This window comes from Anaerostipes sp. AF04-45 (assembly GCF_003461725.1).
Classification (GTDB): domain Bacteria; phylum Bacillota; class Clostridia; order Lachnospirales; family Lachnospiraceae; genus Anaerostipes; species Anaerostipes caccae.
Map to the genome: position 1 here is coordinate 1164 of NZ_QTXQ01000010.1, position 96348 is coordinate 97511.

Sequence of the window (96348 nt, forward strand, 5' to 3'; positions counted from 1 at the left end):
TCTGACGGAAATAAAGCCACAGTAAAGGTGACGCTGACCGGGGATCACAGAGTATCCTTTGACCCTGACGGAGGAGACTATCAGCCGGAAACACAGACAGTCAAAGGAGGCGACTGTGCGGAAGCTCCGAGGGACCCTGCAAAAGAGGGATATGTGTTTGAGGGCTGGTATTATACAGAGGAAGACGGAAACGAAGTGAAGTGGGATTTCAAGACTCCGGTTCACAGTGATGTAAAGTTAAAGGCGAAGTGGAAAGAAGCGGACAGGACGGAGACTATGGCGGCACCGACGACTGCGAAAAAGACAAAAAAGAAAAAGACTGTGCCGGAATGGGAGTATAAGAAAAGAGTGAGAAGGAAGCGTGTCAGCAGAACAGGAGATGAGAGACAGATTTTGTGCCTCACCCTGGTGTTCGGGGCAGCATTGACCGGACTTGCGGCAGGGTTGAGGAAAAAGAGTAAATAAAGAAGGCAGAGCAATAAAAGCTCCTGGGACCCTCAATGAGTGAGGACCCCCAGGAGCTTTTTGTGGATTTTAACAGATCAGATTAGAAAACATTATTTGAATTTTGGACGGTCAAATGTCAATGTATTGCCTGTCGCATAAGCACTTCTGAACTGGCTGTACATAAGTTTTCCGATTTTCTGGGCATATCCCGGATCTGTGGCATACTGGTGCCAGATGTATTTGGTATTTGGATTGTAGCGGAATTTGTACAGGGTATTTTGTTTGTAGGTACTGTTATTAATATATTCCTGACTGACATATTTTGCAGCGCCTTTGATGGCTTTGTCCACACTTGTCCAGCCCTGATAGTATGCGTAGCTGAATCCGCACAGCTGTGGGTCAGAATCATAGGCCTTGATGCCGTATAAATTGTATACTTTTTTAGATGAAATCTTCTTTGTCTGATATTTGCCGTTTACTTTTTGAAACCCTGTGACATTGCCTTTTTTGTCTTTCACAACAGACTTTCCTGTGATAACCTTGGTAATCGATTTGCCCTGTGAGAGAGTGCTTGTACCATAACCAGTCTCCAAAATCGTCTGGCAGAGGAAATAAACAGGATCGATCTTATAAGTTTTAGCAGCGCTGTTGAGAACAGAACCTTTGTTTTTCAGCACACTTTTGGATTTTACCTTACTGTTTAAGAGACTGTTATACTTTGAACTGTTGACGGTGCGGTATGTATTCAGACGCAGATACTGGTAGCCGTGAGTCGGATCAGTACTGGTCGGCACATAGTTGTTGTAGTTGATTTTTTTACCACCATAAGATTTTACCGTCTGGGATTTAATATAATCGGATGTCTTCTTATTATAATTAGTCGTTGTGTTTTTTGTGTATAAGTAGCTGTTTCCCGGCTTGTTGATGTGGATTCTCTTTGCTGAAGAGATATAGGAATAGTCCAGTCCTAAATTCTTGATCGTAAAATTAGCCGGAAGCAGAATATTATATTTTTTGATCGTGTAGTACTTGACTGAGACGGGTGCAGCGGATAATGTTTTCTTCTTGCCGTTCACATAGCAGGTTTTCTTATTCTTATAGAAAGTTAGCGTTTTGTTCTTGTACTTGAGTACAAGTTTTCCTGTTTTTTTGCTGTAACTGCGCTTGATTTTGGGCCCGTTCTTTACGAGAATACTGTAATAAGGGATCATGTTAATACTCTTCATCTGAATGCCTGGTGTTTTTGTGGAAATCCCTTTTTTAGCGTATGTAAAGTTTAGCTGTTTTCCCGTATAGTATCTTGTCTTGCCTCCGTATCTGATCTTTAAGGATGCAGCCGAGATATCCGATTTTGGGAAAACGGATAAAATCGATGTAAAGGCAAATAATATCGTAAATACTGCAATGATTCGTTTCTTCATAACTTATTTATCCTCCTATTGTAATTAAAATGTAATATAAGTATAGCATTATATTAAAAAATATACAATAAATTCGTAATATAAATGTAATATTTAAGACGGAACAGAGGAAGAAAGATTGGTTTTGGGAAATAAAAAATAGCCCAGGATTTGTACCTGAGCTATTTATTTGACTGCTCTGTTCTCTAGTTGAATACTGGTGTGTCATAAATAAATCCGCTGGTGCTGGAATATACGCTTTGATATGTGTTCATCAGCTTGCCGATGGACTGGGCGTAGGCCGGGTCAGAGGCATACTGATGCCAGAGATAATTTAGATTTTGGTTATAACGGATTTTATAAAGTGTATTTTGTTTATATGTATTGTTGTGAACATACCATTTAGATAAAAATTTACCGGCGCCCTGAATGGCTTTATCAACACTTGTCCAGCCCTGATTATAAGCGTATGTGAATCCGCACAACTGTGGAGCAGCATCGACTGCTTTTATGCCATAGAGATTATAGACTGTTTTTTTCTGCTCCGCGGCGGATAATGTTTTTACTTCCAGATAACCGTTTTCAGTTTTTACATAACTCCGGTTACTTTTTCTGTTTTTAGAAGTTATGTAGTTAAATGCTGTGATCTCACCGGAAGAGTCTTTTGTCAGAGATTCACCGGTAACAATTTTACCTTTTAGATTCACGGATTTCAGCTTCGTATCCTTTAATTCTGCAGATTTTATTCCCTTTGCCAAAGTACTTGTCCCATAACCGCTTTCATGTACTGTCTGGCAAAGAAAATAAAGTGGGTCCAGATTATAAGTCTTTGCAGTATTCGTAATGACTGAGGCTTTTCCTGACAGAACACTTCCGGACTTTTTGGAAACCATAGTCTGGAGTGTGGAATTAAACTTAGAAGAATTAACCGCATGATAAGTGTCTACGCGAAGAAATTGAAAACTGTTCGTATTATCCGTAGTTACAGGAATGTATTTTTTATAGTCTATCGTTTTTCCGCCGTAAGTTTTCCATTGGGCCTGCTGCTTTTTTATGTAATTAGACAGTGTCGTATTATATTTTGTCGTTGTATTGGACTTCACAGGAGAATCGGGTTTGCTTGCCGCCGCTGGCTTTGCATAGTCAATACGTTTTGCAGAGCTTGAGTATGTATAGCTGATGCCCAGATATTTGGCTGTGAATTTTGCCGGGAGCAGAATATAGTTTTTGTTGATGCTCCTATACTTTACAGTCAGCGGGGCGGTGGTAAACGTCCGTTTCACCCCGTTGGTATAGGCATATTTTTTATTCTTATAAAACGTAATCGTTTTCTTACCGTTGGTCAGTACCAGCTTTCCAGTCTTGCTGTTGTAGCTTCTCTTTACTTTCGGTCCGTTCTTTACGATGGCATTATAATAGGGAAGCATATTGACCTTGTTGATCTGGATGCCCGGGGCCTTTCCTAAGTCAATTTTTTTCCCTTTATAATAAAATGTGAGCTGTTTTCCCTTGTATGTGCGGTTTTTCCCGGAATACCGCAGTGACAGGCTTCCTGCGAAGACAGAGGCAGTCATCGAGATGCTCAGTACCGCAGACATAGCAAGTATTTTCAGCCCTTTTTTTCTCATGGTAGATATTCCCCTTTCTTTCTTCAGCAAAGATAAGTTTACTATAACACGGATGACACCGCAAAAACAAGGATTTTCCAGGCAGAACGGCAGGAAATACTATCCATGGAGATTGACAAAAAGCATGTAGTTTGATAGTATATTAACGTATGAATTTAGTACACTAATGTGCTATCATGACAGGAAATAAAAACGGAGGAGTTTTAGGATGAGAGTGAAAAAATTATTAGTGCTTTGCGTAAGTGCTGTGCTGGCAGGTTCTATGCTTTTGGCAGGATGTTCAAAGAAAGAAGAAAGTAAGACAGACGAGTCACTTCAGTATGTAAAAGACAACAAAGAATTAATACTGGGATTGGATGCCTCTTTCCCTCCTATGGGATTCACAGACAAGGATCAGAAGATCGTAGGCTTTGACATTGACATGGCAAAAGAAGTCACCAAGAGAATGGGGATCAAATTAAAATTACAGCCGATCAACTGGGATTCCAAAGACCAGGAACTGCAGGGAAAGACCATCGACTGTATCTGGAACGGACTGACATACAGCGAAGACAGGGCAAAAGAGATGCTTTGTTCTGAGTCTTACATGGATAACCACCAGGTGCTGCTCGTACCGGAAAAGAGCAAGATCAAGAGCTTAAAAGATATTAAAAAGCAGCAGGTGGGAGTACAGAAAGGTTCTACGGCCGCAGATGCTGTTGACCAGACAAAAGAATTAAAAAATGCAAAGATTGTATACTTCGGCAACAATGTTGAGATCTTAAATGACCTTGGAAATGGCTGTGATGCAGCTGTTATGGATGAAGTGGTTGCAAAATATTACGCGAAGAAGGACCCGGGAAAATTCAAGATCTTAAATGACAATTTAATTACTGAGAAATATGTTATCGGTTTCCGTACCGGAGATGAAAAACTGAAAGCAGAAGTAGAAAAACAGTTAAAGGATATGAAAAAAGACGGAACACTGGCTAAGATCAGTAAAAAATGGTTTGGCGAAGATCTGACAACAATCAAATAAGAGACAAGAAGCAAGAGGCTTTTTTCAAAGCCTCTTGATTTTTTCACCAACACAGAAATTAATTTCTGACAGAAAAATTCCGGAAAATTTATACTTATAGGAGCAAAAAAATGATAGATGGTATCATACAATGGTTTGAAAAACTGCCTGGCATTGCAGATATGCTGTTACATAACGGATTGGATCAGACACTGATCATCTTTTTCCTCACACTGGTCTTCGGCCTGACACTGGGGCTTGTACTGGCGCTTGGGAGAATGACCAGATTTAAGATCATTCAGCTTCCGGTGCGTTTTTACCTGCTGATTATGAGAGGTACACCGCTGATCCTCCAGTTATACGGTTTTTATTTCGGTCTGAATCTGCTTTTAGGCATACGAATCGAACGGACTATGGCAGCGGTTGTGGCATTTTCTTTAAACTATGCCGCTTATTTTGCGGAGATCTACCGGAGCGGAATTCAGGCGATACCGAACGGACAGTACGAGGCTGCAAAAGTGCTTGGATTCGGTAAGGCACAGACATTCTTTAAGATCATTCTGCCGCAGGTAGTCAAGATCATTCTGCCGCCGATGGGAAGTGAGTGCATGACTCTTGTAAAAGATACTTCCCTGGCACATGTCATCGGTGTCATGGAAATTTATGTGGTCGCAGCCAATAATATGTCCAGAAGCCGCGGGATGGAATATTTGATCGTGGCAGGTATTTTTTATCTGATCATGAATATGATTGTATCTAAAGTTTTTGGCATCCTGGAAAAACGGATGAGTTATTATCGTTAAGGAGGAAAGAAAATGAGTGTTTTATCTGTGACTAATCTCCAGAAAAATTTCGGAAAGCTGAAGGTCTTAAAAGATATTTCTTTCCAGATTAACGACGGAGAGATCGTGACGATCATTGGTTCCTCCGGTTCCGGAAAATCCACGCTGTTAAGATGCATGAATCAGCTGGAAAAGGTGACCAAGGGAACCATCGAGATCAACGGACATACGCTGGTATCCATGAACGGAGACACACCGGAGTATGCGTCAAAAGAGGTACAAAAGAAAATACTGATGGAGACAGGATTTGTTTTTCAGAATTTCAATCTGTTTCCACACTACAGTGTGCTGAGAAATGTCATGGAGGCCCCGGTACAGGTGGCCGGTATCCCGAAAGAAGAGGCCAGGGAGAAGGCATTCGGACTGCTCAGAAAGCTCGGACTCGAAGAAAAGGCCGATGCTTATCCGTGTGAACTGTCAGGCGGACAGTCCCAGAGAGTCTCCATAGCAAGGGCGCTGGCTCTGGAGCCGAAGATTCTGTTCTTCGATGAGCCGACTTCTGCACTGGACCCGGAGCTGACCGGAGAGGTGCTGAAAGTCATTAAATCCCTGGCAGACCTGAATATGACTATGGTGATTGTCACCCATGAGATGGCATTTGCGAAGGAGATCTCAGACCGGGTCATCTTCATGGACCAGGGGGTCATCGTGGAAGACGCGGCTCCGGAGGATGTGTTTAACTCGGCCAATGAGCGGACGAGGGAATTCCTCGGAAAGTACCACGATATTGCCTGACAGTGCGGTAAACAGGGCTTTTAATTGTTAAGAATCATAGTAAGAAAGGAGCAATCAAGATGATAAAAAATATGCCGAATAAGTTTTCTGAAATTACACCCGAAATTGAAGAACTGGCAAAAAAGTGTGAGAAGAAAATCGATCCCACTCTTTTTGAAAAGTATGACGTGAAAAGAGGACTGCGGAAACAGAGCGGAGAGGGTGTACTGGCAGGACTGACTGATATTTCGACGATCATGTCCTATATGGTCGAGGACAGAGAGATTGTTCCATGTGATGGAAAATTATACTATCACGGAATTGACATTGAAGATATTGTTCAGGGATTTATCAAAGAAGAGAGGTATGGATTCGAGGAGACAGTTTATCTTCTCTTATTCGGGGAACTGCCCAATGAGGAACAGCTTCAGGATTTAAAACAGCTCCTGGCGGAATACCGTCAGCTTCCGACAAATTTTGTCCGGGACATTATCATGAAGGCTCCGAGCCGGGATATGATGAATACGCTGGCGAGAAGTGTGCTTACGTTATTTTCTTACGATGATAACGCCAGTGATACTTCCATACCGAATGTGCTCAGGCAGTCACTTCAGCTGATTGCACTTTTCCCTGTGCTGGCGGTTTACGGATATCAGGCATACAGCCACTACGAAAAGGGAGAAAGCCTGGTGATCCATCCGCCTCAAGAGAATCTGTCCACAGCGGAAAACATTCTGTACCTGTTAAGGCCGGACAGCAAGTATACAAAACTGGAGGCAAAAATCCTGGATCTTGCGCTGGTTCTCCATGCGGAGCACGGCGGCGGAAATAACTCGACTTTCACGACTCACGTGGTTTCCTCTTCGGGAACGGATACATATTCTTCTGTGGCAGCGGCACTGTGTTCTTTAAAGGGACCGAAACATGGGGGAGCAAACATCAAGGTTGTCCAGATGTTTGCTGATATCAAAGAACATGTGAAGGACTGGACGGATGAGAAGGAACTGAAAGAATACCTGACCAGGATCGTGAGGAAAGAGGCCTTTGATCAGTCTGGGCTGATCTATGGAATGGGGCATGCGGTTTATTCTATTTCCGATCCGCGGTCAAAGGTATTAAGTTACTTTGTAGAGGGACTGTCAAAAGAAAAAGGAAAGGAAAAGGAATATGCTTTATATACCAATGTAGAAAAGCTGGCAAAAGAAGTCATTGCAGAAGAACGCAGAATCTATAAAGGCGTCAGCGCAAATATTGACTTTTACAGCGGTTTTATTTACAGCATGCTGGATCTTCCTTATGAACTGTATACTCCGCTGTTTGCCATCGCGAGAATTGCGGGATGGAGCGCACACAGGATGGAGGAGCTTGTAAACGGGGGAAGGATCATAAGACCGGCGTACAAAGGCGTGGCCGGGCATAAAACCTATACACCGATAAAAGAACGTTAATAACATGGAAAAGATATGGGCCTGCCGGAGAGATCCGGAAGGCCCGTTTTAGTTACTGTGCAGTTGTTGCGGCAGGTGCTGTGGTGGAAGCAGCAGGAGCTTCCTTATAAGTATCAAGATCATCAGGAAGTGTTACTTTCACATCTTTTCCGATACTGTTATATTTAAGATCAACAATCATTTTGATCTTAAGCTTCGTATCTTCTTTGCTTGAAAGAACCATATTGATCTTCTGTGCGGTAATCTCTGAGTCTTTATTGACGGTCATGGTACCGGACATAGAGTCAAACTTTACCTGATCCGCATAATTGGTATTGGAACCTGCGGCACCTGTGGAATTCATCTGCCCCATCATCTTATTGATGTAGTCATTTAATGCTTTTTCTTTAAACTTAAAGGAGATAATATAATTATCATCTTTCTTTTCCATTTTCAGATCTTTGTAATTATCAGCAGACATATCAAACTGTCCGGTAGAATTCTCCATCTGTTTCTGCATGGCTGTAAAGTCCATTTTCTGTTTCTGTTTCTGACCAGAATAGTTCATATAGTAGTAACCGTCGGTGTAATAGGCTTTAATGACCATATCCTGACCGGCAATCCCCATGGTGAGGTCCATATCCATCTTCATGTCTTTCGAGGTCATGTCAGTAGCTTTCATCTTGAGTCCCATGTTCATCTCAAGGCTGGAACTGGTGGATGATGTACTGCTCATTTTCATCTTGATGTTTCCGCTCATATCGGCAGATGTTACTTTGCTCATCTTCTTCGTGGCAGCTTCCAATACTTCCTCGGGAGTTTTCTTCTTACATCCTCCCAGTGTAAAAAGCATCACGGCAGCCAAAGTAAGTGCCAGAACTCTTTTTAATCTCTTCATAACTGTCCTCCTGTGTTCTTAATAAAATTAGAATACATTACAAGATAATTATAGCTGTTTTTCTTTCCAAGGTAAAGCAAAACGAGTATAATACATCATAACAGACAGGATAAAAATAATCGGAGGATGGAGTATGAAGAGAGAATTGTATATAAAATCAGAAGTAGACCGTCATCGTCTCCATGTTTTAATACTGACACCAGAAAATCAGCCCAGGGCAGTGGTTCAGATCTGCCATGGGATGAGTGAGCACAAGGAACGCTATCTTCCTTTTATGGAATATTTGCAAAACCGGGGCTATGCCGCAGTGATCCATGACCACAGAGGACATGGTAAGAGCATAGAAAGAGAAGACGATCTTGGATATTTTTACGACACCTCCGGACGGGCCGTTGTGGAGGATGCCCATCAGGTTACGGAGTGGATCAAAATGGAGTTCCCCGGCCTGCCTGTCCATTTATTTGGGCACAGTATGGGGTCTTTGATTGTGCGGTGCTATTTGAAAAAGTATGACTGGGAGCTGAGTTCGCTGACCGTATGCGGAAGTCCCAGTAAAAATCCTCTGGCAAAACCAGCCGCAGGGATGGCAAAGATTGCATGCAGAATCTGCGGAGACCGGAAGAAAGGCTTGTTTTTTCACAAACTGGCATTCGGAGCCTTCAATAAGCAGCTCAAGGACGGAGAATCATTAAACGGCTGGATCAGTTACGATAAAGATAACGTCAGGAAGTACGATGAAGAACCGCTGGACGGGTTTGTGTTTACAAACAACGGATTTTTAAATCTGTTTCATCTGATGGATGAGACATACAGCCGGAGAGGATGGGAGAAGAAAAAGACAGATCTGCCGATTCTGTTTATCGCAGGAGAAGATGATCCGTGTATCATATCCCAAAAACAATTCTGGAATGCTGTCTCTTTTTTAAAGGAGCTTGGGTATGCAGACACAAAAGGGAAACTATATCCCGGATGCAGACACGAAATCTTGAACGAATCATGTTCCGGCCAGATATATAAGGAAATACTCGGATTTATCGAATAAATGAAACAGAGGATACATAATCATGAAAACAAAGAGGATACTGCTTACAGCACTCTGTATGATGCTGGTATGGGCAGGAGGAGAGAGACAAATTCAGGGAGCATCAAAGAAACCCGGGAAGCCTTCCGGAGTGATGGCCACCGGCGTAAAAAGGAATATTGTTCTGTCCTGGTTAAAGGGAAAAAGAGCCACAGGGACGGAGATTTATCTGTACGACAAAGAGAAGAAAAAGTATAGAAAAAAAGCTGTCTCAAAGTCATCCAGATATGTGATCAAAGGCTTGAAGCCCGGGGTCAATTACTGTTTTAAAGTCCGTTCTTTCAGGAAATACAAAAAGAAAAAATATTACAGCAGATTTTCTAAAGCAGTGAAAGTATCGATGGCAGCCAGAGGAGAATCTACTATTAAAAATTTTCTGAAAACAGCCGCAGCCCCGGTGGGCACCACCTTATACATCTGGGGCGGAGGATGGAATAAAGCCGATACCGGAACCGGGAAAGACGGGAAGCGGATCGGACTGAACGGGGAGTGGAACCGGTTTTTCCTGTCGCAGAATTCGGGGTATAATTATAAAAAGTACCGCTACCGCAGAGGAAAAGGCCTGGACTGCTCAGGCTTCGTCGGGTGGACCGTGTATAATATCAGAAATACGGTACCGGGCAGAGGCGGTTATGTGCGGAAAGCAAAAGACCAGCCTGAATTGTTTGCCCAAAAAGGCTGGGGAACATATAAAAGCAAGAGTAAGGTGACAGACTACAAAGCAGGAGACATTATGGGATCTTCAAGCTGCGGCCACGTATGGATCGTCATCGGCTCCTGTAAAGACGGCAGTGTCGTTTTGGTTCATTCCAGTCCGAAAGGAGTGCAGATTTCCGGAACGGCCACACCGGGAGGAAAGAAAAAAAGCCAGGCACTGGCACTTGCAAGAAAATATATGAAAAAGTATCATAGAAAATGGTACACAAGATATCCGGACTGTTCCAGGGGAAGGAGTTATCTTACCCAATACGGACAGATGAGATGGGATATTTCGGGAAATCACATTATGGAAGACCCGGAAGGCTATCAGAAGAAAAGTGCCGGGGCGATCCTGAAAGATCTATACGAAAACTAGAACACAAGGAGGATAAAAATGAAAAACACGATAGAGAGAATACCTTTGCCTTTGGCAGGGCCGATGCTCGGCTTTGCCGCCATGGGAATTATGATAGAAAATTATTCTGTAACTTTAAAGTCAGTCTGCGGAGCCATGGCCGTCTGTCTGCTGATCCTTTTGCTGTTAAAGACCGGAACTTGTCTCGACATGGTAAAAGAAGAACTGGAAGATCCGGTAAACTGCAGTATTTCGGGTGCGTTTTCCATGGGTCTGCTTGTCCTGACCGTTTATATCAAACCTTATGTGGGGGATGCCGTTTCTATCTTGTGGATTCTTGCACTGGCGGTGCATGTGTATCTTTTGGTATATTTCAACGGACACTTTATATATTACAAGTTTAACATTAAAAATGTGTATGCAAGCTTTTTTATCTTCTATGCCGGACTGGCGATGAGCAGCATGACGGCTCCCAACGCTGATATGAGAGAGATTGGCCGCTGGTTTTTCTGGGCAGCCCTTCTCTTTACGGTGATCATTGCTGTTCCGATTATAAAGAGATATGCAAAAGTCAAGGAAATACCGGAAGAGTATCAGCCGCTGGTCTGTATCTTTGCGGCACCCGCAAGCCTTCTGCTGGCAGGGTACCTAAACTGCTTTGAAAAGCCAATGGCATGGCTGGTAATCGTACTAACGGTTTTATCTGTAATCTTATATGTTTTTGTGCTTGCGGTGGGATTAAAATATATTGTCATGCCGTTTACACCATCGTTTGCCGCTTATACATTTCCATTTGTGATCAGTGCCGCAGCATTAAAAGAAGCTTTTATCACACTGAGCCAGTGGGGATATCCGGTAACCTATTTAAAATGGATCGTAGATTTCCAGACCGTGCTTTCGGCAGCTCTGCTGATCTATGTGACACTGCAGTTTCTGAAATATATATTTTATGTCAAACAATAAACTCATACTTGCAGAAGAGTATCCAGCAAAGCATTATTTTCCTCTTCTTTTCGGAAGCAGAATCTGATATATTCCCCGTCAAGCCCTTCAAAGCTTGAACAGTCACGGATCATCAGCCCTTTCTTGATACAGCGTTCAAACATCTCATGAGAAGTGGTGCCGTCCGTCAGCCGGACAAGAAGGAAATTGGCATAGGCTGGATAAATCTTAAAAGCAGGGGTGCCTGAAAGTCTGTCCGTACATTTTCTGCGCTCTTCTGCGATGTAAGCCTTCGTCTTTTTAATATAGTCTGTATCCATGAACATTGCTTCTCCTGCAAGCGCTGCAAGAGTATTGATGCTCCATGGATTTTTTTTGTCTTCCACTGCCCTGATAAAATTCATATTTCCGCTGATCCCGTAGCCGAGGCGGATGCCCGGTGCAGCAAAGAACTTTGAAGTTCCCCGCAGGACAAACAGATTGTCAAACTTTCGGGTCAGGGGTACGGCAGTGACATCGTCTATATCCGGGGCAAACTCTGCGTAAGTCTCGTCTGCCAAAACAAAGATGCCGTGCTTTTTACAGTGGGAAAGGATCTCCGAGATTTGGTCCTTGTTTAATGCACTGGATGTGGGATTGTTTGGATTGCAGAATGCGAATAAATCCACATCATCGGTGAGGGAGTGTTTCAAGTCTTCGATGTCCAGGCAAAAGTCCAAGGATTCCTTCAGGTTATACTCCAGACAGGTGCCGCCGATCATAGAAATTTCCCGCATGTATTCAGAGTAAGTCGGGGAAAGCAGCAGAGCTTTCTTCGGACGGAGAAGGTGCATGGTCAGGCTGATCAGCTCTGTCACTCCGTTTCCGACAATGATATGCTCCATAGGAATCCGGGCATACAGGCTCAGTGTGGAGCGCAGGGACTTGTAGTCGCGGTCGGGATACGTGCAGACAGCATCTACATGGCGGATCAGGCTTTCCCGAAACAGCGGGGAGATCCCGAGGGGATTTACATTGCCTCCGAAAGGAATGATGTCTTCTTTTTTAATCCCATATATTTCTTCTATTTTTTCTAAGTCGCTTCCGTGGAAGACTTGCTTCTTTTCTGACATAGTTTCACCTTTCTTTATCTTTTCTATTTTGTCGAAGTTTGCTATAATATTACGGAGCAGAGATCAAAGGGTGTGAAGCATCCATGACCTCTGAAATACAAAACTTTATTACAGCTATTATAGACCAAATACCCTGAGACCACCAGTCTTAAAATCGGAGGAACCCATGACAGAGAAGATGAAGCAGTTCATACAAATTGTACAGGAAGATGAACAGCGGGCAAAGGCCCTCTTTTTTTCTGAGGCCTTCAAAAATGAGTATTTGGAGGAGAATTCCAGGGAAAAGGAAATCTATCATCAGCTCCTGCTCGGCCGAAACCGGGGCCAGATCTTTGAAGAGTTTTTGATCTGTATCGGGGCAAAAGAACCTGCGGTGCTGAGACCGGAAAAGGATGCGTATGAGATCCGTCGGGTGAATGCGGTTGAGCCTCTGTACGTGAAGATTTACAAAGAGGGCAGCGGTTTTGTCCAGGGGAAGATCCGCCTGGATTCCACGTTTCTGTCTCTGCAAAAGACAGAATTTTCAGAAGAGGATTTTGTGGAAGGGGTACTGACCATTCCCGTGCTGTTTTCTGATGCTAGGGAAGAGAGCCGGGGAATTCTTATGGTTTCTGCCCCGTACAGCAGCTGTCAGACAGACATCCTGTTCAATGCAGAGAAAGAGAGAAACGAAGGGGCTTGGAATCTGTCCGACCAGATTTTTGATGCGTATATGGAATTTTGTCTTGGCGGATGTCATGTCACGGAGTTTGCGGAAAAGGAAATGAATCTGACCGCACAGATGGAGGGAGAGGCATCCTTAGAGATACTGAGGACTCTCTTAAACCTGCACTGTCATATTGTTCTCGGCGCAGAGGAAGCAATCGAGAGAGGCTTTGCAAGACTTGAGCCGAATATGAGTGAGGTTCAGTCAGATCCTTTTTACTATGGCTATTATTTATATTTGAAAGCACTTTATTTAAAGACACCGGATCAGACAGAGTATGCAAAAGACCGGATTTATGAGCTTTTTCAGAAAGCGGACGATCACAAAGGATATCTGCTGTGGATGCTGATTTATCTTGACGAAGAGCTGGCATATGATTTCGGACTTCAGCTTCAGAAGATAAAAGAGGTTTATGATACAGGCCGGTGCAGCAGCTTTTTATGGTTTGAGGCCGTCAGCATTTGGAACCAGGATCACAGCAGGGCAAAAAAGATCACTGATTTTGAGAGAGAGATCATTCATTTCGGCATTTGCAGGGACCTGTTTGGGAAAAGCATGAAAAAACATATTTACGGTCTTGTGCTGAAAGACAAAGGATTTTCGGAGGAGCTGCTTTTTGATTTGATACTGTCCTTTCAGAGAGAGGAGTCAAAGGAAGGGCTCCAGGCGATCTGCTCTATGCTGATCCGGGGAAACTGTACCGATGAGTGTTATCATATATATTTTAAAAAAGCTGTCCGGGCGGGGATTCAGATGATCGGACTCCAGGAATCTTACCTTCGTACGATTCCAAAAGACCGATATCCGTATCTTGAGAAGAATGTACTGCTGTATTTTTCGTACAGCAACAGTTTAAGCAGCCGGGAGAGGGCTTACCTGTATGCCAATCTTGTTAAGAACCGGCGGAAATATGAGGCAGTATTTCCATCTTTTGAGCCGCAGATTGAAGAATTTCTCTTGGAACAGCTGGCAGAAGGCAGAATCAATTCTAATCTGTTTATTCTTTACAGGGCCTTCTTTGACCGCCTTTTAGAAGGGATGAAAGGCAGGGCCGGAATCGCAGGGATTATGGCAAAGCAGAAATTGATCTGCAGGAATCCGGCGGTGGAAAAGGCCGCCGTCTATCATCAGGAGTTAAAAGAAGTTCAGAATGTTTCTCTGGAAAACGGGGAAGTTTATGTGACGGTCTACAGCGACCCTCTGGTCGTGTTTATGGATCAGGAGGACAACCGCTATCTGTCACTGGACTATGAATTTTCAAAACTGTGGACGAGGGAGCAGGAGGAGGCTGTATTTTCGGGGCTTGGCAGGAGAAATGAAGCATATTTGATCCGCAGAAGCCTGGTCTTTGCACAGAAGACAGAATATGAACCCGGAGATATTCCGGATGTGAGGGCTGTCCTTGAATGTCAGAGCCTGAAAGAAGAATATCGGCACAGATTATTTGAAAAGCTTCTGGACTATTACTGGAAGCACGGAGAGCAGGAACAATTAGAGCAGGCGCTGTCTATGGTCCAGTGGAAATTTCTCTCCGAGGAAAACTGTAAGCAGATGCTGGAGTATTTCATTGCCGGCCGCCACTACAAAGAGGCGATGAAAGGCATGGAGATCTTTGGATTTGATTTCATGGACCCGGAGCCGTTAAAAGAGGTCGTGCTGCATGAACTCACATCCCGGAGCCGGAAGAGGGTGCAGACTTTGATCGATATGTGCCTTGCGGTTTTTAAGGGACAAGTATACAACAGCGAGATTCTTGCATATCTGGAACGTTTTTTCAGGGGAGACCTGGATCAGATGCGGAAGATCTGGAAACAGGGAGACAGACACAAAATATATGATCAGCAGTTTACGGAGCAGCTTCTTGATATGGCCGCCGGGAAAGGAGCAGAGTGGGAGGACCTTCCTGTCTTCTTATCTTATGTTGAGAAGGATTCCAGAGACAAAAAACTGATAAAAAAGCTGGCGGGCCAGTTTGCAGAACTGTCTTATGAAGAAGGAGTGTACATTTCGGATGAGTTTTATCCGATTCTCGGAAGGCTGATCGATCAGGGGAATCTAAAACTGATCTGGCAGTGGGCTTATCTGGATTTTTATAAAGATAAAGAATTGTCAGAAGAAGTCAGAGTAAGAATAAAAAAACTCATAGAGTGGCAGGAGGACCGCCGCTGTATCCTGCCGGTGCTTTTAGAATATAAAGAGGAGATACCTCTTCCATATGAGTGTTATACTTATACTTATGTAGTTTACAGGGGAGAGAAAGCAGGCGGCATGGTATTTCACTATGCGGAAAACAGGTCGGAGCCGGCCAGAGAGATTCCTATGAGAGAGCTGCTGCCGGGGTATTATGTGGCGGAAGTTCTGATCTTTGCCGATGAGTCGGCAGATTATTATGTGACAGCACCGGGAGAAGAGAGACGCAGGAGAAAAGATATCGTCTTTCTTGACCATTCCGGAAGGAATCAGAAGGGAAGATTTTATCAGCTGAATCACATGCTGAAGGAAAAACAAAGGGAGAGCGTAGCCATGGAAATGGAAATCTACGCGTATGAAAAAGCAATGACGGATCTGATCCGTCCGATGACAGAGGATCTATGATGAAAATAGGCATACAGATAGAACGGGAAATGATATATCAGTGTTCCGTAACGGACGGAAAGATCGTGGAAGAAGAACCGAAAAAGCTTTTCGGGGACTGGGCGGATTATGTGCGTGCAGAATCGGAAAAGCATGCGGATACGTCCAATCTGTTTATGGGCGTTATTTTGGAGGACCCGGAGGAGGACCTGGCGTCAAAAGCCGCGGAGCTTAGAAAAGAGCTGGGGTTTTCGGAGGAACAGCTCAGGCTGTTTACGAAGGAGGAGGCTTTTCTGGGACTTGCCGGGGACCGAAAGGAACAGCTTGAACAGGGAGCTGTGGGGCTGTTTGACTATTCCGGCCAGAGATTGTTTTACTATCTGGTGAAAAAGCAGGATGGGCAGCTGCTCGTAGAGAGAGAAGACTACTCTGCTTTTATGAGAAACACCCGGCTGCCCCATCAGAAAGACATGGCATTTGAGAACGCCGCCGTCCAGGCCATGTCCCAGGAGGTTACTTCTTTAGTTTATTTGTACGGCAGAGGATTTGACGGCGGATGGCTGAAAAGCGCTTCGGCAAAGCTGTGTGCGGGACGGCGTGTGTTTATGGGAGATCATGTGTACGCGACAGGGGCCGTCTGTCTGCTGGGAAGAAAAAATGCGGCTGACCTTGACTCTGCCGTGATTCTTACCGACACGGTTATGATGTATCAGATCGGTGCCATGGTATGGAACCACGGAAAAGAAGAATTTCTGCCGGTCATAAAGGGTGGAAAGCCATGGTTTGAGAGTCGGGGAAATATGACGGTACTGGTTGAGACAGCGGCATCCATTCCTGTGGAGATCAAACCCCTGTTTCCCGGGAAAGGTGACAGAATGAGGTTTCCGATTTCCTTAAAAGGGCTTAAAAAACGTCCGGGACGCTCTACAAAGCTGAAGATTGAAGCCGAGTGCACCGGGGAGACAAAGTGCAGAATCAAAATCACGGATCTGGGGTTTGGGACATTATATCCTTCTACATACCAGGTATTCCAGCAGGTAATTTCATGGGAGAGGAGGGGACAGCCATGAGAATGGTATTGTGTGAGACAGAGGAGAGCAGGCGGACTTACACGCTGAATTCCTTTGGACAGACCATTTCTTCCTATGAAGAATTATGTTATATTATTTCAGGACAGTATTTATATTTTCTGACAGAAGGAATCCCGGAAGGGATGAGAGAGTGGATCGAAGAAGAACTTGGTCTGGTCCTGCCGGCAGAAGAGGAGACAAAGAAGCAGCTGGAGCATATTATCAGTTACCGGAATTATTTTACGGTTCCCGAGCAGAGAATGCTTGTCCAGCAGATGCGCACGGCCTATCTATATTCCTCTGTGAGAAAGCACAAAATGCTCGGCGACTTATATCTGAAACATTCCAGATATCTGAGCGCTTATCACGCCTATCAAAAATCGCTTTCCGGTCTGATGCAGCTGAAGACAAAGGAACAGCAGGAAGTTTTGTATCACACGGGACTCTGCCTGACCCGGATGTTCCGTTTTCAGGAGGCGAAGGAGTTTTTTAAAAGGAGCTGCCGCCTGAAAGAGAACAAGAAATGCCAGGAAGCATATTTCATAGTCTCTTATATGCAGGGAGATTACCAGAAGTTTTTGGAGGACGGCAGAGCGCTTTCTTTTACAGAAGAACAGCTGAGAGAGATCCATGAAAATATCTCAGCTATGGAGGAACGGTTTTCCGGAAGCGAGGAATCCACAGCACTGAAAAAGATTGGCTATCACAGAAAGAAACCCGATGACCTGATGACCAGAAGGCTTACCTGGTCGATGCTGGAACGGTGGAAAAATGAGTACAGAAGAGAGATTGTCTGAAATTGAATATCAGAAAAAACGGATGGAATTAAACCGGCGTTTTGTGGAAATGTATGAAGATGAGGTGTCTTATATTCTGGAGCAGAAGGAAGATATCGAGATCATGGAAAAGCTTTCCGGTGAAGAAGCAAAGCTGATCAGTGAGGAAGCCAGAAAATACAACCGCATCTTTGCCAGGATTTTTTATGATTCCGCAGGCGGACGAGTCTCCGATGAGGAATTTCTGCCCCTCTGGGAGAGGGAAGAGGAAATAAGACAGGGTTTGTCCCGTATCCAATCCCTGGAGGGTGAAAAAAAACAGATCGAGAAGGAAATTTCAGTCCAGGAAGATGAAGAACGTGATCTGAAAAGAAAAGAGAGGGAATTTCATGGAAAGTTCATCAACAGGAGGGCCTATTTTCTGTCTTCGCTGATCATGGCCCTGACTGCCGCGGGACTCGGTGCGGCAGCAGTATTTTATTTTGAGCTCCGGCTGAGCGTTTCTCTCTGGCCGGCAGCGGCAGCAGTGTTTGGTGCGGCTGTGATCCTTCTGATTCTCAGGACAAGAAAGAAGAAGGCGGCAGAGAAAAAGAAAATGTATCATATGGTAAGAAACCACAAAGAGACTTCGGGACGGAGGCTCAAATCGGAGTATGATACGATTGTCAATGACCTGGAATTCTGCAGAGAGAAATATCAGGTGCTGTTTGGATATATTTCCGAAGAACAGTGGAAATTATTTGAGTTTTGTGCTAAAGTTGCAGCGGAATTAAATTGCAGTGAAGAACTTTCCGCCCAGAGGAAGACGTTTGTCTCGGCCATGGAGCAGTGTGGAATGCATGCACCTCAGGCCTGGTGTTATTACCCAAAGGCAATTTATGATATACCGAAAAGGATCAACCGGATGGAATGGCTGTCCGGCCGCCAGAACATCTGTGAGCAGGCAATGGTGCAGCATGAGCGGGCGATCCGCAACAATCTTTTAGAATAAAATATAAAAAGTAGGAGATATGATATGAGTAAAGAATTGGAAAAGACTTATAACCCGTCTGAGATTGAAGACCGGTTATATCAGAAGTGGCTTGACAACAAATATTTTCATGCAGAAGTGGATCACAGCAAAAAACCGTTTACGATCGTGATTCCGCCTCCCAATATTACGGGTAAACTCCATATGGGGCATGCACTGGATGAGACTCTGCAGGATATCCTGATCCGCTTTAAAAAAATGCAGGGATACAATACACTGTGGCAGCCGGGAACAGATCATGCCAGCATTGCAACGGAAGTCAAGATCATCGAGGCGCTGAAAGAGGAAGGCATTGAAAAGGAAGATCTGGGAAGAGAGAAGTTTCTTGAGAGAGCCTGGGAGTGGAAGGAAGAGTACGGCGGCACAATCGTCAGCCAGTTAAAGAAGCTGGGTTCTGCCTGTGACTGGGACAGAGAGCGTTTTACGATGGATGAGGGCTGTTCCAAAGCAGTGGAAGAGGTCTTTATCAAGTTATATGAAAAAGGCTATATATACAAAGGGTCCAGGATCATCAACTGGTGTCCGGTCTGCCAGACTTCAATTTCTGACGCAGAAGTTGAGCATGTGGACCAGGCAGGTCATTTCTGGCATATCAAGTATCCGGTTGCGGGAACCGATGATTATTTAGAGATTGCTACTACCCGTCCCGAGACAATGCTTGGAGATACGGCGGTGGCTGTCCATCCGGACGATGAAAGATATACACATCTTGTAGGGAAAATGCTGGAGCTTCCGCTTTGCGGCAGACAGATCCCGATCGTGGCGGATGAATATGTAGACAAAGAGTTTGGAACCGGTGCTGTGAAGATCACTCCTGCCCATGATCCAAATGATTTTGAAGTCGGAAGACGGCATGGCCTCCCAGTGATCAATGTGATGAACGATGACGCCACGATCAATGAAAACGGCGGCAGATATGAGGGCATGGAGCGTTATGAGGCGAGAAAAGCCATCGTAAAAGATCTGGAAGAACAGGGATATCTGGTAAAAATAAAAGAACACGAGCACAACGTCGGAACCCATGACCGCTGCAAAGCCACCATCGAGCCGATGGTTAAACCCCAGTGGTTCGTAAAGATGGATGAGCTCGCGAAGCCTGCCATCGAGGCGGTTAAAAACGGGGACATTAAATTTGTGCCGGAACGTTATACAAAGACCTATCTGCACTGGCTTGAGAATATCCGTGACTGGTGTATCTCCAGACAGCTCTGGTGGGGACACAGGATTCCTGCATATTACTGTGACGAGTGCGGCGAAACTGTGGTGGCAAAAGAAAAACCGGAAGTATGCCCAAAATGCGGATGCACACACTTTACTCAGGATGAGGATACCCTGGATACCTGGTTCAGTTCTGCGCTGTGGCCGTTTTCCACGTTAGGCTGGCCGGAACAGACGGAGGAACTGGATTATTTCTACCCGACCAACGTATTGGTAACCGGATATGACATTATCTTTTTCTGGGTTGTCAGAATGGTGTTTTCCGGATATGAGCATACAGGGAAAGCGCCGTTTGACACGGTGCTGATCCACGGACTCGTGAGAGACGACAAAGGAAGAAAGATGAGCAAATCCCTGGGCAACGGAATTGATCCTCTGGAAGTCATCAGCCAGTATGGGGCAGATGCGCTGAGATTTACTCTGGTCACCGGAAATGCGCCGGGCAATGATATGCGTTTTTACATGGAGCGTGTGGAAGCCAGCCGGAATTTTGCCAATAAAGTGTGGAATGCATCCCGCTTCATGATGATGAACTTTGAACAGGCGGACTTTTCTCATGTGGAACTTTCCGATCTGACAAGCGCAGACCGGTGGATTTTATCTAAATTCAACACTCTGGCCAAAGATGTGACGGATAATATGGACAAGTATGAGCTGGGAATTGCCGTACAGAAGCTCAATGACTTTATATGGGAAGAATTCTGTGACTGGTATATCGAGATGGTGAAACCGCGTCTCTATAACGATGAAGACAACACGAAAGCCTCAGCTTTGTGGACGCTGAAAAAGGTGCTTTCCGAATCACTGAAGCTGCTTCATCCATTCATGCCGTTTATCACAGAGGAGATCTACTGCAATCTGACAGGGGAAGAATCCATTATGCTGGCATCCTGGCCGGAATACAGAGAGGAATACAGCTTTGCCCGGGAAGAAGCTGCAGTGGAACTCATGAAAGAAGCGGTGAGGGGAATCCGGAATATACGTGCCGAGATGAACGTATCCCCGAAAAAGAAAGCAAAAGTATTTGTTGTCTCTGAAAATGAAGATGTAAGAGACATCTTTAAACAGGGGAAGGTCTTCTTTGGAACCCTGGGTTACGCAAGCGAAGTAGCTGTGCGGGCGGACAGAGAAGGGATTGCGGAGGATGCCGTATCCACGATGGTCCCGGATGCCGTGATCTATATGCCGTTTGCGGAGCTTGTGGACATTGAAAAAGAAATTGAGAGACTGAAAAAAGAACAGAAGAAATTAGGCGGAGAGATCAAGCGGTGCGAAGGCATGCTCAATAACGAACGTTTCTTAAGCAAAGCACCGGAACAAAAAGTAGAAGAAGAGAAAGAAAAGCTTTCAAAATACCGGCAGATGCTTGAAAAAGTGGAAGAACGTCTGGGTCAGCTTGTAAAATAACATGACGGATTTTGAAGAAGCAAGAAATTATTTGAATCATGTGACGGGTTTCGCTAAAAAAACATCCTTATCCAATGTACAATGGATTCTGGATGTTTTGGGAAATCCAGAAAAAGATCTGTTCATGATCCATGTAGCAGGCACCAACGGAAAGGGTTCAGTCTGTGCATTTCTGGACTCGATCCTTACGGGCGCAGGAATAAGGACCGGGCGGTTTTCGTCCCCGCATTTGATCCGCATGGAAGAACGGATACAGATCGGCGGCAGAGAGATTTCCGAAAAAAGATTTTCAGAGGTCTTTGCAAAAGTAAAGAATGCCGTCTTTCAGGCAGTGAAGGAGGGGGCAGATCATCCTTCCTTCTTTGAATTTCTGTTCTTTATGTCACTTGTATTTTTCCGGGAAGAACATGCGGAGGTCTGTATCATCGAGACTGGAATGGGAGGCAGGCATGATGCGACCAATGTGATCATGCCGAGGCTTTCTGTCATCACTGCGGTGAGTCTTGATCATCAGGAATTTTTAGGAAACACTCTGCAGCTGATTGCGGCAGAGAAAGCAGGGATCATAAAACCGGGGGTTCCTGTGATCTGTCTCAGGCAGAAGCCTGAGGTTCTCAGGGTATTTCAGGAAGAGGCCGCACATAAAGATTCGGAATTCCTAACAATTTCAAAAGATAATCTTATTTTTTCTGAAAAAAGCAGCGATTATATTGATTTTTTGAGAAAGAGTGCGTATGATAAAAAGAGTGAATGCCTGAAATTAGGCCTGTTGGGCGATTTTCAGTATGAGAATGCCGCTCTTGCGGCAGCAGCAGTCCGCCTGCTGTTTCCTGACCTGAAAAGAAGGACGGTATTTAACGGTCTTTCCTCAGCTTTTCTGGCAGGACGGATGGAGGAAGTGAGTCCCAATATTTTTATAGACGGAGGACATAATCTTCAGGCGGCGGAGGCATTTTGCCATACATTAGAGAAATATTTTCCGCAGAGAAAACTGATTGTTTTTGCCCCTTCCCATAAGAAGGAAGAGGAGGGCATCCTGAAGCTTCTCACGGAAGTTGAAAACTTGGAAGGAATCATAAAGGTTCCGGTTGTAAACCGGGAGATACCGGAGAATGATTTCTTAAAGGCATATAAGACAATGATAAAAAAGTCAGAGGAGGGGGTTCTCTGCTTTTGTATCGGCTCTTTTTATTTAGCTGGTAAGGTTAAAACGTTTATCTTGAATGGAGGAAGAAAATGATTAATTACAGAGAAGAGTTAAAAAAATTTGAACCTTGCTTAGATGTGGACCAGGCAGAGGATGCTATTTACAGCGATGATTTAAAAGATGTAGAAGATCTGATCAATGAAATCAAAAAAGACATAGAAGAAGAGAAATAGTAAGGTGGCAGATATGAAGAGTAAGGAAAAGATTAAAAACAGTTCCAAATACTACTACAACCTTGGGCTGGAGAAAGCCAATGCCAACGATCTGACCGGGGCCGTAAAGAACCTGAAAGCTGCGTTGTTTTATGACAAGAACGACATGAACGCCAGGAATCTTTTGGGCTTAGTCTACTATCAGATGGGTGACATCGTCCCTGCCCTGAGCCAGTGGGTCATCAGCAGTAATCTGAAAAAGGAAGAAAATGCGGCCATTGATTATCTGAAAGATGTGCAGGAGAATCCTGTCCAGCTTGACACGGTCAACCAGGTCATTAAAAAGTATAATCAGGCTCTCGTATACGCAAAACAGGGGAATGAAGACCTGGCAATGATCCAGCTGAAAAATGTCGTTTCCATGATGCCGAATTTTATCAATGCACAGCTTCTGATTGCCCTGCTTTCCATCAAAGATGAGAATTATAAAGACGCCCAGAAGGCTTTAAAAAATGTGCTGGAGGTGGACTGCAAAAACCCAAGGGCATTAGAATATCTGCAGGAGACGGAAGCTCTTTTAAAACCTGCGGATATGAAAGCAGAAGACAGCGGTTTGGAGAGTGCAGAAGGGCCGAAGAAAAAGGTTTTAAGCAGCGTTGTAGGAAAATACGAGGAGCTGCCGTCCAACCGCCACCGCATGGTATATATGGTGGGAGGTATTGTGATCGGCGTGCTTGTTTCCCTGGTGCTCTTATATCCGAGCATTAAGAAGGCATCCAGCTACAAGTATTCATCCAAGATTGAAAATTATAAGGAACAGCTTCTTGCCAAAGAGACTCAGTTAAAGAGCAACGAAAAAGACATCAAAGAGGCAAAGGCTGCCGAGGAAAAGGCGAAGAAAGAATTAAAAGAATTTGTCGGAGACAGCAAGACAGAGGGAATCTATGATTCTCTGCTGACAGCCATGCAGTATTACGGCGACCGCCAGTATACGGAGTCTGCCGATGCCCTGCTGAACATCGACAGGGATAAGCTGGAATCAAAGAAGATGAAAGAGATTTATGACGATCTGGAACAGAAGGTTTACCCATATGCGGCCACCGGACTTTACAACAAGGGAATCAGTGCATATAATCAGGGCAACTACAAGGATGCCATCAGCACTTTGAAAAAAGCCATCAAAGTAAAAGACACAAATGTGGGGTCTTATTTCTACCTTGCCAGATCTTATGATAAAAATGGTGACAAGGACAAAGCCATCAAGGCATACGAGGATGTCATCAAGAAGTTCCCGGGCACCAACAGTGCAAGGAACTCACAGAATTACCTGAATCAATTACAGAACAAACAAGCAAAAAATCTTTAAAACAGCACTTGGGCTGACAAAGAAACCGATAAGACACGAAAGAGAAATATATCCGGAAGATATCAAAACCTTCCGGTGTATTTCTCTTTCATTTTTTTATCATTTAAAGGAGTGAATCATCTATGGCAACAGAATATCAGGTTGAAAACAGGACACTGTATGTAAGGCTTGACGGAGAACTGGATCATCACTTGGCAGAGCGTGTCAGGCATAAATGTGATGTGATCCTGAAGTCATATCCGATCAGGGATATTGAATTTGATTTTAAGAATACCGGTTTTATGGACAGCTCCGGTGTGGGAATGATCCTTGGGCGGTACAAGCAGCTGAAGCCTCTCGGAGGCACGGTGAGCGTGGTAAATGTCAACGATGTGGTTAAACGGATCGTACACATGGCGGGTCTGCACAAGATCATCAATGAGCGATAGGGATAGGGAGGATAAGAGATGATACATTTAGAATTCAACAGCGAATCAGAAAATGAAGGGATCGCAAGAGTGCTGGCGGCAACCTATATGATGAAGTTCGATCCGACGATGGAAGAGATGGCAGATGTGAAAACGGCGGTTTCCGAAGCGGTTACGAACTGCATCGTCCACGGATATGAGGACGATCAGGGAAAGATCTTCATGGATATTTCAAATGAAGGCAGTGTCCTTAAAATTGTCATTGAGGATTTCGGTGTCGGTATTCCGGATGTAAAACAGGCAATGGAACCTATGTATACGACAAAGCCTGATGAGGAGCGGACCGGGATGGGATTTTCCTTTATGGAAGCATTCATGGACAAGATCGAAGTCAGCTCTGAGTCAGGAAAAGGAACCAGAGTTATCATGGAAAAGAAAGTGACCGGGAAATAGGCCTTTTATATGGACGAGACAAGAGAATTATTAAAGCTTACGAAAGAAGGAGATCAGGATGCGAGAGAGAAGATCGTGCTTGACAACATGGGGCTGATCTGGAGTGTGGTAAAGCGTTTTACAGGGCGGGGACACGAGCCCGAAGATCTGTTCCAGATCGGGAGCATCGGACTTTTAAAGGCAGTGGACAAGTTTGACCTCTCCTATGATGTAAAATTTTCTACTTATGCGGTGCCGATGATCACCGGGGAGATCAAACGGTTTTTAAGGGATGACGGGATGATCAAGGTCAGCCGTTCCCTGAAGGAGATCGCCTACCAGGTCCGGCAGGCAGGAGAGGCTTTTGCCATGAAGTACAACAGGGAAGCAACGATAGACGAACTCTCCAGGGAGACAAAGATTGCCAGAGATGAGATCGTCGTCGCACTGGAGGCAAACAAAGATGTGGAATCTATTTATCAGCCAAGCTATCAAAGCGACGACAGCCAGGTGCTTTTGGTAGATAAACTGCCAGGCGAGGAAAATGAGTCAGATACTGTCATCAACCATGTGATGCTGGAAGAACTCATGGACACACTGTCCGGAGATGAGAGAGAATTGATCACTATGCGGTACTTCCATGGGAAGACACAGCAGGAAATCGCAAAAAAACTTTCAATTTCCCAGGTACAGGTTTCAAGGATGGAAAAGAAAATATTGCTCCGTATGAGAAAACAAATTCTTGGACATAGCTGAAAATTGTGGTAGTATAATCTAAGAGGGAAATTTCCCTCTTACGATTACAATTCTGTAAAGATCGGTCAGATTACAGGTCATCGGATACATCATCCATTTACCCGCACTGAATATTGCAAATCGAATCAAAACAAGAAACATCTTATGTATTTAAACAAAGGAGAATATTCTATGGTATATGAATCTATGTCTTTGCTTGAACTTCGAAAGGCGGCAAAGGAAAAGAATCTGAAAGGCATCAGCAGTCTGAAAAAGCAGGAGCTGATCGAATATTTAAAAAATAATGACAATGAACATAAACAGAGTGAGCCGGAACCGGAGACGAAAGCAGAGCAGACAAAAGACGTCAGGACAGACCGTGTGCCCAGGGATATAAAAAGCCTGGACAGCGGCAGGAAAGCCAATGGCATACTGGAAGTCCTGCCGGACGGTTATGGATTTATCCGCTGTGAGAATTATCTCCCCGGAGAGAATGATATCTATGTATCACCGACCCAGATCCGGAGGTTTAACTTAAAGTCCGGAGATATCTTAAACGGTGCCATCCGCGTAAAAAGCCAGAGTGAAAAGTTCGGAGCCCTGCTGTTTGTAGAGTCCGTAAACGGATATCGCCCCGAGGCGGCAGCCAGGAGAAAGCATTTTGAAGACCTCACGCCGATCTTTCCGAACCAGAGGCTCAGGCTGGAGACCGAGCGGGCGACGATTCCGATGCGCATGGTGGATCTGCTCTCTCCTGTGGGAAAAGGGCAGAGGGGTATGATCGTATCACCGCCCAAAACGGGAAAGACCACTCTGTTAAAGCAGATGGCTCAGAGCATCAGCCAAAATTATAAAGACATCAAGCTGATCGTACTGCTCATTGACGAGAGACCCGAGGAAGTGACGGATTTTAAAGAATCTGTGGAGGGACAGAACGTGGAGGTCATCTATTCTACGTTTGATGAGCTTCCTGATCATCACAAGAGAGTGTCGGAAATGGTGCTTGAGAGAGCAAAGCGCCTGGTAGAACATAAAGAGGACGTAGTGATCCTCTTGGACAGTATCACAAGACTTGCCAGGGCGTACAACCTCACCGTGCCTCCGAGCGGAAGGACGCTCACAGGAGGGCTTGATCCGGCAGCACTCCACATGCCAAAAAGATTTTTTGGAGCTGCCAGAAATATGAGGGAAGGCGGAAGTCTCACGATCCTTGCGACAGCGCTGGTAGAGACGGGAAGCAAGATGGATGATGTCATCTTCGAGGAGTTTAAGGGAACCGGAAACATGGAGCTTGTACTGAGCCGTCATCTGTCCGAGCGCAGGATCTTCCCTGCGGTGGATATCGCCAAATCCGGTACGAGAAGAGATGATCTGCTGCTTTCCAAAGATGAACAGTCTGTGGTCACCGCACTGCACAAAGAACTGTCCGGAAGCCGTTCAGACGAATTTTTCGAGCAGACACTGAATATGTTCAAACGTTCTAAAAATAATAAGGAATTTATTGAGTTTGCGAAGAAATCTCTGCTGAGAAAATAACAGAAAAAGTATTTGCATTGTAGAAGATGCTGTGATATAATGAGAAAGCTGTTTAAGAATAAACAAAAGGAATGTTTAAGATAAACTAAGATCAAAGAGGTGAAGAAACATGCGCGAAGGAATCCATCCAGAATACCATCAGGCAAAAGTAGTCTGCAACTGCGGTAACGAATTTGTAACAGGATCTACAAAGGAAGATATCCACGTTGAGATCTGTTCTAAGTGTCATTCTTTTTACACTGGACAACAGAAAGCTACTCAAGCTCGCGGACGTATTGACAAGTTCAATCGTAAGTATGGTACTAAGTAGAAAACATGAAATGATAGGTTGAGGTTGCGAAATCTCAGCCTATTTTGTTGTATAGCTATTTAAAAGGAAGGACGGGCACTATATGAAAGTAAGGATTGGCGGACAGGCGGTCATGGAAGGCGTCATGATGAAAAATGAGGACCGCTATGCAGTTTCCGTGAGAAAACCGGACGGGGAGATCGAGACGAAGACCGAACGGTATACGAGCATATCCGATCGATATCCGGTTCTGAAGCTCCCGGTCCTGCGGGGAGTCGTAAATTTTGCGGAGTCTATGGTGATCGGCATGAAAACACTCACTTATTCGGCTGACTTCATAGAAGACGGGGAAGAGGAGCCGTCCCGGCTGGAACAGTGGCTGAACCGTCATTTCTCTGAGAAATGGGAAGGGGTCCTCATGGGCGGAATCGTGGTGTTGTCATTTGCCATTGCCATCGGACTGTTCATGGTGCTGCCTTATTTCCTCTCCAACATATTTGAAGGGTTCGGCATGAGCCGTCCGGCTGTTCTGCTGCTGGAGGGCCTGATCCGGGTGGGTATTTTTTTAGGATATATCATTCTCATATCCAAAATGAACGACATCAAACGGGTCTTCATGTACCACGGAGCCGAGCACAAAACGATCAACTGCCTGGAGGCAGGGGAGGAGCTCACGCCGGAAAATGTAATGAAATATTCCAGACTGCACAAGCGGTGCGGTACGAGTTTCCTGTTTTTTGTCATGATCATAAGCATTATATTTTTCTTTTTTATCCGTGTGGACACGGTGTGGCTGAAAGTTGCATTGAGACTTCTGCTGGTCCCGGTGATCGCAGGGGTATCCTATGAGTTTATCCGGCTCGCCGGAAATTCAGACAATCCGGTCATCACGGCGCTCAGCAAGCCGGGGCTGTGTCTTCAGCTTTTAACGACGAAAGAGCCGGATGAGAGCATGATCGAAGTGGCAATCCGGTCAGTGGAGGGTGTTTTTGACTGGAAAACATATCTGGAGAAAGAAAGGAAGAACCGTGAATAGGAAGATTTGGGTCACATACGGGGCGGAAATGCTCCGGGAAGCGGGGATCGATAACCCGGATGGGGAAGCTTGGTATCTGTTTTCCCATTGCTTTTCTTTAAGCCGGGAAGAATACTTATTTTCTATGACTACGCCGGTGGAAGAAGGGGAAGAATTAGAGCAGTACAAGGCTTTGCTGGACCGACGGATCAGCGAGAGGATTCCTCTCCAATACCTGATCGGGACTCAGGATTTTATGGGATATACATTCCGGGTGACCCCGGATGTGCTCATACCAAGGCAGGATACAGAAAGTGTCATCGAGGCGGTTGTGGAAGGAAACTATCCCCATGAAAGCATCCTGGATGTCTGTACAGGCTCCGGGTGTATTGCCATCAGCCTTTGTCTTATGCTGAAGCCGGACGTCTGCATCGGTACAGATATTGATGAAAAGGCCCTGAAAATTGCAAAAGAGAATGGAAGAAGGCTGGCTCCTATGGTAAAATTTAAAAAGAGTGACCTCTTTTCCGGGGTGGACGGTTGTTTTGACCTGATCATTTCCAATCCTCCGTATATTCCTACAAAAGACTGTATGGAACTGATGCCGGAAGTAAAAGACCACGAGCCTATGCTTGCTCTTGACGGAAGAGAGGACGGGCTGTATTTTTACCGAAAGCTTGCAGGGACGGCCCCGAAGCATTTGAACGCCGGAGGCACTCTCGTATTTGAGATCGGTTATGACCAGGGAGCGGCGGTAAAAACGATGATGGAGGAAGCAGGATTTTCCTCTGTGGAGATAAAGAAAGACTTGGCGGGACTTGACCGGATGGTCATCGGAACGCTGGCATAAAGGAGAAGAAGATGTTTGATAAGTTAGAAAGTTTAGTAGAGAGACTGGATACCGTACTCCAGCAGCTCAACGATCCGGATGTGGCCGGAGACCAGAACCGGTTCAGGGATTTGATGAAGGAGCAGAGCGATCTGGCACCTATCGTAGAAAAGTATAAGGAGTATGTACAGGAAAAGCAGAACATTGAGGAAAGTCTGGAACTTCTCGAAGAGGAATCTGATGAGGAGATGAAGGAACTCGCCAAAGAGGAACTTTCCGAGTCCAAGGCGAATGTAGAGCGGCTGGAAGAGGAATTAAAGATTCTTCTGATTCCAAAAGATCCAAATGACGACAAGAATATCATCGTGGAAATCCGCGCCGGAGCCGGCGGAGACGAAGCTGCTCTGTTTGCGGCAGACGTGGCCCGCATGTACCGGAGTTATGCGGAAGGACGCCGCTGGAAGGTGGAGACACTGAGTTTTAATGAAAGCGGGATCGGAGGTTTTAAAGAGCTTGTTTTCATGATCTCGGGTCAGGGTGCCTATTCCAGATTTAAATATGAAAGCGGAGTGCACCGTGTGCAGAGAATCCCGGCCACCGAGTCCGGCGGAAGGATTCATACGTCCACTATTACGGTTGCTATTATGCCGGAAGTGGAAGATGTGGAAGTGGAAGTAGATTTAAATGACTGTAAGTTTGACGTATTCCGTGCATCCGGAAACGGAGGACAGTGTGTCAATACGACAGATTCAGCTGTGCGGCTGACTCATCTGCCGACCGGAATCGTTGTATCCTGCCAGGATGAAAAGTCACAGCTTAAGAATAAGGACAAGGCATTGAAGGTGCTGCGCTCCCGTCTGTATGAGCTGGAGCAGCAGAAAGCCCATGACGCAGAGGCAGAAAAGAGAAAGAGCCAGGTGGGAACCGGGGACCGTTCCGAGAAGATCAGAACCTACAATTATCCTCAGGGCCGTGTGACAGATCACAGGATCAAGCTGACCCTCCACAAATTAGATTCTGTCATGAACGGAGATCTGGATGAGCTCATCGACAGTTTAACCGCTGCGGATCAGGCAGCCAAATTAAGTAATATGGAAGAAGAGTAGATATGAAAGATGGTTTTATTAAAGTAGCTGCGGCGACACCGAAGGTGAAAGTCGCAGATCCGGAATATAACACAAAAGAGATCATAAAGATTATCCGGCAGGCAGGAGATGAAGAAGCCAGCCTTCTTGTTTTTTCTGAACTGGCCGTTTCCGGCTATACATGCGGGGACCTGTTTTTGCAGGACCCTCTGCTGGAGGAATCCCTTAAGGGACTCATGGAGATCAAGAAGGAAACAAAAGGGATGGACATGGTCGTCACCGTGGGCTGTCCTCTGGTTGTGGAGCATAAGCTTTATAACTGCGGTGTGTTTTTATTTGACGGACGTATTTTAGGGGTGGTGCCGAAGATCCACCTTCCGAATTACGGAGAGTTTTATGAAGCCAGACATTTTGCAAAAGGAAAAAGAGAGGTAAAGGACATTCTGCTGGACGGGGAGCATGTTCCGTTTGGAGCAAACATCCTGCTGGAATGCACAAATATCCCGGAACTGACCATTGCCATGGAAATCTGTGAGGACCTGTGGGTTCCTCTTCCGCCGAGTACTCATCACGCTTTGGCCGGGGCAACCGTTATCTGTAATCCGTCTGCCAGCGTGGAGACTACTACGAAGGAGGTTTACAGGAGCGCCCTCGTGTCCAATCAGTCTGCAAGACTGCTTTCAGGTTATGTGTATGCCAATGCAGGAGAGGGAGAATCCACAACGGATGTAGTTTACAGCGGACACCATCTGATCTGTGAAAACGGAACCGTGCTGGCAGAGGCGAAGCGGTTTGTAAACGATATTATCTATGCGGACATGGATGTGAAGCGCCTCGTGGCAGAGAGAAGAAAAATGACGACGTTTTTCGAGGAAGATTCTGAGGAATACCGGCGTGTGCCGTTTATTCTTCCGGTAAAAGTAAACCAGATTACAAGAAAGTTTCCAAAGAATCCGTTTGTGCCGTCCAGCAGGGAAGAGCGGGAGAAACGGTGTGATGAGATCTTATCGATCCAGTCTATGGGACTGAAAAAACGTCTGGAACATACGAACTGTACGCATGCAGTGGTGGGAATTTCCGGAGGACTGGACTCTACCCTTGCAGTTTTAGTAACAGTGCGTGCTTTTGATATGCTGGATATTCCAAGGGAAAATATCATTTGCGTCACGATGCCGTGTTTCGGTACGACAGACCGGACATACCAGAATGCAGTATCCCTGATCCATGAATTGGGAGCCACTTTAAAAGAAGTTAATATCGAGAAAGCCGTCAGACAGCATTTTAAAGATATTGAACATGAGGAAGATGTCCACGATGTGACCTATGAAAATTCCCAGGCCCGGGAGAGGACTCAGATCCTCATGGATATCGCCAATAAGTATAACGGCATGGTCATCGGGACCGGCGATATGTCAGAGCTTGCTCTTGGCTGGGCTACCTATAACGGAGACCATATGTCCATGTATGCGGTGAACTGTTCTGTGCCGAAGACTCTGGTGCGCTATCTGGTACTGTATTATGCAGAGACGGTTGAAAATAAAGAGTTATCCGATGTGCTGATGGATGTGCTGGACACTCCGGTGAGCCCGGAACTGCTTCCTCCGGTGGACGGTGTGATCTCGCAGAAGACTGAGGATTTGGTAGGGCCTTATGAGCTGCACGATTTCTTCCTATATTATATGTTGAGATTCGGATTTCCGAAGGCAAAGCTTTACCGAATGGCAAAGCTTACTTTTGCAGGGGATTACGACGATGAAACCATACAAAAGTGGCTGGATAAATTCTACTGGCGGTTCTTCAGCCAGCAGTTTAAGCGCTCCTGCCTGCCGGACGGGCCGAAGGTGGGAAGTGTAGCAGTGTCTCCAAGAGGGGATTTGAGAATGCCGAGCGATGCCAGCGTGAATATCTGGCAGAAGTCATAGTAAATATTAGAGCCGTGCAGAAAGTTTATGCACGGCTCTAATATTATCATCTAAATATATGAATGATGGCAGCTCTTATTTTTAATTCTATGTAATAGGCACATATAGCATTCTTAATAAAATTTATTTGGATGCCTATAATAACTATAATCGTCCAAATAATCTAAAATATTTTCTTTTTCAATTTCTTTATTAATTTCTGAGAAAAAATTTTTTATTATTTTTAAAATGGTTATTAACAATTTTATCATAATATCACCCTCGTAATTATTGTTGTAATTATTGTACAAATTATGTTAAAAATAAATGAAAAAATTATTTTTAGAACAACATTGCTCTTGAGTTTTTTGTAACGCTTTGCATTTTCATCTTGTTTCTTTTTATCACCATTAGAAATATTAAATGTATGTGATGATACAGCATCTCTTAGAACTTCAAAAACAGATCTGCCCACAAATCTAAATATCCCTTTGGCAACTATGAATAAAATAACAACAGTAAATATCACATAGCTTAAATTGATAAAGTCGGTTTTAGTAAGATCACTGATTTTGTTGAATGGTAATTGCTCTATGCTATATGAACATATTTTAATACAACATAGTGCTAATGTAAATGTAAAAAAATATTGGATGAAATAGGAGAGTTTCTTTTTATGATCCCTTAATTTTTGTAAAAAATGACTTGAGGTATCACATGTGTTTAGGCTTTTAACCCAATTTGAAACAATAGCAATTAATTCATCTCCTAATGTTGAGTCAATAAAGTCAACACTTGCTATAACTGGATATGCATCTTTATCTAGTTCTTGAATTTCATCAAATCCTCCAGAAAGCATAACTTTAAGCATATCTTCTGGTTTTATGCCATCACTCATTTTTACTATAAGAGTATGCTTCTGCGGAACTTTATATCCGGGCAGTTCCGCATTGAATTCCCATTTCACTAAAATACTGTCAATAGGTTCACTTTGAATCCATTTCTGCTGTTCAAATAATTGCCAACTATTAAAGAATAAAGATTTTTTATTATTGAAAGCGACATGAACATTTATAATGAAACCGGCATTATTATAATGAGATTTAAATTTGTTGGTAATTAAGTAATTCAGGTTAAAAATATCGTCTAAGTTTATGCACACGTCCTTTGTAAAAAGTTTCGTCTTGCTATCAGGTTTAGCATTCATCATGTAATAATAAGCCTATAAAGATTTCCTGAAATCCTCTTCTTCACTTATATTAAGCAAATTACTATCGTTAATTTGATTTTGTGTACTTTCCATATTGTTCCTCCTGAATCTTTTTTATATTACCATAAAAAACTATCTTTTTCTACTGTTTTTTACAATTTAATGTTGTTTTTGATAAAAAACTACAAATCAAAAATAAGAAGATTTAAGAGACAATTGGAAAAAAGTTTGACTATAGTTCGTAATGTTCTATTTAAACAATAATTAATCTAGGACAAGACTAACATATATTTATGGGATAATGTGGGCAAAAATATTTGCTTTGGGAAAATTGTATCTGTTATGTAAAGCTTAAAAGATCTTCAAAAAGAGAAGGATATAAGAAAGGATGTGGATTTGCCTGTTTTGGGATATATCTTATTGCAGATTGTATTAAGTTTTATTTTCTTTTATTTGTACTTGCAAAACGAAAGTTAATATGATAATATACAAGTACAAAGTAAAAGATAATAAAAGAAAACAAAATGGAGGAGTCAGAAATGAAATTAAGTGCAGATCAAATAGCAGGCATGGTAGACCACACAAATCTCAAAGCCTTTGCCGATGAAGCAATGTTCGAAAAATTATGCAGCGAAGCCAGGGAATATGGTTTTAAGATGGTAGCCATCAATCCTGCACAGACAGAGCGGTGCAAACGCCTTTTGGAAGGATGTCCGGTTCACGTAGGGGCAGCCATAGGATTTCCGCTGGGACAGACAACACTGGAATGTAAAGTATTTGAGACAAAGGATGCCATCGAAAAAGGCGCAGACGAGATCGACTATGTCATCAACATTGCGGAATTAAAGAACAAAAACTATGATTACATAAAAAAAGAGATGGAAGAGATCGTGGCAGAGTGCCGAAAAGCCGGAGTAATCAGCAAGGTCATCTTTGAAAACTGCTATCTGACCGATGAAGAAAAGGTGAAAGTATCTGAAATAGCAAAAGAAGTAAAACCTGATTTTATTAAGACATCAACCGGGTTTGGAACAGGCGGGGCTACACCGGAAGATGTGAAGCTTATGAAGACCACAGTTGGTGATGAAGTGAAAGTCAAGGCTGCCGGGGGAATCAGGGACTTAAAGACCGCACTTCAGATGATTGAAGCGGGAGCAGAGCGTCTGGGAACAAGTGCAGGAGTGGAAATTGTGGAAGAATTAAAAAAACAGGACTGAAGAGGTGGACAAAATGAAGAAAGTTAAAGTGTGTTTGATCGGTTCCGGAAGAGCAGGGATGATTCATGCAAGAAATATGGCGGGAAGTGTTCCGGGCGGTGAGATTTATGCCGCCTGTGACCCGGACATCAGTGCAGCCAAAGCCGCGGCAGAGGAGCTTGGAATTGAGACTTATTACCAGGACTATACGGAAGCGCTCAGTGATGAACAGATTGACGCGGTAATCATTGCCTGCCCGACCAAATATCACAGAGAAATCGCGGTGGCTGCGGCTAATGAGGGAAAACACATTTTCTGTGAAAAGCCTATGGCGATGAATGAAGAAGAGTGTGATGAGATGATCAAGGCCGCAGTGGACAACGGTGTAAAGCTCCAGATCGGATTTATGAGGCGGTTTGACGACAGCTTCAGAGAAGCCAAAAAAATGATCGAAGAGGGAGAAATCGGAGATGTTGTCCTGGTGAAATCTCACACGAGAGGACCGAGCAAGCCCCGTGAGTGGATGTATGACATTGAAAAGAGCAACGGTCCGCTGGCGGAGGTGTGCAGTCATGACATTGACACGGTACGGTGGTTTGCAGGAAGTGAATTAAAGAGTGTCTATGCATTGGGAGGGAATTTCCGGAATAAAGAAATCGCAGACAAGTATCCGGACTTTTATGACAACGTGATTGTGAATGCGGAATTTGAAAACGGAGTGCACGCCTGCATTGAGGGAGCGCAGTATGTGCAGTATGGCTACGATGCCAGAGTCGAGATCCTTGGCACAAAAGGGGTGATCTGTATCGGGGATATGCATGAAAAGAAGATTACAAGTGCCAATGAAACCCACGAACTCAAGAGACCTTCAATGCACAGCTGGACTCATCTGTTCAAGGATGCGTACCTTTTGGAAGACAGAAGTTTTATCGAAGCGATTTTAAATGACAGCGAAGTGGAATGCAGCGGCCATGACGGAAAAATGGCAGTGAAAATTGTGAAGGCGGGGAATGAATCAATTGTACAGAAGAAAATAGTGAAGTTATAAGAAGGATAGGAGGAAATTATGGGAAATGAAGCGACAGGATTCCGTGCCAGGATCCAGAAGTTCGGAGGAGTTTTAAGCGGCATGGTAATGCCGAATATCGGGGCGTTTATCACTTGGGGACTGATTACGGCAATGTTTTTAAAGACAGGCTGGTTTCCAAATGAAAAGATTGCCGTACTGATCGATCCGATGTTAAAGTATCTGCTTCCTACTTTGATCGGTTATACGGGAGGAAAGAACTTTTACGGCGACCGCGGCGGTGTCATTGGTGCGGCAGCTACCATGGGAGTTATCGTAGGATCTGATATTCCGATGTTTATGGGAGCCATGATTATGGGACCTTTGGCAGCTCTCTGTATGAAACAGGTGGACCGTTTGTTTGAAGGCAGGGTAAAACCGGGATTTGAAATGATCGTCAACAATTTTTCCTGCGGGATTCTTGGAATCTTCTTAGTGCTGGCAGCATTTTTTGCGATCGGACCGTTTGTACAGGTATTAAACCATGTGATGTCTGCCGGAGTTAATGTCATCATCGATCACGGCCTTACACCTTTTGCGAGTATTTTTATTGAACCTGCGAAAGTTCTGTTTCTTAACAATGCGATTAACCACGGGATTCTTGGACCTCTGGGAATCACCCAGGCGGCAGAGGCAGGAAAATCAATCTTATTTATCCTGGAGCCGAATCCGGGTCCAGGAGTGGGTGTTTTGCTGGCCTATACATTCTTTGGTACAGGAACAGCGAAAAAGACGGCGCCTGGTGTAGCAATCATCCATGCATTCGGTGGAATCCATGAACCTTATTTTCCATATATCCTCATGAAGCCTCAGATGATCCTTGCATCTATCTGCGGTGCGGTGTCAGGAAACTTTATTTTCCAGATGTTTAACTGCGGACTGGTGGCAACCGCTTCACCGGGAAGTTACTTTTCCGTGCTGGCAGTGGCGCCGAAATCTGACTATCTTCCGATCATTGCCGGAATGCTCGTATCCACTGCCGTATCATTTGGGGTCGGCGCATTCATCCTGAGGCTCTGCCGTGATTCTGATGAAGAAGCACTCCAGAAGGCAGTGGCAAAGAAAGACTCTATGAAGGCAGAAGGCACAGGCGGCGGAGGCCGTATCGGAGCGCAGGAAGTCATTGATTTCACAGGGAAAGTCATCAAAAAAGTATATGTGGCATGTGACGCCGGAATGGGTTCCAGTGCCATGGGAGCATCTATACTCAAAGATAAGGTAAAACAGGCAGGCCTCGATATTGAGGTGAAAAACGTGGCAATCCCCAATCTTCCGGCAGATGTGGATGTGGTTGTTACCCATGAATCACTGACGGAGCGGGCTATGAGAGAGCGCCCGGAGGCGGTACATATCTCCGTGGATAACTTTCTTTCCAGTCCAAAGTACGATGAGATCGTAAAAAAACTGACAGAGGCAAAAAATCCTCTTCCGGTACTGAAAAAGGAAAATATCAAAGTCACAGATCAGCCAAAAACAAAAGAAGATGCAATTCATATGATTGCGCAGATGCTTTTAAAGGACGGATATGTCACAGAAAGCTATGAGAATGGCATGCTTTTGAGGGAAAAAGAAAATCCGACCAATCTGGGCAATGGAATCGCTATCCCGCACGGTGTTCTTGAAGCCAAGAAGGAAATTAAAGCATCGGGTATCGCTGCATTAATCGTACCGGATGGAATCGTCTGGAATGATGAGACAGTGAGGCTGGTGATCGGGATCGCAGGAGCCGACCAGGAACACCTGTCCATTCTTTCAAATGTCGCACTTACTCTGAATGAGGAGGAGGCAGTAAGAAAGATCGTAGACGGCAGAGACGCAGATGAACTGTATCATATTTTGACAAAATAGCAGAAGCAAAGCTGCGGGGGCGGTAGTTCCCGCGGCTTTTCCTTTTGAAGCCTCTGTGCTATAATTTATCTAAATATAAAGTACACAGAGAGCACGGAGGGATCGCATGTTTGCAGAAGAAAGAAAAGAAAAGATCATGGAGCTTTTAAGGCAGAATAAGAGGACGAGCATCGGGGAGCTCACCGAAATGTTTCAGGTCAGCGGGACAACGATCCGTACTTATCTCACAGAGCTTGAAAAGGCTGGAAAACTCGTCCGGACACACGGAGGAGCCATGCTGAATGAGGATGTCCTGGACATGGAGGAGTCTATCTCCGCGAGAAAAGATAAACGGATGGAAGAGAAGCAGAAGATTGCAAAGACTGCCAGAGCAATGATCGAAGACGGCGACATGATCCTCCTGGACAGCGGGACGACGACACTGGAACTCGCCAAGCTCTTAAAGGATGCAAATAATCTTACGGTGGTGACCAATGACCTTCAAATCGCTTTGGAACTTCAGAGACATCAGGGGATTTATCTTATATTTTTAGGCGGTCATGTGAGAAACTATTTTGAATGTACGGTGGGCAGTATGGGACTTAAGTTTTTGGAAAATCTGTCTGCAGATAAGGCTTTTATGTCTGCCAATGCCCTGTCCCTGGCCAAAGGTGCCACTACTCCAAATTTGGAACAGGCAGAGATCAAGAAAGGAATGATGGGGATCGCAGAGCGGAAATATCTGATCTGCGACAGTTCAAAAATCGGAAAGCGCACCATCTGTTCCTATGCAAAAGCGGAGGAGTTTCACCGTCTGATCACCGACGCACAGATACCGGACCATGCAAAGGAGGCCCTGGAAAAGCAAGGAATAGAAGTGGTTTGTTCCTGACAGGATAAGGAGGAAAGTCCGCACAATTTTATATAAAATAAAAAATCCCGCAGACAGTGGTGCACACCGTCTGTGGGATTCTTGCAAAATCTATTTAATTCAAAAAGAAAAAGATTAAGCTAATTTGGATACGTTCTCAGCCTGTTTTCCGCGAGGTCCTTCTGCGATTTCAAAGCTAACCTGCTGTCCTTCTTCTAAAGTCTTGAATCCATCACCTGAGATTGCTGAGAAGTGTACGAATACATCGTCTCCGCCTTCCTGAGAAATAAATCCGTAACCTTTTTCTGAGTTAAACCATTTTACTGTACCAGTGTTCATTTGGGTACCTCCATTAAAAATAAAAATTAACATTACTTTCATTATCAGCGAAATAAAAAGATCACGTTCCAGAGGGATACATAGCAATGCAACATCTACCCGGACGTGATCTATACATTCACTAATAACAGTAATTATCATACCACAACCATTGTTTTTTTACAAATACTTTTTTAAACTATCGATACTTTCTTCGTAGAGTTTTACAAGATCAGTTGACATCGACAAATTGTCCTTAGAAGCGTCACAATTTTTGTGGGAGCTCTGGATCAGCTGGATCATTCCCATGGTATATCCCTGGATGGACATTTCCGCTAAATGGCTTGTGGATTTATCTGCGATGGCTTTCATCTTGGTCATCCATTCCGCATATTTTTTCTGGATTTCTCCGATTTCTTCCGGCTGCTGCATATCTTTTGTCATAGCCTGTTTGACTCTTGAGAAAAAGTCCTGGAACTGCTGTTCCTGCTGTTCCAAACATCCTTTCAAATCACAGTCTGAGGTGGCCTGGGTAAGCTCCGGCATGGTATTTAACACCATCTGAAGATTTTGATACATCTCGTTTAATAAGTTCTGATTATCCATAATGAAACTCCTTTCAAATACATCTGTTACAGGTAGCATTTACATAAAAGAGAATTATTATACAAAAGCAAGGATCTGTGTTAAAATTATCAGAAAGGAAAAAGAAGGGAAGTGAATCTTATGAGAAACCGTGAGAGTTTTGAGAAAAATATGAGACGCAGAGTGGAGGCCATCCGCCATGTGAGCGACCACAGTATTTTCAATGAATTGAGAGGAAAGATTGTGGATTACAATTATGATGAAAAACGTGTGACGATGGAATATGAGGTCGGGGATTTCCATCGAAACGGGTTTAATATTATGTTTGGAGGATCTTTGGTTGGGATGTTCGACATCACCTTCGGCACGCTGACAAGCGGACTGGGCGATTATGATATCGCACCTACGGTCCAGCTCTCCACTTCCTTTCTGAAGGGAGTACCCATTGGATCTACAGTGACAGTAAAAGCCGAAGCTGTGTCCACTGGAAAAACGATCATGAATTTCATGGGAAAAGCGTATGTGGGAGACGAGCTGGTGGGCAGCGCTACCGGAATATTTAAGACTCCGAGACCATTTAAAACATTTCGGTAATCAGTAATTTAAGACATTCTCCACATGATTTCCGTTCGGCTCTTAGAATGCCTCACTCCAATCATGTAGAAAATGTCATGATAATTTACAGGGATTGGTTTTCCTTGTGTACCTTCTGCACCGCATTTACGATATTTTCATAGCCCGTGCAGCGGCAGAGGTTTCCTGCCATATGTTTCCGGATCATATCCCGAGTCAGGTTTTTTTCGCCTCGTTCCAGAAGGACTGTGGCGGACATAATAAAACCCGGGGTGCAGAAGCCGCACTGAATGGCGCCTTCTTCGATAAATGCCTCCTGGATTCTTGTGAGTTCTCCATTCGGTCCCATGAGGTCTTCCAGAGTGCGGATCTGTTTTCCCTGGGCCCACACGGCCAGATAAATACAGGAATCGATGGTCTCTCCATCCACAATGACCGTACAGGCACCGCATTCACCCACCTCACAGCCCTTTTTTACGGAAGTCAGGCCAAGGCGGTTTCTGAGCATTTCTAAAAGGGATTCTCTCACATCTACATATTCAGCCACTTCATGCCCGTTGACCGTACAGGTTACAAGTTTTTTCTGCTGTTCCATACTACCTCACCTCCTGGAGTTTTACGGCTTTTTGCAGTGCCCGTCTGGCGATCTCGCCTCCGATCTGGATGCGGAAACTGCGGGATGCACGCCAGGAATCTCTCGGATTGATTTCGGTGCGGACGGATTCCTCGATCTTGTCGTAAAGACGGTCATCAACAGCCATCCCCTTTAATTTTGATTCTGTCTCCACGCACCGGAAAGGTGTGGGAGCCGCAACGCCAAACGCTATTTTCACATCGTTCAGTGTCCGGGCAGACAGATCGGTCCTGCACAGGACGCAGCAGCTCAGCGCTGCAATATCCATGGCATTCCTCATGGCATATTTAATATAGTGCCCGGTATAACCTTCGTAATTTTTTTTGTCGATGAAGATCCGGGTCAGTATTTCTCCGTTTCTTAAATCTACCCGGCCCGGTCCCAGATAAAAATCTTTTATGGGGACGATCCGCTCTCCGCCGGGACCGGAAATCTTCAGCCGGGCATTCAGACAAAAACAGGCAGGTGCACTGTCTGCGCTGACGGCTCCGTTGCAGAGATTTCCGCCGATGGTGCCGATATTGCGGATCTGGGGACCGCCTACCTGATCTGCCGCCTCTGAAAGCACCGGGATATATTGACGGACCGCCGGGTCCTCTGTCAAATGATGAAAGGTGACAGCAGCTCCTATGGAAATTGTTCCGTCCTTTTCCATGGAAACTCCATGCAGATCTCTGATACCCCGTATACTGATCAGGCTGGAGCCTGCCAGTTTCCCTTCCCGGATACGGATCAGCACATCGCTGCCGCCGCAGATGAGTATGGCGCCGGGATGTTTTTGTAAGAGATCACAGGCATCTGCCACGGTGTCTGCTTCATAATAATCTTCTATATCATACATATATTTCCCCCTTATATCAAATCAGCTTTTTTTAATGCCTCAAATACCCTCTGAGGTGAAAGAGGGATTTCATTGACCGGAATCCCGGTTGCGTGAAGAAAAGCATTGCGGATGGCCGGAGCAGGAGGGATTGCTGGAGGCTCGCCAAGAGCCTTGTTTCCGAACGGGCCCGTTGGATCTTCAAGTTCCACAAAGTCTAAATGGAGATCCGGGGAGTCCATCATAGTGGGAAGCTTGTAGTCTAACAGGCTGCCGTTCAGTACGCGTCCGGTCTTTTCATCCAGGAGCATCTGCTCACTCAGACCATAGCCTATGCCCATGGACATGCCGCCGTGGACCTGCATGGAGGCCAGCTGTGGATTGATGATCTTTCCGCTGTCATGGACATTGATGATATCGAGTATCTTAATCTTAGCTAGTTTTAAATCTACTTCAATTTCCGCAAAACAAGCTCCGAACGCAAGGGTGTTTTTCTTGATCTGCCGGGATACATCCGACGTGATGGCGGCAGAAGAAGTCCTGCTGTAATAGCTGTGAAAAGCCAGTTCTTCAAGGGACAGGACCGGCTTCCGGCCGCACAGGATCTGTTTATCATACAGAGAAAGCTCCTGATCCCTATATTCTTCAGCAACCAGAGTCCTGGCATAGGTAAGAATTTTTTCTTTCAGGAGTTCGGCACATTCTTTGACGGCGATGCCGCTGATATAGGTTTGTCTGGAAGCGTAAGCTCCCGTGTCAAAAGGGGTAATGTCCGTATCCTGAAAGGACTGAATGTGGACGTCATCAGGGGAAAGACCCAGGACCTCCGCCGCCATCTGTGTAAATACAGTGTCGGAACCCTGCCCGATTTCTGCGGCGCCGGTCTGGAGCTGGACACTCCCGTCCTGATTGAGGATAAGCCTGGCTCCGGATATTTCCAGGGAAATGGGCCATACACCGGTCTTATAGCTGAACAAAGCCATGCCCACACCGCGCCGGATATTCCCGGACTGGTTTTGATATAAGCTGCGTTTTTTCTCCCAGTGTATGTAGTCTGCTCCGCGCCTCATACACTCTCTGACGCCGTTGGTGTTTGCGGCGAGAGGAGTTAAAACAGGATCTTCATAATATCCGTCATATAGGTTGAGCTCCCGGAACTTTAACGGGTCCATGGAAATTTTACAGGCCAGATCATCCATCAGACATTCGGATACGAAGCAGAACTGGGGGATACCATAGCCCCTCATGGCTCCGCCTACCGGTGCATTTGTATAGACGGTATAAGCATCGGCCCGGATATTTTTTACATCATATAAATGGCGCCATGCGGTAGCGCCGTTGGCTGCGATGGCATGGCCGTGTGAGGCGTAGGCCCCCTGGTTGGAATAGGCTTTCATATCTTTGGCGAGAATTTTACCGTCTTTTGTTACGCCTGCCGTCAGGTCATATTCAATGGAATGGCGGGTCCTGGTGTTTGTAAACGTTTCCTCTCTGGAAAGCTCCAGTTTCACCGGACGGCCGCCGACAGAGGCAGTCAGAAATGCATTGAGAGGTTCATAGAGAACCTCCTGTTTGTTGCCGAAGCCTCCGCCGATATATGGCTTTATGACACGGACTTTTCCCCATGGGATGCCCAAGGCCTGCCCGATGACTCTCCTCACGATATGGGGGATCTGGGTGGAACATATGACAACGATCCTGTCTTTTTCCATGTAGGCATAGGAAATCGGCGGCTCAATGTGGCAGTGCTGGACGATAGGGGTGCGGAAACTTTCGCTGAGTACGGCATCTGCCTGCGAGAGTGCATCGTCCACATGTCCGATCTCGTAGTTGCTCTTTGCAAGAATATTGTCCGGATGTTCTTCGTGAACCGGCGGAATGGTTCCCTTCATGGCATCCCGGGGATGAAGCACCGGGGCATATTCTTCGTACTCTGTCCGGATCAGTTTTAAAGCCCTGGAAGCGGTGACTTCATCTTCGGCGATCACGGCGGCAACATCGTCGCCGTAATAACGGATTCTACCGGTCAGCAGACGGCGGTCCGCCGTATCCTGGTGAGACGGATCCACGGACCAGGGATGGCCGGGAGTGGGATATGTATGCTTTGGGACGTCACGGAAGGTGACGACTTTTACCACCCCTTTGAGGGCCTCCGCCTCACTTGTGTCTATAGAAGCGACAATACCGCTGGCAATGGGAGCATGCAGCACTTTCGCAGTGAGACAATGCTTCGGGATCAGATCATCGGTAAATTTGGCTCTTCCGGATACCTTCTCGTAAGCATCCACTCTTTTTATGCTTTGACCAACAGTTCTCATAGGCAGTCCCCCTCTGAATATAAAATACCTGAGCGTTCTCTAACAACATTCTATGTAAAAGAATGCTGTCAGAGACGCCCAGGCCACGATCTTTTAATTGTAAATAAATTGTACCAAATTCCGTACAATGTGTCAACGAAAGTCAGCTTACGCATTAAAGAGGGAAAGCGTTATTTGTGAAAAATATATACGGTAACAGATTCCGCGTAAAATATTTTATCTCTGACGGTTCCTTTCAGAAGAACACTGCGGTCCTTTTTCAGATCCTTTAAGCTGCCTTTCCGGCAGCTGGTTTTTGTTCCCTGATTATAGGCATCACAGACAGTAACCTTCAGATCTTTTTTATATTTTACTGTGATATGAATATCAGTGCTTTCGGCAATCTGTCCGCCGTTTTTCTTGTCATCGTATGTGTTGATCTTGCTGATCACAAAGGTTTCTTTTCCTATACTTATGACAGTGCCGTTCAGTTCTTTCTTTTCCACATAAGCGCCGTCTGCCTTGACGCTTTCGCTGTCTGTATTGACAGGGTCAGACAGAACGATGATATCCGCATTCCTGCCATTTTTAGTAAACCAGACAGAAACTTTGGAATGTTTTTTCACAGACTTCAGCTGGGATAAGCTGTATCGCTTATAGACAGTATTAATCTGATGAAAACTGGTCTTCTCCTTTTCATAGCTTAAATGAAAGACTTTTGTCTCAGGGGTGATATTTATGACAGAAGGATCGCCGAAGGCCTCATCTGTGTCGCTGGTGCAGCGGAGCTTTCTGTCACTTCCGGACATAAAGTAACCAGTATAACCAGGCTCTTTTTTTGGTATATCCTCCCCGCCTATGACTGTACTTTTATAATGCACGAGACCCAGGCGGCTCCCGAATTCCACATAGGCGATGGCACCCGCTCCGGCAAATGAAAGGAGTCCAAGGATCAGGCTGATAAGATAGATCCGGTGCAGATCATTCCTGCACAGAGCCGTCAGAATATGAAAACAGAGAATTCCCGCGGCAGCGCCGAGTACATTCAGAAGCAGGTCGTCAATGTCGGCAGAACCAAGATAAAAAACATATTGGCTGGTCTCAAAAAAGAGACTTAAAAGTGCCGACAGGAACAGAATCTTTCGTTTAGAAATCTTCGGGCTTTTCAACAGAGCAAGAAGATAACCAAAAGGGAGGAAAATCAGGCTGTTTCCCAAAAGATTTGATATGCTCCACAAAAAATTCCCGCTCCCTGCAATACGGGAAAAATTAAGAAAGGTCTGAAAAGGAATCAGATTGAATGAGCGGAATCCCTTTTTCTCACCGGTCAAAAATTTTGGAACAGCAGAGAGGTCCGTATCTTTTAACAGAACGATCTTGATCAAAATCAGCAGATAAAATAAAAATACTGCCCAGAAAAATCGTTTGAAATATTTGTTTGCTTTTGTTTGTTTTTCTTTGTTCATAGTGATCTCCTTTGCTATGTGTGGAGACCAGGCAAAACGGGATCATTCAGATCTGGTAATTTCAAGGTGCTGGATGAATTTCCCGTTGTTTGTATAGGAGTTTAAAATAATATTAGGATAGGTTTCCAGTATCTTATGGACGATCATCAGCCCATTGCCCCGGCCCAGTCCTTTATCTGACAAGCCGGGCACTACCTCCTTCTCCCTACGGACAGAGTTTGAGATAACAGCCTCATACATATCTTTATTTGAAACGAACCGGATATCGATTTGTTTGTCCATGGTAAGTGCGGCTTCCTCCATGGCATTGTCGAGAAAAATCCCTAAAATGCGGATAAAGTCCAGAAAATCAATGCTGTCTGTGATCAGGCTTTCTTTAAAAACACCGTCGAACGACAGGCGGATATCTAAGTGCTCCCGAAAGCCGGCAGAGATTTTATAATATAGAAAAGCTCGGAGCTGTTCATCGTCCGCCTGCTGCAGCTGGGCATATAAATCATTTTTCTTAAGCTCATCCTGAAAATAAGGATTGACGGTTTGCTTAAAATATTCTTTCAGAGGTTCATCATGGCTGTTCTCAATCAGATGGCCCAGAGTAAAAAGAATATTTTTCATATCATGCTTTAAATTTCTGATCTCTGTCAGGTTTTTCTCCAGATCATTGCTGTACAAAAGGAGGTTTTCCTCATAGCGCCGTTTTGCGTCGATGGTAAAACGATACTTGGAAAACATAAGAAGAGTTGCCAGGATGATGATCTGGATCAGCAGGACACAGACTGTTATCGTATCCATACAATTCATGATCTGGTGATAAAATTCAGAATAATCCGCCGTATAAAAAAGTGTCATAAACATGGAGAGCTGATATTGAAAAACCAGAGCCAGCACAAATAAACAAACGGTACATAGAATAAAATTCCGGGCGATCTTCGGATAAGACTTCTCCAGCACTGAAATTTTAACCAGATATCTTCCAAAAATTTTTCTGATCAGCAAGATCAAAAGGGTATCCAGCAAAACCACAGCAGCGGACAGAAGAATAAAGATCCCTGCTTTGACCAGATATTCAGTCTCAAGCCCGTTTGCATAGCGGAAATAAAAACCTTTGAAAGAGTCATAAATATTCCGAAGAAACACACGGTTTGCCACATACAGGATAAATGTGATCCATGAAAACAAAACTTTGCCTTTCTGAAGCTCTTTTCTGTAGTAGCCGATACCAAAAATCAGAAAGAAGATCAGGAAATCTGAAAATCCTTCAACAAAGTCCGGTTTCGACACGACCATGAAAATGACAGTAAATAACAGCAGAAAATCGGGGAGCCGGAAGCGCAGCAGATTTAAAATGGCGATAGACAGAACAGAAACAAGGCTGATCACGAAATACTGCATAGCCGTAGTACCAGTCATTAACAGTATTCTCGGAAGCTGCGTGTACCATATCAGCCCCATGACTGCGGGATAAAGCAGCCACAGGATTTTTTTAGCTTTGCTTTCCATATATGACTCCTTTTATTTCATTTCTCTGCCGGAAGGAACAGGGGACCGTATCCCCATTGATAAACTTGATCATTCCATCGGAGAGTCCGATCATATGGCACTTCTGGACAATGACGGAGCGGTGGCTCTTCATAAAGCCTGCTCCTAAAGTCTCAAGTGCATGGTCGATTGTTTCTCGGACTGTAATGGAAGAACCGTTCACTGTATGATAGCAGATACAGTGGGACTTTGTCTTGACTGCCTCCACATACAGGATATCGGCTTTTGGAAGTGACAGTTCCTCATCGGTGCCGATTTTTAAAGTGACAGTTTCTGTATCCTCTTCAGATTCCTTAGAGGGAAAGCTTTTTTTGGCCAGATAGATATACTGATAGCAGCACTGGTTCATTTTCATAATGTCTGTGGTCTTTTCGATAAAGCCAAAAGGCTCCACTCCGGATTTCAGTACATTGAGTGCCAGTTCATAGTGGTTCGTCACAAATACGATCTTTGAGCCGGGAAAACTTTTTTTGATCTGTTTTGCTATATCAATTCCATTAAATTCATTGCTTCCAAAATCCAGATCCAGAAAAAAAAGATATTCACCGGGATGTTTCTTTAAATAAAGAAACAGTTCCTGATAGCCGGAGGCAACACATGCAATCCGGCCTTCGGGGATGGACTCTGATAAAATGTGTTCTACCTGTTCTCTGATGATCTTTAAAATAAAAGGATCATCATCGCAGAGAATGATTTCTAACATAAAACTCCTTTCTGATTGCCTGATCTCTTTTGTTTCCTATACAGGAACTACTATAAGAGAAGAAAACAAGAATGTCTTAAAAATATCCTGTGATACCTGGGACAGAACGTGAAGTTTTAAGGATTGATTACGTTCAGGACAAAGACCGTGCATTCGGGATATTTGAAATATTTTAAAAAAGTAGTACAATAAAAAATACTGTGGTATAAGTAGAATTATATGTGACCCGGCCGCAGGATGCAATCATCCAAAGAAAGGAAGTAAGAATTATGACAAAAATAGATATCATTTCAGGATTTTTAGGAGCAGGGAAGACAACGCTTATTAAAAAGCTTTTAAAAGAGGCTCTGGGACAGGAAAAGGTTGTCCTGATCGAAAATGAATTTGGCGAAATCGGCATCGACGGCGGATTTTTAAAAGAGGCCGGGATCCAGGTGACGGAGATGAATTCCGGATGTATCTGCTGCTCTCTGGTAGGAGACTTTGGAACGGCGCTCAGAGAAGTAGTTTCACAGTACTCCCCGGACCGCATCATTATTGAGCCGTCCGGTGTGGGAAAGCTGTCCGATGTGATCAAAGCGGTGCAGAAGGAAGCAGAAAACTGTGATCTCTCACTGAACAGCTTTGTCACTGTGGCAGACGCAAAGAAGTGCAGGATGTATATGAAAAACTTCGGGGAATTTTACAATAATCAGATCGAATACGCAGGAACTGTCATATTGAGCAGGACCGGTCAGGTAAAGGAAGATAAGCTCGGACAGGCCGTCGGCCTTATCAGAGAACATAACTATAAGGCAGCCGTGATCACGACGCCGTGGGAACAGCTGGACGGAGAGAAGATCCTTTCTGTGATGGAAGAGGGAAACCAGCTGGAAAAGCAGCTGTTTGAGGAAGAAGAAATCTGTCCGGAGTGCGGACACCATCATGAACACGGAGAGCATCATCACCACCATGGAGATGAACACCACCATGAACACGGCCATCATCATGCGGATGAGGTGTTTACAAGCTGGGGAGAGGAAACACCTCACAAATATAAGAAAGAAATGCTGGAACAGATCCTGAAGAAGCTGGCAGAGTCAGATGATTTCGGCATGATTCTGAGAGCGAAAGGCATCGTGGAAGGGCCGGATCATACATGGCTGCATTTTGACATGGTGCCGGGTGAGTACGAGATCCGTCAGGGAGAAGCGGATTATACCGGCAGAATCTGTGTCATCGGATCAGATCTCAACACGGAAAAAATCCAGGCTCTTTTTGGGCTTAAATAGGGAGGTAAAAAACTATGGAAATGCCGGTTTACCTGATATGGGGATTTTTAGAGAGCGGCAAAACTTCTTTTATAAAAGACACTTTGAACCAGGAATATTTTGCGGACGGTGAGCGGACGATGATTCTTTCATTCGAAGAAGGGGAGGAAGAATATGAAAAAGAGTTCCTGGAGGAGAGTAATTCCTTTGTTCTACAGATAGATGACATAGAAGATTTTACCCCAGCCTTTGTAGAAAACTGTGAGAAAAATTACCATCCGGACCGTATTATGATCGAATATAATGGAATGTATCAGATCGAGGATGTCATGGATGTGATCGATGAGACAGACCTGGAATTGTATCAGATCATTGTCACGGTGGATGCGTCTACTGCGGATCTGTATTTAAAAAATATGCGGTCTCTGATGGTGGAGATGTTCAAGATGGCGGATATGGTCATTTTCAACCGCTGTACCGATGAGACCAATGCGTCCTCCTATAGAAGGAGTATTAAGGCAGTCAGCCGGAGGGCGCAGGTAGGATTTGAACGGGCGGACGGAAAAGAATTTGAACTCAATGAGATGCTCCCGTACGATCCGGAGGCAGAGATCATCAGGGTCAATGAGGATGATTTTGGAATCTGGTACATTGACGTTTTGGAGCGGCCCAATGTTTATATGGGCAAAGTGGTGGAGCTTTCCAATGTATTTGTCAGAAGGCCTCATGGAATCCCTGCCGGGCTGATTCTGCCGGGCAGGTCTGCTATGACATGCTGTGAGGACGACATAACATTTATCGGTTTCATCTGTCAAATGCATCATGTCAAGTCCTCTACAATGAAGAAAATACAGGATGGTTCCTGGGCCGTGCTGACGGCGAAAATCAGTATGGAAAACCATAAAGCGTACGGAGGAGAGAGGGGCCCTGTTCTAAAGGCGCTGCGCATAGAACAGGGAACACAGCCAAAAGAAAAGCTGATCTACTTTTAAGCAGCACATCGTAAGAAACGGAGACAAACGTCGGCCGTTTGGCCTGAACGTTTGTCCCTTTTTTATTTGGGGCAGGATGATGCTCAACACAAGGTTTTTTTGTTACGGTTCTTTTTTTTATCTTTATACTGAAAATTAGAAAAAAACTGAAAGGATAAAACAGGAGGGACTAGAATGAAAAGAAAAAGAATATGCTTGCTGATCATCATTTTTGCCATAGGATTGTGGGCAAAAGGCGGAGAGTGGTTTCCTAAAGACATCCCATTTGGAGATGACGTTTTCAGGGAGGTATCAAACTTAAGGCAGGTCTCAGATCAAAAGATTTACAGCGATGCTGCGGTTTTGGCAGAACAAAAATCCGGCAGGATCCTAATGAATAAGCAGGGAAATAAGAAAATATATCCTGCATCTTTAACAAAGATCATGACAGTTCTGCTGGCTGTAGAATCTGTTTCTAATGATGAAAAGGAAATCCTGATGAACCAGGATATTTTTCAGTCGCTGGCCCAAAGCCATGCCTCCGTTGCAGGATTTCTGCCGGGGGAGAGAGTAAAGATAAAAGATCTTTATTATGGAGCAATGCTGCCGTCAGGAGCGGAGTGCTGTCTCAGGCTGGCAAATTATCTGGCAGGAAGTGAAGAAAAGTTTGCCCTGCTGATGAATCAGAAAGCAAGGGAAATTGGAATGAAGCACACAAACTTTGTTAATTCAACCGGCCTGCATGATCCGAAGCACGTTTCAACAGCAGAGGATTTGGAGATCCTTCTCCGGTATGCTCTGAAAAACCCCCGGTTTAGAAAAGTGTTTGAGACAATGCAGTATCGGACAGAACCAACACAAAAGCATCCGGAAGGACTTCTTCTGCAAAGTACTCTGACAGATTATAAAGACCAGCTGAAGCCAACGAACGGAAGTTTTCTCGGCGGAAAGACCGGCTATACAAAAGAAGCAGGACTCTGCCTGGCAAGCTGGGTCAATATACGCGGAAAGAGGTATATACTGGTGACTGCGGGTGCCAGAGGAGACCATCAGACAAGACCGTTTCACGTGCTGGACGCAGAATCTATATATCAAGAATTATAGGAAGTCTAAACGGATATTCCACTGCATACACTGTAAAAACAGAGAATGCAGGGGATTTTTATGAAAGAGTACATTGAAGAACGCGCGGTAGAAGTCGGCAATTATATCGTAGATAAAAAAGCCACAGTCAGACAAACTGCCAAAGTGTTCGGAATCTCTAAATCTACCGTACATAAAGATGTGACGGAACGATTGGAAAAGATCAATCAGTCCCTGGCCAGAAGGGCCAGAGAGGTACTGGATCTCAACAAATCGGAGCGGCACATACGGGGCGGCATGGCGACCCGTGGAAAATACGAGAAGATAAAAAAAAATACAAAAGCAATTCAGGGGTGAATTGCTTTTGTATTTAAGATACGGTATGCCAAAGAAGGCAGCACTTTTATGGGTCAGCGGCCGGCGTTGACATTTCCCGTCTGATTATGTAGGAGCTGTTCATTGAACTTCAGCAGGGAGGATACCGGTTTTGAAAGTGTCAGATACTGTCTTGTATGACACCTGAGCGAAGACTTTTTCTGAGCGTATAACTTTTGTGGAGTAAAAAAGTCAGAGCCCTCAAACGGTGTCCTTTTTATAGAAATATCAATCACGATATCTAAAAAACGATTCTGGTGAAAGATCTTCCTGGTACACTCCTTTTTATAAGTAGGATGGAGCTTGTTGATGGTGAACTGGAAATACAAAGAATTCATCGCCGGCTCTTCACTGTCCAGCAGGAATTGATAATCTCCGCTGAGAATTTTCTCTACTTCTTCCTGTGTCAGGGAAAACTTTGTCTTATGGACCACATGTCCGCTGGTCTGATTCTGAATGAAGAAAAAGTTTGTGTGGTCTTCTTCATAAATATAGTAACGGATATTCGGTTCTCTCTCAAGCCCCTCAAACATCAAAACTCTTACGGGCATGCTTATCATGTATTTTTCAGGAGACCTGGACAGCAGATGTTCCTCCTGTATCTTTTCGTATTCTGTCTGACTGATATTTTTGTTGACTTCGGTGTAAGAAAGCTTTTCTACTAATATTTTACCCATAATAACTCCAATACGCAGTTTTGGTTTATTGTTTCTTATCAATATACTAGTGACATTATATCAAATCGTGCATATAAAATCATGACTTATTTCTAAAAAAAGTCTTAAATTTGCGTGGATTTTCATCGGTCTCTATGTTAAGATTACCAAAAAGGAGGAGCTATGGATTTATTTGATTATGCAAGACAGAAAAACAGCAGGAAAGAAGCTCCGCTGGCCGGCAGAATGCGGCCCAAAACCCTCGATGAAGTCGTGGGACAGGAGCATATTATAGGGAAGGACAAGCTGCTCTACCGGGCGATTCAGGCGGACAAGCTCAGTTCCATCATATTTTACGGACCTCCGGGTACCGGAAAAACGACCTTAGCCAGAGTCATTGCCCAGACGACCCAGGCAAACTTCGTGCAGATGAATGCTACCACTTCCGGCAAAAAAGAAATGCAGGAGGCCGTGAAGGAGGCAAAGGAAGCACTGGGGATGTTCCAGAAAAAAACAATCCTGTTCATTGATGAGATCCACAGGTTCAACAAAGCCCAGCAGGATTTTTTGCTTCCTTTTGTGGAGGACGGGACGATCATTTTGATCGGCGCCACTACGGAAAATCCGTATTTCGAGGTGAATCAGGCGCTGATTTCAAGGTCCAATGTCTTTGAACTTAAGTCACTGGAACCAGAGGACATTAAAAAACTTTTAGTCAGAGCTGTGACCGATGACGAGAAGGGCATGGGGATTTATCGCGCCAAGATTACCGATGAGGCCCTTGATTTCCTGGCAGATATGGCCGAGGGAGATGCAAGAAGTGCGCTGAATGCCGTCGAGCTTGGGATTCTTACCACAGAACCGGGAGAAGACGGAGAGATTGTTATCGATATCAATGTGGCTCAGGAGTGTATCCAGAAGCGGGTCATGAGGTATGACAAAGGCGGGGACAACCACTACGATATTATCTCGGCATTTATTAAGAGTATGAGGGGATCTGACCCCGATGCGGCAGTTTATTATCTGGCCAGAATGATCGATGCCGGAGAGAGCGTTACCTTTATTTCACGGAGAATCATGATCTGCGCTTCGGAAGATGTAGGAAACGCAGATCCCCAGGCTCTGCAGGTCGCAGTCGCGGCATCCCAGGCTGTGGAGAGGATCGGACTTCCGGAAGCCAGGATCATTCTTGCCCAGGCGGTGACCTATGTGGCGGGAGCACCCAAGAGCAATGCGGCTTATATGGCTGTGGATCAGGCTCTGGAAGCAGTCAGGAAAAGAAAGAACGGGATGGTTCCAAATCATCTGAGGGATTCTCATTACAAAGGGGCTTCCAAACTGGGCCGGGGAATCGGATATCAGTATGCCCACAATTTTCCGGGACATTATGTCAAACAGCAGTATCTTCCGGATGAATTACTGGGGACCGTGTTTTATGAACCGACAGAGAATGGATATGAGAAAAATATTAAGAAATATTTGGACAGCCTGAGGGAGGAATGAGGCATGGACAGTTTACAGGATGGATATATGCTGAGAAACGGAGTAAAGATACCGTGTATTGGGTTTGGGACATGGAAGTCTCCCGACGATGTGGTCTGTGAGAGCGTGAAAATGGCGATTCAGGCCGGATACCGGCACATAGACGGTGCAGCAGCATATGCCAATGAGGCAGGTGTGGGGAAAGGAATCCGTGAGAGCGGAGTGCCCAGGGAAGAGTTGTTTATTACAAGCAAACTCCCCAATGCAGATCATGGATATGAAAAGGCAAAGAAATCGTTTGATAAAACACTGGAACACTTAGGTCTTGACTATCTTGACCTCTATTTGATCCACTGGCCGGTTGTGATCGAGCATAAGGATGACTATGAGCAGGATATTCTTGACACATGGAGGGCTTTTGAGGAGCTTTATGGGGCGGGTAAGATCAGAGCCATCGGTGTCAGCAATTTTATGATCGAACATCTGGAAATATTAAAGAACCATGCAAAGATTATGCCGATGGTCAATCAGGTGCAGCTTCACCCGCAGCATCCGCAGGAAGAGATGGCTGCTTACTGCAAAGAAAACCAGATCGTGCCGGAGGCGTGGAGTCCGCTGATCCAGGGACAGGCATTTAAGAGAGAACTGTTAAAAGAAATGGCCGCAAAATATGACCGTACCGTGGCGCAGATTTGTATCCGATGGATCATGCAAAAAGGAGTGATCCCGCTGCCGAAAGCATCCAGTATGGAGCGTATCATCGGAAATGCAGATGTCTTTGATTTTGAGATCGGGGAAGACGATATGGAAAAGATCGCGACGCTCAGAACTTATGGGATGATCGGGGAGGAACCGAGTATTCCGAGAACAAGGCAAGTCGTAGGATTTTAAAAACAGAAGGTGCATTCCGGGGATGGAACGCACCTTCTGTTTCAGTCTTTGTTTTTTTTGTATAGAAAGATAAGCACCCACAGGAGCAGCGGATAGAAGAACATCAGCGCCAGCATACCATAGAATGCTCCATTTCCGGTAAATGCACAAAACAGAGTGAGGCCTATGACGAGAAAAATGGACAGGATCACAAGGATAGACAGGATACGTTTTGTTTTTTGTTTCATGAGCCTTTCCTTTCCAAGACAAGATCTTTCAGGTTTGTAATTTCAGAATCGGGCAGTCCATGTTCTGTAAGATAGGACGTAAGGTGAAGTTCTTCAAACAAGTGAAGAAGCTGTTCCATATGGGCGGCATCTGAGCCGAGCATCGGAAGCATGGACTGATAGTCAGGAAGTTCCATGGCTGCTTTGTTAACGCCGCGCTGATTGTATGTAAAGGAAACCTGATATTCTGCGACGATGTCTTCTCTGTCAGCACCAAGAAGTGTTAAGAGTACAGCAGAAAGAACACCGGTCCGGTCTTTCCCCGCGGTACAGTGGAAGAGAACCCCTCCTTTGTTAAGACACTGAACGACGGTTTTTACGGCGCCGGCAATCAGCTCAGGACTGTCATACAGCATTTTCTGATAGCCGTCTGCCAGACTTTTCGTGAAGGCTTTGGAAGCAGATTCTGCTGCTTTTTCAAAGTCAATTTCTTCTTTTTGAAGGGGACAGTGGTAATACTGCATTGTCTCCGGAACCTGATCTTTCATGAGGAGCGTCTCGGATTTGCTCCGAAGATCTATAATAGAGACAATTCCGCAGTCCTCAAGCTTTTTCCATTCGTCTGGGGAGAGGAACGCAAGACAGTCACCCCGGTACAGGCGGTTCCAGCGGATGACTGAGCCATCCGCTGTTTCCAGGCCGCCCAGATCCCTGATATTAAATGCATGTTCTAACCGGATTCTTTTTACTGGTGTGTTATTAAAATTCAAAAGATAACCTCCCGCACAATAGATTTGTTTCTTCTATTCTAATGGGAAGAGAAAGAAGATACAAGGGGTTATTTTGGACAGAGCGTGACATTTTTCTCTATAGAAACAGATACTGGAATGCATTGAAAAAGTATCCTACAAAAATAATACCAAGGGTACAGATGACTGCAAAAATCAAGAGAAGCTTTGGTTTGACTGCTTTTTTCAGCATGATTACAGACGGCAGAGAGAGAGTTGTAACCGCCATCATAAAGGACAGGACAACACCTAACTGGGCGCCTTTCGAGAGCAGTGCCTCTGCAACGGGAATGGTGCCGAAGATATCCGCATACATAGGAATCCCGGCGGGCACAGCGATCAAAATGCCCAAAGGGTTCCCTTTTCCGAGAATTTTTATAATCAAGGTTTCAGGAATCCAGTTATGAATCACCGCACCTATGGCGACACCCGCCAAAATATATGGAGTGACCCCTTTTACTGTAATTTTTGCTGTCTCCCATGCATATTTGACTCTGTCTTTAAAACACAGAGATTCCTGCGGCACATCCGGGACATGATCAGATTTGTTAAAATCCCGGATCTGATGCTCTAAATGCAGCTTTTCAATCATGGTGCCGCCTGCCACTGCAATGACAAGTCCCAGAAGTACATAGACGAGAGCTACTTTTCCGCCAAAGATACTCGTTAAAAGCACAAGTGATCCGAGATCTACCATAGGAGAAGAGATCAGAAAAGAGAAGGTAACTCCAAGAGGCAGTCCCGCATTTGTAAAACCGATAAAAATCGGAATAGAAGAACAGGAACAAAACGGAGTCACGGTGCCCAGCAGAGCAGCAATGATGTTTGCCCTGATACCGTGTAAACCTCCAAGAATTCGTTTAGTTCTTTCCGGCGGAAAGTAACTTTGGATGTAAGAGATCAGGAGGACCAAAATTCCCAGCAGCACTATGATTTTTACGGTGTCATATAGAAAGAACAACATACTGTTTCCGACCCTGGATGAGGTATCGAGTCCAAGGGATTCTAAAAGATTTTTTATGATTTTGTTCAGCCAATTCATTCCCAGTATTTCGTTCTGAAAGAAATCCCACATTGATTTTATTGTTTCCATGTTATTAACGTCCTTTCTTTTATATAGATAAATAGAAATGTTTCGATGTAATGTATATAAAAATCTTACAGGCACTTTTGTGGATTGCCCAGACTACAATTAAATTTTTACGATATTTTTTCGCCGGTCAGTTCATGCAAAGTCCGAATGGCAAGGGACATTCCTTCAGATGAAATGGAATAGTAGGTCCATTTGCCTTCTCTGCGGCCCGATACAACTCCGGAATCACACAAAATTTTCATGTGATGGGACATGGTAGGCTGCGAAATATTAATTTTTTCATTGAGCTCACAGGCACATTTTTCACCAGTAACTAAAAGTTTTAGAATTTTGATGCGGTTTTCATCACAAAAAGCTTTAAAGACGGCGGAAACCTTCTTTTCATTAATCTCCAATTCAGATACCTCCCATAGATGATTATCTATATTTACTGTATGATAAATATAGATATATGTCAATGTGTTTTGGAGACTTTACAGGCGTTGTGGGAAATGAAGAGAACTGATACAATAAAAAAACATGCAGAAGGCCCTGTAACACAAGGCCTCCTGCACGTCAAGGGGAGGATAAGTAATCTAATCTGTTGATTAGACATTAAGAGTATGTCCCCTGTAATTTTTTTTATACACAGATTGAAAAAATATTTTAAATTTGTTATAGTATCATAAGTATCACGAAAGCAATGAAAACAGTTAAAGGATGGATAAATCATGGGATTACTTCAGGAATGGCGCGACTATGCGTATAAATTTGACGACCGTACACAGGAAGGACAGCAGTTCTGGCTTTCTTATTTTGGGATCGAAAAAGAGATTTATGTAAAGTTATTATCAGATAAAGACTTTGTAGAAAAAGGAACCGTCAAAGAACTGGCAGAAAAATACGAGACGGAACTTCAGTTTTTTGTAGGTTTTCTGGACGGGATCAATGACAGCCTGAAAACTCCGAATCCGATCGAGGAGATGGAGGAAGATACGGAAGTAACGTTAGATATTGACTTTGAAAAATTATACTACAATATGGTTGCCTGCCGTGCAGAATGGCTGTATGAACTGGAACAGTGGAACGATATTCTGTCAGAGGAGAGAAGAAAAGAGCTGTATAAAGAACAGAAATCATCCACGACAGTTGTAAAAGGCGAGAAGATCGGAAGAAATGACCCGTGTCCCTGCGGAAGCGGAAAGAAATATAAAAAGTGCTGCGGAAGAAATGCATGACATTTTCTACATGATTTCCGTTCGGCTCTTAGAATGTCTCACTCCAATCATGTAGAAAATGGACGTAATGTTTGCTGGAGATGGTGCCTTTCAAACAAAAGATGCTGTGCTCTGGTTGTGCTGTAATACTGTTTATAACACCCGAAAAGTTGTCAATTAGGTTTGGCAGCTTTTTGTTTGTAGACAGAATTTTCTTTTGATTTTGCTTTTCAGGAAGGTAAGAATTATGAAAAAGAGAGATGATCATATTACATGGAGGAAGCTTGACAATACGGCCCAGCTTTTTCCGGTGATCGCAAATAAGGAGATCAGCCACGTTTACCGTATCTCGTCCACTTTAAAAGAGGAGGTGCGTCCGGATCTGCTCCAGCAGGCGCTGGAAGATGTTCTTCCGTGGTTTGACGTGTTCCGGGTGCGGCTTCGCAGGGGATTTTTCTGGTTTTATTTTGAAGAAAATAAGAACCGGCCCCAGGTGGAGGATGAGACCGAATATCCCTGCCGGTACATCGATCCCCATGGCAGGAGGAAGTTTCTGTTCCGTGTTTCTTATTACAGAAGGAGGATCAATCTGGAAGTATTTCACGCTGTCTCAGACGGCATGGGAGCCATCACATTTTTAAAGGAACTCACTTATCGCTATATTGACCTGTTCAGGAACGAGTCCAAAGGAGAGGTGAAAAAATATTCACCCAGCGAAGAATGTATTTTGGATCAGGAAGACAGCTACTTTAAGCATTACCGAAAGAAAAAGGGAAAGGGTTACAGCACGCAAAGAGCCTATCAGATCAAAGGAAGAAGGATTTACGGAGGCGCTATCAGCGTCATTCACGGTTATGTAAGTATTGAGGATCTGAAGAAAACCTGCAGGAGCTGCGGGGTCAGCGTCACCAAATACCTGACTGCTGTATTAATATACAGTATCTATGAGGAATACATGAACAGGCAGCAGGACAAAAATCCAATCGGAATCAATCTGCCGATCAATTTAAGGGCTTTTTTTGACTCCAGTACGACCAGCAACTTTTATGCGGTAACCTTGATCGAATTTTTATCCAGGGGGGAGAATCATACATTTCAGGAGATTCTCTCTGAAGTCAGCCGGCAGATGGACGAAAAGATTAAAAAGGAAAAGATCGAGGAGGTACTGTCTTATAATGTTTCAGCAGAAAAGAACCCATTTATACGGATTCTGCCGCTTGTTTTGAAGAATCTCGGACTCAGTTATAAGTTCAGGCGTTCCAGCAAGTCAGCGACGACTACGCTGTCCAACCTGGGACAGATCAGGGTGCTTCCCGGATATGAGGATGAGATCGAGCAATTTCATGTGATGATGGGTGTCTTCAAGACACAGGAGATGAAATGCGCCATGCTCAGTTATAAGGACCAGGCGGTCATCACATTTACGTCGGTTTTCCAGGAAAGCTATCTGCAGAAAGCCTTTTTCAGGAATCTGGCGAAGGAAGGAATCAAAGTAGCCATAGAAAGCAATGGGGTAATCAATGAAAAGGTGTAAGAGTTGCCAGGTGGAAGTCCTGGATGAGACCGTGACGTGCCCGCTCTGCAACAGGGTATTAAGTGATGACGGAAAAACCGTTAAGCGGGAGAGAATGTACCCTGATCCGGAAGAAGAAAGAATGAGGCTTTACGGGATTAAAAATATTTTTTTCATCCTGCTCGGTATGATTGCAGTCCTTATGGGAATCATCAATTATATTACATATAATGGATTTCTCTGGTCGGCAATCGTCCTTGCAAGTATTTTATATCTAATGGTGACTGTATCCTATTCCATTGTACACAGGAGAAATCTGGCCGCAAAGATCGTTGTGGAGGTCATCGGCGGAGGAATTCTGGTATCTGTCATTGACTATGTCATCGGATATGAGGGATGGTCTGCGGCTTATGTCATACCGGGGCTGATCCTGACGGCAGATCTGGCAGTGGTAGTGCTGGTACTGGTAAACAGAAAGACATGGTACAGTTATCTGATGTACTTGATTTTTATAGCGGTCTTGAGTGTGGTACCGGTCATCATGTACCTGTTCGGACTCTTTGAACAGCCGCTGATCGCATGGATATCCTGCGGAATTTCAGTACTGACGGTATTTGTTATTTTAGCGGCAGGGAACAAGCAAGGGAAAAATGAACTGGCCAGAAGATTTCACACCTAATCAGAGAAGGAGCATACTATGAAACGAGCAAGTTTGCGCGGACAGATGGCCGTTCAATGCATCAGAGGATTTACAGCGACACCCAGAGGAAGGACATATGCCACCGGCATGGGACATCAGAATCCGAAGGAATACCGGTGGAAGTGCCCAAAAGGGTATACAAACGAGAAACTGGCACATGAGAATTTTCAGATGGAATTTCTGTCTCCGGATCAGGATAAAAATGACCTGGCGGTATTGCAGCTGCACGGCGGCGGATATATCGGGACTCTTAGAAACGCATACCGCAGAGCTGCCCTCCAGTACTCTATTTGTAGCGGGGGAGGAAGTGTCCTGTCACCGGATTACCGGGTCGTGCCGGAGCATCCGTTTCCTGCGGCGCTTAAAGACGCTGTCTCAGCCTACCGGTGGCTGACAGAGGAGAAGGGATTCCCGCCGGAAAAGATTGTGATTGCGGGGGATTCTGCCGGGGGAGGACTTGCGCTGGCTCTAGGTTTATATCTGAAGGATCATGGAATTTCCATGCCGGCAGGTTTTATTTTGATGTCACCGTGGACGGATCTTACACTGAGCGGAGAAAGTCTCAAATATAATTACGGAAGAGACCCGCTGTTCGGCAGATCAAAGGTCACGATGCTTTACGATTCTCTGTATCCGGGAAGTGAGGATGTCAGCAATCCGTATATTTCCCCGCTGTTCGGAGATTATCATGGATTTCCGCCGATGCTGTTTCAGGTAGGCGGCAGGGAAGTTTTGCTGGACGACACACTGAGAGTGGCAAGAAAGGTGAAGGAAAGCGGTGTTTCGGTGAGAAACAGTGTCTATCCCGACATGTTCCATGTGTTTCAGCTGGCTATGGGAATGCTGCCGGAGAGCAAAGAGGCCTGGAGAGAAATCAGGACCTTTTTCAGAATGATTTTCGGGACGAAAAAACGTCACTGAATCTTCACAATTCTTTTCTTGTATTTCCATTTGCACTGTGCTATGATAACCATTAGTCAACTAATGATTAGATAACTAATATATTTTTTGAGGTTTAAGAAAGGAGTCATCATGTATGAAGATGACGGCATTTATCACCTGCTTCTGAAGATCAACCATAAAAATTTTGCAATCGGATTTGCTTACCTAAAGGAGGCAGGTCTGCATCCGGGGCAGATGCCGCTGATCACCGGCCTTTACAAGAAAGAAGGAGTGACTCAGAAGGAGATTGCAGATAGATTGGGCATTAAGCCTTCGACGATCAATGTCATGATCCGCAGGCTTGAAAAAAGAGAATTTGTCATCAGGAAGCAGGACCCGGAAGATCAGAGGAGAAGCCTCGTGTATCTCACGGAACACGGACGGCAGATCTATGAGAAAATTTCCGAAGCTACCGTCGAAGTTAAAAATCAGGTCATGAAGACCTTCACGGAAGAGGAAAAAGAAGAACTGTTCCGGCTGCTCACAAAGTTTTATGAGGGGCTTGATAAATTAGTTGATTTGGAAATAGGAACTTGTAAATGTAAGGAATAATCGTAGAAAGGAGACATCATGCTGAAAATATTCCGATATCTGAAAAAAGCATATATCCCGATCGCATGCATTGTTTTGCTTTTGTGTGTGCAGGTCAGCTGTGAACTGACGATCCCGACGTATACGTCCAATATTGTCAATGTAGGAATCCAGCAGGGCGGAATCGAGGACGCAGTGCCGGATGCCGTCCGGGAAGAGTCCATGCAGGCACTCATGGGAATGATGAAGCCGAAAGATGCAGAAAAAGTGAAGGATGCCTATGAGCTGTACACGAAAAAACAGGTGAAAGACTCTGATTACAGCTCTTATAAAAAAGGCCGTCTCTATGTGAGAAAAGACATCAGTAAAAAGGACAGGGAGGATTTAGACAAAATCCTTTCAAAACCGATGCTGATGCTGGAAATGAAAATGATGGAGCAAAGCGGCCAGACCAAAGAAAATGCCAAAATGGCGCAGAAATTTAAGGGAAAGAGCATTGATGACATGCCGGAAAGCATCATCAGCCAGGCCGCGATCTCTTTTGTAAAAGCGGAATATAAAGCCATGGGGCTCGACTTAGACCAGATACAGACCAATTACATGTTGAAGACCGGAGCCATTATGGTAGGGCTTGCACTGCTGGCTATGGCTGTGGCCGTAACTGTCGTTTTATTATCCGCAAAACTGGCAGCCAGGCTGAGCAGAATTCTCCGTGACCATATTTTTAAAAAGGTAATGGATTTTACGAACTCAGAGTTTGATAAGTTTTCCACGGCATCCCTGATCACCAGGAGTACGAACGATATCCAGCAGATCCAGATGTTTGTGACCATGATGTTCCGCATCGTTGTATTTGCACCATTGATGGGGCTTGGAGGTATCTATAAAGTACTGAAAACCAACGTGGATATGACATGGACCATTGCCATCGGAGTCGTGGCGATCATGACCGTGATTTTAGTCCTGTTTACTGTGGCTATGCCGAAATTTAAGGTTTTGCAGAAACTGATCGACCGGCTGAACCTTGTATCCAGGGAAATTCTGACCGGGCTTCCCGTCATCCGTGCATTCAGCACCGAAAAGCACGAAAAAGAACGGTTTGACACGGCCAATAAGAACCTGATGAAGACCAACCTGTTCGTCAACAGGGCGATGACGTTTATGATGCCGCTCATGATGCTGATCATGAATGCCATGACGGTCCTGATCGTCTATGTGGGAGCAGACAACATTGACCTGGGAAGGATGCAGGTCGGAGATCTGATGGCGTTCATTCAGTATGCGATGCAGATCATCATGTCATTCCTTTTCATCTCCATGGTTTCCATCATGATGCCGAGAGCCCAGGTGGCAGCAGAGCGTGTCAATGAAATTTTAGATATGGAGATCATGATCAAAGATCCGAAACAGCCGAAAGAATTTCTGAATGAGAAAAAGGGAGAAGTGGAATTTAAGCATGTTTCTTTCCGATATCCCGATGCAGGGGAGGATATGCTCCACGACATCAGCTTTACGGCGCCTTCCGGAAAGACCACGGCGTTTATCGGAAGCACCGGAAGCGGAAAGTCCACGCTGATCAATCTGATCCCGAGGTTTTTTGATGTGACAGAGGGAAGTATTCTCGTTGACGGAGTAGATATCCGGGAGGTAAAACAGTCGGATTTAAGAGATAAACTGGGCTATGTACCCCAGAAGGGGGTTCTGTTTTCCGGAACGATCGACTCGAACCTGCGTTACGGAAAAGAGGATGCATCCGAAGAAGAGGTGAAGAAAGCGGCAAGGATTGCACAGGCTGCAGATTTCATCGAAGACAAGAAAGAGGCATATGATTCTCCGATCGCTCAGGGAGGGTCTAATGTATCCGGAGGACAGAAACAGAGGCTGTCCATCGCCAGGGCAGTTGCCAAGGACCCGGAAATTTACATTTTTGACGACAGCTTTTCCGCACTTGATTATAAGACGGATGTGACACTTCGGCAGGCACTGGCCAGAGAGACGAAGGGAAGCACGACCCTGATCGTTGCGCAGAGGATCAGTACGATCCTGCACGCAGACCAGATCGTTGTCTTAGATGAGGGCCGCGTCGTGGGCACAGGCACTCATGAAGAACTGCTGGAGTCATGTCCGGTCTACTTACAGATTGCAAAATCCCAGTTGTCTGAGGATGATTTTGTAAAAGCTAGAGGGGAGGCGGCAGAACATGAGTAATCAGAACAGAAGACCGGCAAGGAGAATGGGGCATGGACCGATGCAGGGCAGCGGTGAGAAGGCAAAAGATTTCAAAGGAACGATTAAGAAGCTGTTAAAATACATGAGACGCTACTACGGCGCTATCGCTTTTGTTATTTTGTTTGCCATTGCCAGCACGGTATTTAACATTGTAGGACCGACCATACTTGGAAATGCCACAACTGAAATTTTTAACGGACTGGTGAAAAAAGTCCAGGGAACCGGCGGAATTGATTTTTCCAAGATAAGGGGCATACTGCTGACGCTTCTCGGACTGTATCTGACATCTGCGGCATTTTCATTCCTTCAGGGACTGATCATGACCCATGTGTCCAACAACACCACATATCAGATGAGAAAAGATATTTCTGAAAAGATCCACAGGATGCCGATGAAATATTTTGAGAGCAGAACATTCGGTGAGGTGCTCTCAAGGATCACCAACGATGTGGATACTCTGGGACAGAGTCTGAATCAAAGTATGACACAGATCATTACTTCTGTGGCTACCATTATCGGTGTGTTCGTTATGATGATCAGGATCAGCGTTCCGATGACGGTCGCCGTGGTCGTGATCCTTCCGGTATCCTTCCTGATGATCGGTGCGATCATGAAAAAATCCCAGCCTTATTTCCAGGCGCAGCAGGCACTGCTCGGGGAAGTCAACGGCCAGGTAGAAGAAATTTACAGCGGCCACAACATTGTAAAAGTATTCAATAAAGAAAAGAGTGTTGTGGAAGAGTTTGAAAAAGTAAACGGAAAATTATATAATTCTGCGTGGAGATCTCAGTTTTTCTCCGGGGCAATGATGCCTCTGATGCAGTTTGTGGGAAACTTAGGCTATGTGGTCGTTGCGATTCTGGGAGGATTTCTGGCAATCAAGAATACCATTGAGGTAGGGCAGATCCAGTCCTTTATCCAGTATGTAAGAAACTTTACCCAGCCGATCACCCAGCTGGCCCAGGTCGGCAACATGATGCAGACGACCGCGGCTTCCGCGGAGCGTGTCTTTGAATTCCTCGAAGAAGAGGAGGAAGAAGAAGTGAAGGAGAATCCTGTGGATGTGTCTTCGCTGGACGGAAATGTAACTTTTGAACACGTATCCTTTGGATATAATGAGAATCAGAGAGTCATCAACGATTTCTCCGTGGAAGTCAAAGAAGGACAGAAGATTGCCATCGTCGGTCCGACAGGCGCAGGAAAAACGACGATGATCAAACTTTTGATGAGATTTTATGATGTCAGCGGCGGATCGATCAAGATTGACGGCTATGATGTCAGAGACTTTAAAAGAAGCGATATCCGGCAGATGTTTGGAATGGTTCTTCAGGATACATGGCTTTACAATGCTTCCGTCCGTGACAATATCCGGTACGGAAAGCTGGACGCCAGTGAAGAAGAGATCCAGGGAGCGGCAAGAGCTGCCTTTGCCCATCATTTTATCGAGACACAGCCGAAAGGTTATGATATGATAATAAATGAGGAGAGCAATAACATTTCCCAGGGACAGAAACAGCTTCTGACCATTGCGAGAGCGATCCTGGCCGACCCTAAGATCCTGATCTTAGATGAAGCCACCAGCTCCGTTGATACAAGGACGGAAGAGCGGATTCAGAAAGCAATGGATAACCTGATGGAAGGAAGAACCAGTTTTGTCATCGCGCATCGTCTTTCTACGATCAAGGATGCGGATATGATCCTCGTCATGAACCACGGGGACATCGTAGAACAGGGAAATCACGAGGAACTGCTTGCGAAAGGCGGTTTCTATGCGAACCTCTACAACAGTCAGTTTGAAACAGCGGACTAGAAGGGAATTTATCTTCCGGTCCTGAAAGCCTCCGGTACCGCCGGCGCATTTTTGCCCCGGCGTGCCAGAGGCTAAATTGCATTTAGGTATAAGGAGGAAATTATGGTACGGTTGGCATGTATAGGAACAAATTTTATCACGGACTGGCTCCTGGAAGGCATCCGGGAGGTCGAAGGGATCGAGCTTTCAGCAGTCTATTCAAGGACGATGGAAAAGGGAAAAGAATTTGCGGCCAAATACGGGGTCGATAAAGTTTATGATAATTATGAAGAACTGGCAAAGGACCCTGAGATCGATGCGGTCTATGTGGCAAGCCCTACTTACTGCCATTTCAAACATACGATGATGATGCTCAACCACAAAAAACACGTGTTATGTGAAAAGCCGGTGGCATCCAATTTGACGGAACTTGAATTGATGATCCAGGCGGCAAAGGAAAATCAGGTCGTGTTTATGGAAGCTATGAAGTCCGTACATACACCAGGATTCAGGGCGATGAAGGAACATCTTTCCAAGATTGGCACCGTGCGCCGTGCCACGATCCAGTACTGCCAGTATTCTTCCCGCTATGACAAGTTCAAAAACGGGATTATTGAAAATGCTTTCAAGCCGGAACTTTCCAACGGAGCCATTATGGACATCGGCGTGTACTGCGTGCACTTTCTTGCGTCACTATTCGGGATGCCGGAAAAAATACTGGCAGACGCCATATTCCTGAACAACGGTGTGGACGGGGCAGGTTCTCTCATCGCATCTTATGGGGATAAACAGGCGGAGGTTATTTATTCAAAGATCACCAATTCCAAGCTTCCGACCCAGATACAGGGAGAGAATGGCTGCATGATCATCTCAGAGTGCCCGAATCCAAGAGAGATCAAGATTCTTTATAACGATGGCAGTGAAGAGATCATTGAATGTGACAGCCGTTCCAACCCGATGAATTACGAAGCACAGGTTTTTGTAGAACTGATCGAGACGGGGCAGACAGACCATCCGCATCTGGAAGCTTCAGTAATGGAAATGAAGATCATAGACGAAGCCAGAAGGCAGACCGGAATCGTATTTCCGGCAGATAAAATCAGAGAACAGTAAAGGAGAACAGATCAATGAAAAAGAAACTGATCGCAGGGGGACTGCTCCTCTGCACATTAGCGCTTTCTGCGTGCCAGACTGAGAAAAAACAGGAGAAAACAGAAAAAGCAAAGACGACTGCCGAGAAATCGACGGAGGCAAAGGTGCTCAGCAAATATAAAGAGATCAAGATCAACGGAGCCAAAAAGACTGTGCAGATCGGGGACCCGTCCAAAGGGGAGACGGTTGCCATTGTGAAAGTCAAGGGCTACGGAACAATGAAATTTAAGTTTTTCCTCAAGGATTCCCCGCTGGCAGTCAAAAACTTTTTGACGCTGGCATCCAACGGATATTATGACGGGATTATTTTTCACAGGGTCATCAAAGACTTCATGATCCAGGGAGGCGATCCGACGGGAACAGGAAAAGGCGGACAGAGCATCTGGGGAAAAGAGTTCAAGAATGAGACTTCTGACAAGCTGATCCCGGTGAGAGGAGCACTCTGTATGGCAAATGCAGGTCCGGATACCAACGGAAGCCAGTTTTTTGTAGTGCAGAACAGGGAAGTTACAGATGAAATGCTGGATTCTTCTCCGATAGAACTTACAAAAGCTCAGAGGGATCTTTTTAAAGAGCAGGGAGGATACCCGTCTTTGACCGGAGACTACACGGTATTCGGCCAGCTGTATGACGGATACGATGTTCTGGACAAGATTGCCCAGACTCAGACTGTGTCAGATGCAAAGGCCGAGAACAAACCTAAAAAAGACATTGTCATTGAAAAAATCACCGTAAAGAATTACTAGAAAAACCGCCGGGAGGGACAGATGCTTACCATCGGACTGGATCACACAAAAAAAGAACCGTTTTACAGGCAGATTTATGCTTATATCCGGGATGAAATACGGAGCGGGGCCCTGCCCTGCGGGTCCAAGCTTCCGTCCACCAGGAGGCTGGCAAAGCACATGGATCTGAGCCGAAATACGATCGATCTGGCCTACGGTCAGCTGACCGCAGAAGGATATATTGAGGCAAAGCCCAAGTGCGGATACTTTGTCTGTCAGGTGGAAGATCTTGCATCTTTAAATATTCCTGTGGAGACAGAGGAAGAAGATCCAGTGCAGGAGGAAGAGCCGATCCCCTTTGATTTTTCTCCTGTGGGAGTCGACATGTCCCTGTTTCCCTATAATGTTTGGAGACGGCTTCTGAAAGAAGTCATGATGAACGACAACAGTGAGCTGTTCCAAAAGGGAGAAAATCAGGGAGATTTGGGACTGAGGAGGGCTATCATGTATTATCTCAGGCAGTCCAGAGGCGTCCATGTGGGCACCAGCCAGATTGTCATTGGAGCGGGGATCGAAAACCTGCTGTTCCTTCTCAGTCTTACTTTGGGGAAAGGCCGGACCATGGCCATGGAAAATCCGGCATATTTAAACGCCTATCAGACGGTCCGGGAACTTGGATTTCAGGTACTTCCCATAAACATGGATGAGGAGGGCCTGAAGGTTTCACAGCTGGAGCAGAGCGGCGCGGATCTCGCCTATGTGACGCCTGCCCGCCAGTATCCAACCGGTGTGGTCCTTCCCATCGGCAGAAGGAGCCGGCTGATCAAATGGGCCAGAGAAAAGAAAGAACGGTATATCATCGAGGATGATTACGACAGTGAGTTCCGATACTATGGAAAACCGATCCCGGCCCTCCAGGGCATCGACGAGAGCGACAAGGTGATCTATATGGGTACTTTTTCTAAGGCGATCGCTCCGGCCATACGGATCGGCTATATGGTGCTGCCCAAAAGCCTTGTGTCTGCATACAGAAAGACCGCGGGTATTTTTTCCTGTGCGGTATCCAGGATCGACCAGAGTGTTCTCACCTCTTTTTTGTCGGAAGGGCATTTTGAACGGCACTTAAACCGGATGAGAAATGTTTATAAAGAAAAGCACGATCTCCTGATTCAAAAGCTGAAGGAAATCGACAGCCGGATCACGGTTTACGGGGCCGGAGCAGGCCTTCATGTGCGCGTTGATTTTCCTATTCAGGATACCAGGCGGTTTGAAAAAGAACTGCTGAAACGGGGAGTCAGGATTTATCCCCTTTCGATGTATTATATAGATGGGGGTCCCGAAAAGGAGCAGTATATTTTAGGCTTTACGAAAATGCAGAAAGAAGATATGATAAAAGGACTTAAGGCCATCCGGGAAGTTTACCGGCTGGTATGATATTTTCTACAAGAAATGAGGTACAAATAATGTCTGAAGAGATAAATGAAACAGAATTAGAAGAAAAAGAAGTGCCTGCAAAAACTGATGAGGAGAAAGACGAGCCTCATGATGTGGAGCACTACTGCTATCTGTGCCGCAGGCCGGAATCGGCTGCCGGAAAGATGATCACACTTCCCAAGGATATACATATCTGCGTAGACTGTATGCAGAGAACGATGGACAGTATGGGAAACGGACAGTTCAGCTTTATCGATGCCACAAACATGGACCTGAACAATATGGATCTGTCCCGTCTGATGGAAAATATGCAGGAACCGCCTGTGCAGGCAGTGAAGAAGAAAGATAAAAAGAAGAAAAAGAAAGAAAAAAAGGAACTGAATTTAAGAGATATTCCGGCACCGCATAAGATCAAGGCTATGCTGGATGAATATGTCATAGGACAGGACTATGCGAAAAAGGTCATGTCTGTGGCGGTCTACAATCACTATAAGCGGGTGGTGACCAACACCATGGAAGAGATCGAGATCGACAAATCCAACATGCTCATGGTCGGGCCTACCGGTTCCGGAAAGACGTATCTGGTAAAGACTCTGGCGAGGCTTCTTCAGGTACCGCTTGCCATCACGGATGCCACTTCTCTGACGGAGGCCGGCTATATCGGAGACGATGTGGAGAGCGTACTCTCTAAGCTTCTACAGGCGGCAGACAATGACGTGGATGAGGCAGAGCACGGTATTATTTTTATCGATGAGATTGATAAGATCGCAAAGAAACAGAACACCAACAGCCGTGACGTCAGCGGAGAGTCCGTGCAGCAGGGGCTGTTAAAACTTTTAGAGGGCGCGGAGGTAGAAGTGCCAGTAGGTGCAACAAGCAAAAATGCTATGGTGCCCATGACGACCATTAATACAAAGAACATTCTGTTCATCTGCGGGGGAGCCTTCCCCGATCTGGATGAAATCATCAAAAAGCGTCTCATGAAGCAGACATCCATCGGCTTCCATGCGGACCTGAAAGATAAATTTGACAAAGACGAGAATATTCTGTCCAGAGTCACTGTGGATGATCTGCGGGAGTACGGAATGATACCGGAATTTTTAGGGAGACTTCCGATGGTATTTACGCTGGAAGGATTGTCAAAAGATATGCTGGTAAGGATCTTAAAAGAGCCGAAAAATGCAATCTTAAAACAGTACCAGAAGCTTCTGGAGCTGGATGAAGTTGAGCTGATATTTGACGAAAGTGCGCTGGAAGCAATCGCGGAAAAAGCGCTGGAAAAGAAGACTGGTGCCCGCGCATTAAGGGCGATCATAGAGAAATTTATGCTGGATATCATGTTTGAGATTCCCAAGGATGACACGATCGGAAGAGTGATCATCAACAGGGATTATATCTTAAATTACGGTACGCCGGTGATCGAACTGCGGGGACAATAACAGAAAAAAAGCCGGATCATATGATCTGGCTTTTTGCCTAATATTTTTGCTGAGGAGATGATATAATAGCTTTATGGAGGATTGTGTATGAATGATTTTAAGTATTTGAAAGAACTGTCCAAGCAGTACCCGAATATTTCGGCGGCTTCTGCGGAAATTATTAATCTGCAGGCGATTTTAAACCTTCCCAAAGGAACAGAGCACTTCGTTTCCGATCTGCATGGGGAGTACGAGAAATTCAGCCACATATTGAGAAACGGTTCCGGGGCGATCAGGGGAAAGATCGACGATCAGTTCGGCAATATTTTAAGTATCAAAGAGAAAAAGAACCTGGCGTCCGTGATCTATTACCCCGAGCAGAAGATGGACCTGATGGAAGAGGAATTGTCCGAAGAAGAGCTGGATTCCTGGTACCGGACTACGCTGATCCGGCTGATTCTCATGGCAAAGTTGGCCGCAAGCAAGTATACGAGATCGAAAGTGAGGAAAGCGATGCCTCCGGTGTTTGCGTACATTATGGAGGAATTGATCACAGAACACGGAATGCTGGACAAGGACGAGTATTTTGACCAGATCATCGAGACGATTTTAAAGACCGGGCAGGTCAGGGAACTGATCGCGGCCCTGGGCCATCTGATCCAGCGGCTGACCATCGACCATCTCCATGTGATCGGGGATATCTATGACCGCGGACCGGGAGCTCACCGGATTATGGACTGTCTCATGGATTATCATTCTCTGGATATCCAGTGGGGAAATCACGACATCCTCTGGATGGGGGCTGCGTCCGGACATGGGGCGTGTATTGCCAATGTGGTGAGGATCAGCGCCAGATACAATAATCTCGACACCCTGGAAAACGGATACGGGATCAATCTCATCCCTCTGGCAAGGTTTGCGCTGGACTGTTACAAGGATGATCCCTGTGAACTGTTTACAATCTCGGGGGATGTCCAGGAAGAGGATGTCAGGGAGCTGGACCTGAATAAAAAGATGCACAAGGCCATTGCCGTCATTCAATTTAAGCTGGAGGGACGCCTGATCAGGAGAAGACCGGATTTCGCCATGGAGGAGCGTCTGCTTCTGGATAAAATCGACTATGAAAAAGGCACTATCTGCATCCGGGGAAAAAAATATCCGTTAAAGGATACTCATTTTCCAACCATCGATCCAAAAGATCCGTACCGGCTGACCAAAGAAGAAGAGTATGTGATGGAACATCTGATCACTTCGTTCAAATACTGTGCTCATCTGCAGGAACATGTGCGGTTTCTTTTTTCTAAAGGCAGCATGTATCTTACATATAACGACATGGTTCTCTACCACGGCTGCGTTCCGCTGAATGCAGACGGAAGTTTCCGTCAGGTGAAGATCAACGGAAAGAAATATGCGGGGAAGGCCCTCTACGATGTGCTGGAACACCACGCCCGCCAGGGATATTTTGAGCAGGAAAATTCGCCGAAGAAAAAATATGGCCAGGATATCATGTGGTACATATGGTCCAATGAAAATTCACCGGTGTATGGGAAAGATAAGATGGCCACCTTCGAGCGCTATTTTGTGGATGATCCGGTCTTGAAAAAGGAGACAAAGGATTATTATTATCAGCTGATCGAGGAGGAGGCAGTCCTCTATCAGATACTGGAGGAATTTGACGCCGACGGCGTGAAAGGACATGTCGTCAACGGCCATATGCCTGTCGCTGTCAAGGACGGAGAAAGTCCGATCAAATGCAAAGGAAAGCTGTTTATCATTGACGGAGGCTTCTCAAAGGCATACCAGAAAAAAACAGGAATTGCAGGTTATACTCTTGTTTCTAATTCTTACGGAATTAAACTGGTTGCCCATGAGCCGTTTAAATCAAGGGATTTTGTCATCCGTGAAGAAACAGACATACATTCAGATACGGTCCTGTCGAAAAAGGTGATCCGCAGGAAACGGGTCGGGGATACGGACAACGGAAAACGAATAAAGGAAAGCATTAAGGATCTGGGCTGTCTCGTGACAGCATACCGAAAAGGAGAAATTTCAGAAAGAATCTAAGGAGAAGACGCTATGGAAAAGACATATTATCAGGCACCTACGGCTGCAGTGCTGGGAGACGTGGAATTGGGAGACGGAGTATCTGTCTGGTTCTCCTCTGTGGTCAGGGGCGACGAAAGCCGTATAAAGATCGGAAACCAGACTAACATTCAGGAAAACTGCACGGTCCATGTGGAGGAAGGACATCCGGTCCTCGTAGGGGAGCGGGTGACGGTAGGACACAACACGATTCTGCACGGGTGTACCATTGGGGATGAGACAATGATCGGCATGGGAAGCATCATCATGAACGGAGCCCAAATAGGCACACATTGTTTTATTGGGGCGGGAAGCCTTGTGACGGAAGGAACCGTAATCCCGGACGGAAGTCTTGCGTTCGGACGTCCCGCAAAGGTGGTCCGTCCGGTGACAGAAGAAGAAATCCGGGATATCAGGGAAAGCAGCAGGTATTATGTGGAAACTGCACAAAATCATCTTACAGAGAAAAATTCATAATTTACACAAAATCATCTTACAGAGAAAAATTCATAATTTAAATAGATGTTTCATACTTATTAAGCAAGATTATTTTTTGGAGAATTTTATGCCGGATGATTGTATTGGGGCGGCAGTCAATGAAAATTACCGCGATTTTATTTCCGGATTCAGGACCAGTCCGAATGAACTTCGGGACTTTTATCATTCAGACTGCATTACTCAGGTGAATTTTCAATATGCGATTGTCTATGTAGATGAGCAGCAGGCGGCTGCTTCCCCTGTCTCCAATTTTTCAGGAAATGCAATTCCCAGGTGCTATGGTCTTATGGATATGCAGGTTCTGGAGGAGACCGGGGCGGCACAGGTGCGGCGGTCGGGGCTTGATCTTACAGGACAGGGAGTTCTGGCGGCAGTCATAGATACAGGGATCGATTATACGAATACTGTGTTCCAGCTTGGAAACCAGACTACAAAGATTCAATATATATGGGATCAGACGATACAGGGAGAAGATCCTCCGATGCCTTATGGATATGGGACGGAATACACAAAAGAGCAGATAGATGAGGCGCTGCAGGCAGAAAATCCCCTGGAGATTGTTCCGAGCCAGGATACATCGGGACATGGAACTTTTCTTGCAGGCATGATCGCGGGAAATGAAGTACAGGAAGAGAATTTTTCAGGGATCGCGCCGGGGTCCGAACTGGTGGTGGTAAAACTGAAACAGGCAAAAAGCTATCTGAAAGAATATTACTGTATTGATCCTTCAAAGGAAGTCTATGCAGAACCGGATATCATGCTGGCGATCCGCTATGTTCTGGAGAAGGCAGATGAACTTAATATGCCGGTTGTGATTTATCTGGGACTTGGGACCAATCTTTCCTCCCACACCGGAACTTCACCGCTGGCCAGGCAGATTTCAGCCCTGGCATACCAGCCGGGAATTGCGATCGTTGTGACCGGGGGAAATGAAGGGCAGGCCAAACATCACTATGCGGGTGCACTCTCGGACGGAGAAGTTGTGGTGGAAATAAAGGTGGGGCCGGGGGAATACGGATTTACGGCGGAACTTTGGGGCTTTCAGCCAAACCAGTTTTTTGTGGACATCGAATCGCCTTCGGGCCAGAGGACCGGTGTAATATCAGGAGGCTATAGGGGCAGAAGGAATATCACATTTCTGCTGGAACAGACGAGTCTCATCGTAGATTATTTTACCATTGACGTATCCACAGGTTCTCCTTTTATCCGTATGAGATTCCGTGCCCCAGCAGAGGGAGTCTGGAAGGTTCATGTGACAGACGAAAATGTGGGGAGCAGGGAGTTTGACATGTGGCTTCCCATCCGGAATTTTATCACCGATGAGACCTATTTCTTAGAATCTACACCATATAATACACTCACTGCACCTGGGAACGCGGCACCGGTCATTACCCCTTCCACTTATAATCAGAGTAATAACAGCTTTTTTATCGAAAGCGGAAGAGGATATCCCAGGACCATGACCATACAGCCGGATTTTGCGGCGCCGGGTGTCAATGTGATCGGAGTCCTTCCCAGGAATCGGTTTGGGATGAAGACGGGCGCCAGTATTTCAGGGTCAGTGGTCGCCGGTCTTGCGGCACTGCTGCTGGAGTGGGGCCAGGTCAAAGAAAATGACTTGATCATGAATACACTGAGACTGAAGAATTATCTGATCCGCGGAGCCAGGAGAGATCCGGACCGAAATTATCCAAACAGGGAATGGGGATTTGGAGCCGTGGATGTTTATCAGGTTTTTTTAAGAATCCGTTAGAGTCGGTACTATAAAAGAAACTCCATGGCTGCAGTCTTATTTCCAGTTTTTTATTATGTTTCGGAAATAATTAATTTATAGTAACAAGCAGAACACATAGGAGTAATAAGATGGAGAGAGATAATATTTATGAAAAGCTGTGCCCTTATGTAGAGAGGGCAAAAGGCAGGGACGAACAGGCCTTCGAGTATCTCTATCACCATACGCATGAGATGATGAGGGTTTTTGTCTCAAATTTTTGTATTATCAGAGTGAAGTTAAAGACATCGTGCAGGCGATCTATCTGGAGGTCTTCTGTTTTCTTCCTTTGCTGAAAGACGATATGGCTTTTTGTGCATGGCTCAGATCAGTGGATTACCACTGTTGTCTCAAAGCTGTCCGGAAACAGAAGGAAACCAGTATCGGCGACGAAAAGGTGGAGCACATTAAAAATCTGCTGGAACAGATGGAACAGCCGTAGGAATTTTTTTGCTGAATCAGAAGCCGCTGCCGTCTGACAGTTTTACATCTGTTAGGACACAGGAGATAAAGCTTCAGGCAGAAAGCTTAAAGGGAATTGAGATTCCCAAGCCAGAACCGGTTCAAAAGAAAATAGAAGAAACAAAAGTACAAAAAGGTAAATAAAAACAGCCGGGGATATACACGCATCCCCGGCTTCACTAATATAGACAGATTTTATTCCCGGTAATCACCGCGGCTGAATTCCAGGTGATAACCGATGCTCTCCATCCTGCGCCCGAGACAGCCTACACATTCGGCAGCCTCATCTCCGGTGCAGATCTTGTTGTCATAAAGAGCATAATCTTTTCTGACATCAATCGGGGAGAGGTTCGGCATGACCACATTGGCGCCGGCCAGGATTCCTTTTTCACGGCCGTTTGGATCGATCGTTCCAAGTGCCGTGGTGGAAGGAAGCAGCAGATGGTGGTTCATCAGGCGCAGGATGCTGATCATGTAAGTAGTGAGGTCCGCTGTGCCGGAAGGCTCATCCTTAAAAGGTGTATCGTGATGAGGAATGAACGGCCCGATCCCTACCATTTTAGGATTCAGCTCTTTGATAAACAGAAGATCTTCGGCCAGGTGGGCAGCTGTCTGTCCGGGGGCGCCTACCATAAATCCGGTACCGACATGGAAGCCGGCTTTTTTTAAGTCCCACAGGCACTGCTTGCGGTGGGCCAGGGACATCACTTCTGGATGAAGCTTTTGATAGTGTTCCTCGGTAGCCGTCTCATGGCGCAGAAGATAGCGGTTGGCCCCTGCCTCATAGAGAGCCTGATAGCTTTCCGGTGAGCGTTCCCCAAGGGACAGGGTGATCGCGCAGTCTGGATAGGCTTTGCGCATGGCGGAGACAATAGAAACCATACGCTCATCATGAAAATAAGGATCTTCTCCTCCCTGAAGGACAAAACTCCGGTATCCAAGCTCATATCCGCTCTCACATGCAGAGAGGATCTGTTCCACGGTCAGACGGTAACGGCTGACATTTGGGTTGGAACGGCGGATGCCGCAGTATAAACAGTCATTTTTGCAGTAGTTGGTAAATTCAATGAGCCCTCTTGGAAAGACTCCGGTGCCGTATATTTTCTGAGCTTCTTTCCGGGCCAGGGATGCAAGATAATCGGCATCCTTCGCTGTCCTGTGTTCGATCAGGTGAATAAAATCTTCTCTCGGCAGAATTTGTTCTTTATATAATCGGTTGATCAACTCAAAATGATTCATGAAGATCAGGTTCCTTTCTTAGCATATTCGTGAAAATATCATACCATAATAGAAATAGAATAGAAAGGATTTCTATGTGGGTCTGTTTGTGATAAAATTTTTATCAGAAACTACAGAAGATACAGAAAGGAAACTGTTATGAACGAAAATGTAACTGTTTTTAGCCATCCGTTAATCAAACATAAAATTTCCCAATTACGGGATGAAACGTGCAAGACTAAGGAATTCAGGGCGCTGGTGGAAGAAATTTCTATGCTCATGGGTTATGAGGTGCTCAGGGATCTGGAAATGGAAGAGATCGAGATCAAGACACCGATGGAGACAACCACTGCACCGATTATTAAAGGCAAGAAGCTTGCGCTGGTCCCGATCCTCAGAGCAGGACTTGGCATGACCGGAGGGATTCTGTCCTTGGTGCCGTCTGCCAAAGTAGGACATGTGGGGATGTACAGAGACGAAGAGACGCTTGAACCCAAAGAATATTACTGCAAACTGCCGGAAGGGATCGACCAGCGTATGATTCTGATCGTAGATCCCATGCTTGCAACCGGAGGATCTGCGGATGCGGCGGTTCAGTTTGTAAAGAAAAAGGGCGGTAAGCAGATAAAGTTTGTTTCTATTATAGCAGCGCCTGAAGGAGTAAAACGCCTGTCAGAGGCACATCCTGACATTCAGATTTACTGTGGGGAGATCGACAGGGGATTAAATGAGAACGGATATATTCTGCCGGGACTCGGCGATGCCGGCGACCGCATTTTCGGAACGAAATAAAGAATGAATGAGATAAATACATTGGGAAACAATGAGAGTAATATTTGAATCTTATATCCGTATGTGCTAAACTACAAAAGTTGACGTTTTTTAAAGGAAAGTGAGTATAAGATGGTAAGAGAAGATATCAGAAATATTGCGATTATTGCCCATGTAGATCATGGAAAGACCACATTGGTGGATGAATTATTAAAACAGAGCGGTACCTTCCGTGAAAATCAGGAAGTGGAAGAAAGAGTCATGGACTCTAACGATATTGAGAGAGAACGCGGTATCACGATTTTGTCAAAGAATACCGGCGTGCGCTATAATGATGTAAAGATCAACATTATTGATACACCGGGACATGCTGACTTCGGCGGAGAAGTAGAGCGTGTGTTAAAGATGGTAAATGGAGTGGTGCTTGTAGTAGACGCCTTTGAAGGCCCTATGCCTCAGACAAAGTTTGTATTGAAAAAAGCGCTGGAACTGGATTTGTCCGTGATCGTCTGTGTCAATAAAGTAGACCGTCCGGAGGCAAGGCCGGATGAAGTTGTGGATGAAGTGCTGGAATTACTGATGGAACTGGACGCAGACGATAAGCAGCTGGACTGTCCGTTTGTCTTCGCGTCCGCAAAGGGCGGATATGCGGTTGCCGATCTTTCCGATGAGAAGAAAGATATGAAGCCGCTGTTTGATACGATCATTGAACATATCGAGGCGCCGGAGGGAGATCCGGAGAAACCGACCCAGGTTCTGATCAGTACGATTGACTACAATGAATATGTGGGAAGGATCGGAGTCGGTAAGGTTGACAACGGTTCTATCAAGGTGAATCAGGAATACATGGTTGTAAACGCCCATGAAGAGGAAAAACAGCAGAAAGTTCGCATCACCAAGTTATATGAATTTGAAGGCCTTAACAAAGTGGATGTGAAAGAAGCCGGGATCGGATCGATTGTAGCCATCTCAGGGATTTCTGATATTCACATCGGAGATACGATTTGTGATCTTGATGAGCCTGAAGCTATCCCATTCCAGAAAATTTCAGAGCCTACCATTGCCATGCAGTTTATGGTCAATGACAGTCCTTTAGCCGGACAGGAAGGCAAGTATGTGACCAGCAGACATTTAAGGGACAGGCTGTTCCGTGAACTGAACACAGATGTCAGCTTAAGAGTAGAAGAAAGTGATACCACAGACAGCTATAAGGTATCCGGCCGCGGAGAACTTCATTTATCCGTACTGATCGAGAACATGCGCCGTGAGGGGTATGAGTTTGCAGTGAGCAAAGCGGAAGTTCTCTATAAAGAAGATGAAAAAGGCAAAAAGCTGGAACCGATGGAAATTGCCGTAGTTGACGTGCCGGAAGAGTTTGCCGGAGCTGTCATCGATAAATTAAGCCAGCGAAAGGGTGAACTTCAGGGTATGAGTTCTGCCAAAGGCGGTTATTCAAGGCTTGAATTCTCTATTCCGTCCAGAGGTTTGATCGGATACAGGGGAGAATTTTTGACAGATACCAAGGGAAACGGCATTTTAAATACAGTATTCGACGGTTATGGACCTTATAAGGGAGACATTCAGTACCGCAAGCAGGGTTCTCTGATCGCTTATGAAACCGGGGAGACGGTAACTTATGGCTTATTTGCGGCCCAGGAGAGAGGAACGCTGTTTGTTGGAGCCGGAGAGAAGGTTTACAGCGGCATGGTGATCGGCCAGAACGGAAAGGCCGAGGATGTTGAAGTAAACGTGTGCAGGACGAAAAAGCTTACCAATACCCGTGCATCAGGCTCTGACGATTCACTGAAGCTTTCACCTCCTAAAATTTTAAGCCTGGAGCAGGCCTTAGAGTTTATTGACACCGATGAACTACTGGAGATCACCCCGGAAAATATCAGGATCCGAAAGAAGATTCTGGATCCTACGATGAGAAAAAGACAGGCGTATAAGAAACAATAATGTCAAAACCTTCCGAATATTTTGTCGAAGGATTTTTCTTCTAATTGATGCCAATTTAGAATACTCTGTATAGTACACGAATTGATACAAGAAGGGAGAAAAAGTATGACAGAAAAAGGAATCAATAATAATCAAGTGGAGGTAGCGGGCGAGATTATATCCACCTTTGAATACAGCCATGAGATTTTTGGCGAAGGTTTTTATATGGTCAAACTTTTAGTAAACAGGTTAAGCGAAGCGACTGATGAAATACCATTGATGATTTCCGAACGTTTAGTGGACGTAACAAAGGACTGCCGGGGCAAATATCTCAGGGCTTTCGGTCAGTTCCGGTCGTATAACAAACATGAAGAAAACCATAACCATTTGATTTTATCCGTCTTCGTAAGGGATTTGGAATTCCTCGATTCCATGGAAGACGTGAAGCCGAACCAGATCCAGCTGGACGGGTTTATATGTAAGCAGCCGGTTTACCGGATGACACCCCTCGGAAGAGAAATCTGTGACATCCTGCTGGCTGTGAACCGTTCTTACGGGAAATCCGATTATATCCCTTGTATCTGCTGGGGAAGGAATGCCAGATTTGCGGGGAGTTTAGAAATCGGCGCCAGGATTGAACTTGTGGGAAGGATTCAGAGCCGTGAGTACCAGAAGCGGATCAGTGAATTTGAAGTCGTAAAGAGGACTGCATATGAAGTTTCTGTGAACAAACTGGAAATGAAGGTCCCGGAAGAAGAGTAAAACTCCCTGTTTTACAGGACATGACAGGGAAATCAGCGCGATAGATAAAGTATGGATTTTTTGCCGGAATGGTGATATAATAAAGCGATATTACTAAAGGAAGATTCTTTGAGGTGAAAAGATGAAAGGACGAGTGGAAGTTTACTGCGGCCAGGGCAAAGGGAAGACATCGTCGGCCTTAGGCCACTGCATCAAAGCAGCAGGACAGGGGAAGCAAGTCATTATTGTTCAATTCCTGAAAGGAAAAGACACGGAGGAGATCAGCTTTATAAGACGCCTGGAACCAGAGATTCAGCTGTTCAGTTTTGAGAAGTATGAACAGCACTATATGGATCTGACACCTGAACAGAAGAAAGAGCAGGAGCATTTCATCGGCAACGGCCTCTGTTATACGAAGAAGGTCATTGACACCAGACAGTGCGATGTCTTAGTGCTTGATGAGGTACTCGGACTTTTAGATCTTGGACTTCTTTCTGAGGAGGAACTGGTGGCCCTGGTCTCCGGAAGGGACGAGGAACTGGAAGTCATCATGACAGGAAGAAGACTGCCTGATTCTTTGAAGGACTGGGTGGATGACATCTACTGCATTAACACAATTAAAGAATCATAAGATTACATAAGAGATTAGGAGGAATGTATATGGCTATATTTACCGGAGCCGGCGTTGCATTGATCACGCCGATGAAAGAAGACTTATCAGTAGACTATGACCAGCTTGAGAGGGTCATTGACGATCAGATTAATCACGGCACCGACAGCATCATCATCTGCGGGACCACAGGGGAAGCTTCTACGATGTCTCACAAGGAGCAGATCGAGGTCGTTGCCGCATGTGTTTCCTGTGTCAACAAACGGGTTCCGGTCATTGCCGGGGCAGGTGCTAATTGCACAGACGAAGCCCTTTATCTCGCCAGGGAGTCGGAGAGAGTCGGAAGCGACGGGCTTTTAGTTGTAACTCCATACTATAACAAAGCCACACAGGCAGGATTGGTCGAGTATTACACGAGCATAGGTAATTCTGTAAACATTCCTATCATTATGTATAATATCCCGGGAAGGACCGGAGTGAACATTCAGCCTGAGACGACGGCAAAGATCTTCAAATCAGTGGAGAACATTGTAGGTATGAAGGAAGCCAGCGGCAATCTTTCACAGGTTGCGGATGCCCTCTATCTGACAGACGGAGAACTTGACATGTATTCCGGAAATGACGACCAGATCCTTCCGGTCTTATCTCTCGGAGGCAAAGGTGTGATCTCTGTTTTGTCCAACATCGCACCGCAGGAGACCCATGATATGGTCATGAAGTTCTTAAACGGAGACGTAAAGGGCAGTCAGGAACTTCAGATGAAGTATATGGACGTGATCCATAAACTGTTCTGTGAAGTAAACCCAATTCCTGTAAAAAGAGCTATGGCAGAGCTGGGATTCGGAGCCAACGCAGTGAGAAGGCCTCTTACAGAGATGGAAGAAGATCACGCACAGGAACTCATCGAATCTATGAAAAATGTAGGAATTCTTTAAGGAGCGGCACAAATGATAAAAGTAATGATGCACGGCTGCAACGGTGCTATGGGACAGGTGATCAGCGGGATCATCGAAGAATCCGAAAGTGCGGTCATGGCGGCGGGAATAGACTTTAAAGACGACGGACACAATCCGTATCCGGTATTTAAAAATCTGGAAGACTGCAATGTGGATGTCGATGTAATCATTGATTTTTCCTCCTCCAAAGCCACGGACCGGCTGTTAAGCTATGTGGCTGAAAAGCAGATACCGCTTGTCTTATGTACGACGGGTCTGAGTGAAGAACAGTTAAAAAAAGTCGAGGAGACAAGCAAAAAGACCGCAATTTTAAGGTCTGCCAACATGTCTCTTGGGGTTAATGTTTTATTAAAGCTTGTGAATACGGCAGCAAAGGTGCTGGCAGATGCGGATTTTGATATTGATATCGTAGAGAAGCACCATAAACTGAAAGTAGACGCACCGTCAGGAACTGCCCTTGCGCTGGCAGACGCAGTCAATGAAGCGCTTCACAACGAGTACGAGTATGTTTATGACCGGAGTCAGAGAAGGATCAGGCGTCCGAAAAAAGAGATCGGCATTTCGGCGGTCCGCGGAGGGACCATAGTCGGACAGCACGATGTGATCTTTGCCGGACAGGATGAAGTCATTGAATTTCATCACACGGCCTACTCCAAAGCAATCTTTGGAAAAGGGGCAGTCAGCGCGGCTATCTACCTTGCGGGCAAACCGGCCGGTATGTATGATATGAGCGACGTGATCGGTTAAATATTGTTTGAAACCAAAGGCGGTACGGCTGATGATGCGTACTGCCTTTTTGTGAACATACGAAAGAAAGAGTGGGATTTATGTTATCAAAAAAAGTATTAGAGTTATCGAAGCAGCACTCCGTGATCCGGGATATTTTTGAATTCGGCATGGAGAGGGCCAAAGAAGTGGGGGCTGAAAATGTATTTGACTTCAGTATAGGAAACCCATCGGTTCCTGCCCCGAAGGAAGTGGATGAGACGGCTATGAAGTACATAGAGAACGGCGATCCGGTGGCAGTCCATGGATATACAAGCAATGCGGGCATATTTGAGGTAAGGGATGCAGTGGCAAAGTCATTGAACAAAAGGTTTGACACGGCTTACAGCGCGGATAATATTTTCATGACGATTGGCGCTGCGGCGGCTGTGGGCATTTGTTTTAAAAGTCTGGTGGACGGGCCGGAGGATGAGATTATCACCTTTGCGCCTTATTTCCCTGAATATCAGGTATATGCCGAGGGAGCCGGATGTAAGCTCGCCGTGATACCGGCTGAGACTGAGACATTCCAGATTGATTTTGAAAGGCTTAAGTCTGCCATCAATGTGCACACCAAGGCTGTGCTGATCAATTCCCCGAACAATCCTTCCGGAGCCGTTTATTCCAGGGAGACGATACAGAGGCTTGCGGAGCTTCTCACAGAGAAGCAGAAAGAGACAGGCCACAGCATTTATATCATATCCGACGAACCATACAGGGAGATCGTCTATGACGGAATAGAACTTCCCCACGTTCCGAAATATTATGATAACACATTAGTCTGTTATTCTTTCAGCAAATCCCTTTCTATTCCCGGAGAGCGGATCGGCTATATCATCGCACCGTGTGAGGCGGAGGACTATGCGGATCTTCTGCCCGTGTTTATTGCTTCAGGAAGGCTGCTTTCTTATGTGAGTGTGCCTGCTTTATATCAGAAAGTAGTCGGCGACTGTGCTGATCTCACGGCAGACCTGTCCGTATATCAGGCAAACAAAGACTTATTTTATAATGCCTTGACGGATATGGGCTACGATTGTGTGGAGCCGGGAGGGGCATTTTACCTGTTCCCCAAGGCTTTGGAACCGGACGCCAACGCATTTTGTGAGCGGGCAAAGAAGTATGACCTGCTGATGGTTCCGGGGGACAGCTTTGGATGTCCGGGTTATGTGCGGATTTCCTACTGTGTACCTACGGAAAGGATTGAGAAGGCGCTGCCCCTGTTTCAGAAACTGATCGATGAATACAAGGAGAATTAAAATGAAATCTTGGAGAGATAATATAAGAAATGTAGTCCCGTATACCCCGGGAGAACAGCCGAAAGAGGACGGTGTGATCAAGCTGAATACCAATGAGAATCCATATCCTCCTTCTCCGAAAGTTTTAGAAGCGATAAACCATATTAAACATCTGAGAAAATATCCGGACCCGGCAGCGGCGGATCTCACAGAAGCGATCAGTTCCTACTACGGTCTGAATCGGGACGAAGTCTTCGTCGGAGTCGGCTCAGATGACGTTTTAGCCATCGCTTTTCTGACGTTTTTTAATTCCGGAAAGCCGGTGTTTTTCCCGGACATTACCTATTCTTTTTATGATGTCTGGGCCAGTCTGTTTCAGATCCCGTATGAGACCAAAGCATTGGATGAAGAGTTCGGCATACATGCCGGAGATTATTACGGAGAAAACGGGGGAGTGATCTTTCCGAATCCCAATGCGCCGACAGGGGCTCTTTTAGAATTGGAGACAGTCAGGGATATTTTAGATCATAACAGAGATGTTCTTGTGATCGTGGACGAGGCTTACATCGACTTTGGGGGTGAGAGCGCGAGAAGCCTTATCCCTGAATATGATAATCTGCTGGTCGTACAGACATACTCTAAATCCCGCTCTCTTGCCGGGCTCAGGATAGGATATGCCATGGGAAATAAAGAGCTGATCAAGGCTATGAACGATGTGAAGTATTCCTTTAATTCTTACACGATGAACGAGCCGGCCATTGTTATGGGGAAGGCGGCGATCGAGGATGAAAAATATTTCCAAAAGACAAGAGAAAAGATTATAAATACCAGAGAATGGTTTCAGGAGGAACTTAGAAATCTGGGATTTGCATTTGCGGATTCCAAGGCAAATTTTGTCTTTGCATCACACGAATCTATTCCGGCCAAAGAATTATTCGAAGCAGCAAAGAGAGAAAAAATATATATCCGGTATTTTGACAAGCCCAGAATTGACAATTATTTAAGAATTACGATCGGCACAGATGATGAGATGCAGACTCTGGTGAAGTTTTTGAAAAAACAAATAAGGCCATAGGATAAAGCAGGCAGGTCACGGAAAATTTCCCGGTACTGCTTGCTTTTTTAAAAACTTTGAGTTAAGATAATAATGTAATTATTTCTAAAATATGGAATATACGGGGAGGGGTATGACGTAGACTTCCGTTTCAGCAAGGAAGGAGACGGTTATGTTGACCAGACCAGAGTTTTTAACTTATGTAGAAGAACACATACTGGAGTATGTGAAGGACCCGGAGGAAAAGCAGGCCTCCATCCGGCAGGTGACAAAGAACAATAACATCAGTTTAAACGGCCTCTGTATCGGAAAAGGAGAAGAAGTCTGCCAGCCTATCATTTATTTAGATTCCTATTATGAGGACTACCGGGAGGGAGCAGACCTGGGAGAGATCCTATGCAGGATAGGTGCGGTCTATGAGGACAGCAGGGCAGACAGTCCGATCGATGCTTCCCTTTACAGGGATTACAGCCACATGAGGGATCTGCTATTTTTCCGTCTTGTAAATTATGAGAAGAACAAAGAACAGTTAAAGGACTGTCCCTGTGAGAGAATCGAGGATCTGGCCGTGACTTACCGGTGGTTTGCCCACCATGACAAGAATGGGATGGCCAGTGCTCTGATCCGCAATCAGGATCTTGACTTATGGGGCATCACAAAGGATCAGCTCATGAAAGATGCAAAAGCAAATACAAAGAGAGTTTTTCCGCCCCTGCTCCGGCCTATGGAGGAGTTATTTCCTCAGATGGATGCGGCAGGAGAGCTGTTTGTCCTGACCAATGAAGAGGGACTCAATGGTGCGGGAACTGTCCTCTATGAAGGAATTCTCGACAGTTTTTCCGATCAGATTAAAGGTGGATTTTATATTCTTCCCAGCAGTATCCATGAGGTTCTGCTTGTGCCTGAAAAGGAAGGAAGTGATCCTGCGGCCCTCTCGGAACTGGTGAAAGAAGTAAACCGTACCGTGGTGGATGAAGGTGAGATATTGTCTGACCGGATTTACTATTATGAAAAAGGGCAGAATGTATTTATGTCGAAAGTGTGAATTTTACATCCGGAGGGACTGTGACCTTGTCATCCGGAGAACGTTACTTTATAATGTAAATAATTAAAAAGCTGGGGTGATGAAAGATGAGACGTTGGGAAATATATCTGGAAATATTCATGGAACTTATAGTGATCGCGGGAGGGGCCTTTCTTCTGATCTTTGTCCTGCCTAAGTGCATCGGATTCTTATGGCCCTTTGTGGCTGCTTGGATTGTGGCGATGCTGGCCCATCCGGTGATTGCGTTTTTGGAAGACAAGATCAGTCTTCCGAAGAGATTCGGCTCGGCACTGATCATTATTGCGGTAATTGCAGGCCTGATCGCACTGATCTCATTTATTGTCAGCCAGCTGGCCGCCCAGATCGTGGGATTTGCGGCCAATCTTCCGGATCTGAGGGAGACGGTCCAGACACAGCTGATGAATCTGAAAGAACAGGCAGTGCACCTTCTGGATTCTCTGCCATATGGAATGGGAGTAAAGTTTGATACGATGCTCGGTTCCACGGACAAGGTGCTGGACAAGGCAGTGAGTGCCATCGGGAATTACGGCATGGAACATTCCGGCAATGTGGCCAAAGGCATGACCAGCGGATTTATCGGAACGGTGGTTATGTTCTTTGCCTCATATTTGTTTATCGTGGATAAGGATAAGATTGTGCAGGGATATGAAAAGCACGTTCCAAAGATGGTCCGTCATAAGATCGGTATCTTTTACCACAATACACTCGGAGTTTTGGCAAGCTACTGCTGGGCACAGGTAAAGATCATGGTCATTATAGTTGCGATTCTCTGGATCGGCTTTATCCTTGCGGGGATCAGCTATGCATTTTTCCTGGCCGTTGTGATCGCGATTCTTGATGTGCTGCCGATTCTTGGGACCGGGACGGCGATCATCCCTTGGGCACTCTACAAGATCCTCACAGGAGATATTAAGACCGCCATTATACTGCTGATCATCTATGTGATCTGTCTTGTGACCAAACAGGTGCTTCAGCCTAAGATGATGGGAGACAGTATGGGGATTTCACCCCTTGCCACTTTGTTTTTGATTTATATCGGTTTAAAGCTCTCGGGCATTGGAGGCATGCTTCTTGCTTTAATTCTGGGCATCTTTGTGTATAATCTATATAAGCTGGGGATCTTTGACCGGAAGATTGCATTCTTCCAGCGAAGGATCGAGATGCTGACGATCAACAGTGAGAAGGAAGAAGAACAGATAAAAGAAGAACTTGACAGAAGAGAAAGAGAGGGAAAAGAATCATGAGTTACGCAGATACTCTGTTCATCAACATGTGCAGAGATATTTTAGAAAATGGAACCAGCACAGAGGGAGAAAAGGTCAGGCCCAAATGGCCGGACGGCACACCGGCTTATACGATCAAGCAGTTTGGCGTTGTGAACCGTTATGACCTGTCAAAGGAGTTTCCGGCGCTGACACTGAGGAAGACATTTGTCAAGTCTGCTGTAGACGAACTGCTCTGGATCTGGCAGAGGAAGTCAAACAATATCCATGATTTAAAGAGTCATGTGTGGGATGAATGGGCAGACGAAGACGGATCCATCGGTAAGGCATACGGCTATCAGATGAGGGTAAAGCATCAGTATGCGGAAGGCATGATGGATCAGGTAGACAGGGTGATCTACGACTTAAAGAACAATCCATACAGCCGCAGGATCATGACGAATATTTACGTTCATCAGGACCTGCATGAGATGAACCTTTATCCGTGTGCTTACAGCATGACATTTAACGTGACCAAGAAACCGGGCCATGAAAAGCTTGTCCTGAACGGCATCCTAAATCAAAGATCTCAGGACATTCTGGCGGCGAATAACTGGAATGTAGTCCAGTACTCGGTTCTGCTTTATATGCTGGCACAGGTGTGCGGCATGGAGCCGGGAGAGTTTGTCCATGTGATCGCTGACGCACATATCTACGACCGGCACATTCCGATCATAGAGGAACTGATTAAGCGCCCGGTTTATGACGCACCGAAGTTTTCCATGAATCCCGATGTGAAAGACTTTTATGAGTTTACTCTGGATGACTTTAAGATAGAAGATTACAAAGCAGGGGAGCAGATTAAGGATATCCCCATTGCCATATAGGAGAGAAATATGAATTTGATTGTGAATGCGGACAAAAACTGGGGAATCGGCAGGGAAAACCAGCTTTTGGTTCATATCCCAAATGACATGAAGATGTTCCGGCAGACTACGACAGGAAAAGTTGTAGTCATGGGGAGAAAGACATTGGAGAGTTTTCCAAACGGCATGCCTCTTCCGAAGAGGACGAATATTGTCCTGACGACAGATCAGGATTACGACGGCCGGGGAGCCATTGTGGTCCACAGCCGGGAAGAATTGTTTGAAGAACTTAAAAAATATGCGGATGAAGATATCTTTATCATCGGGGGCGAGAGTATATACCGGATGATGCTTCCTTACTGTGATACGGCCTATGTTACCAGACTCGACTATGCATATGATGCAGACACCTATTTTCCGGATCTTGACGCACGAAAAGAGTGGGAGATTGTAAAAGAAAGTGAAGAACAGACTTATTTTGACCTTGAATATGTATTTTTGAAGTATCAGAGACGGAATGACGATTGACAGAAGATTCAAAAAGTTTCATAATAAAACTTAATGAAAAACTACATATAACAGGAAGGAAGAGATAACATGTTAGATATCAAAGTTGAAAAGACACAGTGTCCGAAAGAAAAACCGGGAAAAGATGATCCGCTTCTGTTTGGGACCATTTTTACAGATCACATGTTTGTGATGGACTATGATGAGGAAAAGGGATGGTATGATCCGCGCATCGTTCCCTATGCTGATCTCACATTGTCTCCGGCTGCAACGATCTTTCATTACGGACAGGGTGTTTTTGAAGGGCTGAAGGCATATAATTCAGAAAATGGAAACGTGAATTTATTCCGCCCGGACATGAACGCAAAGAGATCTAACCGTTCATCTGACAGGCTGTGTATTCCGGAAATCCCGGAAGAAGACTACATCCAGGCGATTGAGCAGTTAGTTGCGCTGGACAAGGACTGGATTCCGAGTGAACCGGACCATTCTTTATACATCCGTCCGTTTATTATCGGTACAGATCCGTTTTTGGGCCTGAAGACTTCCAGATACTATCAGTTCATTATCATTCTGTCACCGGTAGGACCTTACTATCCGGAAGGACTGGACCCTGTCAGCATCTGGATCGAAGATGACTACGTAAGAGCTGTACGCGGAGGAATCGGAGAAGCCAAGACCGGGGGCAATTATGCGGCCAGCATTTTATCCCAGGTGAAAGCACATGATGAAGGATATTCCCAGGTACTTTGGCTGGACGGAGTGGAAAGAAAATATATAGAAGAAGTAGGAGCTATGAATATCTTCTTCAAGATCGGCGGCAAGGTAGTGACTCCGAAACTAAACGGAAGTATTCTGCCGGGTATTACCAGAGACTCAGTGATACAGCTCTGCAAAGAGTGGGGATATGAGGTAGAAGAAAAGCGGATTTCCATAGATGAGATCTATGAAGCCCACAAAGCAGGAATTTTGGAAGAAGTTTGGGGAACCGGAACCGCGGCCGTCATCTCACCGGTTGGCAAACTGCGCTGGGGAGATGAGATCATGCAGGTAAAAGACGGAGGAATCGGCGAATTAAGCCACAAACTCTATGACACTGTGAGCGGAATCCAGCTGGGCAAAATCGAAGATACCCATGGATGGATTGTGGAAATCAAATAAATGTTACGTCTGGAAGAGGAGCCTCTCTTCCAGTCTTTTTTTAATTGAAATATTGTATTCTTGAAATGACTTTGGTATAATATTAAAACGTGACTAAAAGTCATAAACTCAAATTCATATATTATGAGGAAATGAAAGGAGATTGGACAATGGAAATGTACATTGCGATTGCAGCCGGAATCTTATCTCTGGTTGTTGCATTTGCACTGATGACGAAAGTAAAAGGTGCGGATGAAGGAAATGACCAGATGAAAGAAATCGCCGGAGCGATCAACGAAGGAGCCCATGCATTTCTAAGGGCAGAATACAAGCTGCTTGTAGTATTTTGTATTGTAGTATTTGTATTGATCGGCCTTGGAATTCAGAGCTGGGTATCAGCAGTATGCTTTTTAGTGGGAGCATGTTTTTCTGCTCTTGCAGGATTTATCGGGATGCATACAGCAACAAAAGCAAACGTAAGGACTGCAGAGGCAGCAAGATCAGGCGGGATGAGCAAAGCTTTATCCATCGCATTTTCCGGCGGTGCCGTTATGGGACTTACTGTGGTAGGTCTTGGACTGTTCGGTGTTACTATGGTTTACAAGGTGACTGGAGATGTCAGCGTACTGACAGGATTCAGTTTGGGAGCATCCTCTGTGGCATTGTTCGGCCGTGTAGGCGGCGGTATTTATACAAAAGCCGCTGACGTCGGAGCTGACCTTGTAGGTAAAGTAGAAGCAGGTATCCCGGAAGATGATCCGAGAAACCCGGCAGTTATCGCTGACAACGTAGGTGACAACGTAGGTGACGTAGCAGGAATGGGTGCCGACTTATATGAATCTTATGTCGGATCTATCGTATCTGCCATTACCATCGGTGTTGTAGCGTTCAGCGTAAAAGGGGCTGTGTACCCGCTGGTACTTGCAGCGATCGGAATTGCGGCATCTATTCTCGGTGTTATTTTTGTAGTAAATACGAAGAGCCAGAATCCGCACAGGGCACTGGACGGAGGTACATACTTCTCAAGTGTTATCGTTTTGATTGCGGCATTCTTCTTAAGCCGTCAGTTCTTCGGAAACCTGGATACTTTCTGGGCAATCCTTGGCGGTGTCCTGGTTGGCAATATTATCGGTAAATTAACTGAGTTCTACACATCCAGTGACTACGGAGCAGTTAAGAAGATCGCTGATCAGTCTGAGACAGGATCTGCGACAACGATTATTTCAGGACTTGCAGTGGGAATGGAATCCACAGCATTCCCGATTATCTTCATCAGTATCGCGGTTATCGTTGCATATCAGTTTGCAGGTTTATATGGAATCGCTCTCGCGGCGGTAGGTATGCTTTCCACAACAGGTATTACCGTAGCAGTCGATGCTTACGGACCGATTGCGGATAATGCCGGCGGTATCGCAGAGATGGCTGAGTTAGACGAATCTGTGCGTAAGATTACAGATAAACTTGATGCAGTAGGTAATACAACAGCGGCTATGGGTAAAGGATTCGCCATCGGTTCAGCAGCATTAACCGCATTGGCTCTGTTCTCTGCTTATTCACAGGCTGTTGACCTGACAACAATCAACTGTCTGGATCCGAAAGTTATCGTAGGTGTGCTGATCGGAGGAATGCTTCCGTTCTTGTTCTCAGCGTTCACCATGCAGTCTGTTGGTAAGACAGCAAACGAAATGATCGTGGAAGTACGCCGTCAGTTCAAAGAGATTCCGGGAATCCTCGAAGGAAAAGGAAAACCGGACTATAAGAACTGTGTTGAGATTTCTACATCAGCAGCATTAAAAGAAATGCTTCTTCCGGGTGTTATGGCAATCATTGCCCCGTTGATCATCGGTGTTCTCTTAGGAGTGGAAGCTCTCGGAGGATTATTAGTAGGATCTTTGGCATCTGGAGTTATGATGGCGATCTTCATGGCAAATGCCGGAGGAGCCTGGGATAATGCGAAGAAGTATATTGAAGAAGGACATCACGGAGGAAAAGGCAGCGATGCCCATAAAGCAGCCGTTGTCGGTGACACTGTAGGTGATCCTTTCAAAGATACATCAGGACCGTCAATCAACATTTTGATCAAGTTAATGACGATCGTAGCTTTAGTATTCGCACCGTTATTCTTAAGTATCGGCGGAATTTTATAAGAAATGAATTAAAATCCATGGAATCGAAAGGTTCCATGGATTTTTTTGTCCTAATACAGGTTTCGTTGGAATTCAGTTTTCTGCGGCCGCTGCACTGCAGGTATGAGAATCAGATGATTTTTTCATCATGAGAACAGCGATGAAGGTCACTGTACATTCTGCTGCGATAATTCCGGTCCAGAGGGCCTGCCTGCCAAAGACTGCAGGCATGAGAAAGATAAATGCGACATTTATGATGAAACTTCTCAGTGAGGCTATCGTCAGGGCTTTGAATGTCCTTTTGGACGCCAGATGGTAAGTAGTAAAGATCATATTGACTGCCGCAAACAAAAAGGAGACTCCGTAGACAGATAAACTCTCACCGGCAAGCTTTACCAGCGCCGGTTCCCGGTTAAAGATGTGAATGACCGGTTCTCCAAACAAGAGCAGTACGGCATACAGGAGGAAAGCAAGAAGAAAGTTTACGGCGATACCTTTTTTGAGGAAGCAGCGTTCCAGTTCTTTCTTTCCCTCTCCGGCGGAACGGCTGATCAACGGCTGTATCCCGTCAGAAACGCCGATAAATACGGAGAAGACCAGTGTTAAAAGATAACATACTACGGAAAAAGCAGATACCCCGATGTTTCCAAGATAACGTATGACGATCAGATTATAGCAGAAGATGGTGACCGGCTGGCTCATCTGAGTGATCAGTTCCGGTATCCCCCCCCCGTCTCAGGATCTCTGAAGTGTAATATTTTTCTATAGGAAGAAGCTTTAGCTTCAGCCTTCCTTTCCCATGAATAAAATGAGGAAGCATAATCATACAGGAAATTACCTGCCCGAGACCGGAAGCGACGGCCGCTCCGTGGATTCCCATATGAAAGACAAAGATAAACAGCCAGTCGAGAAAGACATTGCTCAAAGCTCCGGCCGCCATACCGGCCAGTCCCAGTTTCGGGTTTCCGTCATTCCGCACAAACGCTGCTAGTACCATAGCCATGCAGAAGAAGATTCCGAATAAAATATAGTACCGGAGATAATCGGATGTAAGAGATAGAAGATCTCCGCGTGCCCCTAAGAGCCTGGCAATCTGGTCTGAAAACAAAAAGCTGAACACTGTCATAAAAGCTGAAAATATCAACACCAGATAAATGCTGTTCATAAATGAGCGCAGAGCTTTTTGTTCATTTCCCTGACCAATGAAGATGGATGTAATGGTTGATCCTCCCATAGCGATCATCATGGCAACTGCAGTCAAAATACATATAAAGGGAACTGCTAAATTAATGGCGCCAAGACCGTTTGAACCGACCCCGCGGCCTACAAAGATACCATCAACCACAAAATACAATCCGGTTACCATAGATGCACAGACTGACGGTATCACAAACTGATAAAATTTATGTTTGTTCATTATAAAATAACCTCCAAATTTTTGTTATAATAAAAGTATAAAGTATCCCATCATGGGAGAGTCAAGGAGGAATTAAATGAAAGAATATTTGACAATCGGGGAAGTCTCCAAGATGAAAGGAGTCGGCATTAAATCTCTGAGATATTATGACCGCCTCGGTATACTAAAGCCTGCATATATAAATCCCGATACCGGTTACCGATATTATTCAATTGAGCAGATGCTCATGCTTGACATGATCCTGCTGTGCCTTGGGCTGGACATTCCATTGAAACAGATGCAGGAGTATATGGATAATGAGGGTCATTTAGATATGAAAGGACTGCTGAAAGACGGAAGGAAAAAAGCAGAGGAAAAAGCCAAAAGGATACAGGACACACTGTTCCAGATAGACGGGCTGGAACGGCGGATCAGGGGAGCCGAGGAAATACGGAATAAGGGCAGTGACAGTTACAGCAAATATATTGGGGAGAGAATGGTCATCGCGCTGCCTTGGAATCACCCGTCCACGGATGATAAAGCGTATATGAGTGAAGTGACAAAATTATATTCGCTGTCCCAAAAGTTGGAGCTGACGGTTTTTTATCAGCAGGGTATCATACATCATAGAAAAGGGGGAGAAGCCAAATCTTATATCTTCCTGGAGATACAGCAGACAGATGTAAAAGATCCCGGGATTTTCAGTCTGCCGGAGGGAACTTATGAGTGCAACGTATCTGAGGACACCAGAATCGATGAAGAGGCAGAGACAAAAAACCAGCCAGAAGATCTATTAATAGTAGAAACAGACTTTTATTTCGGAAAACAGCCAAAAGACAGATACTTCTTAGAACTGCAGATATATAAAGGAAAAGACGGTGGGAAATAAAAACCCACCGCCTTTATGAATGGACGTTATTTTTGCCGGATAAGTGTCCTTTGAACAAGAGGAGCCAGCCAGCGATTGTTTTTTATCACTATTGGAGGAACGCATTTTAAAGCGTGACGGAAATAGTGAGAAAAACTCAAGGGTTAAGTTCCGCAATCCGGCTTACAGCCACATAAATCTCGCTGATTTTATACCAGGTCGGATAATCTACGACTCCGGTCTGCCCAAGGCCGAATACATTTTGGAATACTCTTACCGCATCGGCCGTCTGCTGTCCGTATGTGCCGTCCACCGGTATCGTAGGGATAGAAGGATAGTCCTTCGCAATCCGGTTTAATTGTTCCTGCATCTGACGGACTTTATCACCGGTGGAGCCTATGGTCAGATCATAACCCGGCCAGGAGGAAGGAATGCCTGAAATCTGCTCCGCGGTATTGATATACATACTTTCTCCATAGTAATATCTGAGGATTTCGATAGGAGTATATCCCTGATCTCCCAGATATTTAGATCCCCACTGTGTCATCCTTATAGTAATAGCGTATGTAGTAGAAAGAAACGCGTATTTATGCGGTTTAAGAGTAATAATAGTAGATGTCAATTTCACCGTCAGACTTGCGATAAATAATTTTCTTTACGATTGAATTAATAGCGGCATACTTTTCGTCTTTAGTCGTAGATTCACTTGAAACGATATCGTACACACTTTTAATCCTATTTGGCATATCTGCCTTTATTTCTTCTTCAGGGACAGATAAGCTTTCCAGTTTATCTTGAAGGGAAGACCTTTCCCTTGAAAGTATATTTTTGTTTTCGCGGTACTCATCTAATGTATCAATACCATTCCGGTATGCTTCTTTGATTCTAAGTTCCTTTAGTTCTATTTTATCTAATTGCATTTTTATGATCGAGATTTCATCCGAACTCTTTGTATCCGTCAAGATTTCGAAGGGAACCTCTTTCTTTAATGAATCTTCCTTTAACATAGATAAAACAATAGGGACGATCTTCTTTTCTGATACCTGATGCGAAATTGAACATTTTCCTTTTAAATAACCGTAACACTGAAAATTGATATAGGTTCTTCCGTATCGTTTGTCAGTGTGTACGGAAGTGGATAGGCTACGGCCGCAAGCAGAACATTTTATTAGTCCGGAGAGCCAATGACGTTTAACAGATGATGGCTTGCTTTTTTTAACAATAATTTTACTCATTAATTGTATTCTTTCATTTGCAGCATCCCAAAGTTCTTCAGATACAGTAGGTTCAAGTTTTGGAACTTTCACAATGATCCAGTCATCTTTGGACTTCTTAGTCCCATCAGGGTTCCTGTAATTCCATCTAAGCCAGCCTTTATAAATTGGATTCATTAAAATGTATTTAACGCCACGCGCTTCAAACAATTTTCCTTTCTTTGTGCGATAGCCGAGAGAGTTCAAGTGTCGGGCAATTTCTAAAAAACCCATAGAAGAATAAACAAACTTTTTAAATGCTATTTCAACAGGCATTGATTCTTCAGGAACTTTTTTCGGCAACTCTCCCTTGCGTACAACTTGATATCCAAGGGCCGGTGATGATTGGAAATTTCCACGCATAGCATTTTCCACCATACCTCTTGTCACGTCTTCTCCTAAACGTATGGAATAAAACTCATCCATCCACTCGATGATACGCTCGATGAGTTTTCCGAACATACCATCACCGGTTTGTTCTGTAATACTTACCACGTCAACCTTACATTTGTTACGAAGCAGGTTTTTATATACGATGCTTTCTTCTTGATTCCTTGCAAAACGGCTGAATTTCCAAACCAGGATCACATCAAATGGTGCAGGCTTTTGTTTGGCCATGGAGATCATCTTCATAAAGTCAGGACGTTTTTCAGCCTTCTTACCTGAAATCCCTTTATCCATAAAAATAAACTCATTGCTAAGAATCATACCATTCCTCTTTGCGTACTCGCCCAGAAGACGCTTCTGAGCGTCAGGCGACAATTCCTCCTGCATATGTGTACTTACTCTTATATAAGCAGCGGCTATTCTCAATTACATCACCTCATTCTATTGTATTAAAAAAGAGTACAAAAATAACACCTATTGCCAGGTGTCTCTCTAAAATGATATAATCTATTTGCTAGGTAGATAAATCCGGAGACATCCGGCCATAGTCTATTTAATTCCGCTCGGTTGCCGCCGAGCGGTTTTTATCTATAAAATTTTATCTCCATCAAAAACAAAGGATGTTAATTCCGGTTCTATGTCTGTATCACCATTCCATTTAAAAATAAGAGTATATTCACTTCTTGTCTGTGCACCAAAACTATTTTGAGCATCTACATAAGAAGAAACTGTGTATTTATTTTTGTCCTTAGAGATTGACCAGTCTTCAGAATGGAGAATTGCACCAGGGAAATCTGCGGTTTTCGGTGCTTTCAATACAGACTTTACCTTTTCTTTTGTTGATGAGATTAACCAGGTACGCTCTTCAGAAGAAAGTAAACGGTTTTTGACAGCATCGACCTTTTTAAATTTTGATATAAATTTTACAGTACCACTATTCAAGTTCTTTACCTTGTCGTTATCGAAATAAACTTCGAAAGAATAATCAGAATAATTAAAAGACATACCATTTTCAGCTTTTTTCTGTACATCAATTTTAGATGGTTCAATTCCGATGCTTTTTAGAGAATTATAAAAATTGATTCCTCTTTTAGAAGAAAGTTTTTGCTCTTTAGCGAATTTTTCGGCAGCAGTCAATTTCTTTTCAGTGGCTGATGAAGATGTGGTTGATTCGGAATCTGATTTTTCTTCTCCAAATAAGGAAAATAGCAAACCAAGACAAAGAAGAACGGTAATAACGATTCGAACAACCTTATTAAACTTTCCATATTTCCACATAAGTATCAATCCAACCGGGAAAAAGATAATAAGCATTAAAATAGTAAACCAGGTATTTGCATAAAATTTTTGAGTTTCCATAAAATCCTCCTTATTGTAGTAATTTAGTAACATCCCTCTTAAGTGTATTGTTATGGTAAATCTTACCAAAAATTCATATCTAATTTTCATTTATAATGTGATTTATGGAAGTAAGAACATGGCACGCACGACACAATAAAAATATAACTTTAAAGCAATTACAAGATCTAACCGGAATCACGAAAACCGCGCTAAACGACATTGAGAATGGAAAGAAGTTGTCCGACGGCAGAATGTGGGAGGTACTAACCGCACGTTATTTTAGTGCCAT

91 protein-coding genes and 1 pseudogene are annotated in these 96348 nt (G+C 44.9%); 68 read left to right on the plus strand and 24 right to left on the minus strand.

Annotation, left to right across the window (positions count from 1 at the left end; all coding sequences use genetic code 11):
• The coding region (locus DWV34_RS17745; RefSeq protein ID WP_243000873.1) for an InlB B-repeat-containing protein at positions 1-465 on the plus strand (465 nt) is incomplete at its 5' end.
• A 92-nt stretch (positions 466-557) separates the two neighbouring features.
• Here DWV34_RS17745 and DWV34_RS13940 read toward each other — a convergent pair.
• Both DWV34_RS13940 and DWV34_RS13945 read right to left on the minus strand, forming a co-directional pair.
• Positions 558-1868: an N-acetylglucosaminidase gene (locus tag DWV34_RS13940; RefSeq protein ID WP_118476530.1), complete on the minus strand. Its 1311-nt coding sequence runs from the start codon at positions 1866-1868 to the stop codon at positions 558-560.
• Between the two features lie 185 nt (positions 1869-2053).
• Positions 2054-3475, minus strand: a complete 1422-nt coding sequence (locus DWV34_RS13945) for an N-acetylglucosaminidase (RefSeq protein WP_118476531.1) — start codon at positions 3473-3475, stop codon at positions 2054-2056.
• A 208-nt stretch (positions 3476-3683) separates the two neighbouring features.
• Between DWV34_RS13945 and DWV34_RS13950 the strand changes: the two genes are divergently transcribed.
• From DWV34_RS13950 to DWV34_RS13965, 4 genes are all read left to right on the plus strand, one after another.
• Complete coding sequence (locus tag DWV34_RS13950) at positions 3684-4493, plus strand: amino acid ABC transporter substrate-binding protein (protein WP_006565645.1); 810 nt, start codon at positions 3684-3686, stop codon at positions 4491-4493.
• Between the two features lie 110 nt (positions 4494-4603).
• A complete protein-coding gene (locus tag DWV34_RS13955; RefSeq protein WP_006565644.1) occupies positions 4604-5275 on the plus strand; it encodes an amino acid ABC transporter permease in 672 nt (223 codons plus the stop codon).
• Between the two features lie 12 nt (positions 5276-5287).
• Positions 5288-6049: an amino acid ABC transporter ATP-binding protein gene (locus DWV34_RS13960; protein ID WP_006565643.1), complete on the plus strand. Its 762-nt coding sequence runs from the start codon at positions 5288-5290 to the stop codon at positions 6047-6049.
• Between the two features lie 59 nt (positions 6050-6108).
• Complete coding sequence (locus DWV34_RS13965) at positions 6109-7476, plus strand: citrate/2-methylcitrate synthase (protein ID WP_009290695.1); 1368 nt, start codon at positions 6109-6111, stop codon at positions 7474-7476.
• Between the two features lie 52 nt (positions 7477-7528).
• Here DWV34_RS13965 and DWV34_RS13970 read toward each other — a convergent pair whose 3' ends face one another.
• Positions 7529-8353, minus strand: coding sequence for a DUF6612 family protein (locus DWV34_RS13970; RefSeq protein ID WP_009290696.1), 825 nt, complete (start codon positions 8351-8353; stop codon positions 7529-7531).
• A 133-nt stretch (positions 8354-8486) separates the two neighbouring features.
• Between DWV34_RS13970 and DWV34_RS13975 the strand changes: the two genes are divergently transcribed.
• The 3 genes from DWV34_RS13975 to DWV34_RS13985 are packed head-to-tail and all read left to right on the plus strand — an operon-like array spanning position 8487 to position 11451.
• Positions 8487-9395 carry an alpha/beta hydrolase gene (locus tag DWV34_RS13975; RefSeq protein ID WP_009290697.1) on the plus strand — a complete coding sequence of 303 codons (909 nt, stop codon included), beginning with the start codon at positions 8487-8489 and terminating at the stop codon, positions 9393-9395.
• 22 nt (positions 9396-9417) lie between these two features.
• A complete protein-coding gene (locus tag DWV34_RS13980; RefSeq protein ID WP_118476532.1) occupies positions 9418-10509 on the plus strand; it encodes a fibronectin type III domain-containing protein in 1092 nt (363 codons plus the stop codon).
• Positions 10510-10527: 18 nt separating this feature from the next.
• Entirely contained in the window at positions 10528-11451 is a 924-nt protein-coding gene (locus tag DWV34_RS13985; protein ID WP_118476533.1) for a TDT family transporter, read from the plus strand.
• A 2-nt stretch (positions 11452-11453) separates the two neighbouring features.
• On the opposite strand, the gene DWV34_RS13990 is transcribed toward DWV34_RS13985, so the two are convergent.
• Positions 11454-12542, minus strand: coding sequence for a pyridoxal phosphate-dependent aminotransferase (locus tag DWV34_RS13990; RefSeq protein ID WP_118476534.1), 1089 nt, complete (start codon positions 12540-12542; stop codon positions 11454-11456).
• Between the two features lie 133 nt (positions 12543-12675).
• Here DWV34_RS13990 and DWV34_RS13995 point away from each other — a divergent pair, with 133 nt between their 5' ends.
• From DWV34_RS13995 to DWV34_RS14070, 17 genes are all read left to right on the plus strand, one after another.
• Positions 12676-15843 (plus strand): DUF5717 family protein, encoded by a 3168-nt coding sequence (locus DWV34_RS13995; RefSeq protein ID WP_227032123.1) that lies wholly within the window; start codon positions 12676-12678, stop codon positions 15841-15843.
• Complete coding sequence (locus tag DWV34_RS14000) at positions 15840-16892, plus strand: DUF5716 family protein (protein ID WP_118476536.1); 1053 nt, start codon at positions 15840-15842, stop codon at positions 16890-16892. Before DWV34_RS13995 ends, DWV34_RS14000 begins: the two co-directional genes overlap by 4 nt.
• Positions 16889-17689 carry a tetratricopeptide repeat protein gene (locus tag DWV34_RS14005; protein ID WP_009290704.1) on the plus strand — a complete coding sequence of 267 codons (801 nt, stop codon included), beginning with the start codon at positions 16889-16891 and terminating at the stop codon, positions 17687-17689. Before DWV34_RS14000 ends, DWV34_RS14005 begins: the two co-directional genes overlap by 4 nt.
• Positions 17664-18659: a hypothetical protein gene (locus tag DWV34_RS14010; RefSeq protein WP_006565633.1), complete on the plus strand. Its 996-nt coding sequence runs from the start codon at positions 17664-17666 to the stop codon at positions 18657-18659. Before DWV34_RS14005 ends, DWV34_RS14010 begins: the two co-directional genes overlap by 26 nt.
• A gap of 24 nt (positions 18660-18683) precedes the next feature.
• Complete coding sequence (locus tag DWV34_RS14015; protein WP_118476537.1) at positions 18684-21323, plus strand: valine--tRNA ligase; 2640 nt, start codon at positions 18684-18686, stop codon at positions 21321-21323.
• A gap of 1 nt (position 21324) precedes the next feature.
• Positions 21325-22563 (plus strand): bifunctional folylpolyglutamate synthase/dihydrofolate synthase, encoded by a 1239-nt coding sequence (locus DWV34_RS14020; protein ID WP_006565631.1) that lies wholly within the window; start codon positions 21325-21327, stop codon positions 22561-22563.
• Positions 22560-22703 (plus strand): hypothetical protein, encoded by a 144-nt coding sequence (locus DWV34_RS17425; protein WP_022261227.1) that lies wholly within the window; start codon positions 22560-22562, stop codon positions 22701-22703. Before DWV34_RS14020 ends, DWV34_RS17425 begins: the two co-directional genes overlap by 4 nt.
• A gap of 13 nt (positions 22704-22716) precedes the next feature.
• Complete coding sequence (locus DWV34_RS14025; protein ID WP_009290707.1) at positions 22717-24048, plus strand: tetratricopeptide repeat protein; 1332 nt, start codon at positions 22717-22719, stop codon at positions 24046-24048.
• 122 nt (positions 24049-24170) lie between these two features.
• The gene (gene spoIIAA / locus DWV34_RS14030; protein WP_006565629.1) at positions 24171-24476 is read left to right on the plus strand and encodes an anti-sigma F factor antagonist; all 306 of its coding nucleotides are present in this window, start codon (positions 24171-24173) and stop codon (positions 24474-24476) included.
• 18 nt (positions 24477-24494) lie between these two features.
• Complete coding sequence (gene spoIIAB, locus DWV34_RS14035) at positions 24495-24908, plus strand: anti-sigma F factor (RefSeq protein ID WP_006565628.1); 414 nt, start codon at positions 24495-24497, stop codon at positions 24906-24908.
• 9 nt (positions 24909-24917) lie between these two features.
• Complete coding sequence (locus DWV34_RS14040) at positions 24918-25643, plus strand: SigB/SigF/SigG family RNA polymerase sigma factor (protein ID WP_006565627.1); 726 nt, start codon at positions 24918-24920, stop codon at positions 25641-25643.
• A 171-nt stretch (positions 25644-25814) separates the two neighbouring features.
• Positions 25815-27158, plus strand: a complete 1344-nt coding sequence (gene rho, locus DWV34_RS14045; RefSeq protein WP_022261228.1) for a transcription termination factor Rho — start codon at positions 25815-25817, stop codon at positions 27156-27158.
• A 109-nt stretch (positions 27159-27267) separates the two neighbouring features.
• Positions 27268-27468 carry a 50S ribosomal protein L31 gene (gene rpmE / locus DWV34_RS14050; RefSeq protein WP_009290709.1) on the plus strand — a complete coding sequence of 67 codons (201 nt, stop codon included), beginning with the start codon at positions 27268-27270 and terminating at the stop codon, positions 27466-27468.
• A gap of 82 nt (positions 27469-27550) precedes the next feature.
• Entirely contained in the window at positions 27551-28483 is a 933-nt protein-coding gene (locus DWV34_RS14055) for a DUF1385 domain-containing protein (protein ID WP_118476538.1), read from the plus strand.
• Entirely contained in the window at positions 28476-29312 is an 837-nt protein-coding gene (prmC, locus tag DWV34_RS14060) for a peptide chain release factor N(5)-glutamine methyltransferase (protein WP_006565624.1), read from the plus strand. Before DWV34_RS14055 ends, prmC begins: the two co-directional genes overlap by 8 nt.
• 11 nt (positions 29313-29323) lie before the next feature.
• Positions 29324-30397, plus strand: a complete 1074-nt coding sequence (prfA, locus tag DWV34_RS14065; RefSeq protein WP_009290712.1) for a peptide chain release factor 1 — start codon at positions 29324-29326, stop codon at positions 30395-30397.
• A gap of 2 nt (positions 30398-30399) precedes the next feature.
• On the plus strand, positions 30400-32298 hold the full coding sequence (locus DWV34_RS14070) for an NAD(+) synthase (protein WP_009290713.1): 1899 nt from the start codon (positions 30400-30402) through the stop codon (positions 32296-32298).
• A 247-nt stretch (positions 32299-32545) separates the two neighbouring features.
• On the opposite strand, the gene DWV34_RS14075 is transcribed toward DWV34_RS14070, so the two are convergent.
• Positions 32546-33487, minus strand: coding sequence for a hypothetical protein (locus tag DWV34_RS14075; RefSeq protein WP_118476539.1), 942 nt, complete (start codon positions 33485-33487; stop codon positions 32546-32548).
• Positions 33488-34011: 524 nt separating this feature from the next.
• Between DWV34_RS14075 and deoC the strand changes: the two genes are divergently transcribed.
• The 4 genes from deoC (at position 34012) to DWV34_RS14095 (ending at position 38468) form a co-directional block, all read left to right on the plus strand.
• A complete protein-coding gene (gene deoC, locus DWV34_RS14080) occupies positions 34012-34704 on the plus strand; it encodes a deoxyribose-phosphate aldolase (RefSeq protein ID WP_118476540.1) in 693 nt (230 codons plus the stop codon).
• Between the two features lie 13 nt (positions 34705-34717).
• Positions 34718-35731 carry a Gfo/Idh/MocA family oxidoreductase gene (locus DWV34_RS14085; protein WP_009290717.1) on the plus strand — a complete coding sequence of 338 codons (1014 nt, stop codon included), beginning with the start codon at positions 34718-34720 and terminating at the stop codon, positions 35729-35731.
• Between the two features lie 18 nt (positions 35732-35749).
• Positions 35750-37597 carry a PTS mannitol transporter subunit IICBA gene (locus DWV34_RS14090; RefSeq protein WP_009290718.1) on the plus strand — a complete coding sequence of 616 codons (1848 nt, stop codon included), beginning with the start codon at positions 35750-35752 and terminating at the stop codon, positions 37595-37597.
• 106 nt (positions 37598-37703) lie between these two features.
• A complete protein-coding gene (locus tag DWV34_RS14095) occupies positions 37704-38468 on the plus strand; it encodes a DeoR/GlpR family DNA-binding transcription regulator (RefSeq protein ID WP_009290719.1) in 765 nt (254 codons plus the stop codon).
• Positions 38469-38582: 114 nt separating this feature from the next.
• On the opposite strand, the gene DWV34_RS14100 is transcribed toward DWV34_RS14095, so the two are convergent.
• The gene (locus DWV34_RS14100; RefSeq protein ID WP_006565614.1) at positions 38583-38786 is read right to left on the minus strand and encodes a cold-shock protein; all 204 of its coding nucleotides are present in this window, start codon (positions 38784-38786) and stop codon (positions 38583-38585) included.
• Between the two features lie 159 nt (positions 38787-38945).
• On the minus strand, positions 38946-39371 hold the full coding sequence (locus DWV34_RS14105; RefSeq protein ID WP_009290720.1) for a hypothetical protein: 426 nt from the start codon (positions 39369-39371) through the stop codon (positions 38946-38948).
• Positions 39372-39491: 120 nt separating this feature from the next.
• On the opposite strand from DWV34_RS14105, the gene DWV34_RS14110 reads away from it, so the two are divergent.
• Positions 39492-39944: a PaaI family thioesterase gene (locus tag DWV34_RS14110; protein ID WP_118476541.1), complete on the plus strand. Its 453-nt coding sequence runs from the start codon at positions 39492-39494 to the stop codon at positions 39942-39944.
• 85 nt (positions 39945-40029) lie between these two features.
• Here the strand turns inward: DWV34_RS14110 and xdhC are convergent, their stop codons facing one another.
• From xdhC to DWV34_RS14140, 6 genes are all read right to left on the minus strand, one after another.
• A complete protein-coding gene (xdhC, locus tag DWV34_RS14115) occupies positions 40030-40518 on the minus strand; it encodes a xanthine dehydrogenase subunit XdhC (RefSeq protein ID WP_009290721.1) in 489 nt (162 codons plus the stop codon).
• Position 40519: 1 nt separating this feature from the next.
• Positions 40520-41398 (minus strand): xanthine dehydrogenase subunit XdhB, encoded by an 879-nt coding sequence (xdhB, locus tag DWV34_RS14120; protein WP_022261234.1) that lies wholly within the window; start codon positions 41396-41398, stop codon positions 40520-40522.
• An 11-nt stretch (positions 41399-41409) separates the two neighbouring features.
• Positions 41410-43695 carry a xanthine dehydrogenase subunit XdhA gene (gene xdhA / locus DWV34_RS14125; RefSeq protein WP_118476542.1) on the minus strand — a complete coding sequence of 762 codons (2286 nt, stop codon included), beginning with the start codon at positions 43693-43695 and terminating at the stop codon, positions 41410-41412.
• Positions 43696-43865: 170 nt separating this feature from the next.
• Positions 43866-45140 carry a VanZ family protein gene (locus DWV34_RS14130; protein ID WP_022261236.1) on the minus strand — a complete coding sequence of 425 codons (1275 nt, stop codon included), beginning with the start codon at positions 45138-45140 and terminating at the stop codon, positions 43866-43868.
• A 42-nt stretch (positions 45141-45182) separates the two neighbouring features.
• Positions 45183-46640, minus strand: a complete 1458-nt coding sequence (locus DWV34_RS14135; RefSeq protein ID WP_006565607.1) for a GHKL domain-containing protein — start codon at positions 46638-46640, stop codon at positions 45183-45185.
• Positions 46624-47382 (minus strand): LytR/AlgR family response regulator transcription factor, encoded by a 759-nt coding sequence (locus DWV34_RS14140; protein WP_006565606.1) that lies wholly within the window; start codon positions 47380-47382, stop codon positions 46624-46626. Before DWV34_RS14140 ends, DWV34_RS14135 begins: the two co-directional genes overlap by 17 nt.
• A gap of 269 nt (positions 47383-47651) precedes the next feature.
• Here DWV34_RS14140 and DWV34_RS14145 point away from each other — a divergent pair, with 269 nt between their 5' ends.
• The 4 genes from DWV34_RS14145 to spoIIID all read left to right on the plus strand — a co-directional run bounded on the left by DWV34_RS14145 (position 47652) and on the right by spoIIID (position 51043).
• Positions 47652-48653 carry a CobW family GTP-binding protein gene (locus DWV34_RS14145; RefSeq protein ID WP_009290729.1) on the plus strand — a complete coding sequence of 334 codons (1002 nt, stop codon included), beginning with the start codon at positions 47652-47654 and terminating at the stop codon, positions 48651-48653.
• Between the two features lie 14 nt (positions 48654-48667).
• On the plus strand, positions 48668-49624 hold the full coding sequence (locus DWV34_RS14150) for a TIGR03943 family putative permease subunit (RefSeq protein ID WP_006565603.1): 957 nt from the start codon (positions 48668-48670) through the stop codon (positions 49622-49624).
• A gap of 174 nt (positions 49625-49798) precedes the next feature.
• Positions 49799-50707, plus strand: coding sequence for a D-alanyl-D-alanine carboxypeptidase family protein (locus DWV34_RS14155; RefSeq protein ID WP_009290730.1), 909 nt, complete (start codon positions 49799-49801; stop codon positions 50705-50707).
• 60 nt (positions 50708-50767) lie between these two features.
• Entirely contained in the window at positions 50768-51043 is a 276-nt protein-coding gene (spoIIID, locus tag DWV34_RS14160) for a sporulation transcriptional regulator SpoIIID (RefSeq protein ID WP_022261237.1), read from the plus strand.
• Between the two features lie 53 nt (positions 51044-51096).
• Here spoIIID and DWV34_RS14165 read toward each other — a convergent pair whose 3' ends face one another.
• Positions 51097-51738 carry a hypothetical protein gene (locus tag DWV34_RS14165; RefSeq protein ID WP_118476543.1) on the minus strand — a complete coding sequence of 214 codons (642 nt, stop codon included), beginning with the start codon at positions 51736-51738 and terminating at the stop codon, positions 51097-51099.
• Between the two features lie 162 nt (positions 51739-51900).
• Between DWV34_RS14165 and DWV34_RS14170 the strand changes: the two genes are divergently transcribed.
• A complete protein-coding gene (locus DWV34_RS14170; RefSeq protein WP_009290732.1) occupies positions 51901-53220 on the plus strand; it encodes a replication-associated recombination protein A in 1320 nt (439 codons plus the stop codon).
• Positions 53221-53223: 3 nt separating this feature from the next.
• Positions 53224-54090, plus strand: a complete 867-nt coding sequence (locus tag DWV34_RS14175; RefSeq protein WP_118476544.1) for an aldo/keto reductase — start codon at positions 53224-53226, stop codon at positions 54088-54090.
• A gap of 41 nt (positions 54091-54131) precedes the next feature.
• On the opposite strand, the gene DWV34_RS14180 is transcribed toward DWV34_RS14175, so the two are convergent.
• The 4 genes from DWV34_RS14180 to DWV34_RS14195 all read right to left on the minus strand — a co-directional run bounded on the left by DWV34_RS14180 (position 54132) and on the right by DWV34_RS14195 (position 56572).
• A complete protein-coding gene (locus DWV34_RS14180) occupies positions 54132-54317 on the minus strand; it encodes a hypothetical protein (RefSeq protein ID WP_006565597.1) in 186 nt (61 codons plus the stop codon).
• Positions 54314-55066, minus strand: coding sequence for a tyrosine-protein phosphatase (locus DWV34_RS14185; protein WP_118476545.1), 753 nt, complete (start codon positions 55064-55066; stop codon positions 54314-54316). Before DWV34_RS14185 ends, DWV34_RS14180 begins: the two co-directional genes overlap by 4 nt.
• Before the next feature lie 97 nt (positions 55067-55163).
• The gene (locus DWV34_RS14190; RefSeq protein WP_118476546.1) at positions 55164-56177 is read right to left on the minus strand and encodes a permease; all 1014 of its coding nucleotides are present in this window, start codon (positions 56175-56177) and stop codon (positions 55164-55166) included.
• Between the two features lie 107 nt (positions 56178-56284).
• A complete protein-coding gene (locus tag DWV34_RS14195) occupies positions 56285-56572 on the minus strand; it encodes an ArsR/SmtB family transcription factor (RefSeq protein WP_264470125.1) in 288 nt (95 codons plus the stop codon).
• 315 nt (positions 56573-56887) lie between these two features.
• Between DWV34_RS14195 and DWV34_RS14200 the strand changes: the two genes are divergently transcribed.
• From DWV34_RS14200 to DWV34_RS17220, 16 genes are all read left to right on the plus strand, one after another.
• A complete protein-coding gene (locus DWV34_RS14200; RefSeq protein ID WP_006565593.1) occupies positions 56888-57394 on the plus strand; it encodes an SEC-C metal-binding domain-containing protein in 507 nt (168 codons plus the stop codon).
• 226 nt (positions 57395-57620) lie between these two features.
• Positions 57621-58907: a hypothetical protein gene (locus tag DWV34_RS14205; protein WP_118476548.1), complete on the plus strand. Its 1287-nt coding sequence runs from the start codon at positions 57621-57623 to the stop codon at positions 58905-58907.
• The gene (locus DWV34_RS14210) at positions 58894-59565 is read left to right on the plus strand and encodes a DUF6320 domain-containing protein (protein WP_006565590.1); all 672 of its coding nucleotides are present in this window, start codon (positions 58894-58896) and stop codon (positions 59563-59565) included. The genes DWV34_RS14205 and DWV34_RS14210 overlap by 14 nt, the downstream gene beginning before the upstream one ends.
• Positions 59566-59583: 18 nt before the next feature.
• Positions 59584-60507, plus strand: a complete 924-nt coding sequence (locus DWV34_RS14215; RefSeq protein WP_118476549.1) for an alpha/beta hydrolase — start codon at positions 59584-59586, stop codon at positions 60505-60507.
• 111 nt (positions 60508-60618) lie between these two features.
• Entirely contained in the window at positions 60619-61080 is a 462-nt protein-coding gene (locus DWV34_RS14220; protein ID WP_006565588.1) for a MarR family winged helix-turn-helix transcriptional regulator, read from the plus strand.
• An 18-nt stretch (positions 61081-61098) separates the two neighbouring features.
• On the plus strand, positions 61099-63267 hold the full coding sequence (locus DWV34_RS14225; RefSeq protein ID WP_009290740.1) for an ABC transporter ATP-binding protein: 2169 nt from the start codon (positions 61099-61101) through the stop codon (positions 63265-63267).
• Positions 63260-65098, plus strand: a complete 1839-nt coding sequence (locus tag DWV34_RS14230; protein WP_118476550.1) for an ABC transporter ATP-binding protein — start codon at positions 63260-63262, stop codon at positions 65096-65098. Before DWV34_RS14225 ends, DWV34_RS14230 begins: the two co-directional genes overlap by 8 nt.
• A 102-nt stretch (positions 65099-65200) precedes the next feature.
• Positions 65201-66190 (plus strand): Gfo/Idh/MocA family protein, encoded by a 990-nt coding sequence (locus DWV34_RS14235; protein WP_118476551.1) that lies wholly within the window; start codon positions 65201-65203, stop codon positions 66188-66190.
• 14 nt (positions 66191-66204) lie between these two features.
• Positions 66205-66975, plus strand: a complete 771-nt coding sequence (locus DWV34_RS14240) for a peptidylprolyl isomerase (RefSeq protein ID WP_006565584.1) — start codon at positions 66205-66207, stop codon at positions 66973-66975.
• A gap of 21 nt (positions 66976-66996) precedes the next feature.
• Positions 66997-68388: a MocR-like pyridoxine biosynthesis transcription factor PdxR gene (gene pdxR / locus DWV34_RS14245; protein WP_118476552.1), complete on the plus strand. Its 1392-nt coding sequence runs from the start codon at positions 66997-66999 to the stop codon at positions 68386-68388.
• Between the two features lie 29 nt (positions 68389-68417).
• Positions 68418-69827, plus strand: coding sequence for an ATP-dependent Clp protease ATP-binding subunit ClpX (gene clpX / locus DWV34_RS14250; protein WP_118476553.1), 1410 nt, complete (start codon positions 68418-68420; stop codon positions 69825-69827).
• An 87-nt stretch (positions 69828-69914) separates the two neighbouring features.
• A complete protein-coding gene (locus tag DWV34_RS14255; protein WP_118476554.1) occupies positions 69915-71870 on the plus strand; it encodes a fructose-1,6-bisphosphatase in 1956 nt (651 codons plus the stop codon).
• 12 nt (positions 71871-71882) lie between these two features.
• On the plus strand, positions 71883-72365 hold the full coding sequence (locus DWV34_RS14260; RefSeq protein ID WP_054335401.1) for a gamma carbonic anhydrase family protein: 483 nt from the start codon (positions 71883-71885) through the stop codon (positions 72363-72365).
• A gap of 88 nt (positions 72366-72453) precedes the next feature.
• Entirely contained in the window at positions 72454-74139 is a 1686-nt protein-coding gene (locus DWV34_RS14265) for a S8 family peptidase (RefSeq protein WP_118476555.1), read from the plus strand.
• Between the two features lie 238 nt (positions 74140-74377).
• Positions 74378-74599, plus strand: coding sequence for a hypothetical protein (locus tag DWV34_RS14270; RefSeq protein WP_009290750.1), 222 nt, complete (start codon positions 74378-74380; stop codon positions 74597-74599).
• An 8-nt stretch (positions 74600-74607) separates the two neighbouring features.
• A complete protein-coding gene (locus tag DWV34_RS17220; RefSeq protein WP_158565691.1) occupies positions 74608-74763 on the plus strand; it encodes a hypothetical protein in 156 nt (51 codons plus the stop codon).
• Positions 74764-74814: 51 nt separating this feature from the next.
• Here DWV34_RS17220 and hydE read toward each other — a convergent pair whose 3' ends face one another.
• Positions 74815-75858: a [FeFe] hydrogenase H-cluster radical SAM maturase HydE gene (gene hydE, locus DWV34_RS14275; protein ID WP_118476556.1), complete on the minus strand. Its 1044-nt coding sequence runs from the start codon at positions 75856-75858 to the stop codon at positions 74815-74817.
• Between the two features lie 138 nt (positions 75859-75996).
• Here hydE and upp point away from each other — a divergent pair, with 138 nt between their 5' ends.
• The 14 genes from upp to DWV34_RS14345 all read left to right on the plus strand — a co-directional run bounded on the left by upp (position 75997) and on the right by DWV34_RS14345 (position 90835).
• Positions 75997-76629, plus strand: coding sequence for a uracil phosphoribosyltransferase (gene upp / locus DWV34_RS14280; RefSeq protein ID WP_006565577.1), 633 nt, complete (start codon positions 75997-75999; stop codon positions 76627-76629).
• Between the two features lie 111 nt (positions 76630-76740).
• The gene (gene typA / locus DWV34_RS14285; RefSeq protein ID WP_054335402.1) at positions 76741-78567 is read left to right on the plus strand and encodes a translational GTPase TypA; all 1827 of its coding nucleotides are present in this window, start codon (positions 76741-76743) and stop codon (positions 78565-78567) included.
• 105 nt (positions 78568-78672) lie between these two features.
• Complete coding sequence (locus DWV34_RS14290) at positions 78673-79308, plus strand: single-stranded DNA-binding protein (RefSeq protein WP_006565575.1); 636 nt, start codon at positions 78673-78675, stop codon at positions 79306-79308.
• Positions 79309-79429: 121 nt separating this feature from the next.
• On the plus strand, positions 79430-79918 hold the full coding sequence (locus DWV34_RS14295) for a cob(I)yrinic acid a,c-diamide adenosyltransferase (protein WP_006565574.1): 489 nt from the start codon (positions 79430-79432) through the stop codon (positions 79916-79918).
• A 29-nt stretch (positions 79919-79947) separates the two neighbouring features.
• Positions 79948-80832, plus strand: a complete 885-nt coding sequence (gene dapA, locus DWV34_RS14300) for a 4-hydroxy-tetrahydrodipicolinate synthase (protein WP_009290753.1) — start codon at positions 79948-79950, stop codon at positions 80830-80832.
• 12 nt (positions 80833-80844) lie between these two features.
• Positions 80845-81600: a 4-hydroxy-tetrahydrodipicolinate reductase gene (dapB, locus tag DWV34_RS14305; protein WP_006565572.1), complete on the plus strand. Its 756-nt coding sequence runs from the start codon at positions 80845-80847 to the stop codon at positions 81598-81600.
• A gap of 80 nt (positions 81601-81680) precedes the next feature.
• A complete protein-coding gene (locus tag DWV34_RS14310) occupies positions 81681-82874 on the plus strand; it encodes a pyridoxal phosphate-dependent aminotransferase (RefSeq protein WP_118476557.1) in 1194 nt (397 codons plus the stop codon).
• A gap of 1 nt (position 82875) precedes the next feature.
• Positions 82876-83928: a histidinol-phosphate transaminase gene (gene hisC, locus DWV34_RS14315; RefSeq protein ID WP_118476558.1), complete on the plus strand. Its 1053-nt coding sequence runs from the start codon at positions 82876-82878 to the stop codon at positions 83926-83928.
• A gap of 151 nt (positions 83929-84079) precedes the next feature.
• A complete protein-coding gene (locus DWV34_RS14320; RefSeq protein ID WP_118476559.1) occupies positions 84080-84952 on the plus strand; it encodes a DUF5688 family protein in 873 nt (290 codons plus the stop codon).
• Between the two features lie 86 nt (positions 84953-85038).
• Positions 85039-86217, plus strand: coding sequence for a sporulation integral membrane protein YtvI (gene ytvI / locus DWV34_RS14325; RefSeq protein ID WP_006565568.1), 1179 nt, complete (start codon positions 85039-85041; stop codon positions 86215-86217).
• On the plus strand, positions 86214-87062 hold the full coding sequence (gene thyA, locus DWV34_RS14330) for a thymidylate synthase (RefSeq protein WP_006565567.1): 849 nt from the start codon (positions 86214-86216) through the stop codon (positions 87060-87062). The genes ytvI and thyA overlap by 4 nt, the downstream gene beginning before the upstream one ends.
• Positions 87063-87071: 9 nt before the next feature.
• Entirely contained in the window at positions 87072-87569 is a 498-nt protein-coding gene (locus DWV34_RS14335; protein ID WP_118476560.1) for a dihydrofolate reductase, read from the plus strand.
• A 69-nt stretch (positions 87570-87638) separates the two neighbouring features.
• On the plus strand, positions 87639-88709 hold the full coding sequence (locus tag DWV34_RS14340; RefSeq protein WP_006565565.1) for a branched-chain amino acid aminotransferase: 1071 nt from the start codon (positions 87639-87641) through the stop codon (positions 88707-88709).
• Positions 88710-88858: 149 nt separating this feature from the next.
• The gene (locus DWV34_RS14345) at positions 88859-90835 is read left to right on the plus strand and encodes a sodium-translocating pyrophosphatase (RefSeq protein ID WP_039946117.1); all 1977 of its coding nucleotides are present in this window, start codon (positions 88859-88861) and stop codon (positions 90833-90835) included.
• Between the two features lie 72 nt (positions 90836-90907).
• Here DWV34_RS14345 and DWV34_RS17750 read toward each other — a convergent pair whose 3' ends face one another.
• Together DWV34_RS17750 and DWV34_RS17755 are read right to left on the minus strand one after the other, a co-directional pair.
• Positions 90908-91516, minus strand: coding sequence for an MATE family efflux transporter (locus DWV34_RS17750; protein ID WP_243000875.1), 609 nt, complete (start codon positions 91514-91516; stop codon positions 90908-90910).
• Entirely contained in the window at positions 91485-92231 is a 747-nt protein-coding gene (locus tag DWV34_RS17755) for an MATE family efflux transporter (RefSeq protein ID WP_243000876.1), read from the minus strand. The genes DWV34_RS17750 and DWV34_RS17755 overlap by 32 nt, the downstream gene beginning before the upstream one ends.
• 76 nt (positions 92232-92307) lie before the next feature.
• Between DWV34_RS17755 and DWV34_RS14355 the strand changes: the two genes are divergently transcribed.
• Positions 92308-93099 carry a MerR family transcriptional regulator gene (locus tag DWV34_RS14355; protein WP_118476561.1) on the plus strand — a complete coding sequence of 264 codons (792 nt, stop codon included), beginning with the start codon at positions 92308-92310 and terminating at the stop codon, positions 93097-93099.
• Between the two features lie 136 nt (positions 93100-93235).
• Here the strand turns inward: DWV34_RS14355 and DWV34_RS14360 are convergent.
• The 3 genes and pseudogenes from DWV34_RS14360 to DWV34_RS14370 form a co-directional block, all read right to left on the minus strand.
• Positions 93236-93625, minus strand: a pseudogene (locus DWV34_RS14360) (peptidoglycan-binding protein); the annotation flags it as partial.
• A gap of 49 nt (positions 93626-93674) precedes the next feature.
• Entirely contained in the window at positions 93675-95144 is a 1470-nt protein-coding gene (locus tag DWV34_RS14365) for a recombinase family protein (protein ID WP_243000879.1), read from the minus strand.
• A gap of 162 nt (positions 95145-95306) precedes the next feature.
• Positions 95307-96077, minus strand: a complete 771-nt coding sequence (locus DWV34_RS14370) for a hypothetical protein (RefSeq protein ID WP_118476563.1) — start codon at positions 96075-96077, stop codon at positions 95307-95309.
• A gap of 104 nt (positions 96078-96181) precedes the next feature.
• Here DWV34_RS14370 and DWV34_RS18125 point away from each other — a divergent pair.
• Positions 96182-96348: helix-turn-helix domain-containing protein (locus DWV34_RS18125; protein ID WP_147342260.1), on the plus strand; the 167-nt coding region annotated here is incomplete at its 3' end.

Excerpts from the sequence above, each read along its gene's own strand:
- DWV34_RS13940 (WP_118476530.1), bottom strand. The coding sequence starts at position 1,868 with ATGAAGAAACGAATCATTGCAGTATTTACGATATTATTTGCCTTTACA.
- DWV34_RS13945 (WP_118476531.1), bottom strand. The coding sequence starts at position 3,475 with ATGAGAAAAAAAGGGCTGAAAATACTTGCTATGTCTGCGGTACTGAGC.
- DWV34_RS13950 (WP_006565645.1), top strand. The coding sequence starts at position 3,684 with ATGAGAGTGAAAAAATTATTAGTGCTTTGCGTAAGTGCTGTGCTGGCA.
- DWV34_RS13955 (WP_006565644.1), top strand. The coding sequence starts at position 4,604 with ATGATAGATGGTATCATACAATGGTTTGAAAAACTGCCTGGCATTGCA.
- DWV34_RS13960 (WP_006565643.1), top strand. The coding sequence starts at position 5,288 with ATGAGTGTTTTATCTGTGACTAATCTCCAGAAAAATTTCGGAAAGCTG.
- DWV34_RS13965 (WP_009290695.1), top strand. The coding sequence starts at position 6,109 with ATGATAAAAAATATGCCGAATAAGTTTTCTGAAATTACACCCGAAATT.
- DWV34_RS13970 (WP_009290696.1), bottom strand. The coding sequence starts at position 8,353 with ATGAAGAGATTAAAAAGAGTTCTGGCACTTACTTTGGCTGCCGTGATG.
- DWV34_RS13975 (WP_009290697.1), top strand. The coding sequence starts at position 8,487 with ATGAAGAGAGAATTGTATATAAAATCAGAAGTAGACCGTCATCGTCTC.
- DWV34_RS13980 (WP_118476532.1), top strand. The coding sequence starts at position 9,418 with ATGAAAACAAAGAGGATACTGCTTACAGCACTCTGTATGATGCTGGTA.
- DWV34_RS13985 (WP_118476533.1), top strand. The coding sequence starts at position 10,528 with ATGAAAAACACGATAGAGAGAATACCTTTGCCTTTGGCAGGGCCGATG.
- DWV34_RS13990 (WP_118476534.1), bottom strand. The coding sequence starts at position 12,542 with ATGTCAGAAAAGAAGCAAGTCTTCCACGGAAGCGACTTAGAAAAAATA.
- DWV34_RS14000 (WP_118476536.1), top strand. The coding sequence starts at position 15,840 with ATGATGAAAATAGGCATACAGATAGAACGGGAAATGATATATCAGTGT.
- DWV34_RS14005 (WP_009290704.1), top strand. The coding sequence starts at position 16,889 with ATGAGAATGGTATTGTGTGAGACAGAGGAGAGCAGGCGGACTTACACG.
- DWV34_RS14010 (WP_006565633.1), top strand. The coding sequence starts at position 17,664 with ATGAGTACAGAAGAGAGATTGTCTGAAATTGAATATCAGAAAAAACGG.
- DWV34_RS14015 (WP_118476537.1), top strand. The coding sequence starts at position 18,684 with ATGAGTAAAGAATTGGAAAAGACTTATAACCCGTCTGAGATTGAAGAC.
- DWV34_RS14020 (WP_006565631.1), top strand. The coding sequence starts at position 21,325 with ATGACGGATTTTGAAGAAGCAAGAAATTATTTGAATCATGTGACGGGT.
- DWV34_RS17425 (WP_022261227.1), top strand. The coding sequence starts at position 22,560 with ATGATTAATTACAGAGAAGAGTTAAAAAAATTTGAACCTTGCTTAGAT.
- DWV34_RS14025 (WP_009290707.1), top strand. The coding sequence starts at position 22,717 with ATGAAGAGTAAGGAAAAGATTAAAAACAGTTCCAAATACTACTACAAC.
- spoIIAA (WP_006565629.1), top strand. The coding sequence starts at position 24,171 with ATGGCAACAGAATATCAGGTTGAAAACAGGACACTGTATGTAAGGCTT.
- spoIIAB (WP_006565628.1), top strand. The coding sequence starts at position 24,495 with ATGATACATTTAGAATTCAACAGCGAATCAGAAAATGAAGGGATCGCA.
- DWV34_RS14040 (WP_006565627.1), top strand. The coding sequence starts at position 24,918 with ATGGACGAGACAAGAGAATTATTAAAGCTTACGAAAGAAGGAGATCAG.
- rho (WP_022261228.1), top strand. The coding sequence starts at position 25,815 with ATGGTATATGAATCTATGTCTTTGCTTGAACTTCGAAAGGCGGCAAAG.
- rpmE (WP_009290709.1), top strand. The coding sequence starts at position 27,268 with ATGCGCGAAGGAATCCATCCAGAATACCATCAGGCAAAAGTAGTCTGC.
- DWV34_RS14055 (WP_118476538.1), top strand. The coding sequence starts at position 27,551 with ATGAAAGTAAGGATTGGCGGACAGGCGGTCATGGAAGGCGTCATGATG.
- prfA (WP_009290712.1), top strand. The coding sequence starts at position 29,324 with ATGTTTGATAAGTTAGAAAGTTTAGTAGAGAGACTGGATACCGTACTC.
- DWV34_RS14070 (WP_009290713.1), top strand. The coding sequence starts at position 30,400 with ATGAAAGATGGTTTTATTAAAGTAGCTGCGGCGACACCGAAGGTGAAA.
- DWV34_RS14075 (WP_118476539.1), bottom strand. The coding sequence starts at position 33,487 with ATGATGAATGCTAAACCTGATAGCAAGACGAAACTTTTTACAAAGGAC.
- deoC (WP_118476540.1), top strand. The coding sequence starts at position 34,012 with ATGGAGGAGTCAGAAATGAAATTAAGTGCAGATCAAATAGCAGGCATG.
- DWV34_RS14085 (WP_009290717.1), top strand. The coding sequence starts at position 34,718 with ATGAAGAAAGTTAAAGTGTGTTTGATCGGTTCCGGAAGAGCAGGGATG.
- DWV34_RS14090 (WP_009290718.1), top strand. The coding sequence starts at position 35,750 with ATGGGAAATGAAGCGACAGGATTCCGTGCCAGGATCCAGAAGTTCGGA.
- DWV34_RS14095 (WP_009290719.1), top strand. The coding sequence starts at position 37,704 with ATGTTTGCAGAAGAAAGAAAAGAAAAGATCATGGAGCTTTTAAGGCAG.
- DWV34_RS14100 (WP_006565614.1), bottom strand. The coding sequence starts at position 38,786 with ATGAACACTGGTACAGTAAAATGGTTTAACTCAGAAAAAGGTTACGGA.
- DWV34_RS14105 (WP_009290720.1), bottom strand. The coding sequence starts at position 39,371 with ATGGATAATCAGAACTTATTAAACGAGATGTATCAAAATCTTCAGATG.
- DWV34_RS14110 (WP_118476541.1), top strand. The coding sequence starts at position 39,492 with ATGAGAAACCGTGAGAGTTTTGAGAAAAATATGAGACGCAGAGTGGAG.
- xdhC (WP_009290721.1), bottom strand. The coding sequence starts at position 40,518 with ATGGAACAGCAGAAAAAACTTGTAACCTGTACGGTCAACGGGCATGAA.
- xdhB (WP_022261234.1), bottom strand. The coding sequence starts at position 41,398 with ATGTATGATATAGAAGATTATTATGAAGCAGACACCGTGGCAGATGCC.
- xdhA (WP_118476542.1), bottom strand. The coding sequence starts at position 43,695 with ATGAGAACTGTTGGTCAAAGCATAAAAAGAGTGGATGCTTACGAGAAG.
- DWV34_RS14130 (WP_022261236.1), bottom strand. The coding sequence starts at position 45,140 with ATGAACAAAGAAAAACAAACAAAAGCAAACAAATATTTCAAACGATTT.
- DWV34_RS14135 (WP_006565607.1), bottom strand. The coding sequence starts at position 46,640 with ATGGAAAGCAAAGCTAAAAAAATCCTGTGGCTGCTTTATCCCGCAGTC.
- DWV34_RS14140 (WP_006565606.1), bottom strand. The coding sequence starts at position 47,382 with ATGTTAGAAATCATTCTCTGCGATGATGATCCTTTTATTTTAAAGATC.
- DWV34_RS14145 (WP_009290729.1), top strand. The coding sequence starts at position 47,652 with ATGACAAAAATAGATATCATTTCAGGATTTTTAGGAGCAGGGAAGACA.
- DWV34_RS14150 (WP_006565603.1), top strand. The coding sequence starts at position 48,668 with ATGGAAATGCCGGTTTACCTGATATGGGGATTTTTAGAGAGCGGCAAA.
- DWV34_RS14155 (WP_009290730.1), top strand. The coding sequence starts at position 49,799 with ATGAAAAGAAAAAGAATATGCTTGCTGATCATCATTTTTGCCATAGGA.
- spoIIID (WP_022261237.1), top strand. The coding sequence starts at position 50,768 with ATGAAAGAGTACATTGAAGAACGCGCGGTAGAAGTCGGCAATTATATC.
- DWV34_RS14165 (WP_118476543.1), bottom strand. The coding sequence starts at position 51,738 with ATGGGTAAAATATTAGTAGAAAAGCTTTCTTACACCGAAGTCAACAAA.
- DWV34_RS14170 (WP_009290732.1), top strand. The coding sequence starts at position 51,901 with ATGGATTTATTTGATTATGCAAGACAGAAAAACAGCAGGAAAGAAGCT.
- DWV34_RS14175 (WP_118476544.1), top strand. The coding sequence starts at position 53,224 with ATGGACAGTTTACAGGATGGATATATGCTGAGAAACGGAGTAAAGATA.
- DWV34_RS14180 (WP_006565597.1), bottom strand. The coding sequence starts at position 54,317 with ATGAAACAAAAAACAAAACGTATCCTGTCTATCCTTGTGATCCTGTCC.
- DWV34_RS14190 (WP_118476546.1), bottom strand. The coding sequence starts at position 56,177 with ATGGAAACAATAAAATCAATGTGGGATTTCTTTCAGAACGAAATACTG.
- DWV34_RS14200 (WP_006565593.1), top strand. The coding sequence starts at position 56,888 with ATGGGATTACTTCAGGAATGGCGCGACTATGCGTATAAATTTGACGAC.
- DWV34_RS14205 (WP_118476548.1), top strand. The coding sequence starts at position 57,621 with ATGAAAAAGAGAGATGATCATATTACATGGAGGAAGCTTGACAATACG.
- DWV34_RS14210 (WP_006565590.1), top strand. The coding sequence starts at position 58,894 with ATGAAAAGGTGTAAGAGTTGCCAGGTGGAAGTCCTGGATGAGACCGTG.
- DWV34_RS14215 (WP_118476549.1), top strand. The coding sequence starts at position 59,584 with ATGAAACGAGCAAGTTTGCGCGGACAGATGGCCGTTCAATGCATCAGA.
- DWV34_RS14220 (WP_006565588.1), top strand. The coding sequence starts at position 60,619 with ATGTATGAAGATGACGGCATTTATCACCTGCTTCTGAAGATCAACCAT.
- DWV34_RS14225 (WP_009290740.1), top strand. The coding sequence starts at position 61,099 with ATGCTGAAAATATTCCGATATCTGAAAAAAGCATATATCCCGATCGCA.
- DWV34_RS14230 (WP_118476550.1), top strand. The coding sequence starts at position 63,260 with ATGAGTAATCAGAACAGAAGACCGGCAAGGAGAATGGGGCATGGACCG.
- DWV34_RS14235 (WP_118476551.1), top strand. The coding sequence starts at position 65,201 with ATGGTACGGTTGGCATGTATAGGAACAAATTTTATCACGGACTGGCTC.
- DWV34_RS14240 (WP_006565584.1), top strand. The coding sequence starts at position 66,205 with ATGAAAAAGAAACTGATCGCAGGGGGACTGCTCCTCTGCACATTAGCG.
- pdxR (WP_118476552.1), top strand. The coding sequence starts at position 66,997 with ATGCTTACCATCGGACTGGATCACACAAAAAAAGAACCGTTTTACAGG.
- clpX (WP_118476553.1), top strand. The coding sequence starts at position 68,418 with ATGTCTGAAGAGATAAATGAAACAGAATTAGAAGAAAAAGAAGTGCCT.
- DWV34_RS14255 (WP_118476554.1), top strand. The coding sequence starts at position 69,915 with ATGAATGATTTTAAGTATTTGAAAGAACTGTCCAAGCAGTACCCGAAT.
- DWV34_RS14260 (WP_054335401.1), top strand. The coding sequence starts at position 71,883 with ATGGAAAAGACATATTATCAGGCACCTACGGCTGCAGTGCTGGGAGAC.
- DWV34_RS14265 (WP_118476555.1), top strand. The coding sequence starts at position 72,454 with ATGCCGGATGATTGTATTGGGGCGGCAGTCAATGAAAATTACCGCGAT.
- hydE (WP_118476556.1), bottom strand. The coding sequence starts at position 75,858 with ATGAATCATTTTGAGTTGATCAACCGATTATATAAAGAACAAATTCTG.
- upp (WP_006565577.1), top strand. The coding sequence starts at position 75,997 with ATGAACGAAAATGTAACTGTTTTTAGCCATCCGTTAATCAAACATAAA.
- typA (WP_054335402.1), top strand. The coding sequence starts at position 76,741 with ATGGTAAGAGAAGATATCAGAAATATTGCGATTATTGCCCATGTAGAT.
- DWV34_RS14290 (WP_006565575.1), top strand. The coding sequence starts at position 78,673 with ATGACAGAAAAAGGAATCAATAATAATCAAGTGGAGGTAGCGGGCGAG.
- DWV34_RS14295 (WP_006565574.1), top strand. The coding sequence starts at position 79,430 with ATGAAAGGACGAGTGGAAGTTTACTGCGGCCAGGGCAAAGGGAAGACA.
- dapA (WP_009290753.1), top strand. The coding sequence starts at position 79,948 with ATGGCTATATTTACCGGAGCCGGCGTTGCATTGATCACGCCGATGAAA.
- dapB (WP_006565572.1), top strand. The coding sequence starts at position 80,845 with ATGATAAAAGTAATGATGCACGGCTGCAACGGTGCTATGGGACAGGTG.
- DWV34_RS14310 (WP_118476557.1), top strand. The coding sequence starts at position 81,681 with ATGTTATCAAAAAAAGTATTAGAGTTATCGAAGCAGCACTCCGTGATC.
- hisC (WP_118476558.1), top strand. The coding sequence starts at position 82,876 with ATGAAATCTTGGAGAGATAATATAAGAAATGTAGTCCCGTATACCCCG.
- DWV34_RS14320 (WP_118476559.1), top strand. The coding sequence starts at position 84,080 with ATGTTGACCAGACCAGAGTTTTTAACTTATGTAGAAGAACACATACTG.
- ytvI (WP_006565568.1), top strand. The coding sequence starts at position 85,039 with ATGAGACGTTGGGAAATATATCTGGAAATATTCATGGAACTTATAGTG.
- thyA (WP_006565567.1), top strand. The coding sequence starts at position 86,214 with ATGAGTTACGCAGATACTCTGTTCATCAACATGTGCAGAGATATTTTA.
- DWV34_RS14335 (WP_118476560.1), top strand. The coding sequence starts at position 87,072 with ATGAATTTGATTGTGAATGCGGACAAAAACTGGGGAATCGGCAGGGAA.
- DWV34_RS14340 (WP_006565565.1), top strand. The coding sequence starts at position 87,639 with ATGTTAGATATCAAAGTTGAAAAGACACAGTGTCCGAAAGAAAAACCG.
- DWV34_RS14345 (WP_039946117.1), top strand. The coding sequence starts at position 88,859 with ATGGAAATGTACATTGCGATTGCAGCCGGAATCTTATCTCTGGTTGTT.
- DWV34_RS17750 (WP_243000875.1), bottom strand. The coding sequence starts at position 91,516 with ATGAGCCAGCCGGTCACCATCTTCTGCTATAATCTGATCGTCATACGT.
- DWV34_RS17755 (WP_243000876.1), bottom strand. The coding sequence starts at position 92,231 with ATGAACAAACATAAATTTTATCAGTTTGTGATACCGTCAGTCTGTGCA.
- DWV34_RS14355 (WP_118476561.1), top strand. The coding sequence starts at position 92,308 with ATGAAAGAATATTTGACAATCGGGGAAGTCTCCAAGATGAAAGGAGTC.
- DWV34_RS14370 (WP_118476563.1), bottom strand. The coding sequence starts at position 96,077 with ATGGAAACTCAAAAATTTTATGCAAATACCTGGTTTACTATTTTAATG.